A 115343-nucleotide genomic window follows, 5' to 3' on the forward strand; every position below is an offset into this window, starting at 1 on the left:
TCGGGTAAGTTCCGACCTGCACGAATGGCGTAACGATCTCCCTACTGTCTCGGCCAGAGACTCGGTGAAATTGAAGTCGCGGTGAAAATGCCGTGTACCCGCAGAAAGACGGAAAGACCCTGTGCACCTTTACTATAGCTTGACATTGGGTTTTGGGCTTGCATGTGTAGGATAGGTGGGAGGCTGTGAACCCTGTACGCCAGTATGGGGGGAGCCAACCTTGAAATACCACCCTTGCAAGTCTAAGGCTCTAATCCATACCCGTTACCCGGGATGGAGACAGTGTCTGGTGGGTAGTTTGACTGGGGCGGTCGCCTCCCAAACAATAACGGAGGCACGCAAAGGTTCCCTCAGCCTGATCGGAAACCAGGCGTCGAGTGCAAACGCATAAGGGAGCTTGACTGCAAGACAGACATGTCGAGCAGGGACGAAAGTCGGCGTTAGTGATCCGGTGGTTCCGCATGGAAGGGCCATCGCTCATTGGATAAAAGGTACGCCGGGGATAACAGGCTGATCGCGCCCAAGAGTTCATATCGACGGCGCGGTTTGGCACCTCGATGTCGGCTCATCACATCCTGGGGCTGAAGCAGGTCCCAAGGGTACGGCTGTTCGCCGTTTAAAGTGGTACGCGAGCTGGGTTTAAAACGTCGTGAGACAGTTTGGTCCCTATCTTCTGTGGGCGTAGGAGACTTGAGAGGGCCTGTCCCTAGTACGAGAGGACCGGGATGGACGCACCCCTGGTGGTCCTGTTGTCACGCCAGTGGCACAGCAGGGTAGCTATGTGCGGAAGGGATAACCGCTGAAAGCATCTAAGCGGGAAGCCTGCCTCAAGATAAGGTCTCCCTCTCTTCGGAGCTGAAGGGCCCGGGTAGACAACCCGGTTGATAGGCTGGAGGTATACATGCGGCGACGCATTCAGCTGACCAGTACTAATAGCCCGTGCGCCTTGTTTTCTTCTCTACACTTCCTTTCCACCCTGTTTGATTACATCTTTCGGTCCCGGCCGATGTGGCGGCGCTCAATAGCCAGCCTTGCCGGACGGTGACCAGAAATTTGTGCTGGTGTCCATGGAGGAGGGGGTACACCCGATCCCATTCCGAACTCGGAAGTTAAGCCCTCCATCGCCGATGATACTGCGTACTCTTGCGTGGGAAAGTAGGCCGATGCCAGCACTTATTTATCAGGGACGCAACCGCATCCCGACCCTTCACGCGAAAGGCCCCGGTGAGAAATCACCGGGGCCTTCGTGCGTTTGCAGGCTGGAAACAGGAAAGAGAAACTTCCTGTGTCAGTCTTTCTTTCCTATTGCGTGGTTGTAGTATTCTTCTTGCTCGATGTCGTTAAAGTCAGACATGCGGTTGATTTTATCTAGGAAGTATACAGTGGCGCTGTTATTTGCAAGAACAAGGTCGTTTTCGACAAGGGTGGAGTGGACAATTATTGCGTTGTTGTCTGCTCTTTCGGCAAAGAATATTCCTTCATCGCTGCAGTGCTTGATCGCTCGTACAAGTGCCGCAAGGGTCTCTGTGGTTAGGTCTCCGTCACTAAATTGCGAGAACCAGATTTCAAAATCTGTCGTCGGCATATTATCCCTCCTGCAATAATGTGTGGGTTCTTATATTCAAAAAAGTATTCATTGTGGCTGGCAGTGTCAACTAGCAAAGAGATGTCAGCGTTTCATTTGGATGCATTGCGTTGACTGCGATCACCCCTCTGATGTAAATCTTGAAATGCCGCGCGACTGGCGAGAAAGTGGAGCAACACCACGGGGAAACGCGGCATTCGTCAGCGCCGCTCGCCTGGGCCGCATCGGACACGATGCCGACAACGACCTTTCCCGCACCGCCGGGAAAGCCTGTCCGGAGGCCGCCCATGTGCTTGTTCATGGTATTTCACGCAATCCATTCCCGATTCGACGGCGGTAATGCCGCAGGCGTTCGCGGCGCGGGCAGGTCCTGCGCCTGTCTTGCCGTGCGCGCCAGCCATCCCGCCAGCACCCGCCTTGCCGCATGCCCCCATTCGGCCGCGCTGCTTCGCCTGGTTCCTGCCGCCATTCGCCCCCTTTCCGGCCTTGTCCGGGGGAGGTCCGCATGCTGAAGCGCACCTTGTCCGAATCGTCGCTCTCCGCCCTTGTGGCGGGCCTTGTGGCTGTCATCGTCTCCTACGCCGGGCCTGCCGCGTTGATGTTCCAGGCTGCCGAGGCCGCCCACCTGACCCAGGCCCAACTGTCCAGCTGGATCTGGGCCATTTCCATCGGCAGCGGTTTGACCGGCATCTGCCTCAGCCTGCGCTACCGGGTGCCGGTGATCACCGCGTGGTCCACCCCCGGCGCTGCGTTGCTGGCTGCCGGGTGGACGGCCTACAGCTACCCCGAGGCCATCGGTGCGTTCATCGCCGTGGGCGTGGCCATTACCGTGTTCGGGGTCACCGGGCTGTTCGCCGCGTTCATGGACCGCATTCCCAAGGCCGTGGTGTCGGCCATGCTGGCGGGCATCCTGTTCCGGTTCTGCGTGGACGTGTTCACGCGCATGCAGGCCGCGCCGTTGCTGGTGGCCCCCATGCTGCTGACATGGCTGGCGGCCCGCCGCCTGGCCCCCCGCTATGCCGTGTTGTTGCCGCTTCTGGCGGGTCTTGTGGTGGCAGGGACAACCGGTCAGCTGTCGTTCGGCGCGGTGAGCGCCGCGCCCGCCGTGCCGGTGCTGACCGTGCCCCATTTCACCGTGGGGGCGCTGCTGGGCCTTGGCGTGCCGCTGTTCGTGGTGGCCATGGCCGGGCAGAATGCCACGGGCCTGGGGGTGATGCGGGCATCCGGGTACGACACCCCCGGCAGCCCGCTGGTGACATGGACGGGCGTTGCCTCCACCCTGCTGGCGCCGTTCGGTTCGCACGGGGTGAACCTGGCGGCCATTACCGCCGCCATCTGCACCGGGCCGGAGGCCCATGCCGACCCGGCGCGGCGCTACTGGGCGGGCATCTTCTGCGGCGGGTTCTACGTGCTGGTGGGCACCTTCGGGGCCACGCTGGTGGGCCTGTTCACGGCCCTGCCGCAGGCGCTGGTGGCCGTGGTGTCGGGCCTTGCCCTGCTGGGGGCCTTTCTGGGCGGGCTGACCCAGGCCACGGAAGACCCGGTGCATCGGGAAAGCGCCGTCATCACCTTCCTGGTCACCGTATCCGGGGTGAGCCTGCTGGGCGTGGGCTCGTCGTTCTGGGGGCTGCTGGCGGGCCTGCTGGCCGGGGCGGTGCTGGTGGGACCGCAGGCACGGGTGCAGGCGGCCATTGCCGCGCACGCGGGACGGGCGGCGGCGCGCAAGTAGAAGGGATTGTACCCGCGCGGGCAGGGCCTTGCCATGTCTGCGTGGAGGGGCCTTGAAATGACCGGCGGCGTGGACGGGTGGACCGTTCACGCCGCTGTTGCGTTCATGGGGCTAAGCCGGACGGGAGGGCGGAGGCGGTGCGGCGTTTGCGGTCTTGCCCCGTTGGGGAGGGCAGCTGGCAGGCCCGTGGGACCACGGCTGCCCGGACGATTCCGTCGGATGATTACTTGCTGTCAGGCCGTGGCCTCGCCAAAAAGGGCCTGCTCCATGGCCTCGGTGTCGGCCAGCACATGGCCCACCAGCGACGAGAACGCCGCCGGGGCCAGCTTCAGGCGGTCCAGTGCTCCGTGCGCGGGCTGGTGCAGTAGCATGTCGCCCGGCATGTGGTAGCCCAGGGCCACGGCGATGTAGTCGCCAAGGTGCACGTACAGGCCAAGGTTGCTCCAGTTGCGCGCATCCGGACCGTGGTGCGTTGCCGCCGCCTCGGCCACGGCATCGCCCAGCCTCCAGGCATCCAGCAGACGGCGGCCGATGTCGCAGTGGTCATAGCCCAGCAGTTCGCGCTCTGCCGCCTGGATGGGCATGGCGCCTTCAAGGGCGCGGCGGGATATCTGGGCGGCCAGGTCCGGCAGGTTGCCCATCAGCAGCAGGTGCCCGATGTCGTGCAGCATGCCCGCAACAAAGGCCCGACCGGGGTCGGCCCCGCCGCAGGCCACGGCCAGGGCGCGCGCCGCCGTGGCCGCACATGCCGCATGCCGCCAGAAGGTCCGCCGGGCGGTCACGTCGCGCGGGGACATCAGGCGCATCAGCGAGGCGGCGGTGACCAGGCTGAGAATCTGGCGCATGCCCAGCATCAGCACGGCGCGCTGCACCGTTTCCACGGGCGCCAGCGGGGCGTGCAGCGGGCTGTTGGCGATGCGCAGCACGGCGGCGGTCAGGTAGGTGTCGTGCTGGATGATGCGCGCCACGTCGTCGGGGGTGGCGTCGTCGGAGGTCACCAGCGCGCTCAGGCGCTGCACCACTTCCGGCGGGGTGGTCAAGGCCGGGCGGCGGGCCAGCAGCGCGGCCAGCGAGGGTGCGTCCGTGCGAGGGGTGGGGCGCGGCGCGGCGGAGGCGTCCGCGGACGTGCCAGTGGATGCGCCGGAAGGCTTCCGGACCGTGCGGGGCGTGTCCGGTTGCCCATCGCGCAGCAGGCGTGTGCGGGCCCAGCCCGCCAGTTCGGCCAGCAACGGATGGGTCAGGTCCACCAGGGCGAAGCGACTGGCCAGTTCCGCGTCCGCCCATGTGACAGGGGAGTCTCCCTTGGCCGCATCGGGGCGTACGGCGAGACCCGGTCCGTTGTCCGGCTCGGAGCCCGGAGCGGGTTGCGCCGGGTTCGGTGCGGCATCAGCCTTCGGGGCGACTGCGGAAGGGGCGGAAGCGCGGGGCTTTCCGCCGCGGAAGAATCCCATGGGGTAACCGGGTGTGCCGCGCAGTGCGCGGGCAGAGTGTGTCCGTCTGCCTGACGGATATCCCAGAGCGCCCGGCTTGAAAAGCAGGCACTCGCCGTGTGCGGGACCCAGAACGCAGAACGGCTTGCGGACCACCCGCAAGCCGATTTCTGCGTCATGCAAAGAAAGGAAGGATGTCTGGGTTATTGCACGGGGCGTGCCAAGATGTGGCATGCTGTGTATCTTTTATCCAACATAAAGGTATTGCGTGATTTTTTTGGAAAGATCGCGCCATGCGGCAGGCCCGCTCCGCGTGCAGGATGTTGAACCTGCCTTCCCCGGTCCTGGCAGGCGGCCAAGAAATTTGACCGCCATCGGATGCGGTTTGACCGGCGCTGTTCCGCATCCCACGCGCGGCTGCCGTCTATTGTTCCACGTACAGGTAGCGCTTGATCTTGTGGGTGGGCGTTTTCTCGAAGGGTTCGGTCTGCTCGATGACCTTGTGCAGCCGCGCGAAGGTGGACACCTTGGCGTTTACGTCGTTGCGCAATTCTTCCAGCAGGGCGGCCACCTTTTCGCGGGCCTTGACGGCGGGCAGGCCGCCGAATTCCTCGTCCAGCCGCGCGTAGTCCAGGTGGATGCGCGCCGCCAGCCTGCCGTCCAGCTGGAACACCAGCGATTCCATCACGTACGGCGACTGCTGGATGACCGCCTCCACCTCTTCGGGGTAGATATTTTCGCCGCTGGGCCCCACGATGACGTTCTTCAGCCTGCCCTTGATGTACAGGTAGCCGTCGCGGTCGAATTTGCCCAGGTCGCCGGTGCGGAACCAGCCGTCGTCGGTGAAGACGGAGGCGGTGATTTCCGGCGCCTTGGCGTATTCGCGCATCACGTTGGGGCCGCGCACCAGTATTTCGCCCTCGCCGGTGGCCGGGTCGGGCGCGTCGATGCGCACCTCCACCCCGGTCAGCGGCCAGCCGGTGGCGGTCAGGCGGGTGTCGGCAGGGCCGCAGCCCGCAACCAGGGGCGACGTTTCGGTCAGGCCGTAGCCGATGGCGTACGGAAAGCCCGCCTCGCGCAGAAAGCGTTCCACGTCGGGCGCGATGGCCGCTCCGCCGATGCAGAAGATGCGCAGCGCGCCGCCAAAGGTTTGCAGCAGCTTCTTGCCCGCCATCGCGTGCAGTTTGCGCCGCACGAAGGGCAGCCCGTACAGCCGCCGCTTCAGCCTGGTATCGGTGAACTTGGGCAGCACGGCGGACTTGAATATCTTTTCGATGACCAGGGGCACGGACAACATGGCCGTGGGCCGCACCTGGGCCAGGGCGGGCAGCAGGGCGCGCGCCGTGGGCGGCTTGTCCATGTAGTGCACGTGCGCGCCGTTCAGCACCGGCAGCACCAGCCCCAGCGTGCATTCGTAGGTGTGCGACAGGGGCAGGATGGACAGCATGCGGTCGCCGGGGGCAATGCGCACGATGCTTTTCACCGCGTCGGCGTCCCATACGATGTTGCGGTGGGTCAGCACCACGCCCTTGGAATGGCCGGTGGTGCCGGAGGTGTAGATGATGGCCGCCACGTCGTCCTCGCCCGGCTCTTCCACGGCCAGGTGGGTGAAGCGCATGGCCTTGTCGCGCAGGCGGCGGAATTCACGCAGGCCGCGCTCCTTCAGTTCGCGCAGCTTGTCGCGCGTGGCGCCCTGTTGCACGGGATGGAAATTTTCTATCTGGATGAGCTCCGGCGGAGTGTCGAACTGGCCGTCCTCCAGCTTGGGGAACAGCCGCTCGGAGACCAGCACCACCTTGGATTCCGAGTGGCGGATGATGTGGTGCACCGCATCCGCATGGAATTCCGGCAGGATGGGCACGGCAATGGCGCCCATGGCGGTAATGGCGAAATAGGCGATGCCCCAGTTGGGCATGCTTTCGGACAGGATGGCCACCCGGTCGCCGCGCGCCACGCCCTGTTCCGCCAGCAGGGCGGACACCGTGGTGGCGTGTTCGAGCAGTTCGCGGAAGGTTACCGGTGTGCCGCCGATCTGCGACAGCGCGGGCTGGTCGGCGTACAGTTCGGCGCTGCGCTCCAGCACCCGCCTGAGGGTAAGCGTCTGCAACTCCATGCAAGCTCCTTCATGTGAGACTTCCCGGATGTACGGCAAAGCCGGATTCGCCGCAATCCCATGCGACGCGGCGGCAGGCGGGGAATGCGGGGTGTCGCCGTAACGTCACGGGCGGGGACGGTTGGCTGGGCGTTGCAGTGGGTGGATACAGGATCGGGCAGAACTGAGAAGAGCGAACGGCCGGCTGACGGGGTGCGGGGAGAGCCAGCCATGGGCGCCGGCTGTGAGGAACGACGGGGATGAACGGCTGCCGCGCGCAGGCAAGGGGGGATGCGGGGGAAGGTGATGCGTCGTGTCGTGACGGGCCATGCTTTCGTGGAGTGTTGCGGTTGCCCCTGCGGGTGGGCATGCCTGCACCGGTTGACCACGCAGCCCGTCGTGTCGCATACCGGAGGAACCATCCAAACCCCAACGCCGCACGAGGTTTCCCATGCTCAAGCACATCGTCTGGTGGACCCTGAAGGACGAGGCCGAAGGCGCCTCCGCCGCCGAGAACGCCGCCAAGATGAAGGCCATGCTCGACCCGCTCATGGGCAGGATTCCCAGCCTGAAGGGCCTGGAAGTGAGCACCACCTTCCTCGGCACCACCACCGAGCCGGTGCAGATCATCCTGGTGTCCACCCACGACGACGCCGAAGGGCTGAAGGCCTACGCCGAACACCCCGAGCACATGCAGTGCGTGGACTTCATCAAGAAGATCGTGGCCAGCCGCAAGGCCATCGACTTCATGGTGTAGCGCGCTGGCCGGGGATGCCCGGCGGTGCCTTTTTCCGGGGGCGGGAGAGCGCGGGCTCTTCCGCCCCGTGTCGTTGCGGGGGACTGGCGGGTTCCGGCCTGCCGGTCATGCGGGCGAGCCGGGCGGGCAGAGTGAGCCAGTCGCTCCAGTCGAGCCAGTCGAGCCAGTCGAGCCAGTCGCGCCGCCCCGCTGGGCGGAATCAGCGCGTGCCCGAGGCCACGAAGATGGAAATGCTGGCGCTGGAGCACCCGCAGGCGGACGTGGCGCAACAGGTGCCCCCGGCATCCTCCACGCGCACGTCGTGCAGACCGGCTTCGCGCAGCCAGCGGGCCACGTCCTCGCGCCGGAAGCCGGGCCAGCGGTCGTGATGCTCCCGCAGCAGAAAGGTGTTGTCGTGCAGATCCAGATCGGTCAGCACCACCCGGCCGCCGGGCCGGACGATGCGGGCCATCTCGCGCAGGGCCGCGCCGGGGTCGTCCGCATGGTGCAGGTACATGTTGGCGAAGGCGTGGTCCACCGCGCCGTCGGGCAGGGGCAGGGCGTTGCCCTCGCAGACCCGGCAGACCACCGGGGGCAGGCCGGGGCCGCCCGCCGCAAAGGGCTTGCGCCGCAGCACGTCCAGCATGACCGCGTTGGCGTCCAGCGCCGTGACGGCCACTCCCCGCGCCACCAGCGCCTCGGTGACGAAGCCGGTGCCCGCGCCCACGTCCGCAGCGGTCTGGCCGGGGGCCAGCGGAGCCCGCACGCAGGCCGCCTCGCGCACGACCTCGGAAAAGAACCCGGCGCGCAGGGTGTCCCAGATGCCCGCCACGGCATCGAAATAGCCCTTGCATCCCATTTGCGTCCTCCTGCATGTTTCGGGTGACTCGGATGCCGGAATGTATGCCGGTGGTGCTCGTGCGGCCATTCGCATGTTCCGGTGGTGGGTTCGGAAAAGCCGAAGACGGTCAGCCAGCCAGCCAGTCAGCCAGACGGGCGAAAGCCTGCGGTCAGGCTTGGGGAGAAGCATGGAACTCTATCAGTTGCGCACCTTTGCCGTGGTGGCGGACACCGGAAACCTGACACGCGCGGCGGAGCGGCTGCACGCCAGTCCGCCCGCCGTCAGCGCGCACATCCGCGCGCTGGAGGACGAACTGGGGGTGGGGCTGTTCCGGCGCACGCCGCGCGGCATGGAACTGACCGACGCCGGGCGCGACCTGCGCGAGCGGGCGGGCACCGTGCTGGCCGGGGCCGAGGAACTGCGGGCGCGCGCCCTGGCTCTGCGGGGCGAACCGGAGGGTGAGGTGACCCTGGCCCTGCACGCGGCCTCGCACCTGTTGCGGGTGGACGCGGCGCACGCCCTGCTGCGCCAGTCCGCGCCCCGCGTGCGGCTGCGCCTGTCGCGGGCCATGAGCTGGGAAGTGGTGGCCGACCTGCGATCCGGCAAGCTGGATGCGGGCTTCCTGTATCTGGCGGATCAGGCCCCGGAAGGTGGGGCAGATGGCGGATCGGATGGCGGGCCGTCAGAAGGCGTGGCCGCGCCGGATGGATTGGCCGTGACGCCGCTGGCCCGGATCGGGCTGCACGTCATCGGACCGATGGAATGGGCGGAGGTGCTGCAATCGGGCACCCTGGCCGAGCTTGCGGCCCTGCCGTGGCTGTGGGTGCCCTGCGAGTGTCCGTTTTGTCCGGTGATGGAGCAGCTGTTCGCCGCCGTGGGCGTGGAGCCCACCGTGGCCGCCGTGGCCGAGCAGGAAGACGCCCTGTGCGCCCTGGCCGCCGGAGGTGCCGGGCTGACGGTGATGGTCGAGGCCGAGGCGCGAGCCGCCGTGGCCGAAGGCCGCCTGGCACTGCGCGAGCGGCCCGTGGCCCATGTGACCCTGGCCTTCACCGTGCCCGCCGCGCGGGCCGAGGAACCGGCCCTTGTTGCCCTGCGCGAGTCGGTGCGGGCGGCGTGGGGAGTGAGCGGGGACGTCGCGCCTACAGCAGGCTGACGTAGGAATACATGACCACGAAGTGGCAGAAGCTGCCCGCCATCACGAACAGATGGAATATCTCGTGGAAACCGAAGTGCCGGAAGCGGTTGGGCCGCTTCAGCGCGTAGATCACCGCGCCCACCGAATAGAACGCGCCGCCCGCCACCAGCCAGGCCAGCGCCCCCGCCTGTAGGTTCATGACCAGCGGGTAGATGCCCGCCAGCGCCATCCAGCCCATGCCCAGGTAGATGCCCGTGGACACCCAGCGCGGCGCGTGCAGCCAGAACACCTTGGTGAAAATGCCCGCCACGGCCACCGCCCACACGCAGCCGAACAGCGACCAGCCCCACGGCCCGCGCAGCGGGATGAGGCAGATGGGCGTGTACGTGGCCGCGATGTAGACGAAGATCATGGAATGGTCCACGCGGCGCATCAGGCGCACGCCCCGTTCCGGCAGCGGCAGCCAGTGGTACAGGGTGCTGGCCGTGTACAGCAGCACCATGGACACCCCGAAGACGGAAAAGGTCACCACGTGCCACGGCAGCAGGGGCGACGCCGCGCGCACCACCAGCAACACCGTGCCCAGCACGGCCAGCAGCGCGCCGATGCAGTGGGTAAGCCCGCTGACCGGGTCGCGCAGGCTGGCCACCATGCGGCGCAGCAGCGGGGCCGACGGAATGGGCGGTGAGGGGTGCAGGGCTGCGGTCATGCAGGTTTCCTCCTGGGCGGTGTCTTTTCGGACGGGGTGTGGGGACGGGGCGCGGCATGCGCGCAAGGCGGGCGGGGATGCCGCGCCGGAATGCCGGGCGGGCTGCGCCGCCCCGTGAAGCTGGCATAGCCGGTTTCCGCCGTGCCGTCACGTGGCGGGGCCGGTGGGGCGACAGGCATGCGAAAGGGCGAAATGTCCGCGCCCCCGAGCGGGAGCCGCGTGCATTCCGCCCCAGGATGCGTTGCGTGATGCTTCCGGCCTGTTTTTCGGTGGCCTGCCTATTCGGCCTCTGGCCGACCTTCTTCCCTGCCCACGCCCAGCAGGGCCAGGGCAAAGTCGCCGCCGTCGAAGGGGCGCAGGTCTTCCATCTTTTCGCCCAGCCCCACGAAGGTGATGGGAATGCCGAACTGCATGGCCACCGCCACCACGATGCCGCCCTTGGCCGTGCCGTCCAGCTTGGTCAGCACGATTTCGTCCACACCGCAGGCCTCGTTGAACAGCTTGGTCTGCGACAGGGCGTTCTGGCCGGTGGTGGCGTCGATGACCAGGATGGAGCGGTGCGGCGCGCCGGGGTGCTTGCGTTCCAGGATCCGGCGGATCTTGTGCAACTCTTCCATCAGGTTGACCTTGGTGTGCAGGCGGCCCGCCGTGTCCACGAACACGATGTCGTAGCCGCCCGCCAGGGCCACGTCCATGGCCTCGAAGGCCACGGCGGCCGGGTCGGACCCGGCGGACTTGGCGTGAAAGTCGGCCCCCACGCGCCTGGCCCACACTTCCAGCTGTTCGATGGCCGCCGCGCGGAAGGTGTCCGCTGCGGCGATGAGCACCTTCTTGCCCTGCATGCGGGCGCGGTGGGCCAGCTTGGCGATGGTGGTGGTCTTGCCCACGCCGTTGACGCCGATCATCAGCACCACCTCGGGCGGGGTCACCGCGGCGATGCGGCGCGGCGCGCGGAAGATGTCCTGCAGTTCCTCGCGCAGCAGGTCGCGGAAGACGGCGGGGTCGTCCGTGCCCGCCTTGCGGGCGCGTTCCTTCAGACGGCCGGTCAGCTGCATGGCGGGTTCGAAGCCCACGTCGGCCATGATCAGGATTTCTTCCAGCTCTTCCCAGAACTTGTCGTCAATGCGGCCATGCGAGGCCAGCAGGGCGTCAATGCGACCGGTGATCTGCTCGCGCGTGCGGGCAAGGCCTTCGGTCAGCTTCAGGAACAGTCGGTTGCGTTCGTCTTCCTCGTCCTCCAGGTCCAGGGCGAGGGCCAGCCGGTACTGCAACTCGGAGCGAAAGTCGCCCACGTAGCGGTAATCCATGGCGGCCAGCCAGCGCCGGAAGTCGGCGATGAAGGCTTCGCCTTCCGCTTCCGGGGTTTCCAGCGCGGCGAACAGGAAGCGCAGGCGTTCCCACAGAGTGTCGTCCGCCTCGTCCACCCCGGTCAGCACGTGGCCCAGCCACACCGAAAGGCGCGGCTCGGACTGGCGCAGGGCGCGGGCCAGGTCCGCCCGCCAGGGGGCGTTCTGTGTGCCCGGCGCCGCTGGCGCATCGGGAGCGGCGGCTTCCGGCGTTGCGGCGGCGTCCTGTGGCGCGGCTGCCGGTGCTGCCGCCGGAGTCGCTGCCGGTTCCGTGGGCGCATCCGTGTCGCGAGGCGTCCACAATTTCTTGATGGCGCTGAAGAAACCCATATGTCGTCCTCCAGATGTGGGGGAAGTGGCGGTGGGAGCGTGGTTGCGTGACCCGGCCCGTGCACATGCCGTCCGGGCGCTGGCGGCGGGCAGGCAACCCGGAACCATGCCGGTCGCGGGGCCGCCACAACTTTGCCCAGAACCCCCGGCGAGTCAAGGTAAGGGGGCAAGAGGGGCAAGGGGGCGAGCGGGATGGGTGAGGGCAGACCATCAGGGACGGCAGGGCGCAACCCGGACCGTCCGGGAATGGGCATTTCCGCCGCGCCATTGCACGGGCGCTCTTTCCATCGCATGGCGCATCGTGTAGGCTGCCGTAAACCGGAAGGTCGATGTGCCGCCGTCCGCCCCGAGCACGGGGCCCCGCGCGGGCCGAGCCTTCCGAGACAGGCGACGGGGACATGACGCCCGCATGAGCAACACCACCGCCAGCAAAGGACTCTCCGTCCCGGACATCATCAAGGGGCGCTCGCTGTCGCGCGACCTCACCGTGAGCCTTGTGGTGATGGTGCTGGTGGTGGTGGCGGCGCTGTTTTCGTTCGTCTACGTGCAGATTTCGCGCGACATGCTGCACGAGGTGGACCGCAAGGCCGACGAATACAGCACCCGCCTGTCCGACATCCTTTCCATTCCCATGTGGAATTTCGACGCGCGCACCATGGACCAGATCGGTTCGGTGTTCGCGCAGTACGAACTGATCAACGAAATCCACATCGAGGACGCCCAGGGCAACACCCTGTTCCGGGTGCGCAAGGGCGCGGACCCCGACGCCACCGTGTTTCGCGAACGGGCCGTGCACTTCGAATCCGAGACCATCGGGCGGGTGTCCATGGTGGTCACCCTGCAGGAGTACCGGCGCAGCCTGGAACGGCTGCTGAAGGCCAGCGCCCTGATCATGGGCAGCGTGCTGGTGGTGCTGCTGGCCTCCACCGGGGTGCTGCTGCGCGTGTTTCTGCGCCGCCCGCTGGAGGCGTTGCGGTCGGGCATGGACCAGATTGCCCGGGGTGACTTTGCCTATGACATGACCACCATCGCCCATGCCGAACTGGTCCAGATCGCCGAGAATTTTTCACGCATGTGCAGCCAGGTGGAGCAGCGCGAGAACGAACTGCACGCCATCAACACCAAACTGCAAGACGAGATTCAAAGCCGCCGCCAGACCGAACTGGCCCTGCGCGCCAGCGAGGAACGCTACGCCCTGGTGGTGGGCGGCACCAGCGACGGCATCTGGGACTGGGACCTCGTCACCAACACCGTCTATTTTTCGCCGCGCTGGAAATCCATCGTGGGCTACGAAGACCACGAGGTGCCCAACCGCCTGGACGAATGGAAGAACCGGGTGCACCCCGACGACCTGGATACCGTGCTGCACGCCCATGACGACTATCTTGCCCGGCGCGTGCCCGAGTTTCAGGTGGAATACCGCATGCGCCACAAGGACGACAGCTACCGCTGGATCCTGGGGCGCGGCGCGGCCCTGTGGGACGCCAACGGGGTGCCCGTGCGCATGGCCGGGGCCCATACCGACATCACCACCCGCAAGGAAGTGGAACAGGAACTGCGCGAGGCCAAGAACAACCTCGACAACATCCTGAACGCCATGCCCTCGATCATCGTGGGGGTGGACCAGTCCGGCAGCATCACCCTGTGGAACCGCACTGCGGAACGCGTCACCAACCAGTCGCGCGACGAGGTGCTGGGCCGCCCCGTGGGCGAGGCCCTGCCCGACTTCGGCTTTCTGCTGGACGAAATCCGCCGCTCCATCGCCGAGGGCGGCACCATCTCGCTGGACAAGACGCCCGTGGCCGGGCCCGGCGTCACCCGCTACTTCGACATCGTGATCTACCCCGTGGTCTCGCGGGGCAGCTTTGGCGCCGTGGTGCGCCTGGACGACATCACCAGCCGCATCCGCATCGAAGAAATGATGGTGCAGACCGAAAAGATGTTGTCGGTGGGCGGCCTTGCGGCAGGCATGGCGCACGAGATCAACAACCCCCTCGGCGGCATCCTGCAGGGGGCGCAGAACATCCAGCGCAGGCTGGACCCGGACTTTGGCCCCAACATGGTGGCTGCGGAAGATGCGGGCTGCTCCATGGACTCCATCCGGGGCTATCTGGACCGCCGGGGCATCCTGCGCTTTCTGGACGGCATCCGCGAATCGGGCAACCGCGCGGCCAACATCGTGGCCAACATGCTGGAATTCAGCCGCCGCAGCGAATCGCGCTGGCAGCGGGTGTCGCTGCCCTATCTGGTGGACCGCACCCTGGAACTGGCGGCCAACGACTACGACCTGAAGAAGAAATACGACTTCCGGCACATCGACATCGTGCGCGACTTTGCCGCCGATCTGCCCGACCTGCCGTGCATGCCCACCGAAATCGAACAGGTGCTGCTGAACCTGTTCAAGAATGCCGCCCAGGCCATGCACCTGCGCGGCGAGCGGCCCGACCCGCCGCGCATCTCGGTAACCCTGCGCCATGAAGGCGGCATGCTGCGCATCGACGTGGCCGACAACGGCCCCGGCATGGAAGAGGACGTGCGGCGCAGGGTGTTCGAGCCGTTCTTCACCACCAAGAGCGTGGGCGAGGGCACCGGTCTTGGGCTCTCGGTGTCCTACTTCATCATCACCACCAACCACGGCGGCACCTTTACCGTGGATTCCGAGCCGGGCCGGGGCACGGTGTTCACCCTGCGGTTGCCGGTGGATCAGCGCCACGTGACCACGTAGGGCGCCCTGCCTGGCGTGCCTTCCCTCAGCTTCGTTTTTTATCGACGCCGCGCATCAGCGCGGCGTTTTCGCGTACTGCCAGCCAGCCGCAGACGCGCGACCCCGCCCCGCTTGCCCGGTGCATTCCGCGCCCCGTTCACCCCATGTGTCCAAAAGTCCGCAGAACCGCGTCCCCCAACGCGTTCCTTCTTGCCATCATGGGCAAATGTTTCTACATGTTTCCGCTCGGCACTGCACGATGTGGACAAGGGCGGCCAACAGCCGTCCGCCTTTGGTGCGCGAGGGAACGTGGCCCGGTAACGGGCGGCGTGCGCGCCGGGTCGTCGCACGGCCATTTTGGGCCGCATGCATATCGGAGGCACTGTGTTCCGTGTTCTTCTGGCCGCGCTGCTCTGCGTCGCGGCATGGTCCCCTTTTGCCGAAGCCGCGGGCTTCGCCATGTATGAATTCAGTGCGCGGGGCAACGCGCTGGGCGGGGCCATGACGGCCCGCCGTGCCGACCCTTCGTCCATCGCCTTCAACCCTGCCCTGGTCACCCAGTTGGAGGGCACGCAAACCCTGGCCGGGGTCACCGTGGTGGCGCCGCAGGTGTCCGTGGACGTCAACGGCCACACCACCGACGCGGAATCCAACATGTGGACCATTCCGCACGCCTACGCCACCACCCAGATCAACGACAACCTGTTCCTGGGCGTGGGCACCTTTTCGCGCTTCGGCCTGGGCACGGAATACCCGTCCGGTTGGGCGGGCCGTACCGAGTTGCAGTCGGTGAACATCCAGTCCATGTCGGTGAATCCGGTGCTGGGCGTGCGCCACGGCGATTTCGCGTTCGGCTTCGGCGTCGAGGCCATGTGGTTCGAATACGATCAGAAGCAGGCAACCGCCGCGATGGGCACGGACATCGACGGACGGGTCAAGGGTGATGCCACGGGCTTTGGCCTGAACGGCGGCGCCTTGTGGAAGGCAACCGACAGCGTGACCCTGGGGGCCAGCTTCCGCACGCCCATCAAGCAGGACCTGGAAGGCCGGGCCACCTTCGACAAGAACGGTGCGTCGGTTCCGGCGTCCTGGTTCCGGGACACCGATGCCGAAGGCTCCGTGACCCTGCCCGGCGAGGTGCGCGTGGGCGTGGCGTGGGAGCCGGACGACCGCTGGAGCGTGGCCATGGACGTGACCCGCACCTTCTGGAGCAGCTACGACGAACTGCGCATCGGCTACGGTGCTCCGCTGGCCCCCGGCGTGACGGAAAGCGTGAAGACCACCGAGTGGCGCGACGTGTGGCGGCTGGGCCTTGGCGTGGAATACCGCCTGACCGAGATGGTGGACCTGCGCGCGGGCTACGTCTACGACTGCTCACCCGTGAATTCCGACCATCTCGACTTTCTGGTGCCCGCCAACGACCGCCAGTTGTACAGCCTGGGCGTGGGCCTGCACGACGGGCCGTGGCGGGTGGACGTTTCGTACACCTACCTGTGGATCAAGGGCCGCGACGGCGAGGTGGAAGGCGACGGCGGCACCGTCTACGACGTGCGCTTCCATGACGGGGATGCGCATCTGCTCGGCCTCTCCGCTGGCTGGGAATTTTAAGGGCGCAAGGGTCCTTTTGCCCTCTGTCTTCGTCAGAAGTCTTTTTTATTCCGGTCACGCACGGAAGAGTGCGCTCCCTGCATAAAAAAGAACTTCTTCCTTGGCAGAGGGCAAAAATCCTCCTTGCGCCTTCATGCGGGGCGAGATGAGACTCCCCCATGACTTTTGCAGACACGCCACGAGGCGAGTGAGTGAAAATGGAAATGGGAGGAACCGTGAGGTTCCTCCCATTTGGTTTTGTGTGTCTTGAGAGGCCGTTTTCAAATTAGGATTTTTGTTCGTTGGCGAGGAAAACGAGCCTGCCATGAGGGAGTGCGGCAGCCGTTAGGCGAGTCTGCGAGCCTTACGGATGGCGACCGCAACGCGTACTCTTGCTGTATTCGACCGAAATGGCAGGCGAAGTTTGACGACGCCAACGGGCAAAAAGACAATTTGAATGCGGCCTCTAGATCAGCTTGTCGAAAATCAGCTTGTACGTGGCGCGGATGTGCAGGGCCAGGCGCAGGCGCAAGGCCTTGGCCTCGGCGTCGCCCAGCGAGAGCAGCGACACCAGGTGGTGGGCCGCCTCGGAGAAGTCGGTATCACCCTTGTGTTCCAGCATGCCCACGTAGCCGCGCACCTTTTCGACCAGCGCGGCGGCGTCCTTTTTGGCGGCTTTGCGCTCGGGCGCTTGCTGGAATCGTTCCAGGAATGCTTCGAATATCACTTCGAAGTCGTCCGGGAACGACCTGCGCAAGGCCAGCCGCCACAGGGCAATGAACAGGGCGCGCAGGTCCTGCAACGCGCGTTTGCGCCGCAGGAACTGCATGCGTCCGATGCCCATGGCGTCGATCTCCGGCGTGAAGTCGAAGGAACCGAGCAGGGCGGCGAAGTTGTCCAGTACCTCGTCGACGGTATAGGCGGGCGATGTGCTCATGCCCGGCAACGGCCCGGCGCTCATTCGGCGTCGGCCTCCGCATGGTGTGCCGTACCGGCGTCCGCACCTTCGGACGTTGTACCGGCAGGCTTCTTGCGGCGGCGGCGCCTGCGGCGTTTGGCGGGCGTGGCCGCGTTGCCGGGGGCAGCGTCATTGGCGTCGTTTTCGCCGGACTGGTCGTCGAATTCGTCATCGAACGCGCCGGAACCTTCCAGGGCCTGGGTCAGCACGGGCTGCACCGGTGCCGAGCCGGAGGCCGCCTTGGGGGCTGCCTTGGGCTTTGCGGCGGCCTTGCCCCTGGACTGGGGAGACTGGCCAGACTGGCCGGATTGGGCCTGCGCCTTGGCCCCGGAGGGCAGCCGCTGGCCAAACACACTGCCCACCGACGCAGAGGAGCCGCGCACGTCATCCAGACGGTCGTCGTCTTCGCTCAGGTAGTCTTCCAGCAGCAGAGGCATGTCGTCGTCTTCGTCCTCGTCCTTTTCGGGGGCCTTGGCGCGGGGCTTGCCCCCGGTCGCGGCTTTGCCCCCGGACGCTGCCTTGCCCTTCTCGGGACTGTCGGCTTCGGTCTTGCCCCTGCCACGGCGTGCACCGCGTGCAGGCTTGGCGGCTGCGGTATCGTCCGTTGCGTCGGGGGTGTCGGATGCGGCGCCGGTCGCCTCGGCATCGATGGCTTCCGTTGCAGCGGCGGCAGGGGCAGCCTTGGCCGCCCTGCCACGGGCTGGCCGCGCGGGCTTGCCCTTGGCGGGCTTGGCTGCGGGAGCATCTTCTGCGTCTCCGTCAGTCGAAGCGGGGGAAGCAGTGGAAGCGGCGGGTGCCCCGGCCTTGGCAGGCCGGGCGTCCCTGCGCTGCCTGGGGGCGTCGGGCTCTTCAGCTTCGCCGGATTTTCCGGTTGCGCCGGATGCCTTGGGCGTTTCGGGCGCGGCGGTCATGCCGCCGTCCCGCGCATCGTCTGCGTCGTCCTCGATGCCGTCCAACTGTTCCAGCGGGGCGTCGGCGGCCTGTCCGGCTTCCTGCCCGGCTTCCTGCGCGGCGCGGGCCTCGGCGTCGCGGCGGCGTTTGCGGCCACGGCCACGCCGCGACCGGCGTCGCCCTTCGCGGGGGGCCTGCCCGTCTTCACGCGGTTCCGCCTGCTGTTCCGGGCTGTCGCTGCCGGGGGTGTCGTCCGCCGCGGCCACGGCGGGGGCGCGTCCGTCGCGCCGTTCGTCCCGGCCTTCGTCCTTGCGTTCGTCCCGGCGTTCTTCGCGGCGCTCGTCCTTACGCTCGTCCTTACGCTCGTCGCGGCGCTCGTCACGTCGTTCATCCCGGCGGTCACGGTCGCGGCGGCGTCCGTCGCGTCCCTCGCGGTCATCACGCCGCTCTTCACGCCGGTCGTCCCTGCGTTCGTCGCGCCGTTCGTCGCGGCGGCGGTCCTGCCGGGGGGCCGGGGCGGTGGCGGGCATGGGCAGGGCCGCATGCAGGCTTTCCTGATAGTACTGGTCCAGCAGCATGGCCAGCAGCGCAAGCTGCTCGTCGTCCCCGGCCAGGGCACGGGCCAGCGGCGCAAAGCGCTGCTGCCGTTCGCGTTCCAGCCCGGTGCGGGCGCGCAGGCGCGCTTCCAGCAAGGCGGTCAGCCGGTCACCGGCGATGCGCGCCACCGACTCGTCGTCGGGGGTGGGGCGATGCTGGATGTCGATCTTGTAATGCTTGGCGATGCGCTGCAGTTCCAGCTTCTGGATGATGTCCACAAGCGAGATGACCGTGCCCGCCGAACCGGCGCGGCCGGTGCGGCCCGCACGGTGAATGTACGATTCGCGGTCTTCCGGCGGCTCGTACAGGATGACGTGCGAAAGGTCGGGAATGTCGATGCCGCGCGCGGCCACGTCGGTGGCCACCAGAAAGCGCACTCCGCCCTTGCGCAGGTTGCCCAGCACCTGTTCGCGCTTGGCCTGGGTCAGGTCCGCCGAAAGTTCGTCGGCATTGTAGCCGAAGCCCTGCAGCACCGCCGTCACGTAGTGCACGTTGGCCTTGGTGTTGCAGAAGATGATGGCCGCCGTGGGGTTTTCGGATTCGATGATGCGCACCAGCGCCCGGTCCTTGTCCATGGGCTTGGTTTCGCAATACAGGTGCTGCGTCTGGGCCACGTGCACCTGCTGGTGGCTCAGGCTGAGCATGCGCGGTTCGCTCAGGAACTCGCCCGCCAGGTTCAGCACGTGGGGCGGGTAGGTGGCGGAGAACAGGTACGCGGAAATGCGGCGCTTGGGCAGGTAGCGCTGGATTTCCTTCATGTCCGGGTAGAAGCCGATGGACAGCATGCGGTCTGCTTCGTCGAACACCAGCGCCCGGATGCGGTCCAGGTTCATGGTGCGGCGCAGCAGGTGGTCCAGCACGCGGCCCGGCGTGCCCACCACAAGGTGCGCACCGTCGCGCAGGGCGTCCATCTGCTTGCCGTAGCCCACGCCGCCGTACACGGCGGCCACGTTCAGGCCGGTGCCTTCGAACAGCACGCGGGCCTCGTATTCCACCTGCAGGGCCAGTTCGCGCGTGGGCACCAGGATCAGGGCCTGCACGGCGGGTTCGTCGGGCGACAGGCGTTCGAGCAGCGGCAGCAGGAAGGCCCCGGTCTTGCCGCTGCCCGTGCGCGACTGCACCATCAGGTCGCGCTTGGCGAAGATGTACGGCAGGGCGCGGGTTTGCACCGGCATCAGATTGGTCCACCCGGCTCGGGCGGCGGCCTCCTGCATCATGGGCGGCAGGTCGGCCAGAGTCACCGGGGGCAGCGCGTCTTCGGGCTCGTCGATGCGGGTGATCTCGGCGGCAAGGCGCAGGGCCGGGTCTTCATCGTCCGCCAGGGCGGCGACGTCGGTGGCATCGGCGGAGTCTGCGGAAATTGCGGGCGCGGGATCGGAAATTTCGGCGGGAGCGCCTTCGGCAGGGGCGTCGGAAGCGGCCACGGGGGCCGGGGTGCCGGGTGTGTCGGCGGCGGTGGTGCCGGGGGCGTCGGGGGATCCGGGGGCGTCAGCGACGGCGGGGGCGGGCACGTCGGAAGCGGCAGGCGCGGACGAAGGGGTTTCGTCGGTGTCGGCAGCCGAGTGCGCGTCGCCCTCAAGGCGTGGATCGTGAGTCATGCAGGTTCCTTGTTGGACCGGCTGTGCCGGTGCGATGTGGCGTCATTCCGGCGAGGGAACGGAACGCCTGTCGTACAGGATAGCAAAGGGTGTGCCTGTTGCGCAAGAACGTGAGAGGTGGTCACCCGGACCGAACCGGAGTGTCATGGTCCGGGTACGGGACGGGGGCCACGGAGGGCATGGCCACCACGGAGGCATGGGCGACGCGGACGCGGACGCGGCGGGAACAGGATGGCCGGTCGGGCATGACGGATGCCGCGAATGGCGGGTGCCGGTGGCGGGGCAGGCGCGTGGAACCTTTGCCCGGCAGGGTCATGCCCGGTCGCGCAGGGCCATTTCCGCCAGGGCGTTGACGGTGGCGGCGGCCAGGGGCGACCCGCCCTTGCGGCCCCGCAGGGCCAGACAGGGCAGACCGTGCGGGCCGTACTGGGTCAGCGCGGCGGCACGTTCCAGAAACAGCGCCTTGGATTCCGCCGCGTTGACGAACCCCACCGGCATGGCCACCACCAGCGCCGGGGGCGGGCCGCCCGCCGCCAGGTGGTCCAGCAGGGCCAGCAGCGCGGTGGGGGCGTTGCCCACGGCCACGATGGCCCCGCCCAGCCGGTCGCCCGCCAGTTCCATGGCCGCGCGGGCGCGGGTGGTTCCGCGCTCGCTCGCGCGTTCCGCCGTGCCGGGCAGGGCGTGCAGGCAGGTCACGGTGCAGCCCAGCGGGTCAAGACGGCGCAGGGGCATGCCCGCGCGGGCCATCTCCGTGTCCGTGTAAATGGCGCAGCCCCGGGCAAGGGCGGCCACACCGGCCTCTATGGCCGCATCCGGCAGGTGCAGATGGGGCAGGATGTCGAAGTCGGCGCAGGTGTGCACCAGCCGTCGCGCCACTTCCCAGGCCCGGCCCGCGAAGGGCTTGGGCTCGCCCGCTTCCTCGTCGATGATGGCGAAGGAACGGGCCTCTATGGCGTCGGGCGTGAAGGCGGGTTGCAGGCGCGGGTCCGCGTCGACGGAACCTGTTGTGGAAGCGCCACCGTTTGCGGGGGCGTCGGGGGTCAGGGGCATGGGATGTCTCCGGGGGCGGCGCAGGCAGCCACGAAGGCGCGCGCCGCAGCGGGGTTGGAGCCGAAATGCAGGTGCACGTACGAGCCGGATACCGAGCCCGCCGCCAGCCCTTCCGGGCCCAGGAGGGTGCCGGTGCGGTCGCGCAGGGCCCACACAGGCAGGTCAAGTTGGCCAGGCAGGCCGGAGTGGGCGGCAGGGCCGGGAAGGGTGGCCGGGCCGGGGGCGTCATCCGCTGGCGCGGGTTCCAGATGCGAATAGTGAAATTCGTGGCCGCGCAGCACCGTGCCCGCCGGGCCGAACGGTGAGGGACGCAGGGTTTCTGCCTCGCGGTAGCCCAGGGCGCGCAGCCGCGCGTCCATGTGGCAGTCGGCAGGCAGGCAACCGGTCATGGCGTGGCGGGTGCCGTGTGCGTCGGTGATGGCGCGCAGCAGATACATGAAGCCCCCGCATTCCCCGTGCACCGTGCGCCCTTGCGCGGCAAAGGCACGTACTGCGGCCAGCATGGGGACGTTGGCGGACAGGCGCGCGGCGTGCAGTTCCGGGTAGCCGCCGGGCAGCAGCAACCCGCCGAGGCCGCGCGGCAGTTCCGCGTCGTCCAGGGGTGAAAGGAACACCGGTTCGGCCCCGGCCTCTTCCAGCAGAAACAGGTTTTCCGGGTACAGGAACGAGAAGGCCGCATCGCGGGCGATGCCGATGCGCACCCGGCGCGCCGGGCCTTCCGCCAGATGCGTGGCGGCATGAGGACGGGCGACCGGCGTGGTTGCGGACATCGTCAGGTCTTCCGGCCCGACGGCGCGTGCGTCGGGGCTGCCGCTCGCGCTGGGGGCGGCGTCGGCAGCGTCGTGACCCCGGCGGTGGGGCGCCATGGCCCCGCAGCGGGCCAACAGGCTGTCCAGGCTGTGCCCCGCAGCGGCCAGCCCGGCCTCGAACCAGTCGGCCAGCCGCATGGACAGGGCCGTCCATTCCACTTCGTGGGCCTGGGCCAGCCCCAGGTGGCGCGAGGGCAGGCCAAGGGCTTCGTCGCGGGACAGCAGGCCCAGCAGGGGCGCTTCCGGGCAGTGGGCGGCCAGCGCCCCGCGCAGCAGGTCGCGGTGGCCGGGGCCGCCCACCCGGTTGCAGACCACCCCGGCAAAGCGCAGGGCCGGGTCGAACCGGGTGTAGCCAGCCACCAGCGCCGCCGCCGAGCGCGACATGCCGCGCACGTCGGCCACCAGCAGCACCGGGGCGTCCAGCAGGGCGGCCACTTCTGCCGTGGAACCCTGCCCGCCGTCGGCGGATGCGCCGTCGTACAGGCCCATGACGCCCTCGATGACGGCGATGTCCGGCGCGTTACCGGGTGCGTAATCCGGTGCGGTGGCTGTTGCCGGATCCGGCTGCCGCGTCGCGGGACCGGTGGCCCCGATGGCGCGGGCGAACGAGCGGCGTACCCCCTCCGCCCCGCACATCCAGCCGTCCAGGTTCCAGCCGGGACGACCGGTGACGGCGGCATGCAGGCCGGGGTCGATGTAGTCCGGCCCGGCCTTCATGGGCTGCACGCGCAGGCCGCGCCGGGTCAGCGCTGCCATCAGGGCCAGCGTGGCCGTGGTCTTGCCGCAGCCGCTGTGGGTGCCCGCCACCACAAGGACGGGCATGGGCGCGAGCGGCTGTGTGGGGGAAGGCATGGGCGGTTGCTTGGGCGCCGCGTCGCGCGCCGCCGGGCGGGTCATGCGATGTCGGCCTCGCCGGGCAGGCGGGGGGCGAATTTGGCGGCGATGATGGCCGCGTCCTCGTTCCGCGCCGAAACCTGCAATTCCGGCGCGCCGCCGTGGCAGCGGAAGGCGCCGTCCACCATGTCCACGTACCCGGCGGACAGCACGCGGGTGTAGGGCAGCTGTTCGCGCATGTCCGCATGGTCCACCCGGTGCGGAAAGATGAACGGCACGGGGTGGCCGGAAAAGTCCTCGAAGATGATGTATTTCATGCGGGGCTCCCGATGGGTTTGCCGCATGGTACGGGCTTTGGCGGCGAAGGTCCACAGGCTGCGGAGTGGCGTGGCGCCGTGGTGACGCAGCTGCTGGTGCGGCACACAACAGTGACCGCATGCGTGCAGGCCGCAAGGCCGCAACAGGCATGCCGCACGCCTTGCGGCACGCGCAATGGCCGTATGGTTCGGACAGGTCGATTCGTGCAGACAATTGCACATGGTGTGATGCCGTACCCGTTATTGCGTCAGTGAATACTCTGCATCATCCTCATGGTGCGTGCATCACTGGTTTGTTTCGAGATGCGCCGTGCTGCGCCATATGAAGACGCAACCGATAGAGGTTGACCCCGAAGGAAGGATTATCGTAGGTTCGAAACGAGTTTCGTGCACGCCTCATGTTCATCAAACATCAAAGGAGCGGCAATGACGGAGAATTATCTGAAGGAAGCTCTGGACATCGTGAAGGCGCAGGCCAGTGTCCGGACCATGACCGAAGACGAGATCACCACCATGGTCCGGCGCCTTGCGGAGGGCATCCGGACCCTGAGCGAAGGTGGTGCGCTGCCCGAAAGCGGCGAGGGCGCCGGGATGGACCCCAAGAAGGCCATCAAGGAAAAGTCCATCACCTGCTGCGAGTGCGGCAAGTCGTTCAAGATCCTGACCAAGAAGCACCTTGCCACGCATGGCCTCACCCCTGAAACGTACCGCGAGAAGTGCGGCTACAAGAAGGGCACTCCCCTGGTCTGCAAGTCGCTGCAGCGCGAACGCCGCAAGAAGATGCGCGACATGAAGCTGTGGGAGCGCCGCGGGGCATAGCCCGGCGAAGCGACCGACAAGGGACGGCGCGGGCGATTTGCGGCGCCCGCGTTTTTCATGGTCGGCCCTGAGGTTCCGGTTCCTCCCTCCTTATCCTGGCGGGCACGGGCGCATTCCGGTGAATGATGCGGATCGTCGCCGGTAAATCGCACTGCCGGCTAAAGTATTGCCCGGCATTCTGCCGATAAGCACCCATGAAGAAAGGCTCTTGTCAGGAGCCCGCGGGAAATCCTGTTTCTGCTTGTTGGCAGCGATTCCTGATAGCGCTACGCCCGCGTTACGCGCGCCGTGAATCCCGGCGCGTATTGTTCGTCATCCCTGGGAGGGATCATGTTTCGCAATCTCAGCCTGAAGTGGAAAATCCTCATCGTGGCGCTTGCCGGGCCGGTCATCGTGGCCGCCATCATGGCCTGGCAGCGCGTGGACGACATCCGGACCGGGGCTGAAGAGGCGATACTCCAGAAAAGCCGGGCCGTGGTGCTGATGGCCGAGGCCACCCGCAACGAGATGGGCCGCAAGCTCGAAATCGGGCTGATGCGCCCGCTGGACGAGTTGCCCAAGGACAAGATCATGGACGCGGTGCCCGTGGTCACCGCCATGCGCATGGCCGCACAGAACGCCGCGCAGGCGGGCTACGAATTCCGCGTGCCCAAGGTGCAGCCGCGCAACCCCGCCAACACGCCCACCCCGCTGGAACTTTCGGCCATGCAGGAGATGGAGCGCGGCAACCTGACGGAAAAGGTCATTCGCACGCCGGACAAGATCTACTATTTCCGCCCCATCAAGCTGACCAAGGATTGCCTGTTCTGCCACGGCGACCCGGCCGGAACCCCCGACGTGGTGGGCGGCACCAAGGAAGGCTGGAGAGCGGGCGAGACCCACGGCGCCTTCGTGGTCATCAGTTCACTGGAAAAGGCGCACGAGCAGGTCATGCAGGCGCGCATGGCCGTGGCCGGGTGGACCGTGCTGGTGCTGGCGCTGCTGTTCGCGGTGATCTGGGTGATCCTGAACCGGGGCATCATCGGGCCGCTGCTGCGCATTCGTCAGTTTGCCGGGCAGGTGGCCGGGGGCGCCCTGGATGCCCGCGCCGAAGGCGACTACACCTCTGAACTGGGCGAAGTGAAGGGCGCCATAGAAACCATGGTGGGCAACCTGAAGCAGAAGATGCAGGAGGCCGACCAGCGCCGGACCGACGCCGACGCCCATGCCGCACGTGCCGAAACGGCCCTGGCCGAGGCGCGCGAGCAGGAAGCCCGGGTCAACGACCTGTTGCAGCGCATGACCACCGTGGCCGGTGAGGCCTCTACCATCGCCCAGCAGGTATCGCTGGCGGCAGAGGCGCTGTCCGCCCAGGTGGAGCAGGTTTCCGCCGGGGCCGAGCAGCAGTCCGCGCGCGCGGGCGAAACGGCCACGGCCATGGAGGAAATGAACGCCACCGTGCTTGAGGTGGCGCGCAGTTCCGGCAGTTCCGCCCAGAGCGCCGACGAGGCCAGATCCAAGGCCCAGGAGGGCGAGCGGGTGGTCAGCGGCGCGGTGGAGGCCATCAGCCAGGTGCACGAGCAGGCCCAGGCCCTGCAAGGCGAAATGACCACCCTCGGCAAGCAGGCCGAGGACATTGGCCGGATCATGGACGTGATTTCCGACATCGCCGACCAGACCAACCTGCTGGCGCTGAACGCCGCCATCGAGGCGGCGCGTGCCGGTGACGCCGGGCGCGGATTTGCCGTTGTTGCCGACGAGGTGCGCAAGCTGGCCGAAAAGACCATGAACGCCACCAAGGAAGTGGGCCAGGCCATCCAGTCCATTCAGGCCGGGGCACGCAACAACATCAAGGGCATGGAGACGGCGGCAGCCGCCGTGACCGAGGCCACGCGCATGGCCCGTGAATCCGGCCAGGCGTTGCAGAGCATCGTGTCCCTTTCCGAGGAAAACTCCGATCAGGTGCGCTCCATCGCCACCGCCGCAGAGCAGCAGTCCGCCACCAGCGAGGAGATCAACCGCGCTGTGGAGGACATCAGCCGCATTGCCTCGGAAACGGCGGAGGGCATGAACCAGGCCGCCGGGGCCGTGCTGAAGCTGGCCGGGCTGGCCAAGGCGTTGGAAAGGCAGATCGAGCAGCTGACCAACGGCTCGTCCAACTGACGTCGACGCCTGGCTACAGGTCCATGACATGATCACGGCCCGCGCCCTTTCGAGGGTGCGGGCCGTTTGCATGGGGCATGCGGGCGTGGTGCGTTGCAGGACGGATTTCCGTGGCGGCGGCGGGGGCGGGAAACGGCGGGAAACCACCGTCCGGAGCGCATAAACCCGTGGCGGGGCCAGGCGAAACCGTGTAGGGGAGGAGCCATGTCGCACGTGAAGACCATCCGCGCCATCCGCCGTTTCTGCCTGGACTGCCAGGGCGGTGTCGCGCGCGAGGTGCGGCTGTGCCCGGACACGGGTTGCGGCCTGTATGCGTGGCGGCTGGCGGGTATAGTGGCTGGCGGGTCCAATGGCGGCAAGCATGATCCGGCCGGGGACGGCGATGCCGATGCGCCCGATGCGGCGACCGTGCTGGATGTCTCCATGGTGGCCGGTGCGCCGCTCAAGTCCGCAGCCTCGGCGGGCAAGTCCGCCACGCACAAGCCAGCTTCGGACCCGCTGCCCGGCGCGCTGCCGCTCATCGCCCAGACCCTGCCCGACGAACGCCCGGTGCGGGCCATCCGCCGCTACTGCGTTGCCTGCTGCGGCGGCGAACGGGCAGAGGTGCGCACCTGCGACGCCCGCGACCGCTGCGCCCTGTGGTCCTACCGCTTCGGCGTGCTGCCGGAAACCTACCGCCGGGTCAAGGCGCGCCTGACCGGACCCCGCACGCTGGTGCTGCCGGGGCTGCCCACCGGTACGAACGGGTAATCCCCGCCCCCGCTCGTGCTCGCTTGCCGACGCCTTTCCGGATGCTTTCCGAAGGGTGTCGGTTTTTTCGTGTCTCCTCCACGCGCGCACGCAGGCCGGGCGGTACAGTCGCCCGCCGCCGCGCGCCCCGGCCGGTCAGGCCACGGGCACGCCCCGGCGCAGCCGGGCGCGGATGTCGGAAAGCTGGTCCTCCATGGCCGAAACGCGGGCCAGCAGGCGGGCTTCTTCCGTGGTGCGGCGCAGCACCGCGCGCACGGCCCCGTGCTCGAACACCAGACGCCGGTCGGCGGACAGGGCCAGCACCGGGTCGTGGGTGGCGATGACCACGATCTTGTCGCTGCGCAGCAACAGGTCCAGCGCGCGCCGCTTGTCCACCCCGGCGTTTTCGATCTCGTCGATGAGCAGCACCGGCGACCAGCTGAGCAGGGCCGCATCGGCAATCATCAGCGCGCGTGACTGCCCGCCCGAAAGCTGGGTGAGGTGCGCGTCATCCCCGAACGGCTCGCCCGCAAGGTCGTTGGCTGCCGCCAGCACCGCGCGGGCCGTGGCGTCCGGGTCGGGCACGGCGCGGCTTTCGGCGTGCATGCGGATGAACGGCAGCGCGCGCATGTCCAGCACGAAGTTCATGTTCTGGGTCAGTTGGGCCACCAGCCGCCCTTGCAGGGCAAAGCGGCGGTCGGCGTCGGGGATGGCGTCGTCCAGCAGGATGCGCCTGCCGGAGGGGGTGTCCGCGTCGGCCAGCGATTCGATGTCGTACAAGAAGCGGCTTTTGCCGGAGCCGGTGGGGCCGAGCAGTGCCGTGACCTCGCCGGGGCGGAAGGTGACGTCCGCGTGTTCGGCGTGGCCCGACTTGTCGTGCCCGGCCAGCACGGTGAGGGTGCGCAGCACGGGGGCGTCGTTGTCTGCCCCGGGCGCGGCGGCTGTCGGATCGGGGGTGTGGGTGGACATCATGCGCGCCCCCCGGTTTCGCACGGCTGGCTTGATTCGTTCTGCTCGTCAGGCGTGCGCGATGCATCCAGCCCGCCCGCCGCGTAGGCGGCCTCGCCTTCCGGGTCGCGCGCGGGCACGGCGGCGAATTCCGCCTTGCGCACGTTGCCCTTCTGGTAGCGGCTGCCGATGCGCGTCTCGCTCAGGCAGTACGAGCACACGGCGGCTGGCATGGCGAAGCGCAGCCGCATGTCCGTCACCGTGGCGATGTCCGGCGCGCGGGAGAGCACCGTGGCCAGTTCCTGGCAGCCCTGCCCGGTCAGCCCGTTGATGTGGCGGATCAGCGCACGGCCGTTCATCTGGCGGATGCGGTGGCGGTACACCTCGCGTTCCGCCTGCGAGACAAGGTCGCCCTTGGTCACCAGCACCAGGTCCGCCAGGCGCAGCATGGGGCCGATCTTTTCCGGCGCGTCGATGCCCATCAGGTTGTCCACCACGCACAGGGCCAGCGCCCCGCGCAGGTGGGGCGAGCAGCGGTTGCACAGCCCGGCGGTTTCGATGACGCAACACTCCGCCCCTGTTCCGGCGGCCCAGTCCCAGGCCTCTTCCAGATTGGTGGCAAAGAAGTGATCCGGGCACAGCCCGCCGGACAGCGCGGCCACGGCGGTGATGCCCGCCGTCGCGTAGGCGTCCGCATCGCGGGTTTGCAGGCAGTCGAACTTGATCACCGCCGTGCGCACCCCCTGCGCGGCCAGCAGTCCGCAGGCGCGGGAGAGCACCGATGTCTTGCCGCACGAGGGCGGCCCGGCCACGGTCACGAGGCGCATGCGGCGTCTCCCTTGCCTTGCGCCTCTCGCGCGTTGACGAGCAGGCGGAATTCGCCGTTCAGCCGGTCGCGCAGGGCGGTGATGTCCGTCCCGTTGATGTAGTCCCAGCCTATCCACTTGATGGCGGCCCCCTGCGGCAGGCTTTCGGGCAGCGGCCCGGTCAGCGGCAGGAACCAGCGGGCGCTTTCCAGCTGGCCGAACCCCGTGGCGAAAAAGTCGATCAGCCGGTCCAGCCGGGGGCGGGCCGTGCGCTTGGCCAGCATGTACAGGGGGCTGGCCGCCGCGCCGTCCTCCGGCCAGACGGTCAGCATGTGGTCCGGCTGGCGGGTGGTTTCCGCAAAGAAGTACGGCAGGATGTAGATGCCCCCGGCCTGCGGGGCGCCGCCGGACTTGGCCATGCGCGAGGAATGCATGAGCCCGCGCGTGTTGGCGGCAAACCGGGCAACACCCTGCATGCCGAAGTCCTTGTGGATGGACAGCAGCACCGCGTCGGCCATGTCGTCGCCGTCGCCGCACATGTTCACCTGCCCGGCGTAGCGCGGGTCCAGCAGGTCGGCCCAGCGGCGCGGTACGGGCAGGTCGCCTAGGCGCTTGCGGTCGATGAGGAAGATGTACGGGGTCAGCCCGTAGACCAGGTAGCGTCCGGCGGGGTCCACGATGCCCGCCGCGCGGTGCATGGGGGTGACGCCCTCCGGTTCCGGCGCGGTGAACACCCCCGTGTTGACGAAACGTTCCACGAAGCCGCGCCGGAAAAAGTCGCCGAAGCCGATGGAGGCGATGACCTGCGGCAGGTGGTCGGGGTCGGTTTCGCGGTACAGCGGGTCGTACGGGTCCACCGAGGTGCAGCCCATGGGGATGTGGATGGCCAGGGGATCGCCGTCACCAGCGCCCGTGGCCGCGTGCGTTGCGGCCAGCCCGTCAGCCAGTGCGTTGACGGCGTCCTTCACCGCCAGCTTCACCGGGCAGGGCGCGTAGAACAGCAGGTCCGCCGGGGGTGGGGGCGGCTGGCGGTCTTCCTCTCCCATGCGACTTACGGACTGGATGAGGTCGTCGAGGCTTTTCATGCGGCGGCTCCTGTGTCGGAAGCGACAAAAACGGCGCGTGCAACGCGGCGTGTGCGCCCATGCGACGAAAGTGTCGCGGCGCGGGGCAAGAATCCACGACAGCAAGGGGCATGCCGCAGGGCGGCGGCATGGCTCCCGCGCATCAGCGTTGTGCGGTCTCGCGGCGGCGCGCCAGCACTCCCACCAGCAGCGCCATCCCCAGCGCGGCCAGCCAGCCAAGGCGCAGGGCATGGAATTCCATGGTGCGTGGGGTGCGCGGGGTGGGCTGGGCGGGTTGCTCCTGTTGCCCGGATTGTCCCGGTTGTCCAGAGGGGGCGGGTGCTCCCACTGCTGCCGGAGCCCAGGCCCCCAGCCAGTAGTCGGTGCCGGGCACGGCCAGGGTGTAGGCCCGGCGCGCCTCGGTGCGTCCCTCGCCAAGGTCCGCCGTCCACTCGGTAAAGCCGCCCCCCGCGCGGGCCGTGTCCATCATGCGCTGTACAAAGCGCACCCCGTGCACATCGGTGGCGCCGCCAAAATCCACGCCGCCCGCATCGGGCAGGGTGGGGGTATGCACGTTCACCGTCCCGCGCGAAAGGAACACGTAATCCCAGTGGGCGGCACTGGTGCGCACCGGGTCCACCGCGCGCACCAGCAGTTCGCGCCGGGCGGTTTCGTCGGGCTGGGTGGCGGCCAGTTCGCCCAGCGCCTGGGCCAGCGCGGTCACCGTGGCGGCCAGGCGGCTGTCGCGTGCTTCCGCCAGCAAGGTCTGCTCGCGCGCGGCGGTGACGGCGGACAGCGGCGCCATGGTGCACTGGGCCAGGAACAGGCCCGCGGCGGCGGGCAGCAAGGCCCGGAAAAAGGCCTGGCCCGACACGTGGCGCGCCAGAAAGCGTCCCGCACGGCAGGCGGCTTGGCCTGCCTTGGCAGCCAGCCTGCGGGCAAGTTCCGGCAACTGTTCCGGAAAGGGCGGGGGAGACGACGGCGTCGGGGAAGGGGATGGTTGGGGCATGGGGGCCTCCTGTCGGCCCGCACTGTAGCCGGGATGGGCCGCAAGGTGAAGGCTTGGCGGGGGATAAGAGAAAAACTGTCGCAGGCGGTGGGCAGGGGCACGCAATCGCATCCCCCGCAGCCGGAAACGCAACCGCCCCGCACAGCCTGCCCCCTGTGGCAACAGGAGGCGGGCGGTACGGGGCGGAAGAAAACAGGGAGAGGGGGCGGTTTCGCCGTTCGGTCGGGGCACCCTTGCGGGATGCGGACCCGCCAGCGCGCTATTCGCCCTTCTTCTTGTGCGACGAGCGGAAGCGCACCCGCATGGGGGCGTGCTCTATGCGGAACAGCCGACGCAGGGACTTTTCCACGTAGCGGGCGTACGGCGTCTGGATGCGGTCGGCATCGTTGACGAAGAACACGAACGTGGGCGGGTTGGTCTCTGCCTGGGTCAGGTAGAAGAACTTGGGCCGCAGGCGGCGCACCACCGGGGGCTGATGGCGGGTGAGCACCTCGTCCATGGCCCGGTTGAGCTGGCCGGTGCCCACGCGCACGTGGCATTCGGCGCGGACGCGTTCGGCCATGGGCAGCACGGGGCCAAGCCCCTTGCCCGACCTGGCGGAAACGTACAGCAGCGGCACGTGGGGGCAGAATTCCAGCATGCCCTTGAACGAGGCTTCCAGGTCCGGCATCAGCTTGCGCGGCACCAGGTCGATCTTGTTCACCAGCACCATGAACGGCGTCTTGCGCTCGTCCAGCAGGTCCACCAGGCGCTTGTCCTGCTGGGTGACCCCCTGCAGCGCGTCGAGCACCAGCAGGGTGACGTGGGCCTTGGTGGTGCTTTTGAGCGAGGCGTTGACGCTGTAACGCTCCACCGAATCGGTGATGCGCGAACGGCGGCGCACTCCGGCGGTGTCCACGAAGGTGATGGTCTTGTCGCCCGACTCGAAGCTGACGTCCACGCTGTCGCGGGTGGTGCCCGCCATGTCGCTGACGATCATGCGCTGCTGGCCGGTAAGGGCGTTGACCAGCGACGACTTGCCCGCGTTGGGGCGGCCCAGCATGGCCAGGCGCAGGTGGGTGGGGTCGTACGGGGGGCCTTTGGGTTCGGCGGCGGGTTCGCCGTCTTCCGCTCCCTCGGTGCCCTCGGCGCTGTCCGCGTCGTCTTCTTCGGAAAGGCCGAAATCGTCCTCGTGATCCGACTCCACGCCCTCGCCGTCCTGCGCGCCTTCTTCCTCGGGCTCATCGGGCAGCATTTCGCGCATTTCGTCTTCCAGCACGCGCACGTTGTGCCCGTGCGCGGCGGAAACGGGCAACAGCGGCAGGCCCAGGGCGTGGAATTCGGCCAGCATTTCGTCTTCGCGCTCCGCGCCGTCCACCTTGTTCACCACCACCAGCACGGGCTTGCCCGCGCGGCGCAGGTACGCGGCGAGATGCTCGTCGAAGGGGGTCAGCCCGTCACGACCATCCACCACCAGGCAGATGCCCGCGGCTTCGGCCATGGCGGCCTCGGCCTGGCGCAGGATTTCCGCCTCGAAGCCCCGGATGCCTTCCGGCCCCTGGGCCACGGCGGCGTGGGCGTCCAGGGTGATGCCCCCGGTGTCCACGATGGCGAAGGTCTGCTTGCCGCGCGAACGCACCTGGCCTTCCATGCGGTCGCGGGTGACGCCGGGCCGGTCATGGGTGATGGCCCGATTGGCGCGGATGAGCCGGTTGAACAGGGTAGATTTGCCCACGTTGGGGCGGCCCACCAGCGCGATCTTGGGCAGATGCGTGGTGACGGGCGCGGACGGGGCGGGGGGCTGGGCTATGGGCATGGCGTTCTCTGACTGTGGGATGACATGGGATGACGGGAGGGCGGCGGGGCCGCCGCTGGGGCACAGCGTAGCCCGGCGGGGCGCGCCGCGCAATGCGGCACACGGGGCCGGACGGGTGCGTGCGGAAATTTTCGATGTGCCGGTGGTTGCAGCCGGGGCGCGGGCCTTGTGCGGCGCCTGCGCCGCTGCCTGGCGGGCGTGTCCGCAGCGCCAGGCGGGAGACCGGCGAGGTTTCGGCGAAGTCTCGGAATGCCGGGCGCGTAACGGGAGTGTGCCCATTACCCCAAGCCCGGCATGATGGCAAGGCCCGGATAAGGCCTGACGCGGCGTGTCGCGGCCTGATGCCAGTAGCGCGGTGCGGCGGGCAGCGGAGGGGCGGCATTTTCGCGCCATGCGTTGCACCGCTGGCCGAGTGCGGCTACATTGGCCGCCATGGTGGCGCGGCCTTGTCCGCCTGGCTCACCGTGCCGGATGCGACAGCCCGGCATGACATGCCGGGCCACGCGCCGCACTCCCTCCGCTCCCCGTTCGCAAGCCCGCAGGAGGCGCATCCGTGAAGCAGCTGCTTTCCACCCGCGAGGTGGCCAAGGTGCTCGGCGTCAATGAAAAGATGATCTACAGCCTGATCACCGAAAAGGGCCTTCCCGCCACCAAGGTGACCGGCAAGTGGCTGTTTCCCGCGCATCTGGTGGAACAGTGGCTGGAAAACAACACCGTGAACCACCCGGAACGTGCGGGCGGCACGGTGCAGCCGGGCGGCGGCGTGCTGGTGGTGGCGGGCAGCAACGACCTGCTGCTGGACAAGGCCCTGGGCCTGTTCGCGGACCTGAACCCCGGGCATATCGCGGCCTTTGCCAACCTGGGCAGCATGGGCGGCTTGCGGGCCATGCGCGAGGGCCTGTGCCACATGGCGGCCAGCCACCTGATGGAGGGCGGCCCCGGCCACGCGGCGGAGCCTGCCGCGACCACCGGGCCTGGCGCGGCCACATCGGACGTGGGGCAGGGCGGTGCAGGCGGAAACGGAGGCGCGGGCGGCAAGTCGGGCCGTGACTACAATTTCGGGCATGCCCGACAAGAGCTGGACGAGGCCCCGGCGGTTGTCAATTTCTGCATCCGCGAGCAGGGCTATCTGGTGGCCCCCGGCAACCCCAACGCCGTGCGCGACGCGGGCGACATAGTGCGCAAGGGGCTGCGGGTGGTCAACAGGCCGCTGGGCACGGGCACGCGGCTGCTGTTCGACACCGAGCTTTCCCGCGTGGGGGCGGACCCCCTGCGCATTCCCGGCTACGGCACCGAGGTGCGCCGCCACCTGGACGCGGGTATCGAGGTGCTGGCGGGCCGGGCCGACGCGGCCCCCGGCATCCGGGCCGTGGCCGGGCTGCTGGGCCTTGGCTTCGTGCCGGTGCAGCGCGAGCGGTTCGACCTGCTGGTGCCCCGCGCCCGGTACTTCGACCGGGGGGTGCAGCTGTTTCTGGGCATGCTGGTGGATGCGCGGTTCCGTGCCCTGGCCGACGGCTTCGCGGGGTACGACCTGTCGCGGGCCGGGCGGGTGGTATTTCCCGGCGACGCGCCATAGGCCGAAGAACCGGGGCGCGGGCATGTTCCGCAAAAATCGCCAAGGGGCACTCCGACCAATGTCGTGGTGCCCCTTTTCTTGTGGATGTGGGCGAGGGTGCGTTGCGGCTAGGCCTCGCGTTCCGCATCCGCCGCGAAGTTTTCCGCCGCGTCGGTGTCGCCGGCTGCGGCAGCGGACGCCTCGGGTCCCATGCCCTGACCGCCGCGCGGACCATGCGGGCCGAAACCGTCATGGTGACCCCGACCGCCCCGACCGGCCCGACCGCCCCGACCGGCCTGACCGCCCCGACCGGCCTGACCGGCGTGACCACCGCGACCGGCATGCCCGCCGCGCCCGTTACCACCGTGATCACCGTGTCCGGCCCGGCCATGGCCGCAGCATCCGCCACGTCCATCTTCCGCATCGGCGCGGGCTTCGGGGCCGTGGCCCGCGTGGCAGCAACCCTGCCCGTGCGGGCCGTGGCCGTGGTGAGCATGCCCGTGAGGGCCATGCCCATGGTGACCGCCGTGCCCGTCATGCGCGTGGGCGGCGGCGTCTTCGCCTCCGCAGCAGCCGTGGCGGCCCCGGCCATGTCCGTCATGCCCACCATGCCCGTGTCCGCCCATGCGGCGGCAGGCCCCGCCTGCTTCGTCCTTGGCCTCCAGTGAGGCGATCAGCTTGTCCAGCAGCGCGGAAAGGGCCTGCTGCTCCTCGTCCGACAACCCGGCCAGGGAAGCTTCCGCAGCGTCCTTGCGGGCCTGGCGCACCTCGTCCACCATGGCCCGGCCCTTTTCGGTCAGGAACACGGCGCTCATGCGCTGGTCTTCCTCGTGGCGGCGGCGTTCGATGCTGCCGTCGCGCGAAAGCTTGTCCAGCAGTTCGCTGAGGGATGGCGGCTGCACGCGCAGCAGCGCGGCCAGGTCGCGCGGGCTTTGCCCGTCCTGTTCGGCCAGCAGGGCGAGAACCCGCCCCTGCCCGCGATGCGCGCCGCCGCGCCCCCCATGAGGACCATGCGGGCCGTGCCCCCGGTGCAGCAGGTTCATGCAGTAGTGCAGTTGGTGAAACAGCTTTTCAGTGGTGGAAATATGCATGTGTGTCTCCTTGCATGTCTTTGATTAGGTGCCTAACGAGATGGATATGGGCATCCGGCAGGCGCGGTCAAGGAGAATTCGTTAGGTGCCGAAATATTTTCTTGTCGCAACTCCACACAAAGGAAGCCTCCGGCTGTTGCAACCGGAGGCTTCTTGCTGTCTTTCAGGCTGGTTGGATGTCGAAGGCTAATACCCCAACAGACTCTCCCGCCCAGCCACCGAAGGCCGCATGTCGCGCTTGCCGGGCTTGGCCCCACCCTCGAAGCGCACCAGGATCATGCCCGCGAACTTTTCGCCCCGGTACACTTCCACCCGGTAGATGTTGCCCGACTTGTCGATGGAAAAGCGGTTCTGGAAGTCCTTCTTGCGGATGGGCACGTCGCATTCGCTGTCGTCGCGCGCGTCGGGCCTGGCCACCTGCGCGCCGATGGCGTTGACGCGAAAGCCGTCCACGGGGTGCACGGTGAAGGTGTCGCGCACGCTGACCATCCTGCCGAAGGGCACCACCATCTTGCGGCCGTCCACGTCCAGCGAGAGCGAGCCGGGGCCGTCGGTGTATTCGCGCCATTCGGGGGTGATGCGCGTCAGCGCCCGGTTGCCGTAGAACACCCGGTACCCGTCGTTCTCGTCCACCACGGCCAGGATGGGCTTGGTGGCGGTGAACGATACCTTTTCGCCCTTCTTGAGCGGGATGTACCCCAGCGAGGCGCGCACGTCGTCCAGCGGCAGGTACAGCCGCTGGTCGAAGAAGGCCACGGCCACGTCGCTTTCCAGCGCGGCCAGCACGCCGCGCGGGGTCATGGCGAAGTCGCGCCTGAAGCCCACGCCCATCTGGCGCAGGAACGATTCCAGCACCCGCAGGTGGTAGTACGAACGCTGTTCGGTGGAGAAATCCTTGCTGGCCTCTATGCCGAAGGCAGGCTTGCCGTTGCGGATGGCGAAGAATGTCAGGGTCTTCTCCATCTCGTGGTCGCCTTCTGCCGTGCGGGTGTTCTTCAGGTGGTATTCGTGCGCGGGGCTCAGCAGCCCCCCGTTGGCCTCGCGCACGGCCTTCTGGGCCATGGCGGCAAGATCGCCGTGGCGTGCGCCGGGCAGGGCGGCCTGGTCGATGATCACGCTCTGTCCCCAGCGCATGGGGTTGCGCATGGGGCCTTCGTTCTTGGGCCGATAGAAACCGCTGCCGTCGTGCAGGTTCAGGATGATGTCCACCTGCTTGTCGAGGATGATGTCCTTGATGCGACAGACGGTGTCGTATTCCGGGTCGTCCGTGCGCAGGGCGGCGAACTTGCGGTTCATGTCGCCGTTGGGCCCGCGCGAGCGCTTGATCATGCTGGGAAAGTTGAGGTTGGGCACCACCCACACCGAGCCGTTGGTGATGGCATAGTGGGTGACCAGCAGCGATGCGGCGGAGAAGCCGCCCGGCTCGTCGCCCTGTATGCCGCCCACCACCAGTACGGTGGGGCCGTTGCCGGTGCCCAGCTTGTACAGGTTGAAGTCCAGTTCGGTGTGGCGGGGCGGCGCCTTGGCCAGATCGGCGGCGGTGACGACGGCGGGCGCGGGGCTGGCCGAAGCCACCACCTGCGTGGTGGCGGGCCGTTTGGCCTGGGCGGGCGATGCCGCCAGCGCGGGCGCGGCGTGCAGGCAGAGCAGCGCGGCAAGACAGTACGCCCCGGTGCGGAGGGTGCGGAGGGTACGGAGGATGCGGAAGGCGCGGCGGCGCGCGGGCGGGCGTTGTGCGGTGCGGTGCGTCATCATGCGGTGGCGACCTTGATGTGCCAGGGTTCGAAGCGGACCCCCAGCATGTTGTCCTGCGGGTAGCGCAGGGTGATGTAGCCCAGTTCCTCCAGCCGCCGGAACACCGGAGTGGTCGTGAAGGCAGAGGTGAAGTTGCGCGCGCCGTAGCCGCGCTGCCCCACGTCGAAGTCGCCTATGCCGTGGAACGAGTACCCCGGCGGGGCCAGCGAGCGCGAGGCCAGCGACAGGTTGCCGCCGTTGGTGGAGGCCTTGGTGAGGAACAGGTGGAACTGCTTCATGATGCCGCGCACGCCGGAGGTGAGCACCACGTCCTCGCCCAGCAGGCGGCGGATGGTTTCCCACGTGGCGCGCGGTTCGCCCTGATAGACGTAGTTGCCCATGCCCGGCACCTTGTACACTTCTCGTGAGGGGATGGTGGCGGTCAGCGAGTTCAGCGGCTTCATGCCCATGAACCCGTAAGCGGATGCGTCCGCATGGAACAGTTCGTCGATGAGGGCCAGTTCCTGCGGGCTGAAGGCGCCGACGGCCGGGTAACTCCGGGCCACCCGCACCGCCTCGTCGAAGCCGAGCAGGTAGAAGAAGCCGTGCCCCACGGTGCGTTCCAGGCGGCCCAGCCTGTCGGTGGCGGCGTGCAGCACGGGAATGCGCTGGGGCGGCAGGGTGATGTCGCTGGGGTGGGGGCTGTCGAACCGGCGCATCTTGAACAGGTAGTCGCGCACGGCGTCGTCGATGCCGGGGGGGGCGTCCAGGTCGTTGGGGTGGTCCGTCTGCTGGGCGACAAGGTCGTCGTCCTGCGGGGGGCGGGAACCTTTGGTGCCGGATGCGGGCTGGCCGGACGCCGGGGACGGGGAAGACCCGACGCCCGATGCGCCCGATGCGACTGGCGGGGACGAGGCAGCCCCCAGCGGCCCGCTGCCGCGCCGCAGGGCGGGGCGTGTTGCTGGTCCGGCAAGGGCGGTGCCCATGGCGGCCAGGTGCAGCGCGCACGCGCACGCGGCGATGAGAAACCGTCGTCTGTTCATGTGCCCGTTGCGTGCCCCCGAAAGTATGGTCCCGGATGCCGGATGCGCGCTGCGCTGTCCCGGTGGTGTCGCCGTAAGCGACTCCGGATGCAGACAGGACGCGGCACGGCTGCGACACGGGATGCGCTTGGCGTGCGGTCCGGTGCTGCCCGAACCTGCTCAGCCAGCCGGATCTGCCGCAGGATGTACCGGCAGTGTCCCGCGACGGTTGGATGAAGTCCGGACGGGCCGCGCCCAGCCGCCGTGCGCCGGGGGAACCCTATCCGAAATCCGCGCGGAACTCAAAGGGCGGGGAAGGCCGTGCATCCAGCGGTACTTGCCTGTGGGAGCCGAAGATCGCCAAGCCGGATGGCACGTCCGGAGTGACCTTCAGTGTGGACAGTACTGGCAGCACCGGCGGCCCCTGCGCAGGTCGGGACGGGCTATTCGCCGCAGGCGAAGCGGAGGGGGGAGCGTTTCCGCCAAGTTATTCGCGGTTGCCGGGCACGCTGGCATGCCACCAGCCGGTCATTGAAGCGGGCCTTGCGTATGGGGAGAAGTCCCAGGCCGCAAGAATTTCGTCCATGTCGGGAGGCAGGGAATCCGGATGTTGTCGGTCGTTGGTGTAGTGCCAGTTCCGGGGGGGAGCGTCGTTGTTGCGGTTGTCGTGGAAGAAGGCGTCCACCCTTCCAGAAGGGGCCAGGACGATGGCCCCGTATTCCATGGGCTGCCGATCGAATGTGCCCCCGCAGGCAAGGCTGCCAGTGCTGGTGCGTGTGCAACTTGCCAGTAGGTCGCGTAATTGCAGGTAAAGAGGGGGCGGCAGGATGCCCGCCAACTGGGCGGCCACGCCGGGCATGGTGTAGACGGTGTCAGCCGGAAGACCGTCAAGATGCGCAAGCCCGGTAAAGGGCCGCATCGGTGCCCCTGCCCGGTGAGCCGGACCGGGGAGGCTGTTAAAATACACATAGGCCGGGTATTCGGGGCCGTCATCGTTCGTGGGCGCAGGGGGGACGAGGCCGTTGCTGAACGGGGCGCGCCATGTCTCACAGGCGGGCTGAGAATCCGGGCAGGTGGAGACGGTCAGCACGTCGTTTTCATTGTACCATTCCCGGTGGAGCGAACCTGCAACCGTGCCGTGTTCTCCGTTGCTGGCAGCGTACGTGCCGGTGAAGACCGCAGGGCCTTCTTCGGATTGCCGCGCGGTGACATCGAACAGCCATGTACGGTTCTTGGCGTCGCCAGCCATGGTCCAGCGCGTGGTGGAGGTGGCAGACACTGGGCGCCTGCCTTGCCAGAAGGCAAGAGCCGTCCAGTCCGGAGCGGAGGCAGGTGATGGCGGGGTAACTGCCTTTACCCTTGGGGCACTGGCGTGCAGCCACGTTGTTGCGGACAGGACGAGGGGCGGCCAACCGTCGAAATCCCAGATATCCACCAGTTCATTCAGGTCCGGGGGTAGCGAGTCCGGATGCTGCCGGTCATTGGTATAGTGCCAAGCAAGGTTGCGGATGCGCCCATTGTCGCGTGAACCGTAGAAGAACACATCCACCCTGCCGTATGGGGCGACAAGCAGCGCCCCATACAACACCTGTTGCCGGTTGAAATGGCCGCCGCAGGCAATGCCGCCTCTGCTGGTCCGGGCGCACTGTCCTTCCATTTCCTGAAGCAGCAGAAAATGCGGCGGGGGGAGGATGTACGCCAGTTGAGCGGCAACACCGGGGATGGTGTTGAAGTCCCTTCCGCCATGCTCGAAGAATTCGTCCATGCCGGAGAACTGCGTTTGAGAAGGCGGCTCCCCTGCGTCAGCGGCGGCAGATGGGGGCGCAGCAGGACGAAAATCCGGAAAGGGCGGCATGGGGTGGGTTGCATCCGGGGAGTAGCGTATACAGGCGGGTGCGTTCCTGGGGCACATGTATCCGTCTGTTGCGGATACACCGGCATGCCACTTTGGTATGTCCCAGAAGACAACGGGAATGGGGCTTTCGTTCGCGGGCGTGTATGTTCCGCTGTATACGCCGCACCTGTCTTCCGTCTGCTTCGACATGACGGAGAGGCCGGGGGCAAAAGTTCCGGCAGGCATCCTTGCGGAGTTCCATTCCCGTATGATGGTCGGCACATGCGGGGTGGAAACGTTCAGGCGGTCACGCGCGGGCGCCGTGGTGGGAAAAAGGCAGTGCAGCAGGAAGACGATGCCGAGCAGGCGGGCGAGGGCATGGGGCATGGGGTACCGCTTCGCTGGTTGAGGCACCGCGCGGAAGGGGAGCCGGTATCCGCGCGGCGCGCTTTGTTTTGCGTACGCCTTTTCCTATTTTTGACGTTCGCGGGAGATTTCGTCAAGCAGCATGGCTTCGACATGACGGCGTGATGCATAACCGTCGTTGCAGTTGCGTAGTCTGTTGCTGGCAGTCTCCCAATCTTGCACCTTGATCGCGTTCCAGACAGGTTTCAGTTTGCCCGTTGCTGCACCAGTTGTCCCATATTGGTAGGCAATGGAGCTGACGACGGTCTGAGCCTGAACTGGTTGTGCTGAGCTAGCGTTAGCTTGGCAGTGGTGGTATGTTCCTATATATGTAGCCGAATGGGGTGCCGCGCGCATTGGGATCTGGGGTGTTGTCGTTCTAGGATTTTTGTTTGGAATTATGTCAACGATGCAGTGGTGTTAGGCGATGGGGGCTGTCGTGAAAAGGTTCAAGTACAATGCTTTGATGTTTCAACGTGCCACAATAGTATTGCTTGTTCTTGTTGATCATTTCGTGTGGTATTTTGCAGGATTTTATAATGATGTGAATTCGTATTATATAGTAGCAGTTGAACTCCTACGCATAGCTGCGATAGTTTTCGCGTTTTTGTATAAAGACAATTGCGGTATTGGGAAAATTCTTACAGGAATGATTCTATATTCGTTTTTTCTGGCATTCGTAAACTGGTATGGAATTAGCAATTCATATTATGGGCTGCACAAACGCACCGTGACAAATATGTTATATTTTAAAAAATCACCAGAGATAGAGTTTGAAAATTTATGGCCATCTTTTTTTGCATGTGTTTATCTTCAAGTCATATACCTCGCATATCGATATGGAGAAAAGAAAGGCGTAAAATAAATATGGCCACCTTCCGCTAGAAGGTGGCCACGGCATTACTTGTCGACAAATTTGCCGTTTCCCGCGTCTCTGGGATGCTTTGCCGGATCCCATTCCTTACTTTGCGATTGCGGGCGGTCAGCTTTGTCCTTTTCTCGTCTTTCTGCGATCTTTTCAAAGGCGTAGCTAATCGGTTGAAAATGGTCGGCTGCCAACGTCCCCGTGGCGAACCCGCGTGCGCGGGAACCCGCCTCCTCCTGCATTTTGGCGATGCCTTCCTTCTTTTCCTTGCTTCCGTATGGGTATGACCACCACGGGCGCAGGCGCTTCAAGATGCCCTCTCCCTCCAGCCCCAGCGGGTCGAAGGCGCTGACCGGGTCGTCCACGCAATAGTCGTAGGGGTCGTGGTCGCCGCCGGTGTCGCCCAGCGGGTCGGGCGCGGTGAAGCGTCCGGTGCGCGGGTCGTAGTCGCGAAAGCCGAAGCGCACGAGGCCGGTGTGCCGGTCCACCAGCCCCCCGGCAAAGCCCAGCGGCAGGAAGAAGTACGGGCAGGTGTCCAGCAGCGGGTTGCCGAAGCTGTCGTATTCCATGCGCTTCACCACGCGGCCATCCGGGGCCAGCAGCGCCTTTGGCGTGCCCACCTGGTCGCACCCGATGCGGAAGGTGACGGAATGCTGCGGCGTGGCGGGTTCCCCGGCCTTGCGGAAGATGGACGGGTCCAGCAGGTTGCCGTCCAGGCTGTCCAGCGCGGGGCCGCGCACGGTGACCGCCTCTGGCACGCGGCCCCCGCCGTAATGAAAGGTGTAGTCCGAGCCGGTGCGGTGGTCGCGGAAGCGGGCCAGGCGCAGCGGGTCGAGCCACTGGTATTCCTCGCTGGGCGCGTGGTTGCGCAGCACCATGAAGGGCATGCCGTGCTGCCCGAAGCGGTAACGGATGATGTACTCAGCACCGGCGGCACCTGTGCAGGTCGGGACGGGTTATTTGCCGCAGGCGATGCGGAGGGGACGTTGCGGGCGCATTATTCGCGGTTGCCGGGCACGCTGGCATGCCACCAGCCGGTCATTGAAGCGGGCCTTGCGTATGGGGAGAAGTCCCAGGCCGCAAGAACTTCGTCCATGTCGGGGGGCAGGGAATCCGGATGTTGCCGGTCGTTGGTGTAGTGCCATGAGGCCACCGGCCCATCGGGGGACGGATTATGAAAAAAGACATGGATGATGCCGGTGGGGCGCAGCAGGACTGCGGCATAAGGCATTTGTTCATGCTGGGCAAAGCTTCCGCCGCAGGAGAGAGAGCCGCTTTCGAGCATAGTGCATTCGGCGTCAAGGCGTTGCATTAGCGCTAAGTGTGGTGGCGGCAGGATGTCCGCCAATTGCTCGACTACTCCGGGGACCGCGAAGATGGCGTTGACCCATCGGCCATCAAGGCGTTCCAAGTCGGGCAGGGGGCGAACGGGTGGGGACGTCCATTGGGCTTTTTCTGGGGTACTGCTCATGTACACATGGGAAGGATACTGGGGGCCGGAGAAATTCTGGGTCTGGGGCGGGGCAAGATCGTTGGTGATTTCCGTCCGCCACGGAGTGCATACGGATTCGGTAGATGGGCAGGCATAAATGTCGACCAGGTCGACTTCGGAGTCCCAGTCTTTCAGGATCGAGCCAGTGACCGGGACGTTTTCTCCGGTGCTGTCCGTATAGGAACCGGAGAAAGATGCCGTGCCGTCCGGGGTTTGTCTGGCGACGACATCGAAGCGGACTTCTCCGGATTTTACATCTCCAGAGAGAGTCCATCGAGCCGTGAACATTGGCGGAGATGGGGGAAACACCTGTATGCCGGGATTCACCTGCGCTTTCACGGAGACAGCAGGGAGACTGGGCGATACGGCGTTTACGTGCAACCAGCGAGTGGCAGAGGTGTCAAGCGGTGGCCAGCCATCGAAATCCCATGCCTGTATCAGTTCCTCCATGTCGGGCGGGAGTGATTCCGGACGATTTCTGTCTGTCGAGTAGTGCCAGGCAAGATTCCGGATTCGCCCGTTGTTCCGCGAACCGTAGAAGAAGACGTCAATCTTCCCTGTGGGCGCAACGACAACGGCTCCGTACAGGATATGCTGTCGTTCAAAGTAGCCGCCACAGACGATGCTGCCCAGGCTGGTCATGGAGCACTGGGCCTGAAGGTCCTGCAATAGTAGAAAATGCGGCGGTGGCAGGACGTTTGCCAGTTGGGCTGTGAGCCCTGGCAAGGTGTTGATGGTCCATGCGGGTTGCCCGTGCAGGCGTGCGAGTCCGGGATAGGGGGGAGGCGTTTGGGGTGACCAGGCAGGTTTGGGCGGAAATGGGGTCTTGGCCGTATCGTTACGCAGTGTCTCCGTTACGATGTACGGCACCCTCCCGTCCGGGGAGGATTCCTGCGCATAGGATTCTGCTTCAAAGAACGCACACGGTTGCGTTGTGATGGGACAGATATAGCCTGATACCATTGGAGGTGATGCGTACCACATTGGGGTATACCATCCCGCCACAGGTGCAGAAGCTCCTGTGGCGTCCGTGTATGTTCCGACATATACGGCGCTGCTGTCATCCGCAGTTTTCGCCATGACGTCGAGGAAGGCATCCTGGCCACCAGGATGCACCGTGTACGCCCAATGATGTACCGTTGTGGATACGTTGGGTGCAACGACGTTATGCTTGCGGCTTCCCATGGCGGTACATGGCCAGACAAGGATAGCCGCAAGGCAGAGCGAAAGCGCGTGGAGGAAAATGCGGAGCATGGCAACCTTCTATCCGATGTGCCCCGCAAGAGTTTTTACGAGGCACATCGGCAAAGAAATATAGCGGTGCTATTTCTTTTGGCCTGCCCGAGGTATTTCGTCAAGCAGCTTGGCTTCAACGTGTCTTCGTGATGAGAATCCATCGTTGCAAGTCCGTAGCGCGTGGCTGGCGGAGCCCCAGTCATGAGCTTTTATGGCATCCCAGACAGGCTTCAGTTTTCCAGATGCCATGCCGCCTACACCATATTGATATGCTCCGGAACTCAGTACCGTCTGTGCCTGGATGGGGAGATTGTCGAAGCTGCCGCCTTCATCGGCTGAAGGAGTTTCTTTGTCAAAACGTTGCCGTGTAGCGTCCTGCCTTTTTTCTATGGCTATGCGTGATAGTGTATAGGCCTGCTCTCCCGTCAGCCGCGGATAGGTTCCAGTCTCGACAACGTAGCGCTCAAGTGCTTTTTGGGCTTGCCCTCTGTTTAGTTGCGCGAATTGTGCGAGCATTCTTGATGAGGTATCGCCATCAGGCGAGTTGATGCGGCGTTTGTATTCGGCAATGTCCGCGTGTGTCATATGCTGTGAGTCTACGCCAAGCCCAAAGGCAAGTGAGCTATTACCTGTGGAAAAGCTTGGTGTTGGATTTTCCCAGTTGCCACTTTCCAGGCTTCCCTCAAGAAAGGTCAGGGTTGCATACAAATGGCCGATGGGGTCGCTTTCAAGATGGTTTTGCTTGATGCGGTCCTTAAGCAAGTCATATTTTTTTTGACCGATTTTTTCAGGTGCAGTTTGCGGGGAAGGGGTGGGCTGCCCCGAATCGTTACTGGCCATCAACAGGTTTTCGGCATACGGCGATCTGCCGTCATTGTAGTGCGGCAAGGTGCGGATTTCTGCTCGCCCCGAGCCGCCGCGTCCCAGCGGCGGGGTGTAGCCTTCCGAGGGCCGGGGGCGCTGTTCGGGATAGAGCCGGGAGTCCGGAGGCTGCTCGTCGTTCAGTAGCTGCTGGCCGGATCTGCCGGTGGGGAGGCCAAGGATGAGTTCATCGCCACGTCTTGGGCCGAACGGCTTGAGAATCACTTCGCCAGGGTAAATGCCGGGGCGTACCCGTGGGGGATGCGTCAGGCTGCCCTCCGGCAGAGGGAGCACGGGCTGGCGGTGTTCGAGCGTCATGGCTCCACCGCCATGGGAGAAGGTGAACGTGCCGTCCGGGTTGCGTGGGTGTTTTGATTCGTCCCACCCCTGACCGATGATGGCTTCCCCGATGAGCCCCAACGGGTCGAAGGCGCTGACCGGGTCGTCCACGCAATAGTCGTAGGGGTCGTGGTCACCGCCGGTGTCGCCCAGGGGGTCGGGCGCGGTGAAGCGTCCGGTGCGCGGGTCGTAGTCGCGAAAGCCGAAGCGCACGAGGCCGGTGTGCCGGTCCGTCAGCCCCCCGGCAAAGCCCAGCGGCAGGAAGAAGTACGGGCAGGTGTCCAGCAGCGGGTTGCCGAAGCTGTCGTATTCCATGCGCTTCACCACCTTGCCGTCCGGGTCCATCAGGACCTTTACCGTGCCCACCTGGTCGCGTCCGATGCGGAAGGTGACGGAGCGCGGCGGTGGGGCGGCCTCCCCGTCCTTGCGGAAGATGGACAGGTCCAGCAGGTTGCCGTCCAGGTTGTCCAGCGCCGGGCCGCATACGGTGACGGCCTCGGGCACGCGGTCGCCGCCGTAATGAAAGGTGTAGTCCGAGCCGGTGCGGTGATCGCGGAAGCGGGCCAGGCGCAACGGATCGAGCCACTGGTATTCCTCGCTGGGCGCGTGGTTGCGCAGCACCATGAAGGGCATGCCGTTGTCGCCGAAGCGGTAGCGGATGATGTCGCCCCCGGGCAGCACCACCGAATCGAGAGCCACGGGCGCAAGCTGGTCATGGAGATCATGGGGATGATGGGGATGATGAGGGGCGTGGGGACGGTAGGGGTCGGGGGAGGCAGAGGGTGCGCCCCCGGCGGCGTTGCCCCCATTTGCATAGTAAAACCACGTGCTGGAGCGCCCTTCCTCCCGGCAGCGCAGCGTGCCGTCCGGGGCGTACATGTAGCGCGCCCGGCCCGCGCGCACGAGGCGGCCCGTGTTGTCATAGGCAAAGGCGCGCTCCGTCTCCATCAGCCGCAGCGCGTCGCGCGACATGCCGGGCAGCGGGTTCACCCTTGCCGTGATGCGCTGGCCCGCCGTGTTGTAGGTGTAGCGTTCCGCCCCCTGGCCGTCGCGGCGCACCTCGGTCAGGTGGCCGCGTTCGTCGTGGGTGTAGTCGTAGCTGGCGGCGCGCCCGCCGCAGCGTTCCTGTTTGGCGCGCAGCCTGCCGTCGGGCGAGAAGGCGCACTGCACGTCCAGCGCGGGGGGGATGGCGCCGGACTGGGGAGCGGTGGCAGAGGCGGCGGACCCGTCCGTCCCGCCGGGGGCACCCTCGGCGCGGGAATGGGGCGTGTGGGGTGCGGGCATGGCGAAAGCTCCGGAAGCGGGGGGAGCCGCCGGGAATGCGTCCGCGCCGTACCCCGGCCCGGCAGGCACAGTCCCTCCGACAGGCACTGCCCCTCCGGCGGGCGCGGCCCGCTCGTCGCGGGGGCGCTTGGCGAATACCACGGTGCGCAAAAAGTCTTCGGTGGACATGGCCTGGGGTGAACGCTGGGCAGGGGCGCGACGGGATGCGCGCCCGCGTGTGGATGCGGACATGGCATTTCCTTTGGTTGATGGTGGAAATGCCGCACCCGTAGCATGCGGGTTTCGGCTCGGCGTTGCCGCAACAGGGCCGCAGCGGGGTGGGGTGGCCGTCCGGAGGGTGTACGGCCATGGTGTTCCCCGGATGCGCACGACTCGCTCCCGGGGAACTTCCGGCATCTCCGGGCGCCCCGACCGCCATCACGGCATCACTCGGACGCCCCCTGGAACAGTGACTGTTTCTTCCTCTTCGGATAACCGCCGCCTCCCGCCCCACATCCGGCCATGGCAAGGCTTGCGGGCAGCCAGAGCAAAAGTAGAAGCGCGAACAGGAACGAGCGGGGGGTACGCATGCGAAACCTGCCTGTGGGTGCTGGAAGTTGCCAGGCCATGTCGAATGTCAGGAATGACTTCCAGTACTGGCAGTGCTGGCAGTATTGGCAGCACCGGCGGCCCTGCGCATGTCGGGACGGGTTATTGGCCGCAGGCGATGCGGATGGCGTGTTGCGGGACGCATGAGAGCGCGAAGGGGAACAATACCGTCCGGGGCACCCTGCGGCACCCCCTGTCAGGGGCTGAGGCGGCTCGCAGGTCTGGCCTGGTGCAGTTCAGGGGGCGGTGTTCCGCTTTTCGCCTGCTGGCATTGCGTCGGTCTTGGTTGGCAGTTCGCCCTCCGCCGCAAGCAGGGCGCTGACATGGACCCACGGAATCTTCGTGCCGCGCGGCACGCCCCACAGGCGCAGCACCTTGGGCAGGTGCTTGTTCATGTACCCGGTGAAGGTTGCGGCGTTGGCGGTGTCGTTGGTGTAGTGCCACGCGCGGGGAATGGGGTTGCCCGGCGCGGTGTGGACCAGCACATCCAGCCGTCCCTTGGGCGAGACGAACAGGGCCATGTTTATTTCCGGACGCTGCTCGCTCTCTCCCGCGCACACGGCTCCGTTGCGGTCGCCGAGGCAGTCGCCGGGGTGTCCCCCTGTCGGGGATTCCTTGCGGTTGGGGGCGAGGGGCAGCATGGCCATGGTGGAAACCAGTTCATACACGGCGGGCGGCAGCATGGCGGCAAGGCGCTGCGCGAAACCGGGGATTTCCAGCAACTGGTCATGGTGGAAGAATTTCTGAAACTCCCGGAGCTTGACCGGCAACGGCGTCAAGAACGGGGGAGGGATGGACGGCGCAGCGTTTTCCTGCCCGGGCGTGGGTTCCGCACGGCACAGGCGGAACGGGAGTTCCTCGAGGGAGGGCGATTGCTGGGTGAAGCCTGCCCGCGAGCATTGCGTGTCAAAGGCATCGGCTTCCCATTGGATGCAGTTGTCGCCTTGCCCCGCGCACTCCCACAGGCGCATGCCCCGCGCGGAGGGCCACCACTGGCTGAACACCCCGCCTGCAATGGCAACGGGAGGCTGCCCCTGCCGGGTGCTGACGCCCGACCCGGTGAAACGTCCTTCCTCGTCGGCCAGCCCGCGCATGGTCACGGTGACGGCGGTGCCGTTGACGGTGCCGGTCCAGGTGCGTTGCTCGACCCGCACCGGCATGACCGGCGAGGCCGGGTTGGCCAGGGGGCTGTGCTGTGTGGACAGCGGGCCGAAGTGCAGCCACGGTGTGGCGGGGTGCATGGGGTCGCCGTCGCTGGGATGGAGTTCCCACAGTCGGACGGCCTCTTCGATATCCCCGGGCATCCTGTCGATGTCTTCGGTATCGTTGGTGTAGTGCCATGCGATAGGGCATGTCGGCCAGCCCGCATCGAATATCAGAACGTCCACGCGCCCCTGCGGGCTTACCGCCAAGGCCGCAGGGTGGGTGACCCAGCCGGAACTGTGGCCCGCGCAGAGCAGGTTGCCCTGCGAGCCCATGAAGCAGGCAGGGTCCTTGTCGCTGCTGAAGCCCGCGATGCCTTCGTAATGCTCCGGCGACAGCATGCCGACCAGTTGCTCCGCAAAGCCGGGCATGGAGTTGGGGGTCCAGTGCTGTGACTTGTCCGCAAAATGCTGTGGGGGCACAGGCAGCGGGCGCACGGGGGCCGGGACAGGCGGAGGAAGCGGGGTTTGCCGAATGAGGCGGAATGCGAATGTTGGTTCCTGTCCCCATGGGGCGCTGTCGATGTACCCGTCGTGGGCGCGGTAGTCCGTGGGCGTCTCCCATCCGACATGAGCATACCAGTTATGGCACTGTGCTTCACCCGGAGGGCATTCCCTCAACCGCATGCCGGAGACCCACCACAGGGCGAAAATTCCGCCTGACACGCGGCGCGGCGGGCGGCCCTGCTGGGTGCAGACGCCGGACCCCACGAAACTGCCATCCTTGTTGGTCCAGCCGCGCATGGTCAGGGTGGCGGGTTCGTTGTCCAGCGTGCCTTCCCAGGTCCACTCCTCGAAGCGGAGCGGGAACGTCGGTTCCCGTGGGTCGGCAAGGGGCGCTTTTTCCCAGGCGGCCATGGCAAGACTTGCGGGCAGCCAGAGCGAAAGCAGAAGCGCGAACAGGAACGGGTGGGGGGTACGCATGCTGAGCCTACCTTGGGTGCTGGAAGTTGCCAAGCCATATCGCATGTCCGGAGTGACTTCCAGCACCCGGTGGCACCCGCGCAGGTCGGGACGGGTTATTTGCCGGTATGTGTGGCGGGGATGCGTTTCAGCAGTTCCGCTTCGGCATGACGGAAGGTCGGAGTTGCGGGCTATTGCGTATCGCATGGAAAGGCGCTGTTGACAGGGGGAGGATGTTCTGAGCCAGGAGCCCGCATTGGAGAGTTGTTTCTCAGGGGCATGGATTGTTGGCTTGCGTTGTCTCATTATCAAATATATAAAATGTGAATGCATGGTCGAAAAGTTCAGATTTGCGAAGGGGCGTATGGAGACGCTCAGAGAAAAAGCGATAGCCGTGCTGTTGATGATTTTTGTGATTGTTGAAAAATGGAAAGAAAGCGGCGTGCTGTGGCGCCGTATTTTTCTGTCCATCTTAGTGTATTGTAAGGAGTATACTTTTCGTAGATCATTTTCGACTGGAGGATGTAATGGATTCTATGCGTAAAAAACGCATCGTCATTTTTGGTATTTTTTTTTCGGAATGTATCTTTTGGCATTTTGCAGGGATATTTGCCGCTGCACACGATGTATATGTGTATTTATTTGTTATTTTTTGGACAGTTGTGATGTGCGTGACAATTGTGAAGGCAAATGATGTAAAGAAGATGAATGGTGTTTTATCAGCTATAATGGTATATTCTTTGTTTATGTTTTTTGTTTCTGCAAACAGTATGGTTCCATATTATAAGATGAATCCGTCAAACCCTGTAGTAAATATATTTTTTTTCAAGCGTGATGCAGGTATTGTTTTGGGTTCAGGAGGTGCTCTTGAAGCGTTTGTGTGTTGTATATACCTAATTATACTGTCTAAATTTTTTCGAACACAATAACGTTCATAGAGTGATTGTTTTTAAAAGATGTCTGGCGTTGCGGAATGTTATGTAGCAACGCCAGACATCTTTTATTATTTGCCGTTGGTTTTTCTTGTATTTTGTTTGGAATTATTTTTTTTCCTGTTTTTGATTTCACTTCTGATGTGATTTATTCCATAATCAAGAGCCATTTGTTGGCCATTTGGTGAATTAATACCAATGTTGTGAATTGTTTTTCCCCAGGTATTAAGTTCGGGCTTTAATGCATCTTGCATTTTCGCAATTCCTTCCTGTTTTTCTTCGCTGCCATATGGATATGACCACCACGGGCGTAATTGCTGTGCTATTTCGTGTACCTTTGTGTCTACGTTGTCTTTGGTCTTCTCGCTATCGGTATCCGGAGCATTTTTCCCGGACTCCATGGGTGTTGCATCAGCCAGCAACAGGTTGACGGCGTACGGCGCTCTTCCGTCACGGAAGTATGGTCTGTTACGGCTTATTCCTCGCTCTGGGCCGCCAGGACCCAGCGGCTGGAAGCCGTCCTTCGAAGGCATGGGGCGGTTTTCGGGGGAGAATCTTGAGTCTGGAGCCGGTTGGCCGTTCGGGGGCTGCACGCCGGGAGCGACGGGGAAGGTGCTGGCGATGAGTTCCTCGCCATGCCTTGGGCCGAACGGCCTGAGAAGCAGTTCGTCGGCGTAGATGCCGGGGTGTGCGCGCGAGGGGAGCGTCAGGCTGCCCCGCGGGAGAGACGGCATGGGGTGGCGATATTCGAGCGTCATGGCGTCGTCACCGTCGGCGAAGGTGAACCTGCCGATGGCGTCGCGCGGGTGCTTGGATTCGTCCCATCCTCTGGCGGCAACGGATTCGCCGATGAGCCCCAGCGGGTCGAAGGCGCTGACCGGATCGTCCACGCAATAGTCGTAGGGGTCGTGGTCGCCGCCGGTGTCGCCCAGCGGGTCGGGCGCGGTGAAGCGTCCGGTGCGCGGGTCGTAGTCGCGAAAGCCGAAGCGCACGAGGCCGGTGTGCCGGTCCACCAGCCCCCCGGCGAAGCCCAGCGGCAGGAAGAAGTACGGGCAGGTGTCCAGCAGCGGGTTGCCGAAGCTGTCGTATTCCATGCGCTTCACCACGCGGCCATCGGGGTCCAGCAGCACTTTCGGTGTGCCCACCTGGTCGCACCCGATGCGGAAGGTGGCGGAACGCTGCGGCGCGGCGGGTTCCCCGTCCTTGCGGAAGATGGACAGGTCCAGCAGGCCCCCTTCCAGATTGTCGAGTGCCGGGCCGCATACGGTGACGGCCTCGGGCACGCGGTCGCCGCCGTAATGAAAGGTGTAGTCCGAGCCGGTGCGGTGGTCGCGGAAGCGGGCCAGGCGCAACGGGTCGAGCCACTGGTATTCCTCGCTGGGCGCGTGGTTGCGCAGCACCATGAAGGGTATGCCGTTATCGCCGAAGCGGTAGCGGATGATGTCTCCGCCGGGCAGCACCACCGAATCGAGAGCCACGGGCGCAAGCTGGGCATGGGGATCATGGGGGTCATAGGGACTGTAGGGATCGGGGGAGGCATGGGGTGCGCCCCCGGCGGTGTTGTCTCCATTGTCCCCGTTGCCCCCGTTGGCCCCATTGCCATAATAAAACCATGTGCTGTTGCGCCCTTCCTCACGGCAGCGCAGCGTGCCGTCCGGGGCGTACATGTAGCGCGCCCGGCCCGCGCGCACGAGGCGGCCCGTGCCATCGTAGGCAAAGGCGCGCTCCGTCTCCAGCATCCGCAGCGCGTCGCGCGACATGCCGGGCAGCGGGTTCACCCTTGCCGTGATGCGCTGGCCCGCCGTGTTGTAGGTGTAGCGTTCCGCCACCTGGCCGTCGCGGCGCACCTCGGTCAGGTGGCCGCGTTCGTCGTGGGTGTAGTCGTAGCTGGCGGCGCGCCCGCCGCAGCGTTCCTGTTTGGCGCGCAGCCTGCCGTCGGGCGAGAAGGCGCACTGCACGTCCAGCGCGGGGGGGATGTCGCCGGACTGGGGAGCGACGGCAGAGGCGGCAGCCCCGTCCGTCCCGCCGGGGGCACCCTCGGCGCGGGAATGGGGCGTGTGGGGTGCGGGCATGGCGAAAGCTCCGGAAGCGGGGGGAGCCGCCGGGAATGCGTCCGCGCCGTACCCCGGCCCGGCGGGTGCCGCCCTTCCGGCAGGCACAGTCCCTCCGACAGGCACTGCCCCTCCGGCGGGCGCGGCCCGCTCGTCGCGGGGCCGCTTGGCGAATACCACGGTGCGCAAAAAGTCTTCGGTGGACATGGCCTGGGGTGAACGCTGGGCAGGGGCGCGGCGGGATGCGCGCCCGCGTGTGGATGCGGACATGGCATTTCCTTTGGTTGATGGTGGAAATGCCGCACCCGTAGCATGCGGGTTTCGGCCCGGCGTTGCCGCAACAGGGCCGCAGCGGGGTGGGGTGGCCGTCCGGAGGGTGTACGGCCATGGCGCTTGCCGGATGCGCACGGCGCGCCGCGTCGCACCGCAGTGTCTGCCCGCCACCACGGCGGCTTCCGTCCACCTCCGCCAGTATCCTGCCCGCATCCTGCCAACATCCGGGCGGCATCCGGCCCGCATCCCCTCGCCATCCCACCGTCATCCGGTGTTCCCCCCTTCGGACAACCGCCGCCCCCGTCCTCCCGCTCCCCTTGGCCGCGCCCCCACCTGTCCGCTCCCCCGTTCCGGCCCCCGTTCCACCCCGTCGCGTCTTGACCTTGCCGGGTGGCTTGATTAGCGTGGCACGTCTTCACACCACGCGGTGCGCCGGGGGCCCGGCGCGCCATATTCGTCACCACACAGGCGTGGCCGTGCCGCCATCGCTGGCCGCCATGCGCCCGCCAGCGCGGCCCGCCAACGTGCCCCGAAACACGCGGGGCGTACATCCGAGAGGTAGGAAACATGGTCCAGAAAGCGGAAACCATCTGGTTTGACGGCAAGCAGGTGCCCTGGGACGAAGCCAACGTGCACGTGCTGACCCACACCCTGCACTACGGCGTGGGCGTGTTTGAAGGCATTCGCGCGTACAGGTGCGCCGACGGCGGGTCCGCCGTGTTCCGCCTGCGCGAGCACATGCAGCGCCTGCTGAACTCGGCCAAGATCCTGCGCATGGTCATTCCCTATACCGTAGACCAGCTCGTGGGCGCCGTGGAAGAAACCCTGAAGCGCAACAAGCTGGCCGAAGGCTACATCCGCCCCCTGTCGTTCGTGGGCGCGGGCGCCATGGGCGTGTACCCCGGCGACAACCCGGTGCAGACCATCATCGCCGCCTGGCCCTGGGGCGCCTACCTTGGCGCCGAAGCGCTGGAACACGGCATCCGCGTCAAGACCAGCTCGTTCTGCCGCCACCACGTCAACGCCATGATGACCAAGGCCAAGACCTGCGGCAACTACGTGAACTCGGTGCTGGCCAAGATGGAAGCCAAGGCCGACGGCTACGACGAAGGCCTGATGCTGGACACCCAGGGCTTCGTGTCCGAAGCCACGGGCGAAAACATCTTCATCGTGCGCGGCAAGCTCATCAAGACCACCCCGCTCACCTCGGTGCTGGACGGCATTACCCGCAACAGCCTGATCACCCTGGCCCGCGAACTGGGCTACGAAGTGGTGGAACAGCAGTTCACCCGCGACGAACTGTACATCGCGGACGAGGCGTTCTTCTGTGGCACCGCCGCCGAACTGACGCCCATCCGCGAAGTGGACCTGCGCGTCATCGGCCAGGGCACCGCCGGTCCGGTGACCAAGCACCTGCAGGGCGAGTACTTCAAGGCCGTGAAGGGTGAAAACCCGGCCTACGCCCACTGGCTGCACCGCTATACCATCTAGGGTCCGTCCGTGTATGATCGCCGCACGCCGGGCGCCCGTCCCGGCGTGCGGCGTGCGTTACGGCCCGGAAACCCCGGTAGCCCAGACAATCCGGACAGCCCGGAAGCCCCAGAAGCCCCGGATACCCCGTAGCGTAGCGCTTTCACTGCCCCACGGCACGCACCAACCCGCGCCCCGTCCGGCGTCCCGTCCTTCCGCGCGAAGGCGGGCGGGACAGGCGGCGCAGCAGGCCCGCACGTCATGAGCAATGCCCCCCTCACCGCCAGATACCGCCCGCAGACCTTCGCCGAGGTGGCCGGGCAGGAGACGGTAAAGGCCATCCTTTCCCGCGCCGCGGCGGAAGACCGTGTGGCCCCCGCCTACCTGTTCAGCGGCACGCGCGGGGTGGGCAAGACCACCATCGCCCGCATCCTGGCCAAGGCGCTGAACTGCGAAAAGGCCCCCACCGGCGAGCCGTGCAACACCTGCGAGCAGTGCCGCAAGGTGGTGATGGGCAACCACGTGGACGTGGTGGAAATCGACGGCGCGTCCAACCGGGGCATCGAGGACGCCCGCCGCCTGCGCGAGGCCATCGGCTACGCGCCCATGGAAGGCCGCTACAAGGTCTTCATCATCGACGAAGCCCACATGCTGACGCGCGAGGCGTTCAACGCCCTGCTGAAAACGTTGGAGGAACCCCCGCCGCGCGTCACCTTTGTGCTGGCCACCACAGAGCCGCACAAATTTCCCGTGACCATCATCAGCCGCTGCCAGCACTTCACCTTCAAGCGGCTGCCCGAAAACGAGCTGGAAGCCCACCTTGTCGGCGTGCTGACCCGCGAGGGGCAGGACTTCGACCCGGCGGCGGTGCGGCTTATCGCGCGGCGGGCCGCGGGCAGCGTGCGCGATTCCATGTCGCTGCTGGGCCAGGTGCTGGCCCTTGGTGGCGACCGCCTGACCGTGGAAGGCGCGCGCGGCGTGCTGGGCCTGGCCGGGCAGGAACTGTTTTTCGAGGTGATGCAGGCCCTGGCCTCGCAGGATTGCGTGGCGGTGTCCGCCGTGGTGCGCGACCTGCTGGACAAGGGCGTGGACATAGGGTTTTTCCTGCGTGAACTGGCTGCTACCTGGCGCAACCTGTTCATGCTGCGCCAGGCGGGCGAGGCCGCCCTGCCCGCGCTGGACCTGCCGGAAGAAGAGGCCCGCCAGTGGCTGGAATGGGCCCCGAAGTTCGAGATTACGCACATCCACGCCTGCTGGCAGATGACCCTGGAAGGCCAGCGCCGCGTGCTGACCAGCCTGGAACCGGCCATGGCGCTGGAACTTCTGCTGCTGAACCTGGCCATGCTGCCGCGCCTTGTCTCGCTGGAGCAGCTGTCGCGCGGCGGCGGGGCTGGCCCCGCTGGCGGTTCGGGCATGCCCGGCGGGGGCGCGGGGGGCTACGGCTCCATGCCGCCCCGTCAGGGCGGTCATGGGGGACAGGGCGGCTATGGTGCCCAATCCGCTCAATCCGTCCAAGCGAGCCAATTCGGCCAATCCGCCCAGTCTGGCGAATCGTTCCCGCAGGCCCAGCCGCCGCAGGGCCGGTATCCCGGCCCGGGGCAGGCCCGGCCACAGGCCGCGTCGTCGGTATCGTCCATGTCTTCGTCGTCCGGCGTGCCCGGTGCGTCGGGCGTGCAGGCCTCGGGCGGCTTTCACCGCCCGGAGCATGCGGCCCCGGCGGCGGTCCCTGCTCCTTCGGGCGGCGGGGCTGACACCTCGCTGCCGTGGGATGACGTGCCGTATCCCGCGCCCGGCGCGAATGCTGTGCCCGGCGGCCCCGCAGTGACGGACACCCCGCGTGCCGCTGACGTCCCTTCTTCGGGCGAGGCATTCGACACATCTGCATCCGGCGCAGCCGCATTCGGTCCTCAGGGCGACGCCACGTGGGACGGCTTCGTGCGCTACTGTTCGGAACGCAGCAACGGCGGCAACGGGCTGTCCGTGCTGGGGCAGGCGCGCGGCCGCATGGACGGCGCCCGCCTGATCGTGGAAACGCGGTTTCGCACCCAGTACGAGCACCTCTGTTCCACCGGCAACCAGACCGCCCTTGCAGAGTACGCCCGCGCCTACTTCGGCGACGGGACCACGGTGGAGGTGCTGCCCCCCACCACCCGCATCAAGACCCCCTCGGAACTGCGCGCCGAGGCCGAACGGCACCCCGCCGTGGGCCTGCTGCGCGAGCAGTTCGGGGCCACCATGCTGTCCTGTCGGCCCCTGTCCGACAGCCCGCTCCAATAGAACCATCCGGAGGAATCCATGCGCGGTATGAACGACCTCCTGCGCCAGGCGCAGGTCATGCAGACCAAGATGAGCAAGCTTCAGGCCGAAATGGCCGAACGCACCCTTGAAGCCACCAGCGGCGGCGGCATGGTCAAGGTGACCGTATCCGGCAAGCAGGAAGTGAAGGCCATCGTCATCGACCCCAAGGCCGTGGACCCCAGCGACGTGGAAATGCTCCAGGATCTGGTGCTGACCGCCGTCAACGAAGGGCTGCGCCAGGCCAAGGAGATGATGGAGAAGGAGATGGGGGCGCTTACCGGTGGCCTGAAAATGCCCGGCCTCTTCTAGGAGACGCCGCCACAAGGGGGCTTTTGCCCTCTGCCTGCGTCAGAACGCCTTTTTGCTCCGGTCGAGTACGATAAGAGTACACTCCCTTCACAAAAAGGCGTTCTTCCTTGGCAGAGAACAAAATCCCTCCTTGTGGCTACGCCTCCTGCGGTGTCCCCTGCGCATCCTGTCGCGCGGCAACTGTCCCAGAGCCTCTGCAACGACTGGAAAAACCGATTTCCGCAATGTAACCCGGAGTGTCCGTGCAGCGACTGCCCGAACCGTTGAAGGCGCTGGTGGAGCAGCTCTCCCGGCTGCCCGGCCTTGGCCCCAAGTCGGCCCTGCGCCTTGCCATGACCCTGCTGAAGTGGCCTGCCAGCGAAACCCGCCGGTTGGGCCGCGCCGTGCATGATCTGCGCGACAACCTGCATCTGTGCGGGCGCTGTGGCGCGTTGACCGACGTGGACCCGTGCGGCATCTGCACCGATCCGGCCCGCAGCGGCGAAACGCTGTGTCTGGTGTCGGAGTGGGATTCCATGCTCACCCTGGAAGAGGGCGGCTTCTACAAGGGCCAGTACCTCATCCTTGGCGGCCTGCTGGCCCCGCTGGACAACCTGCATGCCGATTCGCTGGAACTGGACCGGCTGACCAAAAGGATGGCCGAGGGCACGGTGCGCGAGGTGGTCATGGCCCTTGGCACCACCGTGGAGGCGGAAAACACCGCCACCTACATCCGCAACATGATCGCCCGGCAGTACCCGCAGGTGCGTGTGACCCGGCTGGCCCAGGGCATTCCGCTGGGGTCCGAGGTCAAGTTCATGGATCGGGAGACGTTGCGGCAGTCCATGCAGTACCGCCAAGACCTGTGACGAAGCTACATACGGCGTCTTTTCGCCCTCCGGCCGCGTCAGGCTCGTCCCGTGCGACGGTCGCTAAGGAAGCGCTCTGCGGTCGCCATCCGTAATGCTCGCGCGAGCGCTCGCATAACGGCTGCCGCACTCCCCTCGCCCGGAACTCGCCTTCCTTGCCGGAGAACGAAAATCTTGCCGTATGCACGCTTCGTCCTAATTGCCGTTCGGCAACAGTGTTGAAGAAAGAGCAGAACAACAACCCCGCCCGCCTCCGTAAGGAAGGCGGGCGGGGTTGTTTACATGCGATGTGGATGTCGCGGGCCTGTCCGGTTCTGTTCGGGGTGGCCGTCAATCAAGGGGGTCCGGGGGAATATGTTCCCCCGGCGGGGTACGGGGCGGAGCCCCGTTTTCCATTTGTCGCGGTCTTGCCCGGCGGCAGCCGCTTACGCCGCCGTGCCCTTGGCGTCCGCGTCGGGCGTGGCGTTGCCCGTGGGCGGTTGGCACTGGGCCTCGATGCGCTGGGCCGCGCACTGGGCCAGTTCGCCCACGGTGCAGAGCAGCAGGCGTCCGCGTTCGAAATGTTCCACCGGGGCGTCGCAGGTGCGCAGTTCTCGCAGTGCGGGCAGGGCTTCGGGCGTGGACAGCACGCCAAGGGACCAGGCCGCCGTGCCGCGCGCGGGCAGGTCGCAGTCGGCCAGGCCAGCCAGCAGGGCGGGCACCGCCGTTTCGACAAAGCCGGGCAGGTCGGGCCGTTCCTGGGCAAGGCGGCCTATGGCCCAGTACACGCCGCGCCGCAGGGGGGCGTGGTCGCAGTAGTTGTCGTCCTTGCCCGTCTCTCGCACGTACGAGACGAGGATGCGGTGGTATTCGTCGGCCAGCCGGGGGTGGCAGGCCAGTATTTCGCCGAAGGCTTCCGGGATGCCCCAGCCGATGTTTCCCGATTCCTCGTTCATGTGCCACATCAGGCGGCGCATGATGATGCGGGCGTCTTCCATGTTGGCGTCGGCGATGCGCGCCACCACCCGGCCCAGGGCCACCACGGCGCGCCATTTGGCCTCGCCGCCCAGCAGCAGGGATGACAGCAGCGGCCCCACGGCTTCCTTGCCGGGCAGGTTCACTATGTCGTCCAGATGTCTTTCCCACTCGGCGGAAGCGAGCAACGCGCGCAGGTGGGTCTTCAGCGATCTGAAGCGGGGCATGCTCTCCTCCTTTCCCGTGTCGTGGCGGGCGAAGGATTCACCCGACCGTGCAGCGTACACCATAACAAGGTGAGCGCCTGATGCAAACCCGGCCCGTTTCCATCTTGTCGGGGCAGGTTCGGGGCCGCACGGTCCAGCCCGGCCTGTTTGGCCTCTCAGCCCGCCTGGCCTGCTCGGCCCGATTCGCCCGCATCAGCCTGCGTGGGGCCGGGGGCGCTCGTGTCCGGCGGGCATCCGGCGAGGCGTCCGGTGAGGCGTCCGGCGAGGCGTCCGGTGAGGCGTCCGGTGAGGCCTCTGGCTTTTTTGGATTTCCTGATATGTCGGGTCCATTCATGCGCGCCGAGCGGCATGCCCCCCCATGGGCGGTTGCGGGCCTCGCCTCGTTGCGTGCCCCATGGCGATTGGCTATGCTGCCCGGAAATTCGATATTCTTCCGCCAGACGGCCCAGAGGCTCCGCATGTCCAGCGCCGCAGTCCGTACCTCCAGCATCGCCGTCCTCCGGGCGCGTGTGGCGGCGTGGCGTGGCACGGGCCGGTGCCCAGCCGCGCGGCCACGTGTAGCATCCTCGTTCTCCTCCTCCGTTCGTTTTTCCCCCACCCGCCCATGATCGGCCTCCTGCGCACCCACCTTGCGCGCTGCTGGGCGCGTTTTCCGCTGCGGCATTTTCTGTCGCGTGCGGTGCCGCCCGCCCCTGGCCTGCGCCTGCGGATGGTGGGGTGGTGTTTTCTGGTCTGCCTGTTGCCGCTGGGCATCGTCAGCGCGGTGTTCGTGCAGGTGACCACGGTGCAGACCGACAGCTATCTGCATGCACAGGGGCGTACCCTGGCCGATGCGGCCTCGTTGCAGCTCACCCGCCTGTCGCGCACGGCAGAGGCCCTGGCCCGCGTGGTGGCCGGGTTGCGGGTGGAATATGACGGCGACATGCCGGGCCTGCGCCTGCGCCTGTCCGAACTGCACGGCCTGTGGCCCCGCGCCTGCATCGAGGTGTTCGACATGGGCGCCGAGCCCGTTGTGCGCCTGTTGCCTGCCGGTGGAGGGGCGGACGGTCCCGGGGGCGGGGTGACCCCCAACGGCGCCACCACGGACGGAGCGTTGATGGTGCGCCAGGCGTTGCGCGGGCTGTCGAGGCGCGACGTGTTCCGGTCCGCCGACGGTCTGGCCATCAAGGCGGTGGTGCCGGTCATCGTGCCGCTGGAGCAGGCGGGCCCGCGCCCCGGCGGGGGAATCCGGCGGCCCCTGCCCGCGCCCATGGGCCCGGCGGCCCTGCCGGAATCGTCTTTGGGCAGTGCGCCCCCCCTGTCCCCATCGTCCCCGTTACCCGAGCAGGTGGCCCCATATACGCCGTTTGCCTCCGATGCGGAGGAAATCACCGGCAGGGTGGATATGGAAGGGCTGGCGGCCCGGCAGCACGGACGCATCGTGGGGGCGGCGGTGGTGTCGTTCCCCATGAACCGCTCATTGTTGCGCGGGCTGGGGGATGCGGTGCGCGCCGATGTGGCCGTGTTCGATCTGGGCGGCGAACGACCGCGCGGCACCCTGTTTCCCGGCGACGGCACCGCCGACGTGGCCGACTGGCCGGACCGGCCCGACCTTGCGCAGGGAGCGCCGCCCGGTGGCCTGGCTGGCGGGCGTGCTGCGGGCGGGGCGCATTCCGGCGGCGGCGTGTCCGGCGGCACGTTTGGCGGCGGCCTTTTCGGCGGGGGGGGCCTGCTCGGCTGGCCGGGCGGTGGCGCTTCGTCCGGCCAGCCGGGCAGGGCGCAGGGTTTCGGGCTGGGGCCGGGCTTCGGACAGGGGCAGAGTCTGCCCTTTCTGCAGCGGTACGAACAGGTGGCGGGCAAGCCCTATCTGGTCAGCTACCAGCCCCTGCCGGGGGGCAGCGGCATGCCCGTGGGCGCGCTGGCCGTGTTCGTGGACGTGGGGCCGCAACGCTCGCGGCTGCGCACCGCCGTGGAATACACCCTGCTGGCCGCCGTGGTGGCCCTGGGACTGTCCGTGTGCACGGGCTTTCTCATCGCCGACCGGGTGGTGCGGCCGCTGCACGAACTGCTGCACGCCATCCGGCGCATTTCGCTCGGCAATTACAGCGAACGACTGCCCCCCGCGGGCATGGCCGAGATCGGCCAGCTGGCCCAGGCCGTGAACCACATGGCCTCCACGCTGGAGGAAAACCGCACCAGCCTGCTGGGCGCGCTGCAGGAAAAGGTGGAGTCGGGCGAGCGCCTGGCCCGCGCCAACCGCGAACTGGAGTTGCTGAACTGGGAACTTACCCGCGCCCAGGCCAATTACCGGCGCATTTTCGAGGAATCGGCGCAGGGCATCTACCAGTCCACGCCGCAGGGGCGCTTTCTGCGGGTGAACCCGGCCATGGCGCGCATGTTCGGCTATGCCTCGCCGTACGAGATGGTGTCTTCCGTGACGGACATCGGCGAGCAGTTCTACGTGCGCCCCGGCGAGCGCGAGGAACTGCTGCGCCGCCTGCGCCAGGAAGGACGGGTATCGCTGGAAACCTGCCTGCGCAGGCGCGACGCCAGCGTGGTGCACGTGGCGCTGACCGCCCGCGCGGTGACCGGCGAGACCGGCGAGCAGTTGTACATCGAAGGCGCGGTGCACGACATCACCGAGCGCGTGGAACGCCACCGCGCCGAGCGCGAGCGCGAGGCTGCCGAGGCGGCCAGCCGCGCCAAGACGCAGTTGCTGGCCCGCATGAGCCACGAGGTGCGCACCCCGCTCAACGCCCTGCTGGGCATGGCCGACGTGCTGGGCCGCACCCCCCTGGAGCCGGAGCAGCGCGATTATCTGGACGTGCTGCGCAGTTCCGGCCATTCGCTGCTGGCGTTGCTGAACGACGTGCTGGACTTTTCGCGCCTGGAGGCGGGGCGGGTGGTGCCGGAGCGGGTGGGCTTTCGCCTGGGCGAGATCATGGAGCAGGTCTGCCGCCAGATGGAACCCGCCACCGGTACGGACGGGCGCGCCCTGCGCCTGGACTGGGCCGTGCTGCCCGGCGTGCCAGACGATCTGGTGGGCGACCCGCTGCGGCTGCGCCAGATTCTGGGCAACCTGGTCTCCAACGCGGTGAAGTTCACCCCCGCCGGGCGGGTGATGGTGCTGGCCCAGCCCGCCGACGGCAACGTGCCGGGCCGTGACGCCCGGCCGGATGCGGTCCGGGCGGTGCAGGGCGCCTCACCCTGCCGCATGCCCCCCGGCAGGCGGATGGAAGTGCTGTTCTCCGTGGCGGACACGGGCATCGGCATTCCGCCGGAACACCAGGACGTGGTGTTCGAAAGCTTCATGCAGGCGGATTCGTCCATCACCCGCCAGTACGGCGGCACCGGGTTGGGGCTGTCCATCTGCCGGGCGCTGGTGGATATGCTGGGCGGCACCATCTGGTTGGAAAGCGCCCCCGGCAGGGGCACCACCGTGTATTTCACCCTGCCCATGCAGCCCGTCGGTGAAGGCGCCTGCGGAACGGCCCTGGAGGAGGCTTGGGGGCTTGATGCCCTCGATACCCGTGATGCCCTTGATGCTTTTGATGCCCCGGTCTCTCCGGCTGCGCAGGGTTCCCCGGTTGGGGCAATGGCGCAGGCCGCTTTGGCCAACGCACGGCCCGGCGATCTGCCCGATTCGCCCGATGTGGCTGATGTGGCCGATTCAGTGGATACGGTCGATTCGGTCGCGCTGGAAGGCGTGGCCGCTGCCAGTCCCACCGGTCCCGCCGGTCCAACCGGTCCCGCCGGGCAGGCCGGTTCCAGCGGGCAGGCCGAAGCTCCTGCCCCGCCAGATCTGCCGGATGCGCAGCCGGGTTACCAGGAACCGGGTCCGCTACGGCCCCTGTCCATCCTGCTGGTGGAGGACAGCCCCAGCAACCGGCTGCTCTTTTCACTGTACCTGCGCGGGCGTCCCTGCGCCATCACCGAGGTCCACAACGGCGAGGAAGGCGTGGCCGCCTACGCCGCCGGGCAGTTCGACCTGGTGTTCATGGACATCGAGATGCCGGTGATGGACGGGTATCGGGCCACGCGGGCCATCCGCGCCCTGGAACGCGAGCAGGGCCTGCCGCACACGCCGGTCATTGCCCTGACGGCGCACGTGGTGGGTGAATTCCGCGACGATTGCGCGGCGGCGGGGTGCACCGGTTTTCTGGCCAAGCCCTTTTCGCGCGGGGAATTGCTGCGCTGCATGGCCCGCCACTGCGGGGGCGGCGAGGCGGGGGGCGATGGCTGGTCGGCAGGAAGCGGCCTTGCCGATGGTGGGGATTGTGCAGCCGGGGCGGATTCCCGGGCAGGGCAGGCTGGCCGGTCCGGATAATCCGGTCGTTGCGGGTGTACTGGCCCTGCGGGTGATCTGTCGGCAGGGCCGGATGGCCGGTCTTGTCGGCAGGTTGGGGGCATCGGGCCCGGCGGCGGCCGGGCGGCTTGCTCCCTTGCTTCAGGGGGCCGGGCGCGAAGGGCTCAGCGCAATCCGGCCACGGCCAGCACCACTTCTGCCGCCATGCGTCCACCGCCACGGCGGGGGGCCATCCATTCCTCGAAGCGATGGCGTATCACCTCGCGTTGCAGGGGGCTGCGCAACTGTTGCAGCAGGGCCTCCGCCAGGGCATCGCCGTCGGCCACCTCGGCCAGCAGACCGGCCTCGGGCAATCCGTCACCCACCCAGGCGAAATTCTCGCGCGATGGCCCAACGCAGGGCACCACCCCGTGCGTCAGCGGTTCCAGAAAGTTCTGGCCGCCCAGCCGGGCCAGCGAGCCGCCCACGAACACGGCGGAGGCGCTGGCGTACAGCGCGGCCAACTCGCCGAACACGTCCCAGACCAGCACCGTGCCGGGCGCGGACGCATCGCCGGAAGGCGGGGCCGTGCGCCGCGAGCGCAGTTCCCAGGGCAACCCGGCCTGCTCCAGCGCGTTCACCCAGGCGGGCACGCGGTGCATGTGGCGAGGGGCCACGGCGATGTCCGCGTCGGGACGTTCCCGGCAGATGCGCTCGACGACTGGCAGCAGGGCGGCTTCCTCTTCCTCGCGCACCGATCCCAGCACCACCAGCGGGGCGGCAGCCCGCAGCACCGTGCCCGCAAGGCCAGTCGAGCCCGTTGCGCCAGTCGTGCCAGTTGGGCCAGACGCACTGGTTTCCGGCAAGGCCCGGTCGAACTTGATGTTGGGCATGACCGAGGTGCGGTCGTGCCCGAACAGCAGGCCGAAACGCTGGGCGTCGTCGGGCGAGATGGCGGCGATGCGCGCCGGGGCCAGCCCGCGCCAGAAGTCGGGGGTGAGCAGATATCCGGCCAGGGTGCGCGGGGTCATGCGCCCGTTGACCACGGCCACGGGAACGCCCCGCGCCGCGCAGGCGGACAGCAGGCCGGGCCACAGCTCCGTTTCCAGCAGGGCCACGGCGCATGGGCGGGCCTGGTCCAGCGCGCGGCGCATCAGGCCCGGCTCGTCAAAGGGAAAGTAGCGCACCTGCACCCGCAGGCCGGGGCGGTGTGCGGCGGCCCAGTCACGGGCCTTTTCCAGCACCTCCACTCCCTGCCGGGTGCATGAGGTGAGCAGTACGGAGAACTCGCTGTCCAGATGGCGCAGCAGTTCCCACGCCAGATACGCTTCACCGCCGGAAGCCGCCTGCACCCACAGCCGGGCCGCCTCGGCCCAGCCGTCGGGCGCCAGGCGTTGGTCATAGCCTTCGGCCAGTCGGGCATTGCGGCGCAGCAGGGGGCGGGCCAGACGCCAGACGCCGCCGTAGACGGCCAGCAGCGCGGCGTGCAAGGGGTCGGGCTTCATGCGGGAACCTTTTGGCGGATCAGGGAAGAGAGGTGTCAGGGAGGGCGGTGACGGGCATCGCGCGGGCTGCGGCGAAGCCTCAACCCGCGTTGACCGTCAGTTCGCCGTTGCGCGGCACGGCATCGTGCAGGGGCATGCCCAGCCGGGTGGACAGGGCCTGCTCTATCTCCACGGCCTGCTCGTGCGATTCGCGGATGCGCTCGCGGATGCGTTCGGTGCGGCCATACCGTTCGATGAGGTCGTCAAAGCGTTCTTCCAGCGTTACCAGCTGGTCGTGCTTCACGCGCTTGTCGGCATAGATGATGATCAGCGGCATCAGCCACTCCGGCACGGCCACGTCCACTCGCCACGGCCAGTGCACATGGTGCATCACCCCCTGGGCGATGCGCGGGTTGCCCGTTTCGTGCAGGGTCCACGCGCCGCCGAGCTGGGCGTGGTTGCCCCCGAAGCGGATGGTGTAGGCCTTGGCGATGTCGTGCAGCAGGGCGCTGGCCAGCACCGAGGGCAGGTGCAGGTCCGCGTCCCTAGCCAGGGCCGCGCGGGCCAGCGCCATGGCCATGTCGGCCACCCTGTTGCTGTGGGCGCGGATGTGGTCGGGCATGGCGTAGCGGTCCCACAGGGTATGGCAGGCGGCCATGTCGGGCACGGGCCAGGCGTTTCCGGAACCGGCGAGCGCGCCGGGGCTGCCGGGGCTGGCGGAACTGGCGGAATTGGCGGAATTGGCGGAACTGGCGGGGTTCGGCGTCGCAAAGCTGAGGGGCGGCAGGTCGTCCGGCGTCATGCAGCGGACAGCAGCCGCCTCGCGCGGATTTTCCTCGTCGCCGGTAAAGGGCATACCCCCGGTGGCGGTCATGCGGTCTCCTCTGGTGACGCGCGGGCGGGGCGGACCGTCGGATGCCGGTCCCGTGCGATGCGCCGCGCGTTCGCCACTTCCGCGAACATAACCACTGGCACGGCAAAAGGCAAAGCGCGTGCCGGGGATGCGACCTGCTGCCGGTCGGGACATGGCACGGGCTGGTAGGATGGCGCGCCGAGGACGGCGCGTTCCCGCCGTGCACCGGCGGAATTGCCCAACCGTGGCCGCGCCGCACCACTGGCCCGTGGGCAGGGGGGCATGCCACCGCCCGCGCCTGTGCTTCCGCCGCGTTGACAGCAGCCCTTGGCACGGCGTAGCACCATCGGGACACGGTGCGGAGGGCATGGGGTTGCCCGCGTAAAACCGTGCGGGCGGCGGGCCATGCCCCAGGGGCGGTACCGCCGTCGCGTCGCGCCTGCCCGGCCCATGGCCCGGCGGCGCATCATCGTCCGGCGGGCGGCCCGCAAGGCCCGTCCCTCAGCGGTCATCCGGGATTGTCCGGAACCATCCGGGACCAATCCGGGATTCTCCGGGGCCATCCGGGTTCACCGCCGACGCAGCGACAGGCAGGAAGACCAACGTGAGCGTGAATTTCTCCACGGCCTTCAAGGACCCGGACCTTTCCCGCAGCCTTGTCGAGCGGCTGCACCGCGAACTGGACCGCCCCCTGCGCTTCATGGAAGTGTGCGGCACCCATACCGTGGCCATCTTCCAGAGCGGCATGCGCCCGCTGCTGCCCGCCGGGGTCAAGCACCTGTCCGGCCCCGGCTGCCCGGTGTGCGTGACCCACGAAAGCGAGGTGGCCGCCTACCTGCAACTGGCCGAAAAGCCCGGCGTGATCATCGCCACCTTCGGCGACCTGATGCGCGTGCCCGGCCCCGGCGGCGACAACCTGAAGCTGGCCCAGGCCAAGGGCGCGCGGGTGGAAATCGTCTATTCCGCCCACGACGCGCTGAAGCTGGCCGCCGACAACCCCGGCGACACCGTGGTGTTTCTGGGCATCGGCTTCGAGACCACCGCTCCCACCGTGGCCGCCACGGTGCTGATGGCGCGGCAGCAGGGGCTGACCAACTTCTGCGTGCTCTCGTTCCACAAGCTGGTGCCGCCCGCGCTGCGCGCCCTGCTGGCCGACCCGGACTGTGCGGTGGACGCCTTTCTGCTGCCGGGTCACGTGTCCACCATTCTCGGCATGGAGCCGTACCGCTTTGTGGCCGACGAATTCCACACCCCCGGCATCATCGCCGGGTTCGACCCCGTGGACATCCTGCAAGCCCTGTTGATTATGGTGGAGCAGCGCAAGTCCGGCCAGTTCGCCATCGTCAATTCCTACCGTCGGGCCGTGGACGACGCGGGCAACCCGCGCGCGCGAGAGATTCTGGACATGGTGTTCCAGCCTGCCGACGCCCTGTGGCGCGGCATCGGCTGCATTCCCGGCAGCGGGCTGGTGTTCCGGCCCGAGTTCGAGCAGTACGACGCCATGGCCCGCCTGGGCCTGACCCTGCCCGAGGCCCGGCCCATTCCCGGCTGCAAGTGCGGCGACGTGCTGAAGGGCAAGATGCAGCCCTGCGACTGTCCGCTGTTCGCCAAGGCCTGCACGCCCGCCAAGCCCGTGGGGCCGTGCATGGTGTCCACCGAGGGCAGCTGCGCCGCCTACTTCAAGTACAACGTGGAGGCCTGATCGCATGGCCGGTGATACGCTTCTTCTCGATTACGGCAGCGGCGGCAAGGCCGCGCACCGCCTGATCGGCGAACTGTTCCTGAAACACTTCGACAACCCCGTGCTGCGCACGCTGGACGACGCCGCCCGGCTGGAACTGACCGGCCCGCTGGCCATGAGCACCGACAGCTACGTGGTGGACCCGCTGTTCTTTCCCGGCGGCGACATCGGCACGCTGGCCGTGCACGGCACCGTCAACGACGTGGCCATGCTGGGCGCGCGGCCCCGCTACCTGAGCTGCGGGTTCATCCTGGAAGAAGGGCTGGACATGGAGGTGCTGGAACGCATCGTCGCCTCCATGGGCAACGCCGCGCGCGAGGCCGGGGTGTGCATCGTCACTGGCGACACCAAGGTGGTGCCGCGCGGCATGGCCGACAAGGTGTTCATCAACACCACCGGCATCGGCGAGATCATCGTGAACCCCTCGCCCAGCGGGCATTCCGCGAAGCCGGGTGACGCCGTCATCATCAGCGGCAGCATGGGCGACCACGGGCTGACCATCCTGTCGCACCGGGAAGGGCTGAACTTCTCCGCCGACGTGCGCAGCGATTCCGCCGCGCTCAACGGGCTGACCGAACGGCTGCTGCTGGAGGTGGGCGACATCCACGTGCTGCGCGACCCCACGCGCGGCGGCCTTGCCACCACCCTGAACGAAATCGCCGGGCAGTCGGGCGTGGTCATGCGCATCGCGGAGCGGGACATCCCCGTGCGCGACGCCGTGCGCGAAGGCTGCTCCTTCCTCGGCCTTGACCCGCTGTACCTCGCCAACGAGGGCAAGCTGATCTGCATCCTGCCGCAGGAAAAGGCCGAAGCCGCCCTTGCCGTGCTGCGCCAAAGCCCCCTTGGGGCGGACGCAGCCTGCATCGGCACCGTGCTGGCCGCCGATGGCGCCGGGCCGGGCCGCGCCGGACAGGTCATCCTGGAAACGCCCATGGGTGGTCACCGCCTGCTCTCCATGCTGGAAGGGGAGCAGTTGCCGAGGATTTGCTGACGGCTGTGGGCTGATGGATAAGAAAAAAGAGTTTGAATACGAGAGAGGGGGGCTTTGAAAAGCCCCCCTCTCTCGTGCTCTCACCCCACAAACGTTCTGGTTGGGGGAGGCGCGCACCTGGCGGTGTGCCGTCACACCCGGCAGGCATCCGAGAACGGCGTGATTTCCACTTCCTTCCGGCCCGGCAGTTGCGCGGTGATGCGCAGCGTGCCGCCAAGGGCGTGCACGATCTGGCACAGGGTGCTGATCTGCATGTCGCCGCTGCGTTCCTGCTTGGAAACGGTGGCCTGCGAAACATCCAGTGCGGCGGCGAGCGCCTTTTGAGAAATACCGAGTCCCCGGCGCAATTCACGCAGGTTCATTTCCATGCGCAGTTCGGCGGTGCGCTTGCGGATGATTTCCCGGCGGTCTTCGGGCAGTGCGGCTATAACGGCGCTGAGCTTGCGGGCCATGTGATTGCCCTCCTATGGTTGCAACGTGGCAAGATGCCGGTCGTACCGGGCCTCGGCAACGGGAATCAGCCGATCATAGAAGCGGGCATCGCCAGCCTTGCTGCCGCCGACCAGCACCACGGCGTTCCGTAGCGGGTCGAAGGCGAAAAGGAAGCGGTACGGCTGTCGGCCAAGGCTGAAGCGCAGTTCCTTCATGTTCGGATGCCGGGAACCCTTGAGGGTGTCCACGTGGGGCCTGCCCAGCGAAGGCCCGGTTTCCCCCAGCAGCGAAAGCCGCGCCAGTAGTTCGTTCTGAAGCGGAACGTCGAACCCGTCGAACTCGGCGTCGAATTCATCGCAAAAGCTGACGTCCCATTTCATGTGCTGAAAATATAGATTGCAGTGCATATCGTCAAGCAGGGCGGACAACCGAAAAAGGTCGGCCACCCATGGGTGGCCGACCTTTGGCGTATCGGGGAAAATGGCCTTTACCGCGCCCCCTTGGGAAACAGGATGACCCCCACGGTCTTGAGCACGATCTTCAGGTCCAGCAGGGGCGACATGTTCTTGATGTAGTACAGGTCGTACTCCAGCTTGTAGCGGGCGTCTTCTATGGAAGCGCCGTACGGGTAGCAGACCTGCGCCCAGCCGGTAACGCCCGGCTTCACGGTGTGGCGCACGTAGAAGTAGGGGATGACCTTTTCCAGTTCGCGCACGAACTGCATGCGTTCCGGGCGCGGGCCGATCAGCGACATGTCGCCGCGCAGCACGTTCCACAGCTGGGGCAGTTCGTCGATGCGCACCTTGCGGATGAACTTGCCCACCTTGGTCACGCGGGTGTCGCCCTTCTGCGCCCACACCGCGCCGTTCTTTTCCGCGTCCACGGTCATGGAGCGGAACTTCAGCACCGTGAATTCCTTTTCCTGCAGGCCCACGCGCTTCTGCCTGTAGATCACCGGGCCGGGCGATTCCAGCCGGATGACCATGGCGGCAATGGCCATGATCGGCAGGGTAAGCACCAGCAGCACGAAGGACGTCAGCACGTCGAACACCCGTTTCAGGCGTTGCATGGACCCCTGCGTGTTCAGGTTGAAGCCGTCTTCCATCAGCAGCCATTCGTCGCGGATGAGGCTGACGGGAATGCGCCCGGCCACGTGCTCGTACAGGGTGCGGATGTCCACCACCATCAGGCCGCCCAGCTTGGCGCGCAGCAGTTCGCGGGCGATGTCCTCGTCCAGCGGGGCGTCGGGCAGCATGACCAGCATGGTGGCGCCATGGCTGCGCGCGATGCCGATGGGGTCGTACGAGGGGCCAAGGCACGGCCCGGCGTCGGCGTCCATGTCGCCTTCGCCCACATAGCCCAGGATTTCGGCATGGGGCATGCTCTGCGCCAGCAGGTTGCGGACCTTGCCCGCGCGGTCCACGCCCACCAGCACCACCTTGTGCCGGCTCATGAAGCGCTTGCCGATGCGGTGCCACACCACTCGCCAGGTCAGGCACAGGGCCACCACCAGCACCAGCAGCAGCACGAAGGTGGCCCGGTCGAAGCGCCAGCTTTCGAACGAATAGAAGGTGAAGCCGGTGGCGATGACCCCCAGAACGGATGCCACTGCCACGCGGGCCACGGAATCGCGGAAGTCTTCCTCGCCCACCGAATAGCAGTCCAGCACGTAGAACGAGAGCAGGAAAAAGAAGGTGGTGAAGAACGAGGCGCCCGTGTAGTCCACGAGCACGCTGTATTCGTCGGGCAGCATGGTTTCGCCGACCACGTACAGCGCGATGAGGATGCACAGGGCATCCAGCAGGCGGAACAGGCCGTTACGGATATTGTCGTTCACGCATTCCTCCCGGAATGGATGGGAAATCTTTCGTCGCGTGGGGCTGTTGCGCCCTTGCTGACTACAGGGCTGTTTCCGGATTCGGACCTGACGGGCGAAAGGCCAATCTGGAGGCCGTACCTACGCCAGGCGCATCACCCGCAGAATATGCTCGCTCACCTTGTCGGCGTCGAATTCGGTCTCGGCCAGCCGTCGCCCGGCCTGCCCCATGCGGGCGATCAGGTTGCGGTCGGCGATGAACCGTTCCATGGCGGCGGCCAGCGCCTCCGGATCGCGCAGGGGCACCCGGAAGCCGTTCACGCCGTCCTCCACCACCTCGCGGCAGCCGGGGGCATCGGTGACCACGGCGGCGCGGCCCATGCTCATGCCTTCCATGACCGAGCAGGGGGTGCCTTCGCGCCACGAGGGCAGCACCACCACGCTTGCATCGGCAACGTACGGGCGCACGTCTCGGGTCTGCCCAAGATATTCGATGATTCCCTCGCGCGTCCAGCCTTCCACTTCAGAAAGGGGCACGCTGCCCGGTCCGGTTTCCGGCGGGCCAAGCACGCGAAAGCGGGCGTCGGGGTGTTTTGTCTTCAGCAGGCGCGCGGCCCCGGCGTATTCGCGCAGGCCCTTGGCCTCCAGCAGGCGGCCCACCAGCAGGAAGGTGGGCGGGTCCAGCACGGGTTCCGCCTGGGCAAAATGGTCCAGCGCCACCCCGGTGCCCCGGCACATGGCCACGGACGTTCCGTGCGGGATGATGTGATTGTCCTCGAACACCCGGCGGTCTTCCATGTTCTGGAAGAACACCGTGCGCACGCAGGCAAGGGCGACGCGGTAGAGCAGGGCGGCCACCCTGGTCAGCACGCGCTTGACCGGGGTATCCGCCTCGAACATGTAGCCAAGCCCGGTGATCATGGCGTAGCGGGCGGGCACGCGCGCCAGCGCAGCCGCCGTGGCCCCGTAGATGACCGGCTTGATGGTGAAGCAGAAGGCCGCGTCGGGCCGTTCCTGTCGGAAAAGCCGGTACAGCGCGGCAAAGGTGGACGCATCGCGCACGGGGTTCAACCCCTTGCGGTCCAGCGGGTAGCCCGCCACGCGGACGCCCATGGCTTCCAGCGCGGCGCGGCCTTCGGTGTCGGTATCGGCGTCGGGCACGATGCACAGCACCTCGTGCCCCAGCGCACGGAGCCTGCGGATGAGCATGCTCCAGAAATTGACCATGGCCCGGGCCTGATTGCCCAGAATGGCGACCTTCATCTGATGCCTCGCTGGCTGCGCGTCCGGTCGCGCCTGTTCTGTTGATCGTGCAGAAACGGCCGGACGCAGGTCCCGGCAGGGTGCCGGGGAAGTGTTGCTCCGCCCTTGGCGCACGCGGCGCGGGGGGCGGAAGAACGCGCACCTTGTAACAGGTGGGCAGCACGCTGAAAAGGGGGCGAAACGGCTGCCGCGCAGGCGGCGGAAGAAGGGGCTTTGCCCCGTGCGTCATCATCCTGCCGCCGGGTTTGTATCCTGCCAAACCCATACACGTTTCGTGCCGCGCTGCCGCCCCTTTACAGGGTGTGGCGTTGGGAGTAGAAGCGCGCACGTTGCGGTGGTGCGCGGCAATATCGTCTTCAAGGGCGCAGGCCTGTGGCGAAGAGTCGAAAGCCGTCCCGCTGCACTGTCGTATTTCCGCGCAGGCTGCGCCCCGCCGCACGGGCTGCGTCCCAGCGCACGGGCTGCGTCCCATCAAACGGGCTGCGCTCTGGCGCAACGCCGTCCGGCGCGCCATCCTTTGACGCGACATTCCGGCGCACGTACAATAGTCATTCCATCAGAAACCGCCACTCCCCAGGGAGGATGCACCATCATGAACCGTTATACCGCCCTGTTGCAGGAACTGGAAGCCGCCCCCCGCACCTGGCTTGTCACCGGGGTTGCCGGATTCATCGGCTCGAACCTGCTGGAAACACTGCTGCTGCACGGTCAGAAGGTGGTGGGGCTGGACAACTTCGCCACCGGATACCAGCGCAACCTGGACATGGTGCGCGAAATCGTGGGCGCGGACCTGTGGCGCAACTTCCGCTTCAAGGAAGGCGACATCCGCAACCTGGAGCACTGCCGCGAAGTGTGCGAAGGCGTGGACCACGTGCTGCACGAGGCCGCCCTGGGCTCCGTACCGCGCTCCATCGAAGACCCCATCCTGGCCAACGAAAGCAATATTTCGGGCTTCGTGAACATGATGGTGGCTGCCCGCGACGCCAAGGTGAAGACCTTCGTCTACGCCGCGTCCAGTTCCACCTACGGTGACGAACCCACGCTGCCCAAGGTCGAGGACAAGATCGGCAAGCCGCTGTCGCCCTACGCGGTGACCAAGTACGTCAACGAACTGTATGCCGACGTGTTCGCCACCTGCTACGGCATGAAGGCCATCGGCCTGCGCTACTTCAACGTGTTCGGCAAGCGGCAGGATCCCTTCGGCGCGTACGCCGCGGTCATCCCGCAGTGGTTCGCCTCGCTGCTGCGCGGCGAGACGGTGTTCATCAACGGCGATGGCGAAACCAGCCGCGACTTCTGCTACATCGACAACTGCGTGCAGGCCAATCTGCTGGCTGCCGTCGCCACCGACGAGGCGGCCCTGAACACGGTGTACAACGTGGCCTTTGGCGAACGCACCGATCTGAACCAGCTGTTCGACCTGATCCGCGAGGAAGTCAGCCGCCACAAGCCGGAAGCCGCCACGGCCAGGCCGGAGCATCGCGAATTCCGCTTCGGCGACGTGCGCCATTCGCTGGCCGACATCAGCCGCGCCCACACCCGGCTGGGCTACGAACCGGCCTACAGCGTGCGCCAGGGGCTGCGTCTGTCCGGCGACTGGTACGCCGCCAACCTGAAGTAGCGTCGCGCGCGGGCTGCCGCCGCGTTGCCTGCACGATCCCACTGCCCGTTCCGCCCCGCCGCAGATCCTGCGGCGGGGCGTTTGCGTTTGACGGGCCGGGTACGGCATCCGGTACTGGCGACCAGTTCCGTTGGTCGGGCATGAGGGCGGGGCTTGCCAAGTCCGGCCCGGAGGAGTATTTGGCGAAACATGCAAATGATCGCACCCCAACGGACAGCCGCCCATCGTCGGCTCATTGAGGCGCAGGCCGAGATATTCAAGGCGCTGGGCCACCCCAGCCGCCTGCTGATGGTCGAGGAACTGACGCGCGGCGAACGTTGTGTGTGCGAGTTGCAGGCGCTGGTGGGTTCGGACGTCTCCACGGTGTCCAAGCACCTGTCCATCCTGAAGGGGGCGGGCGTGGTGCGCGACGAAAAGCGCGGGGCCAACGTCTACTATTCGCTGGCGCTGGGGTGCGTGCGCTCCTTCCTGGAATGCACGGGGCGTCACATCGACCAGGCCGCCCAGGATTTGTCCCAGGATCTGGCCCGGCTGGCGGCTCTGCGCACCGGCGACTAGCTGGCCGCTCGCGGGCCGGTGCGTAGCCGGTTGTCGCGCGGTACCGCTGGCGGGCGTACGCGCGTGTTTTTTTGTGGAAGTAATTGCATATTACGCCAAATGAGCAATTGATGGCCGCCGTGATGCGGCTTGCCATCAAGCGGATGGAAGTGCGACGATGACCAACGGAAACGGCAACGGTGGCACGGGTACGGGGACATTCACAGCCCCCGGGGATACGCAGGCGGCCAGGCCAGCCGGCAATTTGACGGAGAGGCAGGACGGACAGGAAGCACGCCCCGGCACAACGGGCGGCGCATCCGGATGCGCCTGCATGACGGCCAAGAGCGCGACGCCCCCCGGTACCCCCGGCGCCCATGCGTCCGCGTTGCGGCCTTTGCAGCCCTTTGCCGCGCAGGGGTCACCCACCAACGGCGGCTGCGGGTGCGCCTCCACGCCGGGCCAGCAGGGGCAGCCTGGCCGGGCAGGTTCCTCACCGGCGCCCCTGGCATCCCTGACGCCTCTGTCCCCTCTCTCCGGCGGAGAGTCCCCTGCCGGTGGCGGCTGCGCCTGTTCCGCATCGTCCACCGCCACCGGGCCGTCTCCGGCCCTTTCGCCGGAGCAGGAGCGTGCCGGACTGCGGCGTCGCCTTGCCATCATGACCGTGTGTCTGGTGGCATGGTGGGCCGTGTACCTGAACCTGCCCGCCGCCGCGCGAGCGCTGACCTATGGCCTGCTGGGCCTGACCCCGTCCACGCACTTGGGCGAGGCGGTGGAATTCTTCCTGTACGACACGCCCAAGGTGCTCATGCTGCTTTCGCTGGTGGTGTTCGGCATCGGGATGGTGCGGTCGTTCTTCACGCCGCAGCGCACCCGCCGCCTGCTGGCCGGGCGCAGCGAGGCCGTGGGCAACGTGCTGGCCGCCCTGCTGGGCACGGTCACCCCGTTCTGCTCCTGTTCGGCGGTGCCGTTGTTCATCGGCTTTGTCTCGGCGGGTATCCCGTTGGGGGTGACCTTTTCGTTCCTGGTGTCCGCGCCCATGATCAACGAGATCGCCGTGGTCATGCTGTACGGCCTGCTGGGCTGGAAGGTGGCGGTCCTGTACGCGGGCACGGGCCTGGCCATCGCCATCCTGTCCGGCTGGGTCATCGGGCGGCTGGGCATGGAGGGCCACATCGAAGGCTGGGTGCTGCAGGTGCGGGCCGATGCCGAGCAGATGCACGAGGCGGACTTGTCCTGGTCCGGGCGCATCGACTACGGGGTGCAGGCCATGCGCGACATCGTGGGCAAGGTCTGGCCGTGGGTGGTGCTGGGCATTGCGGTGGGCGCGGGCATCCACGGGTACGTGCCGGAAGGCTTCATGGCCTCCATCATGGGCCGGGGGGCATGGTGGGCCGTGCCGCTGGCCGTGTCCATCGGCATTCCCATGTATTCCAACGCGGCGGGCATGATTCCCGTGGTGCAGGCTTTGTTGGGCAAGGGGGCCGCGCTGGGCACGGTGCTGGCCTTCATGATGGCCGTCATCGCCCTGTCCCTGCCGGAGGCGGTGATGCTGCGCCGCGTGCTGAGGCCCCGGCTGGTGGCCGTGTTCTTCGGCGTGGTGGGGGCGGGCATCATGCTGGTGGGGTATCTGTTCAACGCCCTGGTCTGAGCTTGCGCGTTCCGGCGTCCTGATATGATCCGGCCGCATCCAGGGGGCCTGGGAAGATCGGGGCGGTGCCCACCGGGGCGGAAAAACGTTGACGGGCGCATGGCACTCCCCCGGGGAAGTGCCATGCGCCCGTACTGCGTTTCCGCTCCCTTCGCCGTCCGAGCGTTGGCAGAATGACGGCGAAAGGTGATTTTCCGGCCCCTAGCGCCAGCATCGGGGCCGGAAAATCGTATGGGGAGGGGAGTATCTTGCCGGGGCGTGCCGCGCGGGGCGGCCAGCGCTTCGGCTACCCGAGAAGGGCGTACATCTCGCGGGCGTCGGCGTGGTCGGGCGCGCGGTCGAGAATGGTCTCGAGTTCGGCCCGCGCCTCGTCCTTGCGGCCAAGGGAGATCAGGCACCCGGCCAGCGAGAAGCGTACGTTGTCCTTGTCGGGGGAAAGTTCCAGGAAGGCCCGCAGGTGGGCCACCACTTCGTCGATGCGGCCAAGGTGGTAGCCAAGGCGCAGCAGGCCGTTCATGGCCACCAGGTTGCCGGGGTTCATGCCCAGCGCGGCCACGAAGTGGTCGAATGCCTCGGCGTGCTCTCCGGTTTCCATTTCCACCAGGCCCATGCCCGCCAGCGACTTGTCGGTGGCTTCGATGTTGGAGGCCTTGCGGTACAGCACCAGGGCGGCTTCAAGGTTGCCGCGCTGCACGGCGATGGTGGCGAGCCCGAGGTACGGGTCCGGATGCACGCCGTTGCTGCCGGCGGCCTTGCGGTAGTACTCCTCGGCCTTTTCCAGGTCACCCATGAAAAGGTAGCACTCGCCCAGTTCCTTGTTGATTTCGTAATCGAGATGGTTGCTCATGTTCTCCCCTCCATGCCGTAGGGCATTTCGCTTCTGGGTCGCCCCACGCTGCGCGGGACGGACGCCTTTGCGGCGCCAGAGCAGTTCGCCTGTCGGTTTCGCGAACGCTCACGGGAAAGCTGTGCCCATGTCCTTCGCTTAGCACTATGCGTGCCATTGCTGGCTGCGAAGTATTCGTGGGCGCAACGAGCATAGCAATCCGTATGCCAATTCATTTTGACGGTGTGGTATGGCGTTGGCAACCTATGAATATATAAGTTGTATTTGTAATCGTTAAGCAGGGGGCACCCACACCGCGCCAAACCCCGGCATGCTCGGGACGCCGTCTGCCCGGGCACAAAGCGCCGGTTTGCCGTCCCCCACCGCCCTCTTGCCCGGCACGGGGGGGCAAATCCTGCCGCATGGCGGCATGTGCCGCCTGACACCGACGCCGTCCGAGCATCCACGTGAGGATCGGGCGGCGTCGTCATTCCGGCGGACACGGTGCGGGCGAAATGACATTTTTTCAATGTAACTATGTGAAATTCAAAATATTCATTGCGCTGGAACACCTCTTGCTGAACCGGGGGTGCATCCACGGGCCGCACCGGCGGCCACCACCCCCTGCGCGGCGCACTCCCCAGGGGCGAAAAGGGGAGGAATCCCGCATGAAAAGCCTTTACGAACCGCATGTGAACCTTGTCGGCAAGGTCATGGACATGCAGATCCAGCGTCAGAATGTCGTCATGAGCAACATCGCCAACGTCCGGACGCCCGGCTACAAGCCGCGCGAACTGGAGTTCGAAAAGCAGTTGCAGGCGGCGCTGGGGCTGGACGCCAAGGGGCGGATGACCCGCACCGAGCAGAACCACCTGCCCTCCGAGTTCAGCGCCGACGGTTTCAACGCCGACTGGGAAAAGGCGGCCAAGCCGCGCATCATCCACGGCGAAGACCGCGTGAACCTGGACAAGGAAATGGCCAAGATGGCCAAGAACTCCCTGCATTACACCGCCCTCTCCACCGTCATTCGCGGCAACCTTGAGGGCGTCAAGAACATCATACAGGAAGGGCAGAAGTAATGGACTTCATGACCGCCATCGACATCGGCGCCTCCGCACTCAATGCGGAGCGCACGAACATGAACATCATTTCGATGAACCTGGCCAACGTGAAGACCACCCGCACCGAGCAGGGCGGTCCCTACCGGCGCAAGACCACCATCATGGCGGCCCAGGACATCGACGATCCTTTCTCCAAGCACATGAAAGGCGCCCTGGACCGCGAGCTGAAGGGCGTGCGCGTGATGCACGTGGCCACCGACTCGCGCCCCCTCAAGCGCGTGTACGAACCCGGCCACCCCGATGCGGACCAGGAAGGCTTCGTCTCCTACCCGGACATCAACGTGGTGGAGGAAATGGCCAGCCTGATGACCGCCCAGCGCGGCTACGAGGCCAACGTGACCACCATCGACACCGTGAAGGCCATGTACACCAAGGCCCTCGAAATCAGCCGCTAGGCAGCGGGGAGACAAGGCCATGAGCATTCAGGCAGTAGGGCTGAAGGCGTACTCCAACGCCCTCGGCAACTTCATGAAGGCCGAACAGGCCACCCGCGCCACCGCCGCACCCACGGCCTCGGGCATTCAGGCCAAGTCGTTCACCAACACGCTCTCCGAGTCGCTGACCAAGGTCAACGACATGCAGACCGAAAAGGCCAACATGATCGAGGCCTTCGCCTCGGGCGAAACCCAGAACGTGCACGAACTGATGATCACCCTGCAGAAGGCCGGGCTTGCCGTGAACATGACCTCCGCCGTGCGGAACAAGGTCATGGAGGCGTACAAGGAACTCAGTCGCATCCAATTCTAGGGCATTCGGCCCTTCCCGCCGCTGCCATCGTCATCCGGCGCGGTTCATTCGGTCACGCACGGAAGAGTGCGCTCCCTTCATGAACCGCTTGGCTTCCTCGGCAGACAACGGGAATCATCCGAATGCCCCGGCGTGAGAGGGCCCTTCGCCGCAGAACGGAAATCCGGCAGATCGGGGCGCCCGGCAGGCGACGGGAATCATCCGAATGCCCGGCGCGCGGTGCCCCGGCGGAGAACGGAAATCCGAGTACTCCACGCACCAGACTCCAGCCCACCGCATCACGCATTGCATAGCAGTCCAGAGACCACTCGCCAGAGACGACCCCGGAGGAAGAACACATGGCTCCCGCTCTCGCAGACGTCATCCAGAAGGCCAAGGGCTTCTGGGAACGCATCTCCATCTCGCAGCGCATCTTCATTGCCGGTCTGGCCGTGGCGGTGGTGGCCGTGTTCTTCGGCCTGGTGTTCTGGATCAACCGGCCCGACTACCGGGTGCTGTACTCCAACCTGACGCCCGAGGACGCCAGCCGCGTGGTCAAGATGCTGCAGGCCGACAAGGTGGCCTACAAGCTGGAGAGCGGCGGGTCTTCCATCACCGTGCCCGCCGACAAGGTGTACGACCTGCGGCTGAAGGTGGCCGGTGAAGGCAACCTGGTGGGCCAGGGCATCGGTTTCGAGATTTTCGACCAGGTCAAGGTGGGCCAGACAGACTTCGTCCAGAAGATCAACTACCAGCGTGCCCTGCAGGGCGAACTTTCGCGCACCATCTCGGAATTTCCCAACGTCGAAAGCGCGCGGGTGCATCTGGTCATTCCGCACCGCAGCCTGTTCATCGAAGAGCAGCAGAAGCCGTCCGTCTCGGTGGTGCTGAAGCTGCGCGACACCTCCAAGAAGCTTGAGCCCAAGGACGTGCAGGCCATCGTCAACCTGGTGGTCATGGCCGTGGAAGGGCTGGACAAGTACAAGGTGTCCATCGCCGACACCACCGGCAAGATCCTGTACGCCCCCGACGAGGACGGCAGCATCAACGGCATGACCACCACCCAGCTCGACCACAAGCTGCGCATGCAGCAGACCCTTGAGCGGCGCATAGAAGAACTGCTCTACCCGGTGCTGGGCGCGGGCAAGATCATCGCCAAGGTCAACGCCGACCTCGACTTCAGCCAGCGCACCATCCGCAAGGAACTGTACGACCCGGAAAAGACCGTGGTGCGCAGCGAACAGCGCAGCGAAGAATCGCAGCGCGGCCGCTCCAACCTCGAGGCCGGGTCTCCCGACGCCAACTTCCGGGGCGATTCGCCCACGGGCGGCGCGTCCACCCAGGAAGGCAACCGCGAAACCCGCACCACCAACTACGAGATCAACAAGGAAGAGCAGAACATCGTGGCCCAGGTGGGGGATATCTCTCGCCTGACCGTTGCGGTGATCGTGGACGGCACGTATGAGAAGGGAGCGGACGGCCAGTGGACCTTCGTGCCGCGCAAGGACGAAGATGTCGAACGCATCCGCCAGTTGGTGGCCAATGCCGTGGGGTACGACCGCGCGCGCGGCGACACCATCGAGGTAAGCAGCATTTCGTTCGGCGGGCCGGACGTGCCGCAGGAATCGAGCCTGGCCCAACTGGTCATGGATTACGCCCTGCGCCTTGGCAAGCCGCTGCTCAACGCCCTGCTGGTCTTCCTGTTCCTGGTGCTGGTGGTGCGCCCGGTGGTGCTCGCCATGATCCGTCCCCGCGTGGAGGGAGAGATGATCGAAGGGTTGGAAGGTCTGCCCGAAGGTGAAGAGCGCCTTGCGCTCATCGAGGGCGACGAGGAAGTGGACGCGCTGGACGCGTTGAAGAAGATCGAAGACATCAAGGCTCACGCCCTGCAGATGGCCGAACAGAACATGGATCAGGCCGTGAGCATCATCAGGAGCTGGTTGAAGCATGGCGACGGATCAAAGGTTGGAGCAGCTTAAGGGGCCGCAGAAGACGGCGATCCTGCTTCTCGCCCTGGGCGACAAGTTTACCGCCGAAGTCTTCAAGCGCATGGAGCGGCAGGAAATCGCCGCCGTCTCCAAGGCCATCGTGGAACTGGACACCGTGCCCAAGGAACTGGTGGAGGAAGTCCTGCGCGAATTCCACCATGCCCTGGTCACCGGTCAGGACATGATCGCCGGTGGCGCGGAAGCCGTGAAGCGCATGCTCATGAAGAACCTGGACAGCGAGACCGCCAAGTACATCATGGACTCGCTGAACCTCGACTCCGGCCCCGCGCCCTTCCGCGAACTGGGCAACGTCAGCCCGCGCCTGCTGTCCCAGATCCTGCGCAACGAACACCCGCAGACCCTGGCGCTTATCCTGGGGCACATGCACCCGGAAAAGGCCGCAGAGCTTCTGACCAGCCTGCCCGCTGGCGTGCGACCCGAAGTGCTCATGCGCCTTGCCCGCCTGGAAGCCGTGCCCGAAGACATGCTGATGGAAGTGGACAAGGTGCTGCAAAGCCAGCTCATCGCCATGGGCGGCAAGGAAGGCAAGAAGGTGGGCGGCGTGCCCTCCGTGGCCGAAATCCTCAACGCCGTGGACCGCGCCACCGAAGAGGAAGTGCTGGCCGAAATCGAGGAAGAATCCTCGCAGATGGCCGAAGACATCCGCAACCTCATGTTCGTGTTCGAGGACGTGAAGGCCCTGGACGACCGGGGCATCCGCGAACTGCTCAAGGAAATCTCCAACGAGGACCTCACCATGGCCCTGCGCGGCGCCTCCGAGGACCTGCGCGAGAAGTTCTTCAAGAACATGTCGGAACGCGCGGCCACCATGATCCGCGAAGACCTCGAAATCATGGGCCCCACGCGCCTGTCCGACGTGGAAGGCGCACAGCAGAACGTCGTGAAGACGGTGCGCAGACTGGAAACCGAGGGCCGCATCATCGTGGGCCGCGGAGGCGGAGATGTCTTCGTCTGATTCCGGCAAGCCGGAACGGTGGGGCACCATCTTCATGGGGCCCACCCCCTTTGCCGAAACCACCCTGACCGGCATGGAGGGCGCCAACCCGCGCCCGCTGTGGGACGAGTCCACCGAAGAGGAATACATGGCGCGCGTGCGCGCCAAGGCGGAAGCCAGGGCGCGCGAGGTGCTGGACAAGGCCGCCGACGTGCTGGCCCAGGCCCGCGCCGAGGCCGAGGAACTGCGTGCCGCCGCCCACGAGCAGGGCCGTAACGACGGCTATGCCGAGGGCATGACCCAGGCCCAGCACGAACTGGACGAGTTTCGCGCGGCCATGGGGGAATCGGTGTCTGCCGTGCTTTCCGCCATCCAGGGCCAGTGCTCGTCCATTTTTGCCGCGTGGCGCGGCGATCTGGTGGACCTGATGCGCACGGCGGTGGAACGCAGCGTGGGCCTGGTGGTGGACGCGGAGCGCGCCGCCGTGCTGGAGACGCTGTTCGTGAAGTCGGTGCAGGCGCTGGAGCAGCGCCGTACCCTGACCGTGCGCGTGAACCCCGAGGACGAACCGGCCGTGTCCGACATCATCGCCGCCACCAAGGACCGCTTTCCCGGTCTGGAGGCCTGGAGCGTGCGGGGCGACGCGGGCATCGGCCCCGGCGGCATGGTGGTGGAAAGCCGCGACGGCATGGTGGACAACACCATCGAAACCCGTCGCCGGATCATCGAGGACGTGCTGGCCGGGCTGACCCTGCCCGAGGATCGCCCATGATTTCGTTCATGATCCCGCTCATGATTTCGCCCGCGACCTCGCCCGTGCCCCTGTCTGCACCCCTGCCCGTGCCATTGTTCGGGGATCGCCCGTGAGCCCTGTGGAAGGCCCGCACGACAGCCGCCTGTCCGGGCTTGATCCCGCCGCCTGCCAGCGCCTGCTGGGCGAGGTTCAGGCCATGCAGACCTACGGCAAGGTCACCAAGGTGGTGGGCCTGGTTGCCGAAGGCTGCGGCATAAAGGCCCCGTTGGGCGCGGTGTGCCACATGCTGCCCGAAGGGTGCGAGTCCGGGTTTCCCGGCGCTGCCGGACGGCAGGGGGGCGCGCCGGACCCCGCCATATGCGAAGGTATTGCCGCAGAGGTGGTGGGCTTTCGCGACGGCAACCTGCTGTTCATGCCGTATGGCGACCTGCGCGGCATCCGCCCCGGCAGCCTCATCCGCAACACCAGCCTGCCCCCCGTCTTTCCCGTAGGCGACGCCCTGCTGGGCCGCGCCTTCGACGCCTTTGGCGCGCCGCTGGACAGCGGCAGCCACGTGGTCACCACCGGCGTGGCCCCCCTGTACGCCTCCCCCCCCAATCCGCTGGCCCGGCCCCGCATTTCCGACCCGCTTGACGTGGGCGTGCGGGTCATCAACAGCCTGCTTACCCTGGGCAAGGGGCAGCGCGTGGGCATCATGGCCGGCTCGGGCGTCGGCAAATCGACGCTCATGGGCATGATGGCCCGGTACACCGTGGCCGACGTGAACGTCATCGGCCTCATCGGCGAACGCGGCCGCGAGGTGGTGGAGTTCATGGAAAAGGACCTGGGGCCGGAAGGCATGGCCCGGTCCGTGGTCATCGTGGCCACGTCCGACCAGTCGCCCCTGGTGCGCATGCGCGCCGCCTATGCCGCCACCGCCGTGGCCGAACATTTCCGCGACCAGGGCAAGGACGTGCTGCTGATGATGGATTCGGTGACGCGTTTCGCCATGGCCGCGCGCGAGGTGGGGCTGGCCGTGGGCGAGCCGCCCACCACAAAGGGCTACACCCCCACCGTGTTCGCCCAGTTGCCCAAGCTGCTGGAGCGCGCGGGCCGCAGCGAAAAGGGCACCATCACCGGCATCTACACCGTGCTGGTGGACGGCGACGACTTCAACGAACCCATCGCCGACGCGGTGCGCTCCATTCTGGACGGGCACATCGTGCTCACCCGCGATCTGGCCGACATGGGCCATTTTCCCGCCATCGACGTGCTGCGCTCCATCAGCCGGTTGCGCAGCGACATCTGCGCCAAGAACGTGGTGGACGCGGGCCGCGTGATCACCCGGCACCTGGCCACCTTCCGCAAGGCCGAGGACATGATCAACATCGGGGCCTACGCGCAGGGCAGCAACCCGGACATCGACAAGGCCATCGCCATGAACGGCCCCATCAACGCCTTTCTGCGCCAGGACGTGACCGATGCCGCGCCGCTGGCCGATTCGTTCGCGCAGTTGCAAGGGTTGGCCGCCGGGTAGGGGTGTGTTTTCCGAAAAGAAGGCGGGCGGGACAGCAATGTCCCGCCCTTTCGCATTTCTGGCGTATCGTGTGTGCCGGTCATGGCCTGCGCCGTGCCTCGAACGGTTGGTGTCGTGAGGAGTGGACGGGGCGGTCAACTTTCGTCGGGCGTCTGCTCTGCGTCATCTCCCGCGGTCTTGTCGCCTTGCAGGTCGTCAATGACCCTGTACGCGCCAAGGGCCAGTCGGACCCTGGTGTCGGACGGAACGGAAATGGTGGTGGTGATGCTGTCGCCATGGACATAGTTGCCCGCCATGCCGCGGTGGGCGGGGCTGTAGTGCTGGGATACCCGCACGGCGTCGGCCCCGTCGCCGGGGTCCACCCCAAGGAGCACCGTGCCCTTGCCCGCCATGTGGACCTGCGTTGCGTCATCGCCGTCGCCGGTGCGCACCTCCACGCTGGCAACGCCCGTGCCGATGAAGTGCGCCTGTATGCCGTCGTTGCCGCTGCCGGTGTCGATGACGGCCCGGGCGGCCCCCACCCCAGTCCACGAGGCGTTCACCGCGTCGTCGCCGCTGCCGGTATCGATGACGAAGCTGCCCCGCCCCAGGAAGCGTCCCGCGTCCGCCTGGTCGGCCAGGGTGTCGCCAAGCCTGTCCACCTCGCGTACCAGGTTGCGCATCATCTGGTTGTCCAGGTCGGCAAGGATCGCCCCCGACCAGTCCGAATTCACGGTGTCGTCGCCGTTGCCCGTGCGCAGCCGGATGTCCTGGCCTTCCCCCCTGAACCACAAGGCGTTCACGGTGTCGTCGCCGTCGCCGGTGTCGATGTTCAGCAGACCGTAGCCCGAAAACCAGCGGATGTTCAGGGTGTCGTTGCCATCGCCGGTATTGATGCCGGTGATGCCCGGCACGCCGAGGCCGCCGAGGTTGATGGTGTCGTCGCCGCTGCCCGCGTCCACTGAAAGCTGGCCCCCGAACACGGTGTCGATGTCGAGGGTGTCATTGCCGTCGCCGGTGTCCATGCGCGCCTGAACCGCGCCCCCCACCATCACCCGCAGCGCATCGTCGCCATCGCCGGTGCGGACGTCCAGTTGCGCCTGGCCAAGCAGCGCCGTGCCCTTGACGGTGTCGTTGCCGCTGCCGGTGTCCACACGCAGTTGTCCTTGTTGGGACCCTAGGTATCCGAAGGACACGGTGTCGTCGCCGCCGCCGGTGTCGATGCGGGTCTGTCCGCCGTAGTTGGCGCTGCCGCGTACGGTGACGGCGTCGTTGCCGTCGCCGGTGACGATGTCCGCCTGTCCGCCCCTTGTGGCCAGTTCGCCGATGGTGACGGTGTCGTCGCCGCTGCCGGTGTTCACGCGGGCCTGCCCCGACCGGCCGAGATGCGCGGCGGTGATGGTGTCGTCGCCGTCTCCGGTGTCGATGGTCACGGTGTCCATGCCTTCCGGCAGGATGATGGTGTCGTTGCCGTCGCCGCCCGTGATGGACGTGGCGGCGCCCGCAAGGGCGACGATGGTGTCGTCGCCTGCCCCGCCGTTGAGGGCCAGGCCCGTCTCTGCCGCGCGGATGGCGATGATGACGTCGTCGCCTGCGGTTTCGCTGCCCTCTGTGTATTCGCGCAAGTGCGCCGCGCCGTTTTCGTCGGTGGTGATCAGGACGTTGGTGGAGATGAAGTACCCCTGCTCCGCTTCGCTTGCGCCGATGCGGACAAGGTAGCCGGATCGCGCGTCCGTGGGCCGGGAGGAATCGGGGGACTGCCCCGGTTGCCCGGAGGCGCTTCCGTAGCGTTCCAGAGAAACGAGCAGTCCCGAGGCCGTGGTGAAGGACACCAGCACGCCGCCTGTCCGCCCTTGCAATTCTTCGGGCGTGGCGGCAACGATGGCAAGGGGCGCGGGGGGCTGCGGGGCTGCCGGAGCGGCTGCCCGGATGTAGCGCCACATGGCCTGCGAGGACAGGTTGACGGTGTCGGACTCGTCCTGCCCGCCCGGATGTTCCGGCGATTGCGTGGTGTCGCGCGGGACTGCGGGAACAAGCTCCTCGATGCGCGTCGCGGCAGGTAACGGAACAAGTTCGGGCACGGCGGCCATGGCGCTCTCCTTTCCCTGCTTTTGCCGACGGCCTTCAGTAGCCGCCGCATGGGCTTTGTGGGGAGTGTGATCCTTGCCGTATGTGTCGGAGCGTTACGGAAAATCTTTATGGCAAAATGTAAGACTGTATTGAGTGCGCCGCTGCGGGATAATGCGGAGTCGCTGCATCCACAATGTGGCGGACCAGTGCATGTGATGGCAGGGGGCAGGGCGGAAACAATGGCATTGCATGGCGACGTGCCGCGCGCGCATGACAAGGCGGCCCCGAAATGATTTCAGGGCCGCCACATTTGTCCGGGGGCAGAGGGGGTAGCTGGGGCGCCCCAGGCGTATAGGCAGGGCGGATTCGAGTCCTAGCGCCGCCCCGTGGCCAGCCGCCACGCCCACACCGCCGCGCATCCTGCCAGCAGTCCCACCAGCCAGCCGCCCAGCACGTCGGACGGGTAGTGCTTGCCAAGGTACAGGCGGGAATATCCCACCACCAGCGGCAGCAGGAAGGCCAGGTACAGGAAGCGGGAGGGGGGGCGGTTGGCTGCCGTGTCCGGGGCGCTGGCGGCGCCCGGCGCAGGAGGCGTTCCGCCTTTGCGCCGGGCGGCGCAGGCCGCGCCAAGGCCCGGCAGCATGGCGCACAGGGCCACGGCCACGGCCATGGTGTTGGCCGCGTGGGCCGAGACGAAGGAATCGCCCTTGTTCTTGCGCTGCGTGAAGTCCGTGGGGTTCTGCCGCCATTCCCCTCCGTCGCGATAGTGGACCAGCGGCAGGGCCTTCAACGGGCGGACCCGGTCCGTGGCTTTCTTGAACACGTTGCTTGTGGCGTCGGCCAGCCCTGCGGCAATGCCCACCACCAGCAGCAGGGCCAGCAGCGGCCGCACCCCGGCCTTGCCGGTACGGACCAGGTACAGGGCCGCGCAGGCGGCGATGACCACCCACAGCAGCAGGGTGCTGGAGACGAGCGGCATCAGCAGGTCCAGCGCTGCGCTGCGCCAGTCCACGTTGACGCGCAGCAGCCACTCGATGTCCCATGTGAAGGGCGTGTCGAAGATGTGCAGCATGGAGTGTGGGGGAAAGAGTGTGGGGTGAGTCGGGCGGGATACCGCAGCGACAACGTCAACGGGCTGTTTCTTTGGACGCGGCCCTTAGTTCAGGATGTAGCGCATGGGATTGACGCATACCCCGTTCAGGCGCACCTCGTAGTGCAGGTGCGGGCCGGTGCTGCGCCCGGAGGTGCCGATATAGCCGATCAGGTCGCCCCGGTTGATGGTCTGGCCTTCCTTCAGCACGAAACGCTGCATGTGCGCGTAGCGGGTGGAAAGCCCCCCGCCGTGCTGCAACACCACGCAGTTGCCGTAGGCGCCATCCACCCCGGCCAGGGTGACGGTGCCGCGCGCGGGCGCATAGATGGGCGTGCCGGGGCGGTTGATGACGTCGATGCCCTTGTGGAATTCGCCCTTGCCGGTGAAGGGCGAGACACGCATGCCGAAGGTGGAGGAAATGTAGCCGTCGGCGGGCCAGATGGAGGGGGTGGCGGCCAGCACCTCGCGGTTGTCGCGCAGGGCGCGCACCAGTTCCTGCTGGCGCACCTCTTCCAGCCGCACGTCGGTGGAAAGCTGCTGCAGGAAGCTGTGCATCTTGCGGGCCAGCAGTTCCTGGCGGTGCAGGGGCAGGTAGCTCTTGGAAAAATCTTCGGAACGCGCGCCGCCCATGGAGGCGGTTTCGCCAGCGTCCTTTTCCATGTTCATCATCAGGCGCAGCTTGGAGTCGAACTGCTGCACGCGCGAAAGGTCGGCCTGCAGGGTGCGCACCTTGCCCACCATGTTCAGCATCTGCCCGTTCTGCTCCTCCACCGTGCGCTCGGCCTCGGCCAGGCGGCGCTGCAAGGTCATGTTTTCGGAGTAGAAGCCCCATAGCCACACGTTCGCACCCGCCAGCGCCAGCACAAGGCTTGCCGCGACGAAGCCGAACCACCCGCGCATGCGCAGGTTGCGGTGGGCGCCGTCGCGCTCCTTGAGGATGACGATGTGGTACTTGCCGAGCAGCATGTGTCGGGTGCGATCCTGGGGTGGTATGGCGTTGAACGGGACTGGGGGGTGCGCGGCGCATGCCGTGACATGCTGCGACATGCCCTAACATGGCGGTGGGGTGGCGTGTCGTGGATGGGCGTAGAGCCTAACGCGTTGTCTAGCGTTATTGGTCCGACGGTGTCAACCCGAGCTGCCATCGGATCAACCCGTTGAAAATGTTTGCCTTTGCAAATTTGCTCCCCTTGCACAATTCCTTCACCTCGGCGGTCATCTCGCTGCGGCGCGAATCGAAGGCCGAAGGGCAGGGGTTGGACCACACGGGCAGGTTCCACTGCTTCACGGCACGGGCGATGACCGGTTTTTCCACCAGCATCATGGGGCGGATCACCATCAACCTGCCGCCGAAAAAGGCTTCCTTCATGGACATGCCGTCCACCCGGCCCGTCTGCACCAGGTTCATGAAGAAGGTGGTCACTAGGTCGTCGGCATTGTGGCCGAAGGCCAGGTGGGTCAATCCGTACTGCTTGCACAGTTCGAACAGCCGGGTGCGGCGCAGTTTGGCGCAGTAGAAGCAGGGGGAATTGCGCAGGTTGGCGGGCGAATGGGCCACCGGGCCGTGGTCGGTGACCTCGATGTGCGAGGCCACGCCGTTGGCGCGCAGCCAGGGCAGCAGCGGGGCGTGGTTGTGCGGGTCGAAGCCGGGGTTCACGTGCAGCGCCATGATCTCGAACCTGAAGGGCACGATGCGCTGGCGCAGCTTCAGCACCTGCAACAGCACCCAACTGTCCATGCCGCCGGAAACGGCCACGCCGATGCGCGCGCCGGGGTGGATCATGGCGGTCTGCTGCATCAGCTTGCCTGCGGCGGTGACGCACTGCTTCTGGGCGTAGGACAGTTTTTCGCGGGGCATGGAATTCTCCGTACGTCGGGATGGCGGGGCGGGTGGTGCGCCTGCGGCACGGGCGGCATGTTGCGGCAAGGCATGACGCAGGCGGATGCCGACCGGCGCGGGGCGGAACACGGACCGCCGGGCCGCCCCCCGATACCCCGGTGCGGGGGCGGAAGCAACCGCTGACACCGCCGTATCGCCTGTTCGTCCTGCTCCGCTCGTTTCGGCTGGCCGCCCGGTTCTCGCCCGGTTCGCCCGGTTCTCGCCTGGTTCGCCCGGTTCTCGCCTGGTTCGCCCGGCCCGTCCTTTCCACCCGGCCAGCGAGGGCACGGCAGGCGCGGTTCGGGTATCCATCAGTAATAAAAGGGCACATGTCGGCGTCATGCCTTGCGCCACGACATGCTTGACGCGTCTTGACAGGGCGGGTATGTTGCACAGCTTGGCGTAATGCGTCCGCATGCCGCCAGTGTGCCGCCCCCTATGTCGCCCATGTGCCCCAATGCCGGAAGTTCACCGCCGCCCGCCGGAATTCGCGCGGGGGGCTGGACAACCGGCCTTGCCGCATTACCTGAAAGAGGCGTTGCGCGCCCGTGCCGCACGCCCAATCCTTTCCGCAAGGAGCTCCCATGGCCCGCATTACCGTTGAAGACTGCCAGGAACGCGTCGACAACCGCTTCCTTCTCGTGCAGATGGCCATCAAGCGCGTGCATCAGTACCGCGAAGGGTACGAGGCCCTGGTCGATTCGCGCAACAAGGAAGTGGTCACCGCCCTGCGCGAAATCGCCGCGGGCAAGGTGCTGCCCGATGAAGAGGCGCGTTACGTGGAGACCGAGGAAGACTTTCGGGCCGAATAGCCAGCCATGAGCCAGCGTGACTATTACGAGGTGCTCGGCGTAGCCCGGGACGCGTCGGAGGACGAGATCAAGCGGCAGTATCGCAAGCTTGCGCTCCAGTACCATCCCGACCGCAACCCGGACAATCCCGAGGCCGAACAGATGTTCAAGGAGGCCGCCGAGGCCTATGACGTGCTGCGCGACGCCGACAAGCGGGCGCGGTACGACCGTTTCGGACACGCGGGCCTCAACGGCAACGGCGGCGGCCACGGTTTTGCCAACGCCGACGACGTGTTCGCGCATTTCAGCGACATCTTCGGCGATCTCTTCGGCTTTGCCACCGGCTCGTCGCGCATGCGCGGTCCGCGTCCCCAGGCCGGGGCAGATATGCGCTACAACCTGTCCATCTCCTTCCGGCAGGCCGCCAAGGGCGACGAAGTCACCCTGCGCCTGCCCAAGAAGGTGACCTGCGACGAGTGCAACGGTTCCGGCGCGGCTGCGGGCACCAAGCCCGAAACCTGCCGCCACTGCGGCGGCAGCGGGCAGATCCGCCAGAGCCAGGGCTTTTTCCAGATCGCCGTGCCCTGTCCCGTGTGCCGGGGCGAAGGCCAGGTCATTCCCACCCCCTGCCCCAAGTGCAAGGGGTCGGGCATCCTCCAGCAGGTGCGCGAACTGTCCGTGCGCATTCCCGCCGGGGTGGACACCGGCAACCGCCTGCGCCTGCGCGGCGAGGGTGAACCGGGCCTGCACGGCGGCCCCCCCGGCGACCTGTACGTGGTCGTCAGCGTGGAGCAGGACAAGACCTTCCGCCGGCAGGGCCAGGATCTGGTGATCACCCACGAGGTCAGCTTCGTGCAGGCCGCCCTGGGTGACCGCATCGAGGTGCCGACCCTGGACGACCCGGTGACCCTGGATATCCCCAAGGGCACCCAGAGCGGCGAGGTGTTCCGCCTGACCGACCAGGGCCTGCCCTACCTCGGGCACCACCAGAAGGGCGACCTGCTGGTGGAGGTGCGCGTGCTGACGCCCGTGAGCCTGACCAAGAAGCAGGAAGAACTGCTGCGCGAGTTCGCCAAGCTGGAAGAAGGCAAGCCCTTCGAGAAGGTCAAGAAGGTGGCGCGCAAGATCGGCAAGGCCATGGGCATGGAATAGGGGGTTGCAGGCGCAGGCCCGCTTCCGTTTCGCCTTCTGACGCACAGCCCGATTTCTGGCCTGCATGCGCACTGCAGCAGACCCTTTTCCACGACATGTTTCGCCCGCCCCCGGTGTTGCGCCGGGGGCGGGCGTCGTTTCGGGTGGGGGAGGTTGCTCGCGATGCCGGTTGATTGCCCATACATCTGTGGGGGGTTTACCTACCTTTTAATGGGGGATCACCCATAAAACCCCCATAAGCCCCTCCCGGAATCTTGACGGCCCGCAACGGACCGTGTCACTACTCAACCAGCCGGAACGTACGGTATCCGTATGGTTGGGACGCAGGCACATGCCCTGCGGCCCCCAGGGTTCCCGTGCCGGTATGGCGCGGCCGCCGGAGTGCCATGCCCGCCCGTCCCCCCATTCGTGCCCGCAAGGAAGCATTCCGACATGAATTTCGTCCAGCCGTTCCCGCGCCACGCCCGAAGCCGCATCCCCGGCAAGGGTGAGGCACAGGCGCGGTGCGGGGGGCACGGCTTCGGGCTGGCAGGCCCCGGTTCCGGTCACGGTCACGGTCACGGTCACGGCCCCGGTCCCGGCATGACTGCGCGGCATGGGCTGCCCGCCATGCCGGTTCTGGCCAGACAGGCCGCTTCGCAGGGCGTGGGCCTGCTGGCTGCGGCGCTGTTTCTGGCGGCATTGTCGTGCCTTGCCGTTCTTGACGCGACTCCCGCGTTTGCGGGTGGTGCGGGTGGTGTGCCGTGCGCTTCGCCGCAGTTGCCCGCTCCGCAATCCACGCCGTCGCCCTCCCATCCCCTGGACCTTGCGCAATGCATCGCCCTGGCCCTGCGCAACAACGCGGGGCCCGCCGCCGCGCGCGAGGGGTTGGCCATTGCGGAAGCCCAGCACCGCCAGGCCCTCTCGGCCTACTGGCCGCAGCTCACCGCGTCCTCCACCCAGACCCGGCTCGATCGCGACCCCGTTTTCGTCTATCCGCAAGACTCCTTCGACTATACCGTGGACATGGGCGGTGGCCCCATGACCATGCGCACCACCGTGCCCGAACGGCGCATCCGACTTGCCGACCGCGACATCGGTGAATTCCGGGCCGATCTCGGCCTGCTGCTCTACGACGGCGGCCGCCGCGAGGCCCGCGTGCGCGAAGCCGTGGCCGGGCACGATGCCGCCGCCGGAGAGGCGCGCCTGACCAGTCTGCAACTGGTGCACGACGTGACCACCCGCTACTACGGGGTGGTTCTGGCGCGGGCGTTGCGCGACCTTGGCAGGGAAACGGTGCAGCGGCTGGAAGCCACCAGCGCCGTGGTCGAACATTTCTACAAGGGCGGCTCGCAGCGGGTGCGCAAGACCGACTGGCTGCGTGCCCAGGTGGGCGTACTGGGGATGCGTTCCCTGCTGGCCGAGCTGGATTCCAACGTGGAACTGGCCGAATCCGCCCTGGCCAACACCCTGGGCCTGCCGTGGGACGGCCAGGTGCGGGTGGCGGACACGGAACTGCCCGCCACGCCCGACCCCGGCGACCTGGATGGCTCCGTGGCCGACGCCTACCGCCTGAATCTGGACCTTGCCCGCTTCGACGCCGGGGTCCACGCGGCAGAGGCCCGTCTGGACGATGCCACCGGTGAATACCTGCCGGTGGTTTCGTTGTTCGGGACCCTGTCCACGGTGACCAATGCCTACGACGGCGGACTGGTGGCCGAGGGCGAACGCACCCACGGCGCGGCGGGGGTGACCGTGGAGTTGCCGCTGTTCGAAGGGTTTCGCACCCGGGCCCGGGTGGAGGAAATGCGCGCCCGACTGCGCCAGCTGGCCCACCAGCGGGTGCTGCTGCGCGAAGGCGTGGCCCTGCGCGTGAAGGATGCGGTGCTGCAAGAGCGCCGCGCTGCCCGCCAGGCGGCCATTGGTGCGCAGACCGTGGCCGTGGCCGCGGAAAGCCGTGCCCTTACCGAACGGGCCTACCGTGAAGGACTGGTGGATACGCGCGAGTTGCTGGAAACCCAGATTTACGAATCGCTGGTGCGCGCGGCGCGGCTGCGCGCCCTGTACGAGGCGCAGGCGGCTGCCGCCGCGCGCAATCTGGTGGCGGGCACGGAGATTCTCGAGCACCTGCGGGAGGTGGGCTATGGCGCCCGTGCGCTGCCCTGAGCCTTTCGCCCAGCCTGACCTGTCGTGTCGGGCCACCCGGCCCGGCAGGAAGCTGCTGCTTCTGCTGCCCCTGCTGCTGTTGCTGGGGGGCGTGGACCCCATGGTGTCCGCAACTGCCGCCCCGACGGAACTGCGCCTTGGCTACGTGGAGTATTTCCTGCCCGGCGTGGACCGCAAGGATGTGGCCCTGGCCGTGCAGTTGTGGGCGCGCCGCTACGTGGAGACGGAGCGGGGCCTTGGCGTGCACCTGTCGGCCTTCGGTTCGCGGGCCGAAATCCGCGCGGCCTTGCTGGCGGGGCAGTTGGACGTGGTGCACCTGCCCACCGTGGACTATCTGCTGCTGTCGCGCGAGATGGATCTGAAGCCTTTCGGCGTGCCGGTCACCGACGGCGAGTTCGGCGAGCGTTACGTGCTGCTGGTGGCCAAGGGCTCGGGCATCACCCGCATCGGGCAATTGCGCGGCAAGCGGCTGCTGGTGCAGGCCATGTCCCTGGGGCATGAAAGCCTGCCCGCGCGCTGGCTGGAACGGCTGTTGCGCGACCAGGGGCTGCCCCCGGCCGCCAGGCATTTCACGTCCGTGAGCTATGACGTGCAGCCTTCGCGCGTGCTGCTGCCGGTGTTCTTTGGCCAGGCGCCCGCCTGCATCGTCACCGAGCGGTCGCTGCGCACCATGTCCGAGCTGAATCCCCAGATCGAGGCACAGATGGAGCGCATTGCCGTTTCACCGCCGCTCATAGATTTCGTGATGTGCCTCGCCCCGTCGGTGGACCCTTCGCTGGCGCCGCGTTATGCGGAACTGGGACTGGGCCTTTCGGAAAACCCGTGGGGAAGGCAGATGCTGCTGTTGCTGCAACTGGACGGCATCGCACCGTTCCGGCCAGAGGCCATCGAGCCCGCGCGCCGTCTGGTGGAGCCATGAGCATGTCCCCGCCTGGTCCTTCTCCGTATGCACCGGCTGCTGTCGGCCGGTTTGCCGACGAGGGGCGCGCCCCTGGCATCGACGTGCCCGGCGGGTCTGATCCGTCCGGCCACGCCCATGTTTCCGGCTCGGCCAGGGCGACGGCGGTTCTGTCGGAATCTTCGGGGCCGCAGAAATCGCCGGACCTGGGAGACGGGTCCGGCCCGCCGCATTTCTCGCATCCAGTCCCACCGGCTCCATCGGCCCCACCGGCCCCACCGGCCTCACCGGCCTCACCGGCCTCACCGGGCCGCCCCACGCGCCGCAGCCTTGGCATCGCCTTCAAGGCGGGCGGGTTGGCCTTTGTGGCGGGGGTGGTGATCATCGCGGCCATTCTTGGCATGATCATTCCCTATCAGCAGGGCGTGCTGCGCCGGGGCATGGAATCGCAGGCCGACAAGCTGGCCTCGTCGGTGGCGGAAGTGGCCGCCAGCGCCCTGGCGGCGGAAGACTATGCGGTTCTTGTCGACCACTGCACCGGCGTGCTGCAACGGCAGCCGGGGCTGGCATACATCGTGGTCACCCGTGTGGATGGTTCGTCGCTGGTGTTCCGGCGCGGCGGCTGGAGCTTCAAGGCGGCGCCGCATGCCTTGGCGGGTACTGCCGCCCAGCCGGAGCAGCCCAGCGGCTTTCGCCGGGGGCTGCCTGCGGGCATGGCCAGTCCGGCGCCCGACTGGAGCACCCAGTGGGTGGGCGGCATGAGCGGGCAGGCTGGCGTGACTGACGGAGCGGGCGCATCGGGCGTAACGGGCGCATCGGGCGTGACTGACGGAGCGGGCGCACTGGGCGTAACGGGCGCCGCGCGGTCTTCCGCCTCTTCCCCCCCGCCTGGTTCCCCCGATACGGCAGCGGACGGGCTCCCGGAAAAACTCGCCGACGGGCCGGAAGTCTATCATCACGTCTTGCCCGTGGAGCGGGCGGGCGTTGCCATCTGCACCGTGTCCGTGGGGCTTGCCCTGGACGGCTACCGGGCGGAGCAGCGCGCCGCGTGGTGGCATATCGGCGCGCTGACGGCCACGGCCATGCTGGTGGCCCTGGCCACGGCGCTGCTGCTGTCGCGCACGGTGACCCGCACCGTGCTGCAACTGTCCGCCTGGGTGCGCTCCATTGGCCCCGGCAACATGGGCCAGCGCATCCAGATCCGCACCGGCGACGAACTGGAGGGGCTGGGCAGCGCCTTCAACGGCATGCTCGATCTGCTGGAGGCCTCGCAGCGTGAGCTGAACGAGGTCCACCGCGAACTGGAGCGCCGCGTGCGTGACCGCACCGCCCAGTTGTGCGACGCCAACGCCAAGCTGCACCTGATGGGCGAGGTGTTCACCCACGCGGTGGAGGGCATTTTCATCACCGACAGCGCGGGCATGGTGGTGGCCGTCAACCCGGCCTTCGAGCGCATTACCGGCGTGGACGCGCAGTCCATGATGGGCCGCCTGTCACCGGCCCTGGGCATGGCGCCCGTGGGCGGCACGCGCAGCGTGTGGGACGAGATGCTGGAGCACGGATCGTGGATCGGCGAGACGCGCGGCCCGCACCGCGACGGCTGGCAGATTCCGCAGTGGCTGAGCCTGGTGTCCATCCGCGACGAGGCCGGGGTGATCCTGAACTGCGTGGGGGTGTTCTCGGACATCACCGACATCAAGCAGAAGGAAGCCCAGATCACCTACCAGGCCAACCACGACGATCTGACCGGCCTGCCCAATCGCAAGCACATCTTCGAACTGCTGCGCGAAGCCATCGCCAGGGCCTCGGTGCGCGGCCAGAAGCTGGCCGTGGTGTTCATCGACATGGACGGCTTCAAGTTCATCAACGATTCGTACGACCACGCCACCGGCGACCAGTTGCTGTGCGACGTGGCCCGGCGGTTGCGCGCGGCCCTGCGCCCCGGCGACATCCTGGGGCGGCTGGGCGGCGACGAATTCGTGGCGGCGGTGGGCGGCATCAGCGACAAGGGCCATCTGGACGGCATCATGCGGCGGCTGTTCGAAACCTTTGCCGAGCCGTTCGAGTACGGCGGCATGGGCTTTTCGGTCACCGCCAGCTTCGGGGTGTCGGTGTATCCCGACGACGGCGAATCGGCCAACGAACTGCTGTCGCGCGCGGACATCGCCATGTACCGCGCGAAGGACATGGGCAAGAACGCCATTGCCGTGTTCTGCGAGGAGCAGTGCCTGGAATTCACCCGGCGCTACCGCATGGACCAGGACATCAAGGCGGCCATCGCCGGGCGCGAATTCCGGCTGGTGTACCAGCCCATCACCGACGCGCGCACCCTGCGGGTGCGCAAGGTAGAGGCGCTGCTGCGTTGGGAACGCGACGGCACGGTGGTGGCCCCGCCCTCGGTGTTCATTCCCGTGGCGGAAAGTTCCAACTCCATCCGCGAGATAACCCGGCTGGTGGTGGAAATGGCCTGCGCCCAGCACGCCGCGTGGCGGCTGGAGGGGCTGACCCTGCCGGTGGCGGTGAACATCTCGTCGCGCTGCCTGAACAGCGACGAGACCATCAGCCATATCGCCGCCTGCCTGAACGCCTACGACGTGCCCCCGGACGCGCTGGAAGTGGAGATTACCGAAACCTCGCTGATGCAGAACTACGAACGCGGCAACGCCATGCTGTGCACCCTGCGCGACCTTGGGGTGCGCGTTTCGCTGGACGACTTCGGCACCGGGTATTCGTCGTTGCAGTACCTTGCGCGCATGCCCATCCACGCCCTGAAGATAGACCGCACCTTCGTGCAGGAACTGCTGGACGAAGGCGGCAGCCTGGAAATCGTGGAGACCATCCTGGGGCTGGCCCGCAGCCTGCGCCTGGCCACGGTGGCCGAGGGCGTGGAAACGGCGGCCCAGCTTTCCGCCCTGCGCGGCATGGGCGTGGACTATCTGCAAGGCTACTGCCTTGCCCGACCCCTGCCCGCCGACGACATCCTGACCCTGTGCCGCAGGGGCATGCGGCTGGTGCCCAAGGACGTGGAGCGGTAGGTTTGGCGGGACACGTCGGGGCACGCGTATGCCCGGCTGGCCGTTCCCGATTTCCTCAGCCCTTTCCGACGGACGCCGCATTGGCGTCCGTCCTGTTTTGGGCTACAGCCAAGAAGGATGGAACCGCCAGCGCGGGGCCGCGCCAGCGCCATCCCTTTGCCCTGTTTCACGACTGGCAGGAGGTTATCCCCATGTCTTCCGATACGCCCAAAACGCCCGGTACGCCTGACGCCTTCGATAAGGACGCGCCCGCCGTCCGGCTTGACGATATGCCCGACCCCCTCGACCCCCTCGACTATGACGAGGACGGTCCGGATCTGCCCAACACCGGGTGCGGCTGCGGCTGCGGCGCGCCCTCCGCGCTGGAATGCACCGGCGGGCTGGGACATGCCGTGTCCGATTCCGACGACGCGGAGGCCGCCTTCAGCCACATGACCGAGGACGGCAGCGTGACCATGGTGGACGTGGGCGCAAAAGCCCCCACCCAGCGCACCGCCATCGTGCGGGCCGTGGTGGAGGTGAACGAAAACACCCTGGACCTGCTGAAGCGCCGCGCCCTGCCCAAGGGCGACGTGCTGACCACCGCCAAGATCGCGGGCATCATGGCTGCCAAGCGCACGGCAGAACTGATTCCCATGTGCCATCCGCTGGCCATCAGCTATGCGGACGTGCGCTTTACCGTGGTGGATGCGCCCCCCTCCATCGAACTGGAGGCGGAAGTGCGCACCACCGGCCAGACTGGTGTGGAAATGGAAGCCATGGTCGCCGCGCAGGTGGCCGGGCTGACCATCTACGACATGTGCAAGGCCGTGCAGAAGGACATCGTGCTGCGCGACTGCCGTCTGGTGTTCAAGTCCGGCGGCAAGAGCGGCACGTTTCGGGCGGGGTAGGGGCAGGACACGAGGGGATGTGGCCGGATGTGGCGCAGTGCGCTGCTACAGCATTACCGCTTCAAGCCCCTTGTGCTTGACGATGGTCAGCAGCCGCAGGGCCGGGCCGCCCGGCTTTTTCACGCCGCGTTCCCAGTCGGAGACCAGGTTTTTCGAGACGTTCAGGTAGCGGGCGAACACGGGCTGGGAAAGCCGGGCCTGTTCGCGGATGTGCCGGATTTCCTCCGGGGTGATGCCGTCCACGGGGGCAAGGCAGGAATCGTCGAAGTCCTTCATGGTGACCTTGTCGATCACGCCGTGTGCGTGAAGCGCCTCCGCCGTTTCGTGGACAGCCGCCAGCAGGTCGCTCTTGTATGTCTTTGTCATGATCTACTCCTGGCGAAGAACTTCCTGAAATGTTCCGGCCCGAACCTCGGTCTGCAGTTGTTCGTCACTCATGGACAGCAGTATCTTTGCCAGCTTCTTGAGGCTGTCGCGTTCCTTCGTCGTGATGTTTCCGCGTTTCGACTTGGGAAACCCGTAGACGAAAAATGCTCGCTCCCCCCGCCGAAAACAGAGGATAACCCGGTAGCCGCCGGATTTTCCTTCTCCCGGTCGGGCCACCCGCTGCTTGTACACACACCCGCCCAAGTCCGCGTCGAACCGCCCGGCATCCATGTCCGCCACCGCATCGTGCAGGGCCGCGCCCGTGATGGCCTGGGCATCCGCGAAGCGCGCGAACCATGTGTTCATGTATATCTTCATGCGGTCCCTGCGGATGCGTGGCAGTGCGGGCGCCATGGCCGGATAGCCAAGACATAGGTCACACCTTGTGTGACGTCAATGCGGGGGGCTTGGCGCAGTTGCCGCCTGGTGTTCATATCCGGCGGGGGGCCGGTCACGGCGGCTTCCGCCGGCTTTGTGGAGATATGAAAAGCAGAGAGGCCGCATGGGTGGCCTCTCTGCTTTCTGCGTTTTTTCTCGCGTGCCTAGTCCACGAACTCGCACCCTTGTTCTTTCAGCATCTCGTCCACCCAGGTGCGATCCCACGCGCCGTTGGCAATGGCGGCCATGACGCGCGTTTCCTTCTCGACCATGGCGCGTGTTCTTTCCAGCACTGCCGGGGCGTCGTCGGGGCGGACCACCGCGATGCCGTCGCGGTCGCCCGCTACGATGTCGCCGGGGTTCACCACCAGCCCGCCGCAGGCGATGGGAAAGTTCACCTCGCCGCCGCCATTCTTCACCGGGCCGTTGGGCGAAATGCCTGTGGCGTACACCGGAAAATCCATGGCCTCGATTTCCTCGGCATCGCGGATGCAGCCGTCAATCACAAGCCCGGCCAGGCCGCGCCGCTGCATCCAGGTGGTCATCTGGCCGCCCACGATGGAATAGAACGGCTCGTCATGGGCGTTGACCACCAGCACGTCGCCGGGCTGGGCCATGTCCATGGCCTTGTTGAACAGCAGGTTGTCGCCCACGCGCACGCGCACCGTCAGTGCGGTGCCCAGCAGGGGGGCGCGGTTCATGGGGCGGATGCGCGAATGCATGCAGGCCATGCGGTTCATGGCATCGCCGATGTTGGAAACGGGAATGGACCGAAAGGCCTCCACCAGTGCGGCGTCGGGGCGGGTGATGGTGGTGCGGACGCGGTAATAGGGGGTGGTCATGCGGGACCTCGTGCATTGTTTGCGGCGCGCGTTTCGCCCCGCCCGGCAGGGCCGGTGCGGGTGTGGCACGGCGTGGGCGGCACCGTGAGGGTTGGGAAATTTCGGGGGCGTGGCAAGGCGGCAGCCCGTCGGGTCATCAGTTTGTCAGGCAATCCGGCATCAACCCATCAGGCCGTCAAACCATCTGACCATGAGGCCATCTGGCCATGAGGCCATCGGGGCATCAGGGCGCAGTCTCCTCCAGCCGGGCGGTGATGAACCCGTCCACGGCGTCGGTATACGCGCCGGGCAGGCCCAACTGGTGGTTGATCTCTCCGTGGGTCAGCGCCTGCGGCAGCACGGGCGTTGTGCGGCCTGCGCGCGCCGTCTTTGCGGCAAAGGCCTGTGCCGCCACGCAGGGCTTGTCGGCCCGCTTGGTGGAGCACACCAGCAGCATGGGCACGGCGCTTGTCGTCCACTGCTGCTGGGGCGAGGCCTTTATCCAGTAGGACGGGTTCTTGCCGAAGGCCTCGTCGTAGAAACCAAGGTGGCGGTGCTGCATGACGGCGGGCACGTCCATGGCGGCGGAATCCAGCACCACCGTCCCCGCCACCGGGCGGTCGAGCAGGGACGGCGCGGACGACACCAGCGCCACCAGATGCGCCCCCGCCGAATGGCCCATAAGGATGATGCGCGACGGGTCCGCGCCCCAGCCGGGGGCGGCATCGGCCACGCGGCGCACGGCGGCGGCCACGTCCCCGGCCTGCTCCAGCGCCATGGCATCGGGAAGCATCCGGTAATTGATGCTTGCCAGCACGAAGCCCCTGGGCAGCCAGCGGGCCAGCTTGTTGTCCATCAGGCCGGGGTTGGCCTTGTCGCCGATCTTCCACGCGCCGCCGTGCACCATGACGATGACGGGGGCGTGCTGCGGATTGGGCGGCAGGTACACGTCCATGCTCTGGGCGGGGTGCGGGCCGTAGGATTCGGTCAGCCTGCGGCTGCCGGGCACGATGGTGGCGGGGTCCAACGGATGTTGGGGGTTGCTGCCCCTGCGGGCGGCGGCACCATCCTGGCGGTTCGTCGTGGCATTTCCCGAGGCGGTGCTGCCCGATGCGGTGTTATCGGACGCGGCCCGCTCGGCACGGCGTTCGCGCAATTTGTCGAGGATGGGGCCAGCGGTTGCGTCGGGCGCGGGGCAGGCAAGGGTCACGGTCAGCAGGGCGGCCAGCAGCAGAAGCAGGAAAGGAAAACTGGTGCGACGGGCAGGCATGGGGTGCCCTCCGGATGAAGAGCGAGGGTGTGGGGGGTATCGTCAGTGGTCGTACGGCGTCCGGTGGGTTGCCGGACGCCGTACGGTGTTGCTCTGTCTTTTGTCCAAATGAGGATTTTCGTCCGGTGGCAAGGAAAACGAGTCTGATATAGCCAACGGGCAAAATACCCGTTTGGCTACCAGACCATGCGCAGCTTGGCCCCCATGTCGGCAATCTGCCGCTTCAGGTCCGGGATGGTGTACTGCCCGTAGTGCACGATGGAGGCGATCAGCGCGGCGGTGGCGCCGCCCCTGGTTATGGCGTCGTACATGTGCGCCGGGCTGCCCGCGCCGCCGGACGCGATGACCGGGATGGTCACGGCGTCGGCGATCAGCCGGGTCAGGGTCAGCTCGTAGCCGTCCTTGGTGCCGTCCGCGTCGATGGAGTTGACGCACAGTTCGCCGGCCCCCAGCGCCTCGCAGGTTTTCGCCCACTCAATGGCGTCCATGCCCATGAACTTGCGCCCGCCGTGGATGACGATCTCGTAACCGGAGGGGATGGCGGCGGATTTTTCCACCTGCTTCACGTCCATCCCCACCACGATGGCCTGCGATCCGAAGGCCGCCGCGCCCTGGCTGATGATGTCCGGGTTCTTCACCGCGCCGGAGTTCACCGACACCTTTTCCGCCCCGGCCACCAGCACGGCCCGCATGTCTTCCACGGTGTTGATGCCGCCGCCCACCGAGAAGGGGATGAAGATTTCGGAGGCCACCCGCTCGACCACGTCGAGAAAGATGCCCCGGTCCTCGTGCGAGGCGGTGATGTCGTAGAACACGATTTCGTCCGCGCCCTGTTCGTAGTAACGGCGGGCGGTTTCCACCGGGTCGCCGATGTCCACGTTGCCCTCGAACTTCACGCCCTTGGTCAGCCTGCCGTTGCGTACGTCCAGGCAGGGGATGATGCGCTTGCTAAGCACGGCTGGCCTCCTTGCAGTAGGCGTGGAAGTTGCGCAGCAAGGCAAGGCCGGGGCGGCCGCTCTTTTCCGGGTGAAACTGCACGGCCCACAGGCCGGGTCCGCCGTGGATGGCGCAGAACTCCTCGCCGTAGGAGCAGGTGGCGATGACGTAGCTTTCCGGCGGGGCAGGGTAGTAGCTGTGCACGAAGTAGAATTCCGCCTCCGGCTCGATGCCCTTCAGCAGTTCGCAGGGGCGCTTCTGGACGATGCGGTTCCAGCCCATGTGCGGCACGCGGATGGGCCTGCCGTCCTCTTCGGTCCAGGCGGCGTTGAACAGGCGGCATTCGCCGGGCACGATGCCAAGGGCCTTGGTGTCGTTCTCCTGGCTGTAGTCCAGCATGATCTGGCAGCCCACGCAGATGCCCAGCAGCGGCTTGCCCGCCTGCACCTGGTCCTTCAGCACCTTGTCGAGGCCGGTGGTGAGCAACTCGTTCATGGCCTGTCCGGCCGCGCCCACCCCCGGAAAGATCACCCCGTGCGCCCCGGCGATGACTGCCGGGTCCGCCGTGATGACGCAGGGAATGCCCAGGTGGTCCAGCGCACGGCGCACGCTGGTCTGGTTGCCTGCCTTGTAGTCGAGGATCGCGAGCATGTTCCTGTCCCTCGTGTTGCTTGGCGGCATGGCCGCCGTCCGCGTGCAGGCCTGTTGGCACGGTGGGGATCCGGGCGGCCCTTTCCGGGGTGCCGGGATCCGCATGACAAAATTCGGAAATCATCCGCCAAGGCTGGCCGGTCTGCTGCGGGTGCGGGCGCAAAGCGGCGCTGGGCGCGCCCACGCGGGCCGCAGTGCCCGGACGCCGGGGCGTGGTGAAGGCAATGCGGTAGCATTTGCGGGCGGTGGGGCGCAAGGGGCGGCGCGCGGCGGCATGCCGTGCGGATTGTGGGGCGGGGTGCGCCTGGTGCGCGCCTAATGCTTGCCGGATGCCCGCCAGATGCGGGGCGGGAAGACGATGTCGCTTGCATCCGTTGCAGCGCGCACCTTCGTCGGGACGCACGAAAGGGGGATGGCGCGCGTTTGGGGTGCAGACTGTTTTTCTTCATCGTTTCCCATCAATGTCAAAAAGCGGCAGGTTGCCCCTCCGCCACCCCCTGCGGCGTCTTGCCAAGCGAGGGGCCGCGCGATATAAGAGCCGGATTGCTGACGGCGCGTGGGGTAAATCTTGCGTGTTCCGCAACAATCGCGGGTGGATGGCCGTTCCCCCGCGCCTCGCCGCGCCGGAACGCCCCGCACACTCCTCCCGCCTTTGTCCCGGCAGCCCTCTTCTTTCCCGCCCCTGCGGGGCAACCCTGTTACCAGACAGAGTCCAATGCCCAAACGCACCGATTTGAAGCGGATCATGGTCATCGGTTCCGGCCCGATCGTCATCGGGCAGGCGTGCGAATTCGACTATTCCGGCACGCAGGCCGTGAAGGCCCTGAAGGAAGAAGGCTACGAGGTGGTGTTGGTCAACTCCAACCCCGCCACCATCATGACCGACCCCGGTCTTGCCGACCGCACCTACATCGAACCCATCGAGCCGGAAACGGTTGCCGCCATCATCCGCAAGGAGCGGCCCGACGCGCTGCTGCCCACCCTGGGCGGCCAGACCGGCCTGAACACCGCGCTGGCCCTTGCCGCCATGGGCGTGCTGGAAGAATGCGGCGTGGAACTCATCGGGGCCAACAAGCAGGTCATCGAAAAGGCGGAAAGCCGCGAACTGTTCCGCGAAGCCATGGCCAACATCGGCCTGAAGGTGCCCGCCAGCGGCATTGCCCGCACCATGGAAGACGTGCGCCGCCTGGGTTCCGAAATGCCCTTCCCGCTGATCATCCGCCCCGCCTTCACCATGGGCGGCACCGGCGGCGGCATCGCCTACAACATGGAGGACCTGGAAGAGATCGCCGCGCGCGGTCTTGCCGCCTCCATCAAGCACGAGGTGATGATCGAGCAGTCGGTGCTGGGCTGGAAGGAATTCGAGATGGAGGTGATGCGCGACAAGGCCGACAACTGCGTCATCATCTGTTCCATCGAAAACTTCGACGCCATGGGCGTGCACACGGGCGATTCCATCACCGTGGCCCCGGCCCAGACCCTGACCGACGTCGAGTACCAGATGATGCGCGATGCCTCCATCGCCATCATGCGCGAAATCGGCGTGGAAACGGGCGGCTCCAACGTGCAGTTCGGCATCAACCCGCAGAACGGCGACATGGTGGTCATTGAAATGAACCCCCGCGTGTCGCGTTCGTCCGCGCTGGCCTCCAAGGCCACCGGGTTCCCCATCGCCAAGATCGCGGCCAAGCTGGCCGTGGGCTACACGCTGGACGAGATTCCCAACGACATCACCCGCGAGACGATGGCCAGCTTCGAGCCGTCCATCGACTACTGCGTCACCAAGATTCCGCGCTTCACCTTTGAAAAGTTCCCCGGCGCCAAGGACGAGCTGACCACCTCGATGAAGAGCGTGGGCGAGGCCATGTCCATTGGCCGCACCTTCAAGGAATCGTTGCAGAAGGGCCTGCGCTCGCTGGAAGTGGGCGCGCCCGGCCTTGGTTCCGCTTTCCGTTGCAAGGGTCCGGAGCGCGAGGACATCATGCGCAAGCTGCGCACGCCCAACTCGCGCCGCATCTTCTACGTGCGCCACGCCATGCTTGACGGCATGACCGTGGAGGAAATCCACGAGGCCACCGCCATCGACCCGTGGTTCCTGCGCCAGATGAAGGACCTGATCGACATGGAAGCCGAGCTGCGCGACTTTGCCCTGGGCAACGCCATGACCGTGGACAACGCGGAACTGGTGGCCCTGATGCGCCGCGCCAAGGAATACGGCTTTTCCGACCGTCAGCTGGCCGAAATGTGGAAGCGCCCCGAATCGGACGTGCGCACCCTGCGCAAGCAGATGGGCATCGCCCCCACCTACTATCTGGTGGACACCTGCGCCAGCGAGTTCGAGGCGTACACCCCGTACTACTACTCCACCTACGAGACCGGCCATGAAGTGGCCGTGGACGACCGCAAGAAGGTCATCATCCTGGGTGGCGGGCCCAACCGCATCGGCCAGGGCATCGAGTTCGACTACTGCTGCTGCCACGCCTCCTTCGCGCTGAAGGAAATGGGCGTGCAGGCCATCATGGTCAACTCCAACCCCGAAACGGTATCGACGGACTACGACACCTCCGACCGCCTGTACTTCGAGCCGCTGACCTACGAGGATGTCATGAACATCATCGAGGCGGAAAAGCCCGACGGCGTGGTGGTGCAGTTCGGCGGGCAGACCCCGCTGAACCTGGCCGTGCCGCTGATGCGCGCGGGCGTGCCCATTCTTGGCACCTCGCCCGATTCCATCGACCGCGCCGAAGACCGCGAACGCTTCCAGGCCCTGTTGCAGAAGCTGGGCCTGCGCCAGCCCGCCAACGCCACGGTCATGTCCCTGCCGGAGGCGCGCGCCGCCGCCGCCCGCATCGGCTACCCGACGGTGGTGCGGCCCAGCTACGTGCTGGGGGGCCGGGCCATGGAAATCGTGTACGACGAGGAACAGCTGGCCGAATACTTCGCCAACTCGGTGGGTGAAAAGCCCAAGCACCCCATTCTCATCGACAAGTTCCTGGAAAGCGCCATCGAGGTGGACGTGGACGCCCTGTCCGACGGCACCGACGTGTACGTGGCGGGCATCATGGAACACATCGAGGAAGCGGGCATCCACTCCGGCGACTCTGCCTGTGTCATTCCGCCGCACACCCTGCCCGAGGCCATCGTCAACGAGATCGCCCGGCAGACCGTGGAACTGGCGCGCGAACTGCGCGTGGTTGGCCTGATGAACATCCAGTTCGCGGTCAAGGACGGTCTTATCTACATCCTTGAAGTGAACCCCCGCGCCTCGCGCACCGCGCCCTTCGTGTCCAAGGCCACGGCGGTGCCCCTGCCGCGCCTGGCTACCCAGATCATGCTGGGCGCCACGCTGAAGGAACTGGACCCGTGGTCCATGCGCCGTACCGGGTACTTCTCGGTGAAGGAATCAGTGTTCCCGTTCAACCGCTTCCCGGGGGTGGACATTCTGCTCGGCCCCGAAATGCGGTCCACGGGCGAGGTGATGGGTATTGCCTCCAGCTTCGAGGAAGCCTATCTGAAGGGCCAGCTTGCCGGTGGGCAGCGCCTGCCCGAAAGCGGCAAGATCTTCATCTCCGTCAACGACCGGGACAAGCTGCTGATCACGGAAGTGGCCAGCATGTTTGCTGAACTTGGCTTCGAGGTGCTGGCCACCAGCGGCACCGCCAAGCTGCTGCGCGAAGGCGGCGTGCCCGCCACGTCGGTGCACAAGGTGTACGAGGGACGGCCCAACATCGTGGACTTCATCAAGAACGGCGATATTGCCCTGGTGCTCAACACCGCCTCGGGCAAGCGCACCGTGCAGGATTCCAAGTCCATCCGGCAGGCCACGCTGATGTACGGGGTGCCCTACAGCACCACCGTATCCGGGGCCAAGGCCATCGCGCAGGCCATACGGGCCAGCCGCTGCTGCGGGGTGAACGTGAAGAGCTTGCAGGAATACTACGGAACCAACTAACGACGGATAACGGGACCGGGCCTCAGGCCCGGTCCTGCGCTTTGGGGCCACGCGCACTGTGGCGAATGACTGCTGAACGACAGGCAAGGCCAGACGAGCGTTGACGAGCGTTGACAAGCGTTGACGAGCGGCTGGCGCATGACTGGCGCACGACATGACCACAATGGGCGCGTAACGGACCGTCTGCATCGAGGTAGAGCATGATCAAGCATTACTGCGGCATCTTCGGCATCTACAACCACGTCGAAGCGGCGCGCATGGCATACTTCGGCCTGTACGCCCTGCAACATCGCGGGCAGGAAAGCGCGGGCATCGTCACCTGGGACGGGCAGAAGCTGCGCGAACACCGGGGCATGGGCCTGGTGCCCGACGTGTTCAACGAACGGCACCTGGGCAAGGAGCTGAAGGGCAACATCGCCGTCGGCCACATCCGCTATTCCACCACCGGGGCCTCGCTCATCCGCAACGCCCAGCCGTTTCTGGTGCGCTTCAAGGGGATGGAAATCGCCATCGCCCACAACGGCAACCTGACCAATACCGTGGAACTGCGCGACGAGCTGGAGCAGAAGGGGTCCATCTTCCAGACCTCCATCGACAGCGAAGTGTTCGTGCACCTCATCGCGCACAACATGAACGGCAAGACCTTCGAGGAAGCCGTCATGGCCGCGTGCAAGCGGGTGCAGGGCGCGTATTCGCTGATCATTCTCGCCAACGACAAGCTCATCGCCCTGCGCGACCCGCACGGTATGCGCCCGCTGGCGCTTGGCCGTCTGGCCGGTTCGCCGGTGCTGGCATCCGAAACCTGCGCCTTCGACCTGATGGAGGCGGAATTCATCCGCCCGCTGGACCCCGGCGAAATGCTGGTCATCGAAGGCAACAGCGTGAAAAGCTACAGCCTGCTCGACGAGGGCAACAAGCCCCCGGTCCGCCAGTGCATCTTCGAACTGGTCTACTTTGCCCGGCCCGACTCCATCGTGTTCGGCGAAGACGTGTACCAGTGTCGCAAGGAGATGGGCCGCCAGCTGGCCATCGAATCGGCCCCGGACGTGGACTTCATCATGCCCTTCCCCGATTCGGGCATCTACTGTGCGGTGGGCTTTGCCCAGCAGTCGGGCCTGCCGTACGAACATGCCATGATCCGTAACCACTACGTGGGCCGTACGTTCATCCAGCCCTCGCAGGACATGCGCGACTTTGGCGTGCAGGTGAAGATCAACCCGGTCAAGAGCATGATCAAGGGCAAGCGCATCTGCATCGTGGACGATTCCATCGTGCGCGGCACCACCATCCGCACCCGCGTGAAGAAGCTGCGCGAACTGGGCGCCAAGGAAGTGCACTTCCGCGTCAGCTGCCCGCCCATCAAGCACCCGTGCTTCTACGGCATCGACTTTTCGTCCAAGGGCGAACTGATCGCCGCCAACCACTCCATTTCCGAGATCGAACGCTTCATCGGGCTGGATTCGCTGCACTACCTGTCCATCGAGGGGCTGCTGCGCTCGGTGTCGCACCCCGAAAACTACTGCCTGGCCTGCTTCAACGGCGACTACCCCATCTCCTGCGCGGGCGGCGGGTGCAGCCGGGCGTGTCTGGAGGTAAGTGATTAGGTGAAACAGGCAGGTGCAAGTTTTTGAAGGCCTGATGCTGCGATAACCCGTCTTTTGGGTGGGGGGTGTGGCCCCTCACCGAGAAGGGTGGCAAAAATGAAGCCCCGCATAGCGGGGCCCAGACTGCTGACAAACCCAAATTCTTGCGGGGGAGGGACCCTTTTGCGGCAGCCGTAGGCGAGTCCCGAGCCGTACGGATGGCGTCCGCAAAGCGTGAAAAGGGTCTCCTCCCCCGCACCCCCGCTTTGCTGTCTTTATCCGTAATGCTCGAAGACTCGCATAACGGCTAAAGCTCCCCCAAAACTTTCATTTGTGTTTCCTGGGTATTATGAAAGCACAAAACAGGGAGTTCCAAGGGGCGGCAGCCGCGTTGCGATCGCCAGCCGTAAGGCTCGCGAGCTCGCCTAACGGCTGCCGTCCTTGGCCGCCGGAGGCGTACAAAAACAGACGTTGTCAACAACCTGAGCCCCGCATAACGGGGCCGTTTTGTTTACTAGATGAAAAGGCTGTACTGGTCAGAATGACCAGCCTTCCTCCAGATCGGAAACGCCTTGCCCGACTTCGGGTAAATACGCTTCCCCAGTTTTTTGTTGAAATAGGATTTTGCAAAGCCAACGAGGACATAGCCGGGGCGGGACAATTGCTTGTTGTCCAAAGGATTGCTCCAAGACCCCAGGAGTCCTTGACGGTGCCAAGGGGAAGAGATTAGGTTCTTCCATCGCAGTCCCTGGCCATCCGGCAAGGGGGTCAGAGGGGGTAATTCTCTGGCCGCTTTTTTGTCTGCCTAGTTGTTGGCGCAACTAGGCAGACGTTTTTTATGTAGAAGTCCAGAAGTGTTTTCTTACCTCTCTGGTTCCTATTTCTTGCGCAAGAATCTTGTAGTTTTTTGTGTGATATCTAATGCGCCCAGCCACAATTGCTGGATGTATTTCCAGTGCCCGCGCTAGTTCGCGGGCGGCGACTTTGCTGCGCTTCTTTCGCGCGTCTGATTCCATCCATACGTCGGTTGGGATTTCAATATCGCGCGCGAGTGCGTCGGCTTCTTTCTCTTTGATGTCTTGAGCCTCTAAATCCAAGTCGTCGATGATGCAGTCAGTGATGTCTTCAAGATGACCCCTGACAAGGTGGCTGCATTCATGCAGTAAGGTGAACCAAAAATTGTCAAGTCTGTCGTGCCGAAGGGTTAAAGCAATGACTGGTTCCATATGTCGCAGCCAAAATACTGCGCCATCGACGTATGTGCGTTTAAAGTGTTTGACTGCGACGAGTCTGATCCCTTTTTCCGCGAGGTATTCTTGCGCCTTCAATGGGCCGTGCAGGTGCGCGCTTAAGCGAACGAGTTCGCGCATCGCTGTTTCGTCAAAATTGTCGGGGTGGTATGCGTGGGTGAGATTGATGTGTGCAGCTTCAATGCGCGCGCCGATAAGCCACGCCTGCTGGGCAATAAGGTCAGTTTTTGAATTCCTCCGCGCGCCACTTCGAAAGCAAGCGTTGCAGGCTTCTTCTTGGGATAGGCAGGCGTTGTTAAAGAATTCTCTGACTATTTCCTCGGCATGATCTTTTGTTGTTCTTGCTTTCGCCCAGCCTCTCGAAATGATTTCTTTAAGCGGGAAGTTGAGCCAAACGGTTTTTTCCGGATCTTCAAGGCAGATAGAAGGGTCTTGGATGAGGATTTCGGCGGGAATTTTGAATTGGTCGTGAAGCGCACGTATCATTCCTAACGACAAGGGACGCTTTTTGGACAGGACTTCAGAAACCTTGCTCCTGCTCCCAATGGCAGGAATAAGGTCCATTTTGGTCAAGCCCCGCTCTTCCATGATGATCTTGATCGCTTCAATGGGGTCGGGGGTTGGAACCGGATGGTTCTTTCGTTCGTAATCCTCAACGAGAACAAGGAGGACGTCCAGGCGATCGCCATCTTCAGTGCCTGGGTCCGCGCCCCACAGAGTAGTAATCTCTGCGTGAGCGTCCTCGTATTCAGCTTCAGTCCTAATCGGACGCAGCGTCATAGGTCACCTCCGCAGCGTTAATTTTGTCATATTCTTTGTGTCGCCCAAACCATATGCACCGAACAGCATGTCTTTTATAGTCTATGTCAACAATCAGCCTATAGTTGTTGCCCTTGATGTTGAAGACAACACGGCCATCCTTGATGGAATCCGCCGTCCTAAATGTAGATTTAATGTCTGGAAAATGCTCGTAATCCCTTTGTTTCATGAGCTGATGCCACGTATAGATGGCATTGGCTGCGTCTGGATATGCCTCGGCATATCGATTTAGGGTGCGGGTAGCGATCACTCTCACGGCTTTTCTATATGCTCCCATTTTGGGAACGTCAATGGTGTTCCCAGAAAATCTGAAGTTTTTATGAAAAAGTGAAGACTCGCTGGTTGTTAAGGATTTTCTGTTCATTACTATACGGCAGGGCGTTTAATTTCGTCAAACGAGTCTGGTTGTTGGGTCCGGTTGCCCCTGTTGACCCGCCCAGCATTTCGGGGGAAGAGAAGGACGCCGCCCCGGCGCAGCCCGTTGGGCAATGTCGGGCAATGTCCGGCCCATCCGGTTGTACCCGGCTCGTCCGGTCGTAACCGGTACACCCGGTCATATCCGGCCCGCCCGGTACCCCCGGCCTATCCGCAACATCCACAGGATTTCCACGGCATGAGCGATTGCACCTGCGGCGAACGCCGCACCGATTGGATACCCCTCGGGCGCGACGTGCTCGATATCGAAATAGAAGGCCTGACGGCGGTACGCGACAGGCTTGGCCCCTCGTTCGAGGCGGCCTTGGCTCTGCTGGCGGGCTGCCGGGGCCGCGTGGTGGTCACCGGGCTCGGCAAGTCGGGTCTGGTGGGCCGCAAGCTGGCAGCCACCCTGTCTTCCACCGGCACCCCGGCGTTCTTTCTGCACCCGGTGGAAGGCGCGCATGGCGACATGGGCAGCCTGCGGGCGGAGGACGTGGTTATTGCCATCTCCAATTCCGGCGAGACGGACGAACTGAACGCCATCCTGCCCAGCCTGCGGGCCATCGGCACGGCCATCATCGCCATGACCGGCAAGGCGCAGTCCACGCTGGGCCGCGCCGCCGACGTGGTGCTGGATTCCGGCGTCCCGCGAGAGGCGTGCCCCCACAACCTGGCCCCCACGGCCTCCACTACGGCGGTGCTGGCCCTTGGCGATGCGCTTGCGGTGTGCCTCATCCACTGGAAATCGTTTACGGAAAACGACTTCCTGCGCTACCACCCCGGCGGTTCGCTGGGCCAGCGTCTGCGGTTGCGCGTGCAGGAACTGATGCACACCACGGGCATTCCCGTTACCCAGGATGACGTGGGCCAGGAAGAGGCCGTGCGCGTGCTGGACAAGGGCGGCTTTGGCGCGGTGGCCGTGGTGGACGGCAGCGGCAGGCTGATGGGCATCCTGACCGACGGCGACGTGCGCCGCGCGGTGATCCGGGGCGACTATGCCCCGCGCACCCCGGTGACGGCCATCATGACCCGCAACCCGCGCAGCGCCCGCAGTGACCAGTCCGTGGCGGAACTGCTGGATGCCATGGAGCAGAAGGCCATCACCGTGCTGCCCATCGTGGACGACGCGCACCGTCTGGTGGGCCTCATCCACCTGCACGACCTGCTGGGCAAGGGCGGCGTGAGCTTTGCCGGGTAAACCCGGCGCGTACACCGCACCTTGCGTTTCCGCACCCCGCGTTTCGACACCCCAACACCGCCCGGAGCCAGCCGCATGAGCGCCAAGCGCGTGCAAGACAGCGAAGTGGTGATGACCCACCGCCCCCTGCCGGAGGATGCCAACCCTGCGGGCAACGTGCACGGCGGGGTCATCCTGAAGCATATCGACCTGGCCGGGGCCGTGGCCGCCATGCGCCACTGCCGCACCGCCGTGGTGACGGCTTCCATCGACCGCATGGACTTTCGCGCGCCGGTACACGTGGGCGAACTGATGCAGCTGAAGGCCAGCGTGAACCTTGCGGGCGGCACCTCGCTGGAGGTGGGCGTGCGGGTAGAGGCGGAAAACCTGCTTACCGGCGAATCGCGTCACGCCGCATCCGCTTACCTGACCTTCGTGTCCATGGGCCCGGATCGCAAGCCCGCGCCCGTTCCGGAACTGCTGCTGGAAACGCCCGCCGAACACCGCCGCAGCCGAGAGGCGCAACGCCGCCGCGAACTGCGGCGCGACGAGCGCAAGCGCGAAAAGGCCGCGCAGGAAGCGCTGGCCACGGCCACCGTGGAAGAGGTGGAACACTACTACTGACAGGCGGCACGCCCCGTGGATGCCGCCACGCGGGCCACGCGCCGGGTTCCTTTCACGCACCGGGTTCCCTTTCCGTGTCGTCGCGGATGTGATCGCTGGTCGCATCTAGCCGCATCTGGCCGCGTCCGAACGCGCCTCTCCACATCCGGTCACATCCGCGTACACCCGGTCACGTCCGGTCACGCCCGGGCGCGTCCCGCTCCACCCTGTCACATCCCGCCATACCCAGCCACATCCGCACATACCCAGCAAGATACGGCCCGTGGTTCTGCACCACGGGCCGTCGTTTTATGGGCGTTGGCCGCCGTCCGCCGTGGCGGCAGCAGCCATCGCAACTCCGGGTATTCGCCCCTGCCGTCTGCCCGGGTGCACGGCACACGATGTCGCGCACCCCCCATGATAACACTGGTCCATGGCGTGCCAGACGGGCTAAGGTGCAGGGGTATCTCCGTGTCCGCGCCCCGCGCGGGGCGGCAGGCTGAACCCCCAACATCCCTCAGGAGGCATCATGCGATACGGGCGATGGTTGGCCGTACTGGCCGCGTGGCTGTTCCTGCTTTCGGCGGGCCTGCCCGCGCACGCCGCCCCGGCGGCGGAAGACAAGGACGCCCCCCTGTTCATCAACCTGACCAGCGACGAGGCCCACCGCACCCTGATGGCCATCGGCTACGGGGTCAACCAGTTGCAGCGCGGCCACCCGCTGACGCTGTTCCTGAACGACCGGGCCGTGGCGCTGGCCGCCAGGGGCAACGAGGCAAAGTATCAGGAGCAGCAGCGCCTGCTGGCCAAACTGGTGGGCAGCGGGGCCACGGTGTACGTGTGCCCCATGTGCATGAAGCAGTATGGCGTGCAGCAGGCCGACCTGCTGCCGGGGCTGGCCGTGAGCACGCCGGACCTGACCGGCGCGGCGCTGTTCCGGGATAACACCCGCACCCTGTCGTGGTAGCACCGGGCGCCCGCGCCCGTGTGAAATGGAAAAACGAGGGGGGGATGCCGTTGGTGCGGCGTCCCCCCTCTTTTGACATGGGGAGAACGGCTGGCCTGGGTAAGGGGGGGGGAAGGCGGGATGAGGGTGGCAGCGCTGGTGCCGGGGGACGGGCATGAGGTGCGGCGGCAGTCAGGCCGTGCAGGGGGGCTGGGATTGCCCTGAGCGGCGGTGCGGATGGCGGGCTGGCGGTGTGTCCTCAGTGCGCGGGGGACACGGAGAACAAGAGGGACACGGAGGACCGTGGTCCCGCGTGGGCGCGCCATGGCGCCGCTGGCGGATCATGCCCGCCATGAACCATGCGGCGACCGCCGCCAGGCATGCGGCAAGCAGCCACAATGTGGTCGGGGCGGGCGGCGCATCGGTGGACAGCATGTGCAGCAGGGGCCGCAGCAGGGCGGCCACGGCAGCGCCGTCGGGCGCGTGGGCCGCGCCGTCGGGGCTGATGACCGATGCGGCCTCGGCCATGCGCGCGGCAAGACCCTGTGGCAAACCGGGCAACAGGCCGGTCAACACGTTGGACGCCGGGGCGAACAGCAAACCGGTCGGGAAGCCGGACATGGAACCCCCTGCCCATCAGGCTGCATGCTGGTGGGGCTTGTCCCATATCTAGGCAGCGGATGCGACGTTGGCGTGGCGGCGGGGTGACGATCCGGTGGCAGGCCCGACGAGTCCATACGATCCCCGACGAGCCCTACGAGACGCCCCCCCCCCGACGAGACCTGCCTGCGCCAGTTCTGTCAGTGACAGGCCCGGCGGGCGGAAGGTGTGTCGTCATTCTCGTCCGGGGCTCGTCCGGGGCTTGTCCGGGAACCTGTCCGGGGGCCTGTTCGGGGGTCTGCCCGGCGTGTCTCGGTGGAGTGTCCGGACTGCATGCAAGTGGAGGCCGATGCGGCCGCCTGCTCAGGCGCGCGTGTCCAGCAGTTCCCGCACGGTTTCCGCCAGCCCGGCGCCGCCTTCCGCGTCGGACCGGTCGCGATAGGTGTAGCGCACCCGCAGCCAGGGCCGGTCGATGCGGATCAGCCGGTCCAGGCGTACCGGCGTGCCCAGCAGCACGAGGTCGCACGGGGTGGCGTTGATGGTGGCTTCCAGGTCGTCCAGTTGCCTGCGCGAATAGCCCATGGCGGGCAGGGCCTTGCCAAGATGCGGGTAGTCTTCGAACACCTGTTTCAGCGATCCCCGGGCGTAGGGTCGCGGGTCGGCCAGGCGGCCCGCGCCGTGCATTTCCGCCGCCGCCTGTGCCGCGCCGAAAGGCAGGCCGCCGTGGGTCAGGGTGGGGCCGTCCTCCACCAGCAGCACCCGCGCCCGGCGGATGGCGGCGGGGTCATCCACTTCCACCACGGAATCGGCCAGCAGCACCCGCGCGCCGGGGTTTGCGGCGGCAATGTTGGCGCGCACCGTGGCCACCTGTTCCGGCGTGGCGGTTTCCACCTTGTTGATCACGGTCACGTGGCACATGCGCAGGTTGGTCTCGCCGGGGTGGTAGGCCAGTTCGTGCCCGGCGCGCAGCGGGTCGCACACGGTCAGATGCACGTCCGGGCGGAAGAAGGGGGTGTCGTTGTTGCCGCCGTCCCACAGCAGCACGTCGGCCTCGGTCTGCGCCGCCGCAAGGATGCGCGCGTAGTCCACCCCGGCGAACACGGTGATGCCCGCGTCCACCAGATGCTCGTATTCCTCGCGTTCCTCCACCGTGCAGTCTGCGGCGTCCATGTCCGCGTGGCTGGCGAAGCGCTGCACCGCCTGCCGTTCCAGGTCACCGTAGGGCATGGGGTGGCGCACCACCACCGGGCGGATGCCCCGTGCCAGAAAGGCCGCGCACAGGTGTCGGGTGACCGGTGATTTGCCGCAGCCGGTGCGCACGGCGGTAACGGCCACCACGGGCTTGTCCGCCCGCAACATGGTTGCGGCGGGAGACAGCAGACGAAAGTCGGCCCCGGCGGCCAGGGTCAGCGAGGCGGCGTGCATGACCGTTTCGTGCGATACGTCGCTGTACGAAAAGATCACCTCGTGCACGTTGTTGTCGCGGCACAGGGCCGTCAACTCGCGCTCGGCCAGGATGGGTACCCCGTCCGGATAGCGCGCCCCCGCCAGGGCCGCCGGGTAGCAGCGGCCGTCGATGTCCGGAATCTGGGCGGCGGTGAAGGCCACCACGTGCACGGCGGGGTCGTTGCGCAGCAGCACGTTGAAGTTGTGAAAGTCGCGCCCGGCGGCGCCCATGATCACCACGTTGCGCACCCCGGCGCCGTCTGCTGGCACGGGCGCGCGGCAGGTGGCGGAATGCCTGGCGGAGTCGTCGGCGCGGGCGGCGTCGTCAACGTGAACGGAATTGGCGGCGCGGGCGTTGGGGACCGGGGCAGGATTTGCAGCCGGGGCTGGCGGTGGCGTGGCGTGGGACGATCTGGTCATGCGGCGGGCCTCCTGTGGTGGCAATGCTGCGCAGGGGGAAAGCTGGCGATGACTCCGGCGGGGCATGGGTGGTAGCCCCCATGATTTGATGGGGGATATTCCCCATGCTATGGCAAGGTATCCGGGCTGCGTCAACCCGTGGGCCGGGGAAGTCCGCGGGGCTTGCGGCATGTTGGTGCATCGGGCGGTGAAACGGCGCGGCTCATGTCGCGCCGGGGTTTCAGGCGGCGGTTATGGTGCCGCGTTCCACGGTGAACAGGGCGGCATCGGGCGCTGCCGTGCGCAGCATGTCCACGGTGTGCGGATGGCAGGTGAAGAACAGTATCTGGTGCGGTTTGCCGCCCGCAAGGAGGGTGGCATCACTCGGGGCATCGCTTGAGGCATCGCTTGAGGCATCATCAGGGGCCACGCCGTCCCGTCCGATGCGCTGGGCGCACAGTTCTGCCAGGGCAGTGGCGGTGCGCGCCGCGCGTTCCGGATCGAAGTTGACCAGGATGTCGTCCATGATCAGCGGCAGCGGCTCGGCGTGCAGGGCGTGGGTGCGCACGTAGCCCAGGCGCAGGGCCAGGTACAGCTGTTCGCGGGTGCCCCGGCTGAGGTGTTCGTGCGGCATGGGTTCGCCGTCGGCGGGTACGGCGCGGGGCACACCGTCTTCCAGCGATGCGGCGATGGACTGCCAGCGCCCCCCGGTAATGGCCCGGAAGATGGCCGCCGCCTCGCGGATGACATGGGGCTGGCGCTCCCGCTCGAAGCGCCGCCGCGCCGTGTCGATAAGGTGGCGGGCCAGGGCGTTGCGGCTCCATTCCAGGGCCAT

General features: G+C 66.5%; 88 protein-coding genes, 2 rRNA genes and 1 riboswitch (2 of these 91 cut by a window edge). Of the genes, 42 read left to right on the forward strand and 48 right to left on the reverse strand.

The window, feature by feature from the left end:
- Positions 1-954 (forward strand): 23S ribosomal RNA (locus DESTE_RS11870) (it extends 1975 nt beyond the left edge of the window).
- 103 nt (positions 955-1057) lie between these two features.
- A 5S ribosomal RNA gene (gene rrf, locus DESTE_RS11875) occupies positions 1058-1172 on the forward strand.
- 116 nt (positions 1173-1288) lie between these two features.
- Here rrf and DESTE_RS11880 read toward each other — a convergent pair.
- A complete protein-coding gene (locus DESTE_RS11880; protein WP_035067843.1) occupies positions 1289-1585 on the reverse strand; it encodes a hypothetical protein in 297 nt (98 codons plus the stop codon).
- Positions 1586-1727: 142 nt separating this feature from the next.
- Positions 1728-1812: riboswitch (ZMP/ZTP riboswitch) on the forward strand.
- A 278-nt stretch (positions 1813-2090) separates the two neighbouring features.
- Here DESTE_RS11880 and DESTE_RS11885 point away from each other — a divergent pair.
- Positions 2091-3314: a benzoate/H(+) symporter BenE family transporter gene (locus DESTE_RS11885; protein ID WP_035067844.1), complete on the forward strand. Its 1224-nt coding sequence runs from the start codon at positions 2091-2093 to the stop codon at positions 3312-3314.
- A 233-nt stretch (positions 3315-3547) separates the two neighbouring features.
- Here DESTE_RS11885 and DESTE_RS11890 read toward each other — a convergent pair whose 3' ends face one another.
- Together DESTE_RS11890 and DESTE_RS11895 are read right to left on the reverse strand one after the other, a co-directional pair.
- Positions 3548-4765, reverse strand: coding sequence for an HDOD domain-containing protein (locus DESTE_RS11890; protein WP_035067846.1), 1218 nt, complete (start codon positions 4763-4765; stop codon positions 3548-3550).
- 403 nt (positions 4766-5168) lie between these two features.
- Positions 5169-6857, reverse strand: a complete 1689-nt coding sequence (locus DESTE_RS11895; RefSeq protein WP_035067848.1) for a long-chain fatty acid--CoA ligase — start codon at positions 6855-6857, stop codon at positions 5169-5171.
- Positions 6858-7287: 430 nt separating this feature from the next.
- On the opposite strand from DESTE_RS11895, the gene DESTE_RS11900 reads away from it, so the two are divergent.
- Positions 7288-7593, forward strand: a complete 306-nt coding sequence (locus tag DESTE_RS11900; protein WP_035067849.1) for a Dabb family protein — start codon at positions 7288-7290, stop codon at positions 7591-7593.
- A 199-nt stretch (positions 7594-7792) separates the two neighbouring features.
- Here DESTE_RS11900 and DESTE_RS11905 read toward each other — a convergent pair whose 3' ends face one another.
- Positions 7793-8431 (reverse strand): class I SAM-dependent methyltransferase, encoded by a 639-nt coding sequence (locus DESTE_RS11905; protein ID WP_035067850.1) that lies wholly within the window; start codon positions 8429-8431, stop codon positions 7793-7795.
- 169 nt (positions 8432-8600) lie between these two features.
- Here DESTE_RS11905 and DESTE_RS11910 point away from each other — a divergent pair, with 169 nt between their 5' ends.
- Positions 8601-9566 carry a LysR family transcriptional regulator gene (locus tag DESTE_RS11910; protein ID WP_035067852.1) on the forward strand — a complete coding sequence of 322 codons (966 nt, stop codon included), beginning with the start codon at positions 8601-8603 and terminating at the stop codon, positions 9564-9566.
- Here the strand turns inward: DESTE_RS11910 and trhA are convergent.
- Together trhA and ftsY are read right to left on the reverse strand one after the other, a co-directional pair.
- Entirely contained in the window at positions 9553-10200 is a 648-nt protein-coding gene (gene trhA / locus DESTE_RS11915) for a PAQR family membrane homeostasis protein TrhA (RefSeq protein WP_035070257.1), read from the reverse strand. The two genes, DESTE_RS11910 and trhA, sit on opposite strands and share 14 nt — an antisense overlap.
- Before the next feature lie 335 nt (positions 10201-10535).
- Positions 10536-11933, reverse strand: coding sequence for a signal recognition particle-docking protein FtsY (ftsY, locus tag DESTE_RS11920; RefSeq protein ID WP_035067853.1), 1398 nt, complete (start codon positions 11931-11933; stop codon positions 10536-10538).
- Between the two features lie 409 nt (positions 11934-12342).
- Here ftsY and DESTE_RS11925 point away from each other — a divergent pair, with 409 nt between their 5' ends.
- Together DESTE_RS11925 and DESTE_RS11930 are read left to right on the forward strand one after the other, a co-directional pair.
- Positions 12343-14658, forward strand: coding sequence for an ATP-binding protein (locus DESTE_RS11925; protein ID WP_035067855.1), 2316 nt, complete (start codon positions 12343-12345; stop codon positions 14656-14658).
- A 363-nt stretch (positions 14659-15021) separates the two neighbouring features.
- The gene (locus DESTE_RS11930; protein ID WP_035067857.1) at positions 15022-16245 is read left to right on the forward strand and encodes an OmpP1/FadL family transporter; all 1224 of its coding nucleotides are present in this window, start codon (positions 15022-15024) and stop codon (positions 16243-16245) included.
- A 445-nt stretch (positions 16246-16690) separates the two neighbouring features.
- Here the strand turns inward: DESTE_RS11930 and DESTE_RS11935 are convergent, their stop codons facing one another.
- The 5 genes from DESTE_RS11935 to DESTE_RS11955 all read right to left on the reverse strand — a co-directional run bounded on the left by DESTE_RS11935 (position 16691) and on the right by DESTE_RS11955 (position 23278).
- Positions 16691-17185, reverse strand: coding sequence for a hypothetical protein (locus DESTE_RS11935; RefSeq protein WP_035067859.1), 495 nt, complete (start codon positions 17183-17185; stop codon positions 16691-16693).
- The gene (locus tag DESTE_RS11940; protein WP_035067861.1) at positions 17182-20268 is read right to left on the reverse strand and encodes a DEAD/DEAH box helicase; all 3087 of its coding nucleotides are present in this window, start codon (positions 20266-20268) and stop codon (positions 17182-17184) included. The genes DESTE_RS11935 and DESTE_RS11940 overlap by 4 nt, the downstream gene beginning before the upstream one ends.
- Before the next feature lie 312 nt (positions 20269-20580).
- On the reverse strand, positions 20581-21318 hold the full coding sequence (locus DESTE_RS11945; RefSeq protein ID WP_156925339.1) for a precorrin-8X methylmutase: 738 nt from the start codon (positions 21316-21318) through the stop codon (positions 20581-20583).
- Complete coding sequence (locus tag DESTE_RS11950) at positions 21309-22979, reverse strand: cobyrinic acid a,c-diamide synthase CobB (protein ID WP_084559571.1); 1671 nt, start codon at positions 22977-22979, stop codon at positions 21309-21311. Before DESTE_RS11950 ends, DESTE_RS11945 begins: the two co-directional genes overlap by 10 nt.
- Before the next feature lie 41 nt (positions 22980-23020).
- The gene (locus DESTE_RS11955) at positions 23021-23278 is read right to left on the reverse strand and encodes a hypothetical protein (protein ID WP_035067862.1); all 258 of its coding nucleotides are present in this window, start codon (positions 23276-23278) and stop codon (positions 23021-23023) included.
- A 426-nt stretch (positions 23279-23704) separates the two neighbouring features.
- Here DESTE_RS11955 and DESTE_RS11960 point away from each other — a divergent pair, with 426 nt between their 5' ends.
- The 3 genes from DESTE_RS11960 to DESTE_RS11970 all read left to right on the forward strand — a co-directional run bounded on the left by DESTE_RS11960 (position 23705) and on the right by DESTE_RS11970 (position 26989).
- Entirely contained in the window at positions 23705-24097 is a 393-nt protein-coding gene (locus tag DESTE_RS11960; protein WP_035067863.1) for a Ros/MucR family transcriptional regulator, read from the forward strand.
- A 330-nt stretch (positions 24098-24427) separates the two neighbouring features.
- Entirely contained in the window at positions 24428-26239 is a 1812-nt protein-coding gene (locus DESTE_RS11965; RefSeq protein WP_035067865.1) for a methyl-accepting chemotaxis protein, read from the forward strand.
- A gap of 204 nt (positions 26240-26443) precedes the next feature.
- Entirely contained in the window at positions 26444-26989 is a 546-nt protein-coding gene (locus DESTE_RS11970; protein ID WP_035067867.1) for a hypothetical protein, read from the forward strand.
- A gap of 135 nt (positions 26990-27124) precedes the next feature.
- On the opposite strand, the gene DESTE_RS11975 is transcribed toward DESTE_RS11970, so the two are convergent.
- The 5 genes from DESTE_RS11975 to der form a co-directional block, all read right to left on the reverse strand.
- A complete protein-coding gene (locus tag DESTE_RS11975) occupies positions 27125-27940 on the reverse strand; it encodes an ATP-binding cassette domain-containing protein (RefSeq protein ID WP_035067868.1) in 816 nt (271 codons plus the stop codon).
- On the reverse strand, positions 27937-28743 hold the full coding sequence (locus tag DESTE_RS11980) for a GTP-binding protein (RefSeq protein WP_051384444.1): 807 nt from the start codon (positions 28741-28743) through the stop codon (positions 27937-27939). Before DESTE_RS11980 ends, DESTE_RS11975 begins: the two co-directional genes overlap by 4 nt.
- Positions 28731-29807, reverse strand: a complete 1077-nt coding sequence (locus DESTE_RS11985) for an ABC transporter substrate-binding protein (protein ID WP_035067870.1) — start codon at positions 29805-29807, stop codon at positions 28731-28733. The genes DESTE_RS11980 and DESTE_RS11985 overlap by 13 nt, the downstream gene beginning before the upstream one ends.
- Before the next feature lie 142 nt (positions 29808-29949).
- A complete protein-coding gene (locus DESTE_RS11990; RefSeq protein WP_035067871.1) occupies positions 29950-30795 on the reverse strand; it encodes a cache domain-containing protein in 846 nt (281 codons plus the stop codon).
- 259 nt (positions 30796-31054) lie between these two features.
- Positions 31055-32983 carry a ribosome biogenesis GTPase Der gene (gene der, locus DESTE_RS11995; protein ID WP_425411693.1) on the reverse strand — a complete coding sequence of 643 codons (1929 nt, stop codon included), beginning with the start codon at positions 32981-32983 and terminating at the stop codon, positions 31055-31057.
- 160 nt (positions 32984-33143) lie between these two features.
- Between der and DESTE_RS12000 the strand changes: the two genes are divergently transcribed.
- The gene (locus tag DESTE_RS12000; protein ID WP_035067872.1) at positions 33144-34166 is read left to right on the forward strand and encodes a helix-turn-helix transcriptional regulator; all 1023 of its coding nucleotides are present in this window, start codon (positions 33144-33146) and stop codon (positions 34164-34166) included.
- Positions 34167-34273: 107 nt separating this feature from the next.
- Here DESTE_RS12000 and DESTE_RS17655 read toward each other — a convergent pair whose 3' ends face one another.
- The 4 genes from DESTE_RS17655 to DESTE_RS12025 form a co-directional block, all read right to left on the reverse strand.
- Positions 34274-35236 carry a MarR family winged helix-turn-helix transcriptional regulator gene (locus DESTE_RS17655; protein ID WP_084559444.1) on the reverse strand — a complete coding sequence of 321 codons (963 nt, stop codon included), beginning with the start codon at positions 35234-35236 and terminating at the stop codon, positions 34274-34276.
- Positions 35237-35422: 186 nt separating this feature from the next.
- Positions 35423-36991, reverse strand: a complete 1569-nt coding sequence (locus tag DESTE_RS12015) for a M14 family metallopeptidase (RefSeq protein WP_035067877.1) — start codon at positions 36989-36991, stop codon at positions 35423-35425.
- Positions 36988-38013: a M15 family metallopeptidase gene (locus DESTE_RS12020; protein WP_035067878.1), complete on the reverse strand. Its 1026-nt coding sequence runs from the start codon at positions 38011-38013 to the stop codon at positions 36988-36990. Before DESTE_RS12020 ends, DESTE_RS12015 begins: the two co-directional genes overlap by 4 nt.
- A 466-nt stretch (positions 38014-38479) precedes the next feature.
- Positions 38480-39535 carry a hypothetical protein gene (locus tag DESTE_RS12025; protein WP_156925340.1) on the reverse strand — a complete coding sequence of 352 codons (1056 nt, stop codon included), beginning with the start codon at positions 39533-39535 and terminating at the stop codon, positions 38480-38482.
- Positions 39536-40165: 630 nt separating this feature from the next.
- Between DESTE_RS12025 and DESTE_RS12030 the strand changes: the two genes are divergently transcribed.
- Positions 40166-40357 (forward strand): hypothetical protein, encoded by a 192-nt coding sequence (locus DESTE_RS12030; RefSeq protein ID WP_156925341.1) that lies wholly within the window; start codon positions 40166-40168, stop codon positions 40355-40357.
- Between the two features lie 774 nt (positions 40358-41131).
- Here the strand turns inward: DESTE_RS12030 and DESTE_RS12035 are convergent.
- The 4 genes from DESTE_RS12035 to DESTE_RS12050 all read right to left on the reverse strand — a co-directional run bounded on the left by DESTE_RS12035 (position 41132) and on the right by DESTE_RS12050 (position 49022).
- The gene (locus DESTE_RS12035; RefSeq protein WP_035067882.1) at positions 41132-41983 is read right to left on the reverse strand and encodes an RHS repeat domain-containing protein; all 852 of its coding nucleotides are present in this window, start codon (positions 41981-41983) and stop codon (positions 41132-41134) included.
- Between the two features lie 110 nt (positions 41984-42093).
- Entirely contained in the window at positions 42094-43458 is a 1365-nt protein-coding gene (locus tag DESTE_RS18020; RefSeq protein ID WP_156925342.1) for a hypothetical protein, read from the reverse strand.
- Between the two features lie 453 nt (positions 43459-43911).
- Complete coding sequence (locus tag DESTE_RS17265; protein ID WP_198015356.1) at positions 43912-46194, reverse strand: RHS repeat-associated core domain-containing protein; 2283 nt, start codon at positions 46192-46194, stop codon at positions 43912-43914.
- Between the two features lie 938 nt (positions 46195-47132).
- Positions 47133-49022 carry a hypothetical protein gene (locus DESTE_RS12050; protein WP_035067884.1) on the reverse strand — a complete coding sequence of 630 codons (1890 nt, stop codon included), beginning with the start codon at positions 49020-49022 and terminating at the stop codon, positions 47133-47135.
- A gap of 506 nt (positions 49023-49528) precedes the next feature.
- Here DESTE_RS12050 and DESTE_RS18025 point away from each other — a divergent pair.
- Positions 49529-49930, forward strand: a complete 402-nt coding sequence (locus DESTE_RS18025; RefSeq protein WP_156925344.1) for a hypothetical protein — start codon at positions 49529-49531, stop codon at positions 49928-49930.
- A 74-nt stretch (positions 49931-50004) separates the two neighbouring features.
- Here the strand turns inward: DESTE_RS18025 and DESTE_RS17270 are convergent, their stop codons facing one another.
- Positions 50005-52005, reverse strand: coding sequence for an RHS repeat-associated core domain-containing protein (locus DESTE_RS17270; RefSeq protein ID WP_051384447.1), 2001 nt, complete (start codon positions 52003-52005; stop codon positions 50005-50007).
- An 819-nt stretch (positions 52006-52824) separates the two neighbouring features.
- Here DESTE_RS17270 and DESTE_RS12060 point away from each other — a divergent pair.
- The 4 genes from DESTE_RS12060 (at position 52825) to recR (ending at position 57182) form a co-directional block, all read left to right on the forward strand.
- Complete coding sequence (locus DESTE_RS12060) at positions 52825-53748, forward strand: branched-chain amino acid transaminase (protein WP_035067886.1); 924 nt, start codon at positions 52825-52827, stop codon at positions 53746-53748.
- 240 nt (positions 53749-53988) lie between these two features.
- Positions 53989-56004 carry a DNA polymerase III subunit gamma/tau gene (gene dnaX / locus DESTE_RS18250; protein ID WP_035067888.1) on the forward strand — a complete coding sequence of 672 codons (2016 nt, stop codon included), beginning with the start codon at positions 53989-53991 and terminating at the stop codon, positions 56002-56004.
- Between the two features lie 18 nt (positions 56005-56022).
- Positions 56023-56334: a YbaB/EbfC family nucleoid-associated protein gene (locus tag DESTE_RS12070; protein ID WP_035067890.1), complete on the forward strand. Its 312-nt coding sequence runs from the start codon at positions 56023-56025 to the stop codon at positions 56332-56334.
- Between the two features lie 242 nt (positions 56335-56576).
- Entirely contained in the window at positions 56577-57182 is a 606-nt protein-coding gene (gene recR, locus DESTE_RS12075; RefSeq protein ID WP_035067891.1) for a recombination mediator RecR, read from the forward strand.
- 425 nt (positions 57183-57607) lie between these two features.
- Here the strand turns inward: recR and DESTE_RS12080 are convergent, their stop codons facing one another.
- Positions 57608-58363 carry a DVU0298 family protein gene (locus tag DESTE_RS12080; RefSeq protein ID WP_035067892.1) on the reverse strand — a complete coding sequence of 252 codons (756 nt, stop codon included), beginning with the start codon at positions 58361-58363 and terminating at the stop codon, positions 57608-57610.
- A gap of 604 nt (positions 58364-58967) precedes the next feature.
- On the opposite strand from DESTE_RS12080, the gene DESTE_RS12085 reads away from it, so the two are divergent.
- Positions 58968-62669 (forward strand): hybrid sensor histidine kinase/response regulator, encoded by a 3702-nt coding sequence (locus DESTE_RS12085; protein WP_035067893.1) that lies wholly within the window; start codon positions 58968-58970, stop codon positions 62667-62669.
- A gap of 143 nt (positions 62670-62812) precedes the next feature.
- Here DESTE_RS12085 and DESTE_RS12090 read toward each other — a convergent pair whose 3' ends face one another.
- Together DESTE_RS12090 and DESTE_RS12095 are read right to left on the reverse strand one after the other, a co-directional pair.
- Positions 62813-64132 carry a 3-deoxy-D-manno-octulosonic acid transferase gene (locus DESTE_RS12090; RefSeq protein ID WP_035067894.1) on the reverse strand — a complete coding sequence of 440 codons (1320 nt, stop codon included), beginning with the start codon at positions 64130-64132 and terminating at the stop codon, positions 62813-62815.
- 79 nt (positions 64133-64211) lie between these two features.
- On the reverse strand, positions 64212-64985 hold the full coding sequence (locus tag DESTE_RS12095; RefSeq protein ID WP_035067895.1) for a hypothetical protein: 774 nt from the start codon (positions 64983-64985) through the stop codon (positions 64212-64214).
- Positions 64986-65574: 589 nt separating this feature from the next.
- Here DESTE_RS12095 and hypD point away from each other — a divergent pair.
- Both hypD and hypE read left to right on the forward strand, forming a co-directional pair.
- Positions 65575-66666, forward strand: a complete 1092-nt coding sequence (gene hypD, locus DESTE_RS12100) for a hydrogenase formation protein HypD (RefSeq protein ID WP_198015390.1) — start codon at positions 65575-65577, stop codon at positions 66664-66666.
- A 4-nt stretch (positions 66667-66670) separates the two neighbouring features.
- Positions 66671-67696 (forward strand): hydrogenase expression/formation protein HypE, encoded by a 1026-nt coding sequence (gene hypE / locus DESTE_RS12105; RefSeq protein ID WP_035067898.1) that lies wholly within the window; start codon positions 66671-66673, stop codon positions 67694-67696.
- Between the two features lie 131 nt (positions 67697-67827).
- Here the strand turns inward: hypE and DESTE_RS12110 are convergent, their stop codons facing one another.
- The 4 genes from DESTE_RS12110 to DESTE_RS12125 form a co-directional block, all read right to left on the reverse strand.
- Positions 67828-68148 (reverse strand): helix-turn-helix transcriptional regulator, encoded by a 321-nt coding sequence (locus DESTE_RS12110; RefSeq protein ID WP_035067901.1) that lies wholly within the window; start codon positions 68146-68148, stop codon positions 67828-67830.
- 12 nt (positions 68149-68160) lie between these two features.
- Positions 68161-68508, reverse strand: a complete 348-nt coding sequence (locus DESTE_RS12115; RefSeq protein WP_035070276.1) for a type II toxin-antitoxin system RelE/ParE family toxin — start codon at positions 68506-68508, stop codon at positions 68161-68163.
- 107 nt (positions 68509-68615) lie between these two features.
- Positions 68616-69965 carry a TIGR03013 family XrtA/PEP-CTERM system glycosyltransferase gene (locus DESTE_RS12120; protein WP_035067903.1) on the reverse strand — a complete coding sequence of 450 codons (1350 nt, stop codon included), beginning with the start codon at positions 69963-69965 and terminating at the stop codon, positions 68616-68618.
- A gap of 120 nt (positions 69966-70085) precedes the next feature.
- A complete protein-coding gene (locus DESTE_RS12125; protein ID WP_035067905.1) occupies positions 70086-71207 on the reverse strand; it encodes a glycosyltransferase family 4 protein in 1122 nt (373 codons plus the stop codon).
- A 592-nt stretch (positions 71208-71799) separates the two neighbouring features.
- On the opposite strand from DESTE_RS12125, the gene DESTE_RS12130 reads away from it, so the two are divergent.
- The 3 genes from DESTE_RS12130 (at position 71800) to DESTE_RS12140 (ending at position 75016) form a co-directional block, all read left to right on the forward strand.
- Positions 71800-72828, forward strand: a complete 1029-nt coding sequence (locus DESTE_RS12130) for an NAD-dependent epimerase/dehydratase family protein (protein ID WP_035067906.1) — start codon at positions 71800-71802, stop codon at positions 72826-72828.
- 189 nt (positions 72829-73017) lie between these two features.
- Positions 73018-73386, forward strand: coding sequence for an ArsR/SmtB family transcription factor (locus DESTE_RS12135; protein WP_035067907.1), 369 nt, complete (start codon positions 73018-73020; stop codon positions 73384-73386).
- A 637-nt stretch (positions 73387-74023) separates the two neighbouring features.
- Positions 74024-75016, forward strand: coding sequence for a permease (locus tag DESTE_RS12140; RefSeq protein WP_035067908.1), 993 nt, complete (start codon positions 74024-74026; stop codon positions 75014-75016).
- A gap of 286 nt (positions 75017-75302) precedes the next feature.
- Here the strand turns inward: DESTE_RS12140 and DESTE_RS12145 are convergent, their stop codons facing one another.
- Positions 75303-75863: a tetratricopeptide repeat protein gene (locus DESTE_RS12145; RefSeq protein WP_035067909.1), complete on the reverse strand. Its 561-nt coding sequence runs from the start codon at positions 75861-75863 to the stop codon at positions 75303-75305.
- A gap of 647 nt (positions 75864-76510) precedes the next feature.
- On the opposite strand from DESTE_RS12145, the gene flgB reads away from it, so the two are divergent.
- The 7 genes from flgB (at position 76511) to DESTE_RS12180 (ending at position 82902) form a co-directional block, all read left to right on the forward strand.
- Positions 76511-76921, forward strand: coding sequence for a flagellar basal body rod protein FlgB (flgB, locus tag DESTE_RS12150; protein WP_035067911.1), 411 nt, complete (start codon positions 76511-76513; stop codon positions 76919-76921).
- Positions 76921-77358, forward strand: coding sequence for a flagellar basal body rod protein FlgC (gene flgC, locus DESTE_RS12155; RefSeq protein ID WP_035067912.1), 438 nt, complete (start codon positions 76921-76923; stop codon positions 77356-77358). Before flgB ends, flgC begins: the two co-directional genes overlap by 1 nt.
- Positions 77359-77377: 19 nt before the next feature.
- Positions 77378-77710 (forward strand): flagellar hook-basal body complex protein FliE, encoded by a 333-nt coding sequence (gene fliE, locus DESTE_RS12160; protein ID WP_035067915.1) that lies wholly within the window; start codon positions 77378-77380, stop codon positions 77708-77710.
- 338 nt (positions 77711-78048) lie between these two features.
- A complete protein-coding gene (fliF, locus tag DESTE_RS12165; RefSeq protein WP_035067916.1) occupies positions 78049-79668 on the forward strand; it encodes a flagellar basal-body MS-ring/collar protein FliF in 1620 nt (539 codons plus the stop codon).
- Positions 79637-80653 carry a flagellar motor switch protein FliG gene (gene fliG / locus DESTE_RS12170; protein ID WP_035067917.1) on the forward strand — a complete coding sequence of 339 codons (1017 nt, stop codon included), beginning with the start codon at positions 79637-79639 and terminating at the stop codon, positions 80651-80653. Before fliF ends, fliG begins: the two co-directional genes overlap by 32 nt.
- Positions 80640-81404, forward strand: a complete 765-nt coding sequence (locus DESTE_RS12175; protein ID WP_035067918.1) for a FliH/SctL family protein — start codon at positions 80640-80642, stop codon at positions 81402-81404. Before fliG ends, DESTE_RS12175 begins: the two co-directional genes overlap by 14 nt.
- A 124-nt stretch (positions 81405-81528) precedes the next feature.
- Positions 81529-82902, forward strand: coding sequence for a FliI/YscN family ATPase (locus tag DESTE_RS12180; protein ID WP_035070278.1), 1374 nt, complete (start codon positions 81529-81531; stop codon positions 82900-82902).
- 134 nt (positions 82903-83036) lie between these two features.
- On the opposite strand, the gene DESTE_RS12185 is transcribed toward DESTE_RS12180, so the two are convergent.
- The 4 genes from DESTE_RS12185 to DESTE_RS12200 form a co-directional block, all read right to left on the reverse strand.
- Entirely contained in the window at positions 83037-84971 is a 1935-nt protein-coding gene (locus DESTE_RS12185; RefSeq protein WP_035067920.1) for an autotransporter outer membrane beta-barrel domain-containing protein, read from the reverse strand.
- 353 nt (positions 84972-85324) lie between these two features.
- Positions 85325-86023: a phosphatase PAP2 family protein gene (locus DESTE_RS12190; RefSeq protein WP_035067921.1), complete on the reverse strand. Its 699-nt coding sequence runs from the start codon at positions 86021-86023 to the stop codon at positions 85325-85327.
- Between the two features lie 84 nt (positions 86024-86107).
- Positions 86108-87010, reverse strand: a complete 903-nt coding sequence (locus DESTE_RS12195; RefSeq protein WP_035067923.1) for a M23 family metallopeptidase — start codon at positions 87008-87010, stop codon at positions 86108-86110.
- Between the two features lie 145 nt (positions 87011-87155).
- Positions 87156-87902, reverse strand: a complete 747-nt coding sequence (locus tag DESTE_RS12200; protein ID WP_035067925.1) for a tRNA lysidine(34) synthetase — start codon at positions 87900-87902, stop codon at positions 87156-87158.
- A gap of 605 nt (positions 87903-88507) precedes the next feature.
- Between DESTE_RS12200 and rpoZ the strand changes: the two genes are divergently transcribed.
- The 6 genes from rpoZ to moaC all read left to right on the forward strand — a co-directional run bounded on the left by rpoZ (position 88508) and on the right by moaC (position 96834).
- Positions 88508-88735, forward strand: a complete 228-nt coding sequence (gene rpoZ, locus DESTE_RS12205; RefSeq protein ID WP_012613402.1) for a DNA-directed RNA polymerase subunit omega — start codon at positions 88508-88510, stop codon at positions 88733-88735.
- A 6-nt stretch (positions 88736-88741) separates the two neighbouring features.
- A complete protein-coding gene (dnaJ, locus tag DESTE_RS12210; protein ID WP_035067927.1) occupies positions 88742-89866 on the forward strand; it encodes a molecular chaperone DnaJ in 1125 nt (374 codons plus the stop codon).
- A 432-nt stretch (positions 89867-90298) separates the two neighbouring features.
- Entirely contained in the window at positions 90299-92011 is a 1713-nt protein-coding gene (locus tag DESTE_RS12215) for a TolC family protein (RefSeq protein ID WP_245590836.1), read from the forward strand.
- Complete coding sequence (locus tag DESTE_RS12220) at positions 91989-92930, forward strand: phosphate/phosphite/phosphonate ABC transporter substrate-binding protein (RefSeq protein WP_035067929.1); 942 nt, start codon at positions 91989-91991, stop codon at positions 92928-92930. The genes DESTE_RS12215 and DESTE_RS12220 overlap by 23 nt, the downstream gene beginning before the upstream one ends.
- Positions 92927-95944 (forward strand): putative bifunctional diguanylate cyclase/phosphodiesterase, encoded by a 3018-nt coding sequence (locus tag DESTE_RS12225; protein ID WP_245590837.1) that lies wholly within the window; start codon positions 92927-92929, stop codon positions 95942-95944. Before DESTE_RS12220 ends, DESTE_RS12225 begins: the two co-directional genes overlap by 4 nt.
- Positions 95945-96336: 392 nt before the next feature.
- Entirely contained in the window at positions 96337-96834 is a 498-nt protein-coding gene (gene moaC / locus DESTE_RS12230; RefSeq protein WP_281172073.1) for a cyclic pyranopterin monophosphate synthase MoaC, read from the forward strand.
- A 45-nt stretch (positions 96835-96879) separates the two neighbouring features.
- Here the strand turns inward: moaC and DESTE_RS12235 are convergent, their stop codons facing one another.
- The 6 genes from DESTE_RS12235 to hisH form a co-directional block, all read right to left on the reverse strand.
- On the reverse strand, positions 96880-97200 hold the full coding sequence (locus DESTE_RS12235) for a helix-turn-helix domain-containing protein (protein WP_035067933.1): 321 nt from the start codon (positions 97198-97200) through the stop codon (positions 96880-96882).
- Positions 97201-97203: 3 nt separating this feature from the next.
- Entirely contained in the window at positions 97204-97578 is a 375-nt protein-coding gene (locus DESTE_RS12240; RefSeq protein ID WP_035070288.1) for a type II toxin-antitoxin system RelE/ParE family toxin, read from the reverse strand.
- A 224-nt stretch (positions 97579-97802) separates the two neighbouring features.
- Entirely contained in the window at positions 97803-98480 is a 678-nt protein-coding gene (locus tag DESTE_RS12245) for an RraA family protein (RefSeq protein WP_035067935.1), read from the reverse strand.
- A gap of 223 nt (positions 98481-98703) precedes the next feature.
- Entirely contained in the window at positions 98704-99729 is a 1026-nt protein-coding gene (locus tag DESTE_RS12250; RefSeq protein WP_035067937.1) for an alpha/beta hydrolase, read from the reverse strand.
- A 176-nt stretch (positions 99730-99905) separates the two neighbouring features.
- Positions 99906-100685, reverse strand: coding sequence for an imidazole glycerol phosphate synthase subunit HisF (hisF, locus tag DESTE_RS12255; protein WP_035067939.1), 780 nt, complete (start codon positions 100683-100685; stop codon positions 99906-99908).
- The gene (hisH, locus tag DESTE_RS12260) at positions 100678-101316 is read right to left on the reverse strand and encodes an imidazole glycerol phosphate synthase subunit HisH (protein ID WP_035067941.1); all 639 of its coding nucleotides are present in this window, start codon (positions 101314-101316) and stop codon (positions 100678-100680) included. The genes hisF and hisH overlap by 8 nt, the downstream gene beginning before the upstream one ends.
- On the opposite strand from hisH, the gene DESTE_RS18035 reads away from it, so the two are divergent.
- The 3 genes from DESTE_RS18035 (at position 101315) to purF (ending at position 106872) form a co-directional block, all read left to right on the forward strand.
- The gene (locus DESTE_RS18035; protein WP_156925347.1) at positions 101315-101635 is read left to right on the forward strand and encodes a hypothetical protein; all 321 of its coding nucleotides are present in this window, start codon (positions 101315-101317) and stop codon (positions 101633-101635) included. The two genes, hisH and DESTE_RS18035, sit on opposite strands and share 2 nt — an antisense overlap.
- A gap of 396 nt (positions 101636-102031) precedes the next feature.
- Positions 102032-105268, forward strand: coding sequence for a carbamoyl-phosphate synthase large subunit (gene carB, locus DESTE_RS12265; protein ID WP_035067943.1), 3237 nt, complete (start codon positions 102032-102034; stop codon positions 105266-105268).
- Between the two features lie 200 nt (positions 105269-105468).
- On the forward strand, positions 105469-106872 hold the full coding sequence (purF, locus tag DESTE_RS12270) for an amidophosphoribosyltransferase (protein ID WP_035067945.1): 1404 nt from the start codon (positions 105469-105471) through the stop codon (positions 106870-106872).
- Between the two features lie 815 nt (positions 106873-107687).
- Here purF and DESTE_RS12275 read toward each other — a convergent pair.
- Together DESTE_RS12275 and DESTE_RS17665 are read right to left on the reverse strand one after the other, a co-directional pair.
- A complete protein-coding gene (locus DESTE_RS12275) occupies positions 107688-108881 on the reverse strand; it encodes an ImmA/IrrE family metallo-endopeptidase (protein ID WP_035067948.1) in 1194 nt (397 codons plus the stop codon).
- Positions 108862-109284, reverse strand: a complete 423-nt coding sequence (locus tag DESTE_RS17665; protein ID WP_084559448.1) for a type II toxin-antitoxin system HigB family toxin — start codon at positions 109282-109284, stop codon at positions 108862-108864. Before DESTE_RS17665 ends, DESTE_RS12275 begins: the two co-directional genes overlap by 20 nt.
- A gap of 249 nt (positions 109285-109533) precedes the next feature.
- Here DESTE_RS17665 and DESTE_RS12280 point away from each other — a divergent pair, with 249 nt between their 5' ends.
- From DESTE_RS12280 to DESTE_RS12290, 3 genes are all read left to right on the forward strand, one after another.
- Entirely contained in the window at positions 109534-110535 is a 1002-nt protein-coding gene (locus DESTE_RS12280; protein ID WP_035067949.1) for a KpsF/GutQ family sugar-phosphate isomerase, read from the forward strand.
- 75 nt (positions 110536-110610) lie between these two features.
- Entirely contained in the window at positions 110611-111138 is a 528-nt protein-coding gene (locus DESTE_RS12285) for an acyl-CoA thioesterase (RefSeq protein ID WP_035067950.1), read from the forward strand.
- 508 nt (positions 111139-111646) lie between these two features.
- Complete coding sequence (locus tag DESTE_RS12290) at positions 111647-112084, forward strand: DsrE family protein (protein WP_035067951.1); 438 nt, start codon at positions 111647-111649, stop codon at positions 112082-112084.
- A gap of 171 nt (positions 112085-112255) precedes the next feature.
- On the opposite strand, the gene DESTE_RS12295 is transcribed toward DESTE_RS12290, so the two are convergent.
- The 3 genes from DESTE_RS12295 to DESTE_RS12305 form a co-directional block, all read right to left on the reverse strand.
- A complete protein-coding gene (locus DESTE_RS12295; protein ID WP_035067952.1) occupies positions 112256-112684 on the reverse strand; it encodes a hypothetical protein in 429 nt (142 codons plus the stop codon).
- Between the two features lie 342 nt (positions 112685-113026).
- A complete protein-coding gene (locus DESTE_RS18580; RefSeq protein WP_281172056.1) occupies positions 113027-114529 on the reverse strand; it encodes a cyclic 2,3-diphosphoglycerate synthase in 1503 nt (500 codons plus the stop codon).
- 220 nt (positions 114530-114749) lie between these two features.
- A protein-coding gene (locus tag DESTE_RS12305) for an AAA family ATPase (protein ID WP_035067953.1) crosses the window boundary here: on the reverse strand, positions 114750-115343 show its final stretch. 3663 nt of this gene lie beyond the right edge of the window; 594 of the gene's 4257 nt are visible here — the last part of the coding sequence; its start codon lies beyond the right edge, outside the window — the gene reads right to left on this strand; the stop codon is at positions 114750-114752.

Source organism: Nitratidesulfovibrio termitidis HI1 (assembly GCF_000504305.1).
Lineage (GTDB): Bacteria > Desulfobacterota > Desulfovibrionia > Desulfovibrionales > Desulfovibrionaceae > Cupidesulfovibrio > Cupidesulfovibrio termitidis.

What these genes read in the sequence shown, in the direction of transcription:
- DESTE_RS11880 (WP_035067843.1), bottom strand. Translation starts at nt 1,585, where the DNA reads ATGCCGACGACAGATTTTGAAATCTGGTTCTCGCAATTTAGTGACGGA.
- DESTE_RS11885 (WP_035067844.1), top strand. Translation starts at nt 2,091, where the DNA reads ATGCTGAAGCGCACCTTGTCCGAATCGTCGCTCTCCGCCCTTGTGGCG.
- DESTE_RS11890 (WP_035067846.1), bottom strand. Translation starts at nt 4,765, where the DNA reads ATGGGATTCTTCCGCGGCGGAAAGCCCCGCGCTTCCGCCCCTTCCGCA.
- DESTE_RS11895 (WP_035067848.1), bottom strand. Translation starts at nt 6,857, where the DNA reads ATGGAGTTGCAGACGCTTACCCTCAGGCGGGTGCTGGAGCGCAGCGCC.
- DESTE_RS11900 (WP_035067849.1), top strand. Translation starts at nt 7,288, where the DNA reads ATGCTCAAGCACATCGTCTGGTGGACCCTGAAGGACGAGGCCGAAGGC.
- DESTE_RS11905 (WP_035067850.1), bottom strand. Translation starts at nt 8,431, where the DNA reads ATGGGATGCAAGGGCTATTTCGATGCCGTGGCGGGCATCTGGGACACC.
- DESTE_RS11910 (WP_035067852.1), top strand. Translation starts at nt 8,601, where the DNA reads ATGGAACTCTATCAGTTGCGCACCTTTGCCGTGGTGGCGGACACCGGA.
- trhA (WP_035070257.1), bottom strand. Translation starts at nt 10,200, where the DNA reads ATGGTGGCCAGCCTGCGCGACCCGGTCAGCGGGCTTACCCACTGCATC.
- ftsY (WP_035067853.1), bottom strand. Translation starts at nt 11,933, where the DNA reads ATGGGTTTCTTCAGCGCCATCAAGAAATTGTGGACGCCTCGCGACACG.
- DESTE_RS11925 (WP_035067855.1), top strand. Translation starts at nt 12,343, where the DNA reads ATGAGCAACACCACCGCCAGCAAAGGACTCTCCGTCCCGGACATCATC.
- DESTE_RS11935 (WP_035067859.1), bottom strand. Translation starts at nt 17,185, where the DNA reads ATGAGCGCCGGGCCGTTGCCGGGCATGAGCACATCGCCCGCCTATACC.
- DESTE_RS11940 (WP_035067861.1), bottom strand. Translation starts at nt 20,268, where the DNA reads ATGACTCACGATCCACGCCTTGAGGGCGACGCGCACTCGGCTGCCGAC.
- DESTE_RS11945 (WP_156925339.1), bottom strand. Translation starts at nt 21,318, where the DNA reads ATGCCCCTGACCCCCGACGCCCCCGCAAACGGTGGCGCTTCCACAACA.
- DESTE_RS11950 (WP_084559571.1), bottom strand. Translation starts at nt 22,979, where the DNA reads ATGCCTTCCCCCACACAGCCGCTCGCGCCCATGCCCGTCCTTGTGGTG.
- DESTE_RS11955 (WP_035067862.1), bottom strand. Translation starts at nt 23,278, where the DNA reads ATGAAATACATCATCTTCGAGGACTTTTCCGGCCACCCCGTGCCGTTC.
- DESTE_RS11960 (WP_035067863.1), top strand. Translation starts at nt 23,705, where the DNA reads ATGACGGAGAATTATCTGAAGGAAGCTCTGGACATCGTGAAGGCGCAG.
- DESTE_RS11965 (WP_035067865.1), top strand. Translation starts at nt 24,428, where the DNA reads ATGTTTCGCAATCTCAGCCTGAAGTGGAAAATCCTCATCGTGGCGCTT.
- DESTE_RS11970 (WP_035067867.1), top strand. Translation starts at nt 26,444, where the DNA reads ATGTCGCACGTGAAGACCATCCGCGCCATCCGCCGTTTCTGCCTGGAC.
- DESTE_RS11975 (WP_035067868.1), bottom strand. Translation starts at nt 27,940, where the DNA reads ATGATGTCCACCCACACCCCCGATCCGACAGCCGCCGCGCCCGGGGCA.
- DESTE_RS11980 (WP_051384444.1), bottom strand. Translation starts at nt 28,743, where the DNA reads ATGCGCCTCGTGACCGTGGCCGGGCCGCCCTCGTGCGGCAAGACATCG.
- DESTE_RS11985 (WP_035067870.1), bottom strand. Translation starts at nt 29,807, where the DNA reads ATGAAAAGCCTCGACGACCTCATCCAGTCCGTAAGTCGCATGGGAGAG.
- DESTE_RS11990 (WP_035067871.1), bottom strand. Translation starts at nt 30,795, where the DNA reads ATGCCCCAACCATCCCCTTCCCCGACGCCGTCGTCTCCCCCGCCCTTT.
- der (WP_425411693.1), bottom strand. Translation starts at nt 32,983, where the DNA reads ATGGCGCGAAAATGCCGCCCCTCCGCTGCCCGCCGCACCGCGCTACTG.
- DESTE_RS17655 (WP_084559444.1), bottom strand. Translation starts at nt 35,236, where the DNA reads ATGCATATTTCCACCACTGAAAAGCTGTTTCACCAACTGCACTACTGC.
- DESTE_RS12015 (WP_035067877.1), bottom strand. Translation starts at nt 36,991, where the DNA reads ATGATGACGCACCGCACCGCACAACGCCCGCCCGCGCGCCGCCGCGCC.
- DESTE_RS12020 (WP_035067878.1), bottom strand. Translation starts at nt 38,013, where the DNA reads ATGAACAGACGACGGTTTCTCATCGCCGCGTGCGCGTGCGCGCTGCAC.
- DESTE_RS12035 (WP_035067882.1), bottom strand. Translation starts at nt 41,983, where the DNA reads ATGCCCTTCATGGTGCTGCGCAACCACGCGCCCAGCGAGGAATACCAG.
- DESTE_RS12050 (WP_035067884.1), bottom strand. Translation starts at nt 49,022, where the DNA reads ATGCGTACCCCCCACCCGTTCCTGTTCGCGCTTCTGCTTTCGCTCTGG.
- DESTE_RS18025 (WP_156925344.1), top strand. Translation starts at nt 49,529, where the DNA reads ATGGATTCTATGCGTAAAAAACGCATCGTCATTTTTGGTATTTTTTTT.
- DESTE_RS17270 (WP_051384447.1), bottom strand. Translation starts at nt 52,005, where the DNA reads ATGCCCGCACCCCACACGCCCCATTCCCGCGCCGAGGGTGCCCCCGGC.
- DESTE_RS12060 (WP_035067886.1), top strand. Translation starts at nt 52,825, where the DNA reads ATGGTCCAGAAAGCGGAAACCATCTGGTTTGACGGCAAGCAGGTGCCC.
- dnaX (WP_035067888.1), top strand. Translation starts at nt 53,989, where the DNA reads ATGAGCAATGCCCCCCTCACCGCCAGATACCGCCCGCAGACCTTCGCC.
- DESTE_RS12070 (WP_035067890.1), top strand. Translation starts at nt 56,023, where the DNA reads ATGCGCGGTATGAACGACCTCCTGCGCCAGGCGCAGGTCATGCAGACC.
- DESTE_RS12080 (WP_035067892.1), bottom strand. Translation starts at nt 58,363, where the DNA reads ATGCCCCGCTTCAGATCGCTGAAGACCCACCTGCGCGCGTTGCTCGCT.
- DESTE_RS12085 (WP_035067893.1), top strand. Translation starts at nt 58,968, where the DNA reads ATGATCGGCCTCCTGCGCACCCACCTTGCGCGCTGCTGGGCGCGTTTT.
- DESTE_RS12090 (WP_035067894.1), bottom strand. Translation starts at nt 64,132, where the DNA reads ATGAAGCCCGACCCCTTGCACGCCGCGCTGCTGGCCGTCTACGGCGGC.
- DESTE_RS12095 (WP_035067895.1), bottom strand. Translation starts at nt 64,985, where the DNA reads ATGACCGCCACCGGGGGTATGCCCTTTACCGGCGACGAGGAAAATCCG.
- hypE (WP_035067898.1), top strand. Translation starts at nt 66,671, where the DNA reads ATGGCCGGTGATACGCTTCTTCTCGATTACGGCAGCGGCGGCAAGGCC.
- DESTE_RS12110 (WP_035067901.1), bottom strand. Translation starts at nt 68,148, where the DNA reads ATGGCCCGCAAGCTCAGCGCCGTTATAGCCGCACTGCCCGAAGACCGC.
- DESTE_RS12115 (WP_035070276.1), bottom strand. Translation starts at nt 68,508, where the DNA reads ATGAAATGGGACGTCAGCTTTTGCGATGAATTCGACGCCGAGTTCGAC.
- DESTE_RS12125 (WP_035067905.1), bottom strand. Translation starts at nt 71,207, where the DNA reads ATGAAGGTCGCCATTCTGGGCAATCAGGCCCGGGCCATGGTCAATTTC.
- DESTE_RS12130 (WP_035067906.1), top strand. Translation starts at nt 71,800, where the DNA reads ATGAACCGTTATACCGCCCTGTTGCAGGAACTGGAAGCCGCCCCCCGC.
- DESTE_RS12135 (WP_035067907.1), top strand. Translation starts at nt 73,018, where the DNA reads ATGCAAATGATCGCACCCCAACGGACAGCCGCCCATCGTCGGCTCATT.
- DESTE_RS12140 (WP_035067908.1), top strand. Translation starts at nt 74,024, where the DNA reads ATGACCGTGTGTCTGGTGGCATGGTGGGCCGTGTACCTGAACCTGCCC.
- DESTE_RS12145 (WP_035067909.1), bottom strand. Translation starts at nt 75,863, where the DNA reads ATGAGCAACCATCTCGATTACGAAATCAACAAGGAACTGGGCGAGTGC.
- flgB (WP_035067911.1), top strand. Translation starts at nt 76,511, where the DNA reads ATGAAAAGCCTTTACGAACCGCATGTGAACCTTGTCGGCAAGGTCATG.
- flgC (WP_035067912.1), top strand. Translation starts at nt 76,921, where the DNA reads ATGGACTTCATGACCGCCATCGACATCGGCGCCTCCGCACTCAATGCG.
- fliE (WP_035067915.1), top strand. Translation starts at nt 77,378, where the DNA reads ATGAGCATTCAGGCAGTAGGGCTGAAGGCGTACTCCAACGCCCTCGGC.
- fliF (WP_035067916.1), top strand. Translation starts at nt 78,049, where the DNA reads ATGGCTCCCGCTCTCGCAGACGTCATCCAGAAGGCCAAGGGCTTCTGG.
- fliG (WP_035067917.1), top strand. Translation starts at nt 79,637, where the DNA reads ATGGCGACGGATCAAAGGTTGGAGCAGCTTAAGGGGCCGCAGAAGACG.
- DESTE_RS12175 (WP_035067918.1), top strand. Translation starts at nt 80,640, where the DNA reads ATGTCTTCGTCTGATTCCGGCAAGCCGGAACGGTGGGGCACCATCTTC.
- DESTE_RS12185 (WP_035067920.1), bottom strand. Translation starts at nt 84,971, where the DNA reads ATGGCCGCCGTGCCCGAACTTGTTCCGTTACCTGCCGCGACGCGCATC.
- DESTE_RS12190 (WP_035067921.1), bottom strand. Translation starts at nt 86,023, where the DNA reads ATGCTGCACATCTTCGACACGCCCTTCACATGGGACATCGAGTGGCTG.
- DESTE_RS12195 (WP_035067923.1), bottom strand. Translation starts at nt 87,010, where the DNA reads ATGCTGCTCGGCAAGTACCACATCGTCATCCTCAAGGAGCGCGACGGC.
- DESTE_RS12200 (WP_035067925.1), bottom strand. Translation starts at nt 87,902, where the DNA reads ATGCCCCGCGAAAAACTGTCCTACGCCCAGAAGCAGTGCGTCACCGCC.
- rpoZ (WP_012613402.1), top strand. Translation starts at nt 88,508, where the DNA reads ATGGCCCGCATTACCGTTGAAGACTGCCAGGAACGCGTCGACAACCGC.
- dnaJ (WP_035067927.1), top strand. Translation starts at nt 88,742, where the DNA reads ATGAGCCAGCGTGACTATTACGAGGTGCTCGGCGTAGCCCGGGACGCG.
- DESTE_RS12215 (WP_245590836.1), top strand. Translation starts at nt 90,299, where the DNA reads ATGAATTTCGTCCAGCCGTTCCCGCGCCACGCCCGAAGCCGCATCCCC.
- DESTE_RS12220 (WP_035067929.1), top strand. Translation starts at nt 91,989, where the DNA reads ATGGCGCCCGTGCGCTGCCCTGAGCCTTTCGCCCAGCCTGACCTGTCG.
- DESTE_RS12225 (WP_245590837.1), top strand. Translation starts at nt 92,927, where the DNA reads ATGAGCATGTCCCCGCCTGGTCCTTCTCCGTATGCACCGGCTGCTGTC.
- DESTE_RS12235 (WP_035067933.1), bottom strand. Translation starts at nt 97,200, where the DNA reads ATGACAAAGACATACAAGAGCGACCTGCTGGCGGCTGTCCACGAAACG.
- DESTE_RS12240 (WP_035070288.1), bottom strand. Translation starts at nt 97,578, where the DNA reads ATGAAGATATACATGAACACATGGTTCGCGCGCTTCGCGGATGCCCAG.
- DESTE_RS12245 (WP_035067935.1), bottom strand. Translation starts at nt 98,480, where the DNA reads ATGACCACCCCCTATTACCGCGTCCGCACCACCATCACCCGCCCCGAC.
- DESTE_RS12250 (WP_035067937.1), bottom strand. Translation starts at nt 99,729, where the DNA reads ATGCCTGCCCGTCGCACCAGTTTTCCTTTCCTGCTTCTGCTGCTGGCC.
- DESTE_RS18035 (WP_156925347.1), top strand. Translation starts at nt 101,315, where the DNA reads ATGTTCCTGTCCCTCGTGTTGCTTGGCGGCATGGCCGCCGTCCGCGTG.
- hisH (WP_035067941.1), bottom strand. Translation starts at nt 101,316, where the DNA reads ATGCTCGCGATCCTCGACTACAAGGCAGGCAACCAGACCAGCGTGCGC.
- carB (WP_035067943.1), top strand. Translation starts at nt 102,032, where the DNA reads ATGCCCAAACGCACCGATTTGAAGCGGATCATGGTCATCGGTTCCGGC.
- purF (WP_035067945.1), top strand. Translation starts at nt 105,469, where the DNA reads ATGATCAAGCATTACTGCGGCATCTTCGGCATCTACAACCACGTCGAA.
- DESTE_RS12275 (WP_035067948.1), bottom strand. Translation starts at nt 108,881, where the DNA reads ATGACGCTGCGTCCGATTAGGACTGAAGCTGAATACGAGGACGCTCAC.
- DESTE_RS17665 (WP_084559448.1), bottom strand. Translation starts at nt 109,284, where the DNA reads ATGAACAGAAAATCCTTAACAACCAGCGAGTCTTCACTTTTTCATAAA.
- DESTE_RS12280 (WP_035067949.1), top strand. Translation starts at nt 109,534, where the DNA reads ATGAGCGATTGCACCTGCGGCGAACGCCGCACCGATTGGATACCCCTC.
- DESTE_RS12285 (WP_035067950.1), top strand. Translation starts at nt 110,611, where the DNA reads ATGAGCGCCAAGCGCGTGCAAGACAGCGAAGTGGTGATGACCCACCGC.
- DESTE_RS12290 (WP_035067951.1), top strand. Translation starts at nt 111,647, where the DNA reads ATGCGATACGGGCGATGGTTGGCCGTACTGGCCGCGTGGCTGTTCCTG.
- DESTE_RS12295 (WP_035067952.1), bottom strand. Translation starts at nt 112,684, where the DNA reads ATGTCCGGCTTCCCGACCGGTTTGCTGTTCGCCCCGGCGTCCAACGTG.
- DESTE_RS18580 (WP_281172056.1), bottom strand. Translation starts at nt 114,529, where the DNA reads ATGACCAGATCGTCCCACGCCACGCCACCGCCAGCCCCGGCTGCAAAT.